105 protein-coding genes and 2 pseudogenes (2 of these 107 running past the window's edge) are annotated in these 115,343 nt (G+C 47.1%); 46 read left to right on the top strand and 61 right to left on the bottom strand.

The features are described 5' to 3' along the window. Positions 1–1,074, bottom strand: partial view of a DUF4209 domain-containing protein gene (locus tag NDA03_RS03050; RefSeq protein WP_348237248.1) — the 5' portion only. 855 nt of this gene lie to the left of the window's left edge; only the first 1,074 of its 1,929 coding nucleotides appear in the window; the start codon lies at positions 1,072–1,074; the stop codon falls past the left edge of the window. A 206-nt stretch (positions 1,075–1,280) separates the two neighbouring features. Between NDA03_RS03050 and NDA03_RS03045 the strand changes: the two genes are divergently transcribed. From NDA03_RS03045 to NDA03_RS03035, 3 genes are all read left to right on the top strand, one after another. Then, entirely contained in the window at positions 1,281–3,197 is a 1,917-nt protein-coding gene (locus NDA03_RS03045; RefSeq protein ID WP_348237247.1) for a GTPase family protein, read from the top strand. 200 nt (positions 3,198–3,397) lie between these two features. Then, the gene (gene msrB, locus NDA03_RS03040) at positions 3,398–3,892 is read left to right on the top strand and encodes a peptide-methionine (R)-S-oxide reductase MsrB (protein ID WP_348237246.1); all 495 of its coding nucleotides are present in this window, start codon (positions 3,398–3,400) and stop codon (positions 3,890–3,892) included. Positions 3,893–4,128: 236 nt separating this feature from the next. Further along, positions 4,129–4,575: a hypothetical protein gene (locus NDA03_RS03035; protein WP_348237244.1), complete on the top strand. Its 447-nt coding sequence runs from the start codon at positions 4,129–4,131 to the stop codon at positions 4,573–4,575. A 183-nt stretch (positions 4,576–4,758) separates the two neighbouring features. Here the strand turns inward: NDA03_RS03035 and NDA03_RS03030 are convergent, their stop codons facing one another. The 4 genes from NDA03_RS03030 to NDA03_RS03015 all read right to left on the bottom strand — a co-directional run bounded on the left by NDA03_RS03030 (position 4,759) and on the right by NDA03_RS03015 (position 6,606). Beyond that, entirely contained in the window at positions 4,759–5,262 is a 504-nt protein-coding gene (locus NDA03_RS03030; protein WP_190430712.1) for a GNAT family N-acetyltransferase, read from the bottom strand. 6 nt (positions 5,263–5,268) lie between these two features. Continuing rightward, positions 5,269–5,550: a DUF1778 domain-containing protein gene (locus NDA03_RS03025; RefSeq protein ID WP_190430711.1), complete on the bottom strand. Its 282-nt coding sequence runs from the start codon at positions 5,548–5,550 to the stop codon at positions 5,269–5,271. Between the two features lie 133 nt (positions 5,551–5,683). Then, positions 5,684–6,070, bottom strand: coding sequence for an alr0857 family protein (locus tag NDA03_RS03020; RefSeq protein WP_190430710.1), 387 nt, complete (start codon positions 6,068–6,070; stop codon positions 5,684–5,686). Between the two features lie 14 nt (positions 6,071–6,084). Next, positions 6,085–6,606, bottom strand: a complete 522-nt coding sequence (locus tag NDA03_RS03015) for an HNH endonuclease (protein WP_348237243.1) — start codon at positions 6,604–6,606, stop codon at positions 6,085–6,087. Positions 6,607–7,016: 410 nt separating this feature from the next. Between NDA03_RS03015 and NDA03_RS03010 the strand changes: the two genes are divergently transcribed. After that, positions 7,017–7,355, top strand: a complete 339-nt coding sequence (locus NDA03_RS03010; RefSeq protein ID WP_190412375.1) for a hypothetical protein — start codon at positions 7,017–7,019, stop codon at positions 7,353–7,355. Between the two features lie 134 nt (positions 7,356–7,489). Here NDA03_RS03010 and apcB read toward each other — a convergent pair whose 3' ends face one another. Together apcB and NDA03_RS03000 are read right to left on the bottom strand one after the other, a co-directional pair. Then, positions 7,490–7,999: an allophycocyanin subunit beta gene (gene apcB / locus NDA03_RS03005; protein ID WP_190434291.1), complete on the bottom strand. Its 510-nt coding sequence runs from the start codon at positions 7,997–7,999 to the stop codon at positions 7,490–7,492. A 164-nt stretch (positions 8,000–8,163) separates the two neighbouring features. After that, a complete protein-coding gene (locus NDA03_RS03000) occupies positions 8,164–8,502 on the bottom strand; it encodes a hypothetical protein (RefSeq protein WP_242029202.1) in 339 nt (112 codons plus the stop codon). A gap of 472 nt (positions 8,503–8,974) precedes the next feature. Here NDA03_RS03000 and glnA point away from each other — a divergent pair, with 472 nt between their 5' ends. The 4 genes from glnA to NDA03_RS02980 all read left to right on the top strand — a co-directional run bounded on the left by glnA (position 8,975) and on the right by NDA03_RS02980 (position 13,401). Further along, positions 8,975–10,396, top strand: a complete 1,422-nt coding sequence (gene glnA / locus NDA03_RS02995; protein WP_190412373.1) for a type I glutamate--ammonia ligase — start codon at positions 8,975–8,977, stop codon at positions 10,394–10,396. 348 nt (positions 10,397–10,744) lie between these two features. Continuing rightward, positions 10,745–11,857, top strand: coding sequence for a methyltransferase domain-containing protein (locus NDA03_RS02990; RefSeq protein WP_348237264.1), 1,113 nt, complete (start codon positions 10,745–10,747; stop codon positions 11,855–11,857). Between the two features lie 240 nt (positions 11,858–12,097). Then, entirely contained in the window at positions 12,098–12,601 is a 504-nt protein-coding gene (locus NDA03_RS02985; RefSeq protein WP_190430709.1) for a YbjN domain-containing protein, read from the top strand. Positions 12,602–12,639: 38 nt separating this feature from the next. After that, positions 12,640–13,401: a biotin/lipoate A/B protein ligase family protein gene (locus NDA03_RS02980; protein WP_190412371.1), complete on the top strand. Its 762-nt coding sequence runs from the start codon at positions 12,640–12,642 to the stop codon at positions 13,399–13,401. 21 nt (positions 13,402–13,422) lie between these two features. Here the strand turns inward: NDA03_RS02980 and NDA03_RS02975 are convergent, their stop codons facing one another. The 4 genes from NDA03_RS02975 to psaK (NDA03_RS02960) all read right to left on the bottom strand — a co-directional run bounded on the left by NDA03_RS02975 (position 13,423) and on the right by psaK (NDA03_RS02960) (position 16,002). After that, a complete protein-coding gene (locus tag NDA03_RS02975) occupies positions 13,423–13,914 on the bottom strand; it encodes a DinB family protein (protein WP_190412370.1) in 492 nt (163 codons plus the stop codon). Positions 13,915–13,939: 25 nt separating this feature from the next. After that, positions 13,940–15,139, bottom strand: coding sequence for a site-2 protease family protein (locus NDA03_RS02970; RefSeq protein ID WP_348237241.1), 1,200 nt, complete (start codon positions 15,137–15,139; stop codon positions 13,940–13,942). 182 nt (positions 15,140–15,321) lie between these two features. Then, on the bottom strand, positions 15,322–15,600 hold the full coding sequence (gene psaK / locus NDA03_RS02965; RefSeq protein ID WP_190412368.1) for a photosystem I reaction center subunit PsaK: 279 nt from the start codon (positions 15,598–15,600) through the stop codon (positions 15,322–15,324). Between the two features lie 123 nt (positions 15,601–15,723). Next, positions 15,724–16,002: a photosystem I reaction center subunit PsaK gene (gene psaK / locus NDA03_RS02960; RefSeq protein ID WP_190412367.1), complete on the bottom strand. Its 279-nt coding sequence runs from the start codon at positions 16,000–16,002 to the stop codon at positions 15,724–15,726. A 129-nt stretch (positions 16,003–16,131) separates the two neighbouring features. Here psaK (NDA03_RS02960) and NDA03_RS02955 point away from each other — a divergent pair, with 129 nt between their 5' ends. Beyond that, complete coding sequence (locus tag NDA03_RS02955; RefSeq protein ID WP_190430705.1) at positions 16,132–16,773, top strand: phosphoribosylanthranilate isomerase; 642 nt, start codon at positions 16,132–16,134, stop codon at positions 16,771–16,773. A 163-nt stretch (positions 16,774–16,936) separates the two neighbouring features. Beyond that, on the top strand, positions 16,937–17,431 hold the full coding sequence (locus NDA03_RS02950) for a peptidoglycan-binding protein (RefSeq protein WP_190412365.1): 495 nt from the start codon (positions 16,937–16,939) through the stop codon (positions 17,429–17,431). A 226-nt stretch (positions 17,432–17,657) separates the two neighbouring features. Here NDA03_RS02950 and folE read toward each other — a convergent pair whose 3' ends face one another. The 6 genes from folE to NDA03_RS02920 form a co-directional block, all read right to left on the bottom strand. Beyond that, positions 17,658–18,362: a GTP cyclohydrolase I FolE gene (gene folE, locus NDA03_RS02945; RefSeq protein ID WP_190412364.1), complete on the bottom strand. Its 705-nt coding sequence runs from the start codon at positions 18,360–18,362 to the stop codon at positions 17,658–17,660. 114 nt (positions 18,363–18,476) lie between these two features. Then, positions 18,477–19,202 (bottom strand): SDR family oxidoreductase, encoded by a 726-nt coding sequence (locus NDA03_RS02940; RefSeq protein ID WP_190412363.1) that lies wholly within the window; start codon positions 19,200–19,202, stop codon positions 18,477–18,479. A 299-nt stretch (positions 19,203–19,501) separates the two neighbouring features. After that, complete coding sequence (gene accA / locus NDA03_RS02935; protein ID WP_190412362.1) at positions 19,502–20,485, bottom strand: acetyl-CoA carboxylase carboxyl transferase subunit alpha; 984 nt, start codon at positions 20,483–20,485, stop codon at positions 19,502–19,504. A 188-nt stretch (positions 20,486–20,673) separates the two neighbouring features. Then, positions 20,674–21,699, bottom strand: coding sequence for a long-chain acyl-[acyl-carrier-protein] reductase (locus NDA03_RS02930; RefSeq protein ID WP_190412361.1), 1,026 nt, complete (start codon positions 21,697–21,699; stop codon positions 20,674–20,676). Between the two features lie 165 nt (positions 21,700–21,864). Continuing rightward, entirely contained in the window at positions 21,865–23,451 is a 1,587-nt protein-coding gene (locus NDA03_RS02925; protein ID WP_190412360.1) for a B12-binding domain-containing radical SAM protein, read from the bottom strand. A gap of 97 nt (positions 23,452–23,548) precedes the next feature. Continuing rightward, positions 23,549–24,244 carry an aldehyde oxygenase (deformylating) gene (locus tag NDA03_RS02920; RefSeq protein ID WP_190430702.1) on the bottom strand — a complete coding sequence of 232 codons (696 nt, stop codon included), beginning with the start codon at positions 24,242–24,244 and terminating at the stop codon, positions 23,549–23,551. Between the two features lie 140 nt (positions 24,245–24,384). Here NDA03_RS02920 and NDA03_RS02915 point away from each other — a divergent pair, with 140 nt between their 5' ends. Beyond that, positions 24,385–25,230: a carbohydrate ABC transporter permease gene (locus NDA03_RS02915; RefSeq protein WP_348237240.1), complete on the top strand. Its 846-nt coding sequence runs from the start codon at positions 24,385–24,387 to the stop codon at positions 25,228–25,230. Between the two features lie 91 nt (positions 25,231–25,321). Then, on the top strand, positions 25,322–25,585 hold the full coding sequence (locus tag NDA03_RS02910; RefSeq protein ID WP_190430700.1) for a transporter suffix domain-containing protein: 264 nt from the start codon (positions 25,322–25,324) through the stop codon (positions 25,583–25,585). A 55-nt stretch (positions 25,586–25,640) separates the two neighbouring features. On the opposite strand, the gene NDA03_RS02905 is transcribed toward NDA03_RS02910, so the two are convergent. The 5 genes from NDA03_RS02905 to NDA03_RS02885 all read right to left on the bottom strand — a co-directional run bounded on the left by NDA03_RS02905 (position 25,641) and on the right by NDA03_RS02885 (position 29,763). Beyond that, complete coding sequence (locus NDA03_RS02905; protein ID WP_190434304.1) at positions 25,641–26,678, bottom strand: hypothetical protein; 1,038 nt, start codon at positions 26,676–26,678, stop codon at positions 25,641–25,643. 310 nt (positions 26,679–26,988) lie between these two features. After that, on the bottom strand, positions 26,989–27,504 hold the full coding sequence (locus tag NDA03_RS02900; RefSeq protein WP_348237239.1) for a DUF4278 domain-containing protein: 516 nt from the start codon (positions 27,502–27,504) through the stop codon (positions 26,989–26,991). Between the two features lie 354 nt (positions 27,505–27,858). Next, positions 27,859–28,821: an alpha/beta hydrolase gene (locus tag NDA03_RS02895; RefSeq protein ID WP_348237238.1), complete on the bottom strand. Its 963-nt coding sequence runs from the start codon at positions 28,819–28,821 to the stop codon at positions 27,859–27,861. A 120-nt stretch (positions 28,822–28,941) separates the two neighbouring features. Further along, positions 28,942–29,445 carry a DUF4112 domain-containing protein gene (locus NDA03_RS02890; RefSeq protein ID WP_190412352.1) on the bottom strand — a complete coding sequence of 168 codons (504 nt, stop codon included), beginning with the start codon at positions 29,443–29,445 and terminating at the stop codon, positions 28,942–28,944. Between the two features lie 120 nt (positions 29,446–29,565). Then, positions 29,566–29,763 carry a hypothetical protein gene (locus tag NDA03_RS02885; RefSeq protein WP_190434305.1) on the bottom strand — a complete coding sequence of 66 codons (198 nt, stop codon included), beginning with the start codon at positions 29,761–29,763 and terminating at the stop codon, positions 29,566–29,568. A gap of 333 nt (positions 29,764–30,096) precedes the next feature. Here NDA03_RS02885 and NDA03_RS02880 point away from each other — a divergent pair, with 333 nt between their 5' ends. From NDA03_RS02880 to NDA03_RS02865, 4 genes are all read left to right on the top strand, one after another. Beyond that, positions 30,097–30,288 (top strand): hypothetical protein, encoded by a 192-nt coding sequence (locus tag NDA03_RS02880; RefSeq protein ID WP_190412350.1) that lies wholly within the window; start codon positions 30,097–30,099, stop codon positions 30,286–30,288. Positions 30,289–30,551: 263 nt separating this feature from the next. Then, positions 30,552–31,067 carry an inorganic diphosphatase gene (locus tag NDA03_RS02875; protein ID WP_190412349.1) on the top strand — a complete coding sequence of 172 codons (516 nt, stop codon included), beginning with the start codon at positions 30,552–30,554 and terminating at the stop codon, positions 31,065–31,067. 201 nt (positions 31,068–31,268) lie between these two features. Then, positions 31,269–31,661: an aspartate 1-decarboxylase gene (gene panD, locus NDA03_RS02870; RefSeq protein ID WP_190412855.1), complete on the top strand. Its 393-nt coding sequence runs from the start codon at positions 31,269–31,271 to the stop codon at positions 31,659–31,661. Between the two features lie 8 nt (positions 31,662–31,669). Beyond that, positions 31,670–32,605 carry an MBL fold metallo-hydrolase gene (locus NDA03_RS02865; protein WP_190685123.1) on the top strand — a complete coding sequence of 312 codons (936 nt, stop codon included), beginning with the start codon at positions 31,670–31,672 and terminating at the stop codon, positions 32,603–32,605. Between the two features lie 188 nt (positions 32,606–32,793). Here the strand turns inward: NDA03_RS02865 and NDA03_RS02860 are convergent, their stop codons facing one another. Then, positions 32,794–33,867, bottom strand: a complete 1,074-nt coding sequence (locus NDA03_RS02860) for an anthranilate phosphoribosyltransferase family protein (RefSeq protein WP_348237237.1) — start codon at positions 33,865–33,867, stop codon at positions 32,794–32,796. Positions 33,868–33,947: 80 nt separating this feature from the next. Beyond that, positions 33,948–34,946, bottom strand: a complete 999-nt coding sequence (locus tag NDA03_RS02855) for a LysR family transcriptional regulator (RefSeq protein WP_190434311.1) — start codon at positions 34,944–34,946, stop codon at positions 33,948–33,950. Positions 34,947–35,197: 251 nt separating this feature from the next. Between NDA03_RS02855 and NDA03_RS02850 the strand changes: the two genes are divergently transcribed. The 3 genes from NDA03_RS02850 to NDA03_RS02840 all read left to right on the top strand — a co-directional run bounded on the left by NDA03_RS02850 (position 35,198) and on the right by NDA03_RS02840 (position 38,448). Further along, on the top strand, positions 35,198–36,157 hold the full coding sequence (locus tag NDA03_RS02850) for a diguanylate cyclase (protein ID WP_190528731.1): 960 nt from the start codon (positions 35,198–35,200) through the stop codon (positions 36,155–36,157). A gap of 105 nt (positions 36,158–36,262) precedes the next feature. Continuing rightward, complete coding sequence (locus NDA03_RS02845) at positions 36,263–36,628, top strand: response regulator (RefSeq protein WP_190528729.1); 366 nt, start codon at positions 36,263–36,265, stop codon at positions 36,626–36,628. Between the two features lie 2 nt (positions 36,629–36,630). After that, positions 36,631–38,448, top strand: a complete 1,818-nt coding sequence (locus NDA03_RS02840; protein WP_348237236.1) for an ATP-binding protein — start codon at positions 36,631–36,633, stop codon at positions 38,446–38,448. A gap of 20 nt (positions 38,449–38,468) precedes the next feature. Here the strand turns inward: NDA03_RS02840 and NDA03_RS02835 are convergent, their stop codons facing one another. Beyond that, complete coding sequence (locus NDA03_RS02835) at positions 38,469–39,785, bottom strand: HEAT repeat domain-containing protein (RefSeq protein WP_348237235.1); 1,317 nt, start codon at positions 39,783–39,785, stop codon at positions 38,469–38,471. Between the two features lie 483 nt (positions 39,786–40,268). On the opposite strand from NDA03_RS02835, the gene NDA03_RS02830 reads away from it, so the two are divergent. The 5 genes from NDA03_RS02830 (at position 40,269) to NDA03_RS02810 (ending at position 45,034) form a co-directional block, all read left to right on the top strand. Then, positions 40,269–40,844: a hypothetical protein gene (locus tag NDA03_RS02830; protein ID WP_348237234.1), complete on the top strand. Its 576-nt coding sequence runs from the start codon at positions 40,269–40,271 to the stop codon at positions 40,842–40,844. 106 nt (positions 40,845–40,950) lie between these two features. Next, entirely contained in the window at positions 40,951–42,186 is a 1,236-nt protein-coding gene (locus tag NDA03_RS02825) for an LL-diaminopimelate aminotransferase (RefSeq protein WP_348237233.1), read from the top strand. 166 nt (positions 42,187–42,352) lie between these two features. After that, positions 42,353–42,895 (top strand): Uma2 family endonuclease, encoded by a 543-nt coding sequence (locus NDA03_RS02820; protein ID WP_348237232.1) that lies wholly within the window; start codon positions 42,353–42,355, stop codon positions 42,893–42,895. A 92-nt stretch (positions 42,896–42,987) separates the two neighbouring features. Further along, entirely contained in the window at positions 42,988–43,551 is a 564-nt protein-coding gene (locus NDA03_RS02815; RefSeq protein ID WP_348237231.1) for a Uma2 family endonuclease, read from the top strand. Positions 43,552–43,696: 145 nt separating this feature from the next. Then, positions 43,697–45,034, top strand: coding sequence for a GIY-YIG nuclease family protein (locus NDA03_RS02810; RefSeq protein WP_348237230.1), 1,338 nt, complete (start codon positions 43,697–43,699; stop codon positions 45,032–45,034). Between the two features lie 10 nt (positions 45,035–45,044). Here NDA03_RS02810 and NDA03_RS02805 read toward each other — a convergent pair whose 3' ends face one another. Both NDA03_RS02805 and NDA03_RS02800 read right to left on the bottom strand, forming a co-directional pair. Further along, positions 45,045–45,173 (bottom strand): hypothetical protein, encoded by a 129-nt coding sequence (locus NDA03_RS02805; protein ID WP_348237229.1) that lies wholly within the window; start codon positions 45,171–45,173, stop codon positions 45,045–45,047. Further along, the gene (locus NDA03_RS02800; RefSeq protein ID WP_190678690.1) at positions 45,170–45,364 is read right to left on the bottom strand and encodes a hypothetical protein; all 195 of its coding nucleotides are present in this window, start codon (positions 45,362–45,364) and stop codon (positions 45,170–45,172) included. Before NDA03_RS02800 ends, NDA03_RS02805 begins: the two co-directional genes overlap by 4 nt. Before the next feature lie 679 nt (positions 45,365–46,043). On the opposite strand from NDA03_RS02800, the gene NDA03_RS02795 reads away from it, so the two are divergent. After that, positions 46,044–46,613: an HdeD family acid-resistance protein gene (locus tag NDA03_RS02795; protein WP_190430537.1), complete on the top strand. Its 570-nt coding sequence runs from the start codon at positions 46,044–46,046 to the stop codon at positions 46,611–46,613. A gap of 140 nt (positions 46,614–46,753) precedes the next feature. Here NDA03_RS02795 and NDA03_RS02790 read toward each other — a convergent pair whose 3' ends face one another. The 7 genes from NDA03_RS02790 to NDA03_RS02760 all read right to left on the bottom strand — a co-directional run bounded on the left by NDA03_RS02790 (position 46,754) and on the right by NDA03_RS02760 (position 54,349). Next, on the bottom strand, positions 46,754–46,972 hold the full coding sequence (locus NDA03_RS02790; protein WP_190428256.1) for a hypothetical protein: 219 nt from the start codon (positions 46,970–46,972) through the stop codon (positions 46,754–46,756). A gap of 152 nt (positions 46,973–47,124) precedes the next feature. Beyond that, entirely contained in the window at positions 47,125–47,907 is a 783-nt protein-coding gene (gene larB, locus NDA03_RS02785; RefSeq protein WP_348237228.1) for a nickel pincer cofactor biosynthesis protein LarB, read from the bottom strand. 58 nt (positions 47,908–47,965) lie between these two features. After that, positions 47,966–49,834: an ABC transporter substrate-binding protein gene (locus NDA03_RS02780; protein WP_190685099.1), complete on the bottom strand. Its 1,869-nt coding sequence runs from the start codon at positions 49,832–49,834 to the stop codon at positions 47,966–47,968. Further along, positions 49,797–51,596, bottom strand: coding sequence for an ABC transporter substrate-binding protein (locus tag NDA03_RS02775; RefSeq protein WP_348237226.1), 1,800 nt, complete (start codon positions 51,594–51,596; stop codon positions 49,797–49,799). The genes NDA03_RS02780 and NDA03_RS02775 overlap by 38 nt, the downstream gene beginning before the upstream one ends. Before the next feature lie 195 nt (positions 51,597–51,791). Further along, positions 51,792–52,286 (bottom strand): type I restriction enzyme HsdR N-terminal domain-containing protein, encoded by a 495-nt coding sequence (locus NDA03_RS02770; protein ID WP_348237225.1) that lies wholly within the window; start codon positions 52,284–52,286, stop codon positions 51,792–51,794. Between the two features lie 104 nt (positions 52,287–52,390). Continuing rightward, positions 52,391–52,876, bottom strand: a complete 486-nt coding sequence (gene ispF / locus NDA03_RS02765) for a 2-C-methyl-D-erythritol 2,4-cyclodiphosphate synthase (RefSeq protein ID WP_348237224.1) — start codon at positions 52,874–52,876, stop codon at positions 52,391–52,393. A 204-nt stretch (positions 52,877–53,080) separates the two neighbouring features. Further along, the gene (locus NDA03_RS02760; protein ID WP_348237223.1) at positions 53,081–54,349 is read right to left on the bottom strand and encodes a DUF1517 domain-containing protein; all 1,269 of its coding nucleotides are present in this window, start codon (positions 54,347–54,349) and stop codon (positions 53,081–53,083) included. A gap of 420 nt (positions 54,350–54,769) precedes the next feature. On the opposite strand from NDA03_RS02760, the gene NDA03_RS02755 reads away from it, so the two are divergent. The 3 genes from NDA03_RS02755 to NDA03_RS02745 all read left to right on the top strand — a co-directional run bounded on the left by NDA03_RS02755 (position 54,770) and on the right by NDA03_RS02745 (position 57,820). Further along, positions 54,770–55,936 (top strand): tetratricopeptide repeat protein, encoded by a 1,167-nt coding sequence (locus NDA03_RS02755; protein ID WP_348237222.1) that lies wholly within the window; start codon positions 54,770–54,772, stop codon positions 55,934–55,936. A gap of 160 nt (positions 55,937–56,096) precedes the next feature. Next, on the top strand, positions 56,097–57,110 hold the full coding sequence (locus NDA03_RS02750) for a WG repeat-containing protein (protein ID WP_242037066.1): 1,014 nt from the start codon (positions 56,097–56,099) through the stop codon (positions 57,108–57,110). 41 nt (positions 57,111–57,151) lie between these two features. Further along, entirely contained in the window at positions 57,152–57,820 is a 669-nt protein-coding gene (locus NDA03_RS02745; RefSeq protein ID WP_190412326.1) for a hypothetical protein, read from the top strand. Here NDA03_RS02745 and NDA03_RS02740 read toward each other — a convergent pair. The 3 genes and pseudogenes from NDA03_RS02740 to trmD form a co-directional block, all read right to left on the bottom strand. Next, positions 57,817–59,067, bottom strand: coding sequence for a PQQ-binding-like beta-propeller repeat protein (locus NDA03_RS02740; RefSeq protein WP_348237221.1), 1,251 nt, complete (start codon positions 59,065–59,067; stop codon positions 57,817–57,819). The two genes, NDA03_RS02745 and NDA03_RS02740, sit on opposite strands and share 4 nt — an antisense overlap. 116 nt (positions 59,068–59,183) lie before the next feature. After that, a complete protein-coding gene (locus tag NDA03_RS02735) occupies positions 59,184–59,771 on the bottom strand; it encodes a DUF1517 domain-containing protein (RefSeq protein ID WP_348237263.1) in 588 nt (195 codons plus the stop codon). Between the two features lie 27 nt (positions 59,772–59,798). After that, positions 59,799–60,482 (bottom strand): annotated as a pseudogene (gene trmD / locus NDA03_RS02730) (tRNA (guanosine(37)-N1)-methyltransferase TrmD); the annotation flags it as partial. A gap of 429 nt (positions 60,483–60,911) precedes the next feature. Between trmD and NDA03_RS02725 the strand changes: the two are divergent. Next, on the top strand, positions 60,912–61,763 hold the full coding sequence (locus NDA03_RS02725; protein ID WP_190412853.1) for a cyanophycinase: 852 nt from the start codon (positions 60,912–60,914) through the stop codon (positions 61,761–61,763). A 268-nt stretch (positions 61,764–62,031) separates the two neighbouring features. Then, positions 62,032–64,728: a cyanophycin synthetase gene (gene cphA, locus NDA03_RS02720; protein WP_190412323.1), complete on the top strand. Its 2,697-nt coding sequence runs from the start codon at positions 62,032–62,034 to the stop codon at positions 64,726–64,728. A 53-nt stretch (positions 64,729–64,781) separates the two neighbouring features. Here cphA and tatA read toward each other — a convergent pair whose 3' ends face one another. Next, positions 64,782–64,958, bottom strand: a complete 177-nt coding sequence (gene tatA / locus NDA03_RS02715) for a twin-arginine translocase TatA/TatE family subunit (RefSeq protein ID WP_190412322.1) — start codon at positions 64,956–64,958, stop codon at positions 64,782–64,784. A 40-nt stretch (positions 64,959–64,998) separates the two neighbouring features. Then, positions 64,999–66,417: a serine/threonine-protein kinase gene (locus NDA03_RS02710; RefSeq protein WP_348237220.1), complete on the bottom strand. Its 1,419-nt coding sequence runs from the start codon at positions 66,415–66,417 to the stop codon at positions 64,999–65,001. 131 nt (positions 66,418–66,548) lie between these two features. Here NDA03_RS02710 and NDA03_RS02705 point away from each other — a divergent pair, with 131 nt between their 5' ends. From NDA03_RS02705 to NDA03_RS02690, 4 genes are all read left to right on the top strand, one after another. Beyond that, positions 66,549–67,289, top strand: a complete 741-nt coding sequence (locus tag NDA03_RS02705) for a phycocyanobilin:ferredoxin oxidoreductase (protein ID WP_190412320.1) — start codon at positions 66,549–66,551, stop codon at positions 67,287–67,289. Between the two features lie 77 nt (positions 67,290–67,366). Next, positions 67,367–68,683 (top strand): ABC exporter membrane fusion protein, encoded by a 1,317-nt coding sequence (locus tag NDA03_RS02700; protein WP_348237219.1) that lies wholly within the window; start codon positions 67,367–67,369, stop codon positions 68,681–68,683. A gap of 65 nt (positions 68,684–68,748) precedes the next feature. After that, positions 68,749–69,954, top strand: a complete 1,206-nt coding sequence (gene devC, locus NDA03_RS02695; protein ID WP_190434370.1) for an ABC transporter permease DevC — start codon at positions 68,749–68,751, stop codon at positions 69,952–69,954. Positions 69,955–70,005: 51 nt separating this feature from the next. Continuing rightward, on the top strand, positions 70,006–70,716 hold the full coding sequence (locus tag NDA03_RS02690; RefSeq protein WP_190434372.1) for a DevA family ABC transporter ATP-binding protein: 711 nt from the start codon (positions 70,006–70,008) through the stop codon (positions 70,714–70,716). Between the two features lie 385 nt (positions 70,717–71,101). Here the strand turns inward: NDA03_RS02690 and NDA03_RS02685 are convergent, their stop codons facing one another. Together NDA03_RS02685 and NDA03_RS02680 are read right to left on the bottom strand one after the other, a co-directional pair. After that, complete coding sequence (locus tag NDA03_RS02685; protein WP_190412316.1) at positions 71,102–71,902, bottom strand: hypothetical protein; 801 nt, start codon at positions 71,900–71,902, stop codon at positions 71,102–71,104. Between the two features lie 509 nt (positions 71,903–72,411). Beyond that, positions 72,412–73,872 (bottom strand): hypothetical protein, encoded by a 1,461-nt coding sequence (locus NDA03_RS02680; RefSeq protein ID WP_348237218.1) that lies wholly within the window; start codon positions 73,870–73,872, stop codon positions 72,412–72,414. Positions 73,873–74,134: 262 nt separating this feature from the next. On the opposite strand from NDA03_RS02680, the gene rdgB reads away from it, so the two are divergent. After that, positions 74,135–74,716, top strand: a complete 582-nt coding sequence (rdgB, locus tag NDA03_RS02675; RefSeq protein ID WP_348237217.1) for an RdgB/HAM1 family non-canonical purine NTP pyrophosphatase — start codon at positions 74,135–74,137, stop codon at positions 74,714–74,716. 162 nt (positions 74,717–74,878) lie between these two features. Here rdgB and NDA03_RS02670 read toward each other — a convergent pair whose 3' ends face one another. The 3 genes from NDA03_RS02670 to thiD form a co-directional block, all read right to left on the bottom strand. Continuing rightward, complete coding sequence (locus NDA03_RS02670) at positions 74,879–75,217, bottom strand: P-II family nitrogen regulator (RefSeq protein WP_190412314.1); 339 nt, start codon at positions 75,215–75,217, stop codon at positions 74,879–74,881. 380 nt (positions 75,218–75,597) lie between these two features. Next, complete coding sequence (locus tag NDA03_RS02665) at positions 75,598–76,227, bottom strand: hypothetical protein (RefSeq protein WP_348237216.1); 630 nt, start codon at positions 76,225–76,227, stop codon at positions 75,598–75,600. Between the two features lie 153 nt (positions 76,228–76,380). Further along, the gene (gene thiD / locus NDA03_RS02660; RefSeq protein WP_348237214.1) at positions 76,381–77,208 is read right to left on the bottom strand and encodes a bifunctional hydroxymethylpyrimidine kinase/phosphomethylpyrimidine kinase; all 828 of its coding nucleotides are present in this window, start codon (positions 77,206–77,208) and stop codon (positions 76,381–76,383) included. A 273-nt stretch (positions 77,209–77,481) separates the two neighbouring features. Here thiD and NDA03_RS02655 point away from each other — a divergent pair, with 273 nt between their 5' ends. Beyond that, a complete protein-coding gene (locus NDA03_RS02655) occupies positions 77,482–77,685 on the top strand; it encodes a hypothetical protein (RefSeq protein ID WP_348237213.1) in 204 nt (67 codons plus the stop codon). Between the two features lie 12 nt (positions 77,686–77,697). Here NDA03_RS02655 and ftsZ read toward each other — a convergent pair whose 3' ends face one another. Further along, a complete protein-coding gene (ftsZ, locus tag NDA03_RS02650; RefSeq protein WP_348237212.1) occupies positions 77,698–78,975 on the bottom strand; it encodes a cell division protein FtsZ in 1,278 nt (425 codons plus the stop codon). 261 nt (positions 78,976–79,236) lie between these two features. Beyond that, positions 79,237–80,106: an FtsQ-type POTRA domain-containing protein gene (locus NDA03_RS02645; protein WP_348237211.1), complete on the bottom strand. Its 870-nt coding sequence runs from the start codon at positions 80,104–80,106 to the stop codon at positions 79,237–79,239. Between the two features lie 686 nt (positions 80,107–80,792). Here NDA03_RS02645 and NDA03_RS02640 point away from each other — a divergent pair. From NDA03_RS02640 to murD, 3 genes are all read left to right on the top strand, one after another. Beyond that, positions 80,793–82,130, top strand: a complete 1,338-nt coding sequence (locus NDA03_RS02640) for a P-loop NTPase fold protein (protein ID WP_190412310.1) — start codon at positions 80,793–80,795, stop codon at positions 82,128–82,130. Between the two features lie 320 nt (positions 82,131–82,450). Continuing rightward, entirely contained in the window at positions 82,451–84,700 is a 2,250-nt protein-coding gene (gene glyS / locus NDA03_RS02635) for a glycine--tRNA ligase subunit beta (RefSeq protein WP_348237210.1), read from the top strand. Between the two features lie 214 nt (positions 84,701–84,914). Next, the gene (gene murD / locus NDA03_RS02630) at positions 84,915–86,288 is read left to right on the top strand and encodes a UDP-N-acetylmuramoyl-L-alanine--D-glutamate ligase (RefSeq protein WP_348237209.1); all 1,374 of its coding nucleotides are present in this window, start codon (positions 84,915–84,917) and stop codon (positions 86,286–86,288) included. Between the two features lie 54 nt (positions 86,289–86,342). On the opposite strand, the pseudogene NDA03_RS02625 reads toward murD, so the two are convergent. The 5 genes and pseudogenes from NDA03_RS02625 to NDA03_RS02605 form a co-directional block, all read right to left on the bottom strand. Next, positions 86,343–86,597 (bottom strand): annotated as a pseudogene (locus NDA03_RS02625) (DUF1830 domain-containing protein); the annotation flags it as partial. A gap of 115 nt (positions 86,598–86,712) precedes the next feature. Continuing rightward, entirely contained in the window at positions 86,713–87,030 is a 318-nt protein-coding gene (locus NDA03_RS02620) for a hypothetical protein (protein ID WP_348232836.1), read from the bottom strand. A gap of 391 nt (positions 87,031–87,421) precedes the next feature. Continuing rightward, positions 87,422–87,763: a winged helix-turn-helix domain-containing protein gene (locus NDA03_RS02615; protein WP_199299554.1), complete on the bottom strand. Its 342-nt coding sequence runs from the start codon at positions 87,761–87,763 to the stop codon at positions 87,422–87,424. A 486-nt stretch (positions 87,764–88,249) separates the two neighbouring features. Continuing rightward, positions 88,250–88,933: a response regulator transcription factor gene (locus NDA03_RS02610; RefSeq protein WP_190434382.1), complete on the bottom strand. Its 684-nt coding sequence runs from the start codon at positions 88,931–88,933 to the stop codon at positions 88,250–88,252. Positions 88,934–89,069: 136 nt separating this feature from the next. Further along, positions 89,070–90,137: a M28 family peptidase gene (locus NDA03_RS02605; RefSeq protein WP_348237208.1), complete on the bottom strand. Its 1,068-nt coding sequence runs from the start codon at positions 90,135–90,137 to the stop codon at positions 89,070–89,072. 131 nt (positions 90,138–90,268) lie between these two features. On the opposite strand from NDA03_RS02605, the gene NDA03_RS02600 reads away from it, so the two are divergent. Both NDA03_RS02600 and NDA03_RS02595 read left to right on the top strand, forming a co-directional pair. After that, positions 90,269–91,546 carry a sulfite exporter TauE/SafE family protein gene (locus NDA03_RS02600; protein ID WP_348237206.1) on the top strand — a complete coding sequence of 426 codons (1,278 nt, stop codon included), beginning with the start codon at positions 90,269–90,271 and terminating at the stop codon, positions 91,544–91,546. Next, positions 91,521–92,204 carry a hypothetical protein gene (locus tag NDA03_RS02595; protein WP_348237205.1) on the top strand — a complete coding sequence of 228 codons (684 nt, stop codon included), beginning with the start codon at positions 91,521–91,523 and terminating at the stop codon, positions 92,202–92,204. The genes NDA03_RS02600 and NDA03_RS02595 overlap by 26 nt, the downstream gene beginning before the upstream one ends. Before the next feature lie 242 nt (positions 92,205–92,446). On the opposite strand, the gene NDA03_RS02590 is transcribed toward NDA03_RS02595, so the two are convergent. Together NDA03_RS02590 and smc are read right to left on the bottom strand one after the other, a co-directional pair. Next, entirely contained in the window at positions 92,447–93,436 is a 990-nt protein-coding gene (locus tag NDA03_RS02590; protein WP_348237204.1) for a PRC-barrel domain-containing protein, read from the bottom strand. Between the two features lie 52 nt (positions 93,437–93,488). Next, positions 93,489–97,202, bottom strand: a complete 3,714-nt coding sequence (smc, locus tag NDA03_RS02585; protein ID WP_348237202.1) for a chromosome segregation protein SMC — start codon at positions 97,200–97,202, stop codon at positions 93,489–93,491. Between the two features lie 224 nt (positions 97,203–97,426). On the opposite strand from smc, the gene NDA03_RS02580 reads away from it, so the two are divergent. Together NDA03_RS02580 and NDA03_RS02575 are read left to right on the top strand one after the other, a co-directional pair. Then, entirely contained in the window at positions 97,427–99,538 is a 2,112-nt protein-coding gene (locus tag NDA03_RS02580) for an NACHT domain-containing protein (protein ID WP_348237200.1), read from the top strand. A gap of 261 nt (positions 99,539–99,799) precedes the next feature. After that, positions 99,800–102,565: a protein kinase gene (locus tag NDA03_RS02575; protein ID WP_348237199.1), complete on the top strand. Its 2,766-nt coding sequence runs from the start codon at positions 99,800–99,802 to the stop codon at positions 102,563–102,565. A gap of 106 nt (positions 102,566–102,671) precedes the next feature. On the opposite strand, the gene NDA03_RS02570 is transcribed toward NDA03_RS02575, so the two are convergent. The 4 genes from NDA03_RS02570 to pheS form a co-directional block, all read right to left on the bottom strand. After that, positions 102,672–104,126 carry an adenylate/guanylate cyclase domain-containing protein gene (locus NDA03_RS02570; RefSeq protein ID WP_348237198.1) on the bottom strand — a complete coding sequence of 485 codons (1,455 nt, stop codon included), beginning with the start codon at positions 104,124–104,126 and terminating at the stop codon, positions 102,672–102,674. A gap of 146 nt (positions 104,127–104,272) precedes the next feature. Then, positions 104,273–104,755: a hypothetical protein gene (locus NDA03_RS02565; RefSeq protein ID WP_348237197.1), complete on the bottom strand. Its 483-nt coding sequence runs from the start codon at positions 104,753–104,755 to the stop codon at positions 104,273–104,275. 67 nt (positions 104,756–104,822) lie between these two features. After that, on the bottom strand, positions 104,823–105,872 hold the full coding sequence (locus NDA03_RS02560; protein WP_190528671.1) for a molybdopterin-dependent oxidoreductase: 1,050 nt from the start codon (positions 105,870–105,872) through the stop codon (positions 104,823–104,825). 376 nt (positions 105,873–106,248) lie between these two features. Further along, positions 106,249–107,244 (bottom strand): phenylalanine--tRNA ligase subunit alpha, encoded by a 996-nt coding sequence (pheS, locus tag NDA03_RS02555; RefSeq protein WP_190415893.1) that lies wholly within the window; start codon positions 107,242–107,244, stop codon positions 106,249–106,251. 152 nt (positions 107,245–107,396) lie between these two features. On the opposite strand from pheS, the gene surE reads away from it, so the two are divergent. Next, the gene (surE, locus tag NDA03_RS02550; protein ID WP_190415809.1) at positions 107,397–108,197 is read left to right on the top strand and encodes a 5'/3'-nucleotidase SurE; all 801 of its coding nucleotides are present in this window, start codon (positions 107,397–107,399) and stop codon (positions 108,195–108,197) included. A gap of 163 nt (positions 108,198–108,360) precedes the next feature. On the opposite strand, the gene NDA03_RS02545 is transcribed toward surE, so the two are convergent. From NDA03_RS02545 to NDA03_RS02535, 3 genes are all read right to left on the bottom strand, one after another. Then, complete coding sequence (locus NDA03_RS02545; RefSeq protein WP_190528669.1) at positions 108,361–109,266, bottom strand: cistern family PEP-CTERM protein; 906 nt, start codon at positions 109,264–109,266, stop codon at positions 108,361–108,363. A gap of 254 nt (positions 109,267–109,520) precedes the next feature. Continuing rightward, complete coding sequence (hflX, locus tag NDA03_RS02540) at positions 109,521–111,209, bottom strand: GTPase HflX (RefSeq protein WP_348237261.1); 1,689 nt, start codon at positions 111,207–111,209, stop codon at positions 109,521–109,523. A 125-nt stretch (positions 111,210–111,334) separates the two neighbouring features. After that, positions 111,335–111,757, bottom strand: coding sequence for a tetratricopeptide repeat protein (locus NDA03_RS02535; RefSeq protein WP_190528668.1), 423 nt, complete (start codon positions 111,755–111,757; stop codon positions 111,335–111,337). 55 nt (positions 111,758–111,812) lie between these two features. Here NDA03_RS02535 and NDA03_RS02530 point away from each other — a divergent pair, with 55 nt between their 5' ends. Next, entirely contained in the window at positions 111,813–111,950 is a 138-nt protein-coding gene (locus NDA03_RS02530) for a hypothetical protein (RefSeq protein ID WP_348237195.1), read from the top strand. Positions 111,951–112,593: 643 nt separating this feature from the next. On the opposite strand, the gene cofG is transcribed toward NDA03_RS02530, so the two are convergent. Beyond that, positions 112,594–113,571: a 7,8-didemethyl-8-hydroxy-5-deazariboflavin synthase subunit CofG gene (cofG, locus tag NDA03_RS02525; protein WP_190678629.1), complete on the bottom strand. Its 978-nt coding sequence runs from the start codon at positions 113,569–113,571 to the stop codon at positions 112,594–112,596. Positions 113,572–113,721: 150 nt separating this feature from the next. On the opposite strand from cofG, the gene NDA03_RS02520 reads away from it, so the two are divergent. After that, positions 113,722–115,343, top strand: the 5' portion of a protein-coding gene (locus NDA03_RS02520; protein ID WP_348237194.1) for a glycerol-3-phosphate acyltransferase. It continues 1,324 nt past the right edge of the window; 1,622 of the gene's 2,946 nt are visible here — the first part of the coding sequence; it begins with the start codon at positions 113,722–113,724; the stop codon falls past the right edge of the window.

Raw genomic sequence — 115,343 nt, 5'->3', positions numbered from 1 at the left:
AGTCGGAGCCACTAACAAAGCCAAGGAAAATATTGCATCCTGAAATTCTTTGCCTGTAACCTGCGCTCTAGCTTGCTCTACCTCATTACTAATATCAACCCGCTCGGAATAAATAGTAGCTAACTCCTTATGGGATTCCTCCTGATACTGGAGCAGAAGTTTGTGAACCTCCTCAGCTCTTTCTTTAGCGGCTATAGTTTCTTCCTTTGTTCCTCTAACGCTTCTGAATGCCTCAACAGCTTCCTGCATATACGTTGATGCGGCTAGATAACTTGGAGGCTTTCTCTTGAGAGCATCTTCAGCTTCTTGGACATAGGTTTCGGCAGCAAGCATCGAAGCTGCACGTTCCTTTTCGCCATCTTTCTCAATAAGATGCCATCTTGCCTTAATTTCCCAATAGGCTCGCGCTCTACGCCAATCATGAACTGACTCTGCTAGTTTTGCAGCTTTTTCAGCAAGAACAGCATATATTATCGATTCACCAAGTCTATATTCTTGCAAAAGCTCCATCAATTTTGCTGACAGCCACAATGGATCTTCTCCGTTGCAGCGATTGAGGACTGCCTCTATGTGTGCAACAACTGCTTCAACCTGATACTTGATTTTGCGTGATAACCGAAGTGCCCGTTCGATTCTGTCAAAACACCAAGTCCACTTTTCAGGATCTTCGAGTTCTGTAGCAGATTGTAAATAGGCAGTAACTGCTATCTGAGCCATCCGATAGTCACGTCGTCTAGCCCAAAGGATATCTGCAACTCGTGCCTGAAGTTCAGGATCTGATATATCAGAAGCAATCTCAGCCAGAAGGTCTAGATGTTCGTTTGTGAGATTCTGAAAAACTTGAGTAAAAAATTCCTCATTGGATTCTGGTTTGATTACAGCACCAGTTACCGCAGCCAGGATCTCAAAGACAGCCTCTTGTCTGACGTTCCCCGCTTCTTTTGCCTCCTGTGCCTTTTTCCAGAAGCCTCTATTGTAGGCAAGACATTCCTTTCTTTCGCTGCTATTAACTACGTCCTGCCAGCGAGAATTGATGAAATCGTCCTTGGTAAGAGGGGGATTCAGTGATGACATAATCTAAAGCTACTTTGCTATATGCCTACTATGCCAAATCTAGAGTAAACCAGGCGGTTATTATCTCTCCTTAATCAAGGGAAACAAGCATCCTGCCCAGATTGAAGACGCTAGACTGCTTATAAAAGTAGTTTTTGCAAAAAAATCGACTTTCTAAACCTTCATATTTGCTATTTTTGCAAGCAGTCTAATCGAGGGGTGGGGTAATGGTGCAATTAAAGGTGTGGCAGTGGGTGGTGTTGGCAACGCCGATCGCAACGATCGTCGGTTTCTTGCTGGTATCGGCAGGGTTGCAGATTCACGAGTGGCGGATTAATTGGATCTGGGGCGTGTTTACCGTCGTATTCGTGGGCTGGCGTTGGCTGCTGGTGAAGTGGACTCGACCGGCGATCGCGCAAATAGAATCTGTCATGGCGGAGGTTAGCGCCGAACTAGAATCTGGGGCAGGCGATACTGTAGCGCTACCAGCTGGAAATGATGCCGTAAATCAAGCGGAAGTCGCTTATCAAGAGATCCTGAAAGCAGCACAGAGCGATCGCCCGATTTGGGAAGACTGGCAAACCTTTTGGCAGCGATGCCAGGATCTGGTCAGTGCGATCGCTCATGTCTACAATCCTGAAGTAAAGTATCCCCTGCTCAACATTCACGTTACCCAAGCTTACGGACTGATTCGGGGAACGGTGGACGATCTGGACGGGTGGATACAGAAGTTATCTCCTGCCCTGGATCGGGTCACGATTGGGCAAGCATACGAGGCATACGGAGTTTACCGCAAGCTGGAACCATCGGCTCGGAAACTCTGGCAAGCCTGGAATTGGGCACAGTGGTTCTTGAATCCGGTGGTGGCGGTAGCAAAACAAGTTACTCAGCGTTCCAGTAACCAGGCAAATCAGGAATTGCTGGGGAATTTGAGCCAGATGCTTCGGGAAGCGGCTCTGCGGAACTTATCTCGGCAAGCGATCGCTCTCTATGGAGGAACGACTACACTGCCAGAGTCAGAATCTTCTGTTTCCACACCGACACTACCCAAGGCAAAGACGCAAACCCTCCGAGAAATATTGGCTCAAACAGAACCCATCGAAGCAGTTGAGCAAAAACCTGTCAATATTCTGCTGGTGGGACGAACCGGATCTGGAAAAAGCAGCTTGATTAATACACTGTTTCAAGCAGATCGAGCCGCCGTGGACGTATTGCCCAGCACCGATAAGATTCAGAATTACCGCTGGCAGAGCCAATTGGGGGAAACTCTGACGCTTTGGGATACGCCGGGTTACGAACAAGTGAACCGGGCGGATTTGCGGGAACTGGTGCTGGATTATGCCACCAATGCAGATTTGCTGCTGTTAGTTACTCCTGCCCTCGATCCGGCACTGCAAATGGATGTGGACTTTCTCAAAGATATGAAGGCGGAAGTGGCAGACTTGAGCGCGATCGCCATCGTCACTCAGGTGGATCGTCTGCGCCCCATCCGGGAGTGGGAACCTCCCTACAACTGGCAAGCAGGCGATCGCCCCAAGGAAAAGGCGATTCGGGAAGCGACCGAGTATCGGGCAAAGCTTCTAGGCGACTTCTGCAATCTGGTTCTACCTGTAGTTACAGGTGACACAAAAACGGATCGAACTGCCTGGGGAATGGACGCACTCTCATTAGCACTGGTGGATGCGATCGCGCCTACTAAGCAACTCCGCCTTGCCCGTTTTTTGCGTAACTTGGATGCCCGTACTGTCGCTGCTGCCAAAATCATCGACCGCTACACCTTTCAGATGACAACGACACAGGGACTGGCTGCACTCCTCAAAAGTCCCGTTCTCCAGTTCATTGCGACACTGACAACCGGACGACCAAATCTAGCATACGTGCTAGCAGACCAAATTCCCGTGGAACAATTGCCGGTTGTGATTGGCAAACTCCAGATGGCGTATGATTTGTTCTCGCTCTTGAATCCGGGCGAAAACCCGATCAACTTTGATTTGCTATCCCTTTGGCCTCTACTACTGGAAAACCCCTCTTCACCAGAACGCAATGCCTGGGCATTTGGTCACGCTTTAGTGGAATATTGGACTCAAAATCTGACAGTTGAACAATTCCGGGAACGGTTTGAGTTCTATCTCAAGCAAATTTGAGCCATGCCTCTTTACCTGCTTTAGGCTTCTTAGGGAATTTTAATCCGGCTATCAGACTTAATGCAGTGCGAACCAACAGGTCGGCGCTAGGCTAACGCCTCGCTTCGGATGAGCGCGATCGCGCATCCTAGAGATAGAGCCAAATAAACTCTCTCAAGGTTGAACTGGCTCGCCTCACACCGACAACTGAATGATGCAGCATGAAAAAACGTTATCTTTTAAAAGCTGGCGCTGTAATTGTAGGCGCGGCATGGTTATCACGCAATCTAATTGGGAAATCGGGAGATATGGCAGCTTCAAATAATAACTTTGAAATCAACAAAACCGAGGAAGAATGGCGTGAAATTTTGACGCCCGAACAGTTTAACGTCCTGCGTAAACACGGTACCGAACGTGCTGGAACTAGCCCGCTTGATAAGCAATACAGTAAAGGAATTTATGCGTGTGCGGCGTGTGAATTACCGCTGTTTACCTCTGAAACGAAATTCGACAGCCATACTGGTTGGCCCAGTTTTTATGCTCCCATTGAAGGGGGAATCGGCACCTCCACAGACAAGACGCTTTTTATGACTAGAGTTGAAGTCCATTGCCATCGTTGCGGTGGGCATTTAGGGCATGTATTTAACGATGGGCCACGCCCGACTGGCAAACGCTACTGCATGAACGGTGCTGCGCTTAAATTTATTCAAGGCTAGCGATCGCTCCTGTTTGACTGCATCGTTTGGTAGGTGTTCTAGTGAAGCTGGCGAATAGAAATCGCGCCTACACACACAAAACCTGCGGAGGCAGGTTTCAAAAGTCCGCGCAGGCGGACTTCGTTTGTATAGCCGCGATTTCTAATCGCCAAGGCTGCTATTTAACAATTACAAACGATAGAACTCAGTTGCTAATGGGAATACTTAGTTTGATGGGTTATTTACGGAGAATAATCATGAAATCCCTTCAAACAACCGTTTTCTCTACAATTGCCACCTTAATAAGTGGAATTTTTTTACCCTTACAGTCTCAAGCAACTGTTCCGTTGCAACAGCAGCTTGTAGCTCAAGCCAGCATTGAAGATATAATTCGCGATCTAGATGGCAACGCATATATCTTGGGTGCCGATAAACAGGAGCTTGGTGTGGTTTCAAGCAACCAGTATGCCACCGAGTCAATTTGCAACCAGTACGGAAAATATGGTAGCCGCTATTCTTCAACAAGTGTATGGAATGAATACGGAAAGTATGGTAGCCCTTATTCCACTATTGGTGCTTATAATCCTCGTGGACATAAACCTCCCTTAATCGTGTTTGAAGGAGGGGCATTTATTTTGAGTAAGAATCCTAACCTGGATAACCGAATAGATCCAGACTATCTGTTCGCTGTTCTATGCAGGTAGTAGAAGACATAACCCTTTTTCTCAAGGAAAGGGCGCACAGCCGTGCGCCCCTACAGTTAGTTCAAGGAGAAGGTACAAGCTTGTACATCTTGCCAAAGCTTGAAGAGGAAGAATCAAGTGGGTGAAGCTCCTAGTTCACCATTTAACAATAAATCTGCTTGACCACAGCGACGAAACTACCTGCTATTTACGACTCTTTAATATTGTTGCCATTGGTAGGAAAAGCGAGAATTCATAATCAATTAAGGGAACGAAACCGTATTTCAGATAAAATTGCTTTGACTCATCATCCAGAGCATCAACTCTAACTGCAAAAATCCCTACTTCATCTGCAAGGCGAACTGCTTTACTAAGAGCATCCATTAGTAATCTTTTTCCCAATCCTCTCCCTTGCATTGAGGTGTCAACGGCAAGTTGTCCGATTAACATAGCGGGAACAGGATAACGGGGTAATCTTTTTCTTAGTTGCTCTGGAAGCGAGTCAAACGTAATGCTAGACATACTGATGGTGTAATAGCCAACAACTTCATTACCATCTTCTTTGGGAATAGCAACAAAGGTTTTGGCAATGCCTTTTCTATCGTTTTGTCCAGCGTATTGCTTCAGGTAATCGTTTAACTTTGGAACTCCGCAGTCGAAAGCATCCTTCCTTACACTGCTATCGAGAGGGTGAAAAATCCATTCCACAAAGTATTACTTTTCGTACTCCTGATATTCACACATCGCCGATTTTAAAGCTTCGTTCGGTTCAGGCGGATTCTCTAGTATCGATAAAAAGAGATCCCGATCTCTATCTGACAAAACCAGTGTTTCATGAAAGGCAATGTCCTTTCTGGCAGCATCAAGTGAGTGGCAAAGCACATAAGAACTTACACTGAGTCCCATCAGTGCAGCTGCCTTTTCAAGCGTCTTTTTTTGCTCTTGGCTCAGTCTCAAATCAATTCTGCTTTCTTTGGTATTGCTGCTGGCTGACATAACTAATGTTTAATCAATCTCAGTGTGGTATCCCGCTATGACATACCAATAGTTTGATGTATTATCCGGCAAATGTCCACACAAATACTAAGAAAAAGGGTGGGTTTTTCGACCCACCCCAAAAGTGATTTGATTACCTCAAGGAGGAGGTGCAAGCTTGTGCATCTTGCCAAAGCTTGAAGAGGAAGAATTCAGCGCGATCGCTCATTGCAGTCACAAAAACGCCCTCTCCATTTTTCGAGCCTCCGTCCACCCAGCTACCGTGCAGGCTGACTTCAACGTACTCGGCATCGCAAGCACACAAGCCAATAATTTCCGAACCTTCCTGCTGCGCTTCCTCTAGCAACCGTCCGATTTCTGGCAAACTAGCCGGAAGTAAGAAGGAAGCGGTGCTGGGTTCGACTGAGATGGGGGTACCCACTCGCAGCGCTAAAATCACCCGCCGTGTCACCCACTCTTCTAGAGATTGAGCCAGACACTCCAAGTAAAAGCCGTTTTCTGTGTAAGTTAATTTCAGCATTGCTTGGTGTCTCCTTACAAATCCAGGTGATCGTGCTGTTCGCGCCAGAACTGTTCGGCAAAGGCAACAGCAGGGTGCATGGGGGCTTTAGGCTGGGTGCGAAGGGGCATTCCTGCTTGAGTCGGAGTGCGATCGCCCTTGCGCTGGTTGCACTTTTCGCAGGCGATAACTACGTTGTCCCAGGTGTGTTTTCCGCCCTTTGATAAGGGTAGGACGTGATCGATCGTCAACTGTTTCGTGTTACCGCAGTATTGGCAGGTGTGGTGGTCTCTCCGCAGCAATTCCCGACGGTTCACTGGGGGAACCTTCCAAACTCGCTCTGCACTCGTGATGGTGAGGCGAATTTGTTCTGGCACCTCGATCACCACGCTGGGCGATCGCACTTGCCAGCCAGGTGCATCGCTAAACTGCAAAGGTTCGGCTTTCCCACCGATCAACAGAGCGATCGCTCGCTTAATATTGACCCGGCTTATGGGCAAGTAGTTCTGGGAAAATACGACTACCGACCTACCTAACACGTCAGTTGCGCTCGTCACGACTTGGCTCCTCATACAATTAACCCCCGCCTCTGGTAATTAGAAGCGGGGGTTGGAAAAACTTTTTGAGTCTTCTCTTCCTATGTTGGTACGGCTACTTTTAGCCTGTACCTCCCGCTTTGTTTGTTTAGTTTGAGTTCTGCAAACCGCAGACTCCCACCATTATTGCGATCCAAAATTTGATCGATCTCCGTACCTCGTCTCTGACAACCATATCCACCCATAAAAAGAAACTCCACGCCCGCGCCGGCTGATTCCCAACTCGTTAAGGAGTCGGAATCGCTGGCTGAGATGGAGAAAGCAGGTATATGTGTCACAGGAAGGCTTCTTGAACGGTTTAACTTGAATCTGGCTTTCAATATACTACACTTGTATTACTAATCTGTCCACAAATTTTAGGAGAAAAAATCATGCGTACCCTACCTCGCACCTCAACCACTGAAATGGAAGTCACCAGCATACGCTTGGAGAGAGAACTGAAGGAAGAACTCAAAGAACTCGCAGGTCATCAGGGATATCAAGCTTTGATTCGAGATATCCTCTGGAACTACGTGCAGCAGAAATCCGATGATTATAAACCTCAATTCTCTAGGTCTGATATCCTCTCTAGCGTCCCCGCCACAGCGCAGCAAGAACAACGCTGTGTACTGACAGGCAAGTTTATCCGACCGCAGGAGCCAATGTTATTAGGATTTACTAATCATGGCGATCTGGTTCCTTTAAGTGTTGAGAGTTTGTCATCGAGATAGGCTTTTGGTGTCTTCAAATTAACGTCAGCGCAACATAAACAAAAGCGATCGCACTCTACCCCCAGTACAAGGTAAAAAGTGCGATCGCTCTCCAGCTAATGACGAATGGCTAATTGTTCGTTGCCATTTACTGCTTAGACATCCTGTTCGCTTAAATCGCGGGTCATGTGGTCAAAGGGCTGATCTACAAATGCTGTATTTGCAACTCCAGCCGCAGCCACTTGTTCTTTCACAATGTCCTTCATGATTTGGATGCCCATTACGGTCGGACCAATCGGCACTCCCAAAGAGTTGTAAGTTTCCCGAAGACCTTGCAGCACCCGCTCATCCAGCACATTTGTATCACCTGCAACCAACGCATAGCTGGCATAGCGCAGGTAATAGTCCATATCCCGCAGACAAGCAGCATAGCGACGAGTCGTATATGCATTTCCGCCTGGTCGAATCAGTTCCGGCAGTTCTTCAAACAACCGTGACCCCGCCTGCTTCACAATCGAAGCTGCATTCGAGTTAATCACAGCAGCCGCCTGGACTCGTGCTGTGCCGGTTTCAAAATAAGATTTCAGGGAATCTACGGCATTGCGATCCAGGTAACGACCCGTAACATCGTAATTTTTAATCAGGTTTGTGACTGCGTCGCGCATGAAATTGCTCTCCCAACAACAAGCTATATAGATAATTTTCTATTGTTTAGTGTGCTGTTGCATACCCAGTTTCTAGGGTGTAGTTTACAACAACAAACACTTTCATTAGCATATATCCATCTCCACAAGCATCTCCACATTGTTGAGAGCAATCGCAGCAATTTTTAGCGGGCAATTTTCTCCGGGGCTGTGCTATAAGCCTTCTGGCGCATCGGCTTGCCATCTCTTGACTGAGCCGCTCTCGATCCAGCTTTTCGACGGCTCACCGGCTTCAACCAACAAACTCCTCTCATGGGCACTGGCAGTAATGTCAGCTCTTCTGGATATCGCGGCTGCGGATCGTTGAGCAACCAAATGGGCGGCACCATCATCGGGTCATATTCAGCAATAATATCAACCACCCCAGGACGCTGCTTTAGCTCCACTCTCGTCCCAGGACGATACTCAAATGCCTCTTGTTCGTCAAAATCTTGATCAAAATCCGTATTTAAATTAAACATCATGCTTCCCCCCGCACAAAAGTAGCCAAAGCTACTGATTAGTAAAATTGTTGCCGCCTATAAGATTTTTTTGTAAATCTCGCTACAATTTTTAACTTTTTCTCGCTTTAAGTCAAACGGCAACTGCCTTATTCTGTATAGCTGAATACAAAATCTCCTGGCACCTATCCCTAGGATGATCCAGTACATCGATGCCTTACGTCTTGAAAAAAGGCTGAAGACTGTTAGCGTAGCGGCGCGTAAGCGCCAACTGGGAATTGAGTGGGAGAGTTCTTGAGATGGGCAAAAGAGGAGAAAAAAGATTTTCAGCCAGGAAAGTTGTACTTCTGGATCGGGAAGTCTCACCTGAAAATGCTTGCTTTCAATCCAGGTTCTCCCCCTCTTGACTTGACGATTCACCAACCCTGATGATCGCTCTTACTGTTTTTTCTGCTTTCCAGACTGAGCCAGCTTAGAAAATAAGGAGTCCGTCGTAATGTTCCAGACCCCGCAAGAATTTTTGACTTACGTCAAAGAAAAAAACATCCAGATCATTGACCTCAAGTTCATCGATATGCCGGGTATCTGGCAGCATTTGTCGATGTATCACGACCAAATTGACGAAAGTAGCTTTACCGAGGGCGTACCCTTCGATGGCTCTAGTATCCGGGGTTGGAAAGCCATCAACGAATCAGACATGGCAATGGTGCTAGATCCGACAACTGCCTGGATCGACCCATTTATGGCAGAGCCGACTTTAAGCGTCGTCTGTAGCATTATCGAACCCCGGACGGGCCAACCTTACAGCCGCGACCCCCGCACCATTGCTCAGAAGGCAGTAGACTACCTAATTTCTACCGGCATTGGCGATACAGCCTTCATTGGACCGGAAGCTGAGTTCTTCATCTTTGATGATGTCCGCTTTGACCAAAACCAGCATGAAGGCTATTACCACGTAGACTCCGTCGAGGGACGTTGGAATTCTGGGAAAAAAGAAGAGGGTGGCAACCTCGGTTATAAACCTCGCTACAAAGAGGGTTATTTCCCAGTCGCGCCGACGGATACCTCCCAGGATATGCGGACAGAAATGCTGCTGACGATGGCGAAGTGCGGGGTGCCGATTGAAAAGCACCACCACGAAGTTGCTACCGGCGGACAGTGCGAACTGGGTTTCCGCTTCGCAACTTTGGTACAAGCTGCTGACTATCTGATGACTTACAAGTACGTCATCAAGAACGTTGCCAAGAAATATGGCAAAACAGTCACCTTCATGCCGAAGCCGCTGTTTAACGACAACGGTTCCGGGATGCATACCCACCAGTCGATTTGGAAGGATGGACAGCCGCTATTTGCAGGCGATAAGTATGCTGGCTTAAGCCAAATGGCGTTGCACTACATCGGTGGCATCCTCAAGCACGCACCGGCGCTGTTGGCTTTGACCAATCCCACAACCAATTCTTACAAGCGCTTGGTGCCCGGTTTTGAAGCACCCGTGAACTTGGCTTACTCCCAAGGAAACCGTTCTGCCTCGATTCGGATTCCGCTATCTGGTACCAATCCTAAAGCGAAGCGCTTAGAGTTCCGTTGTCCGGATGCGACTTCTAACCCCTACTTGGCGTTTGCTGCCATGCTCTGTGCGGGTCTAGATGGTATCAAAAACCAAATTGACCCCGGTGAATCCCTGGATAAGGATATTTACGACCTAACCCCAGAGGAACTGGCGAATGTTCCTTCCACCCCAGGATCGCTCGAAGGTGCCCTGGAGGCGTTGGAAAACGATCACGCTTTCTTGACCGAGACGGGCGTGTTCACCCCAGACTTCATCCAGACTTGGATTTCATACAAGCTCGATAACGAAGTCAACCCGATGCGGCTGCGCCCCCATCCCTACGAGTTCGCTCTCTACTATGATTGCTAATTTCTTTTCTCGCTCATGAGAAGGCAAATTGTGTAGGAACAAAGCTTGACGTTTTTGCTAAGCATTCCTGCCAAATCTAGAGCTTGCCTTTCTTAAAGCGTTCTAAGCTGTGGGGTGGGGTATCCCCTTCCTGGAAAACAACTCATCCCTAGCCCGCCACCCATAAGGGTGGCGCTTTTTCTTGTCCCACTGGAGACAGATGGCAGTTGTCGAAACTGAGTTAACATAAGAAATATGTCTTAACAAAAAGACATATAACCGCGCAGCATTTTCATAGTCGTACTCAGTTTTCAGCACCCATCGTTAGCCTCTATGCAGTCAACCTCAAACCTTGACCCAGCAACTACTATTACTGAGACTCTAACCAAGCTGACCTACCAGACTTTTCAGCAAGGCAAAAATTACTTTGGTTTAGCTCATAAAATATTAAATTCGCAGTTTCTGAATTTAATTTCTCCTCAGGTAGAGGTGAAAACTAAGCCGATTTCCCCAGAGCTTATACAAAAACTGAAACAAAGGCACGATCGGATTATTGAAGCCGATTGGCAGGATGCTGAGCGAGGTGTATATCCCGCTAGCTTACTGTTTGATAACTCATGGAGCGATTTTTTCCGCTATTATCCGATGGTTTGGCTGGATACGCTGCAAATACATCAGCGGATTAAACAGAAGCGATATCAAGAATTTTCGCCAAACATTTCCACGGATGGTTATCCAAGCTACTACTTGCAAAACTTCCATCACCAAACTGATGGTTACTTAAGTGACTGGTCAGCAAATCTCTATGATTTGCAAGTAGAAATTCTTTTTGGTGGTACGGCAGATGCAATGCGGCGGCGGATTCTCGCGCCACTGAAACAAGGGTTGAAAGCGTTTGATTCTATTCCACCCAGACAAGTTCGCATTCTCGATGTGGCGAGTGGAACGGGTCGCACTTTGAAATTAATCCGGGGTGCTTTGCCTGAAGCCTCTTTGTTTGGAATCGATTTGTCACCTGCTTACTTGCGGAAGGCGAATCAGATGTTATCTGAAAATCCGGGAGAATTGCCCCAACTCCTCCAAGCGAATGCTGAGAAAATCCCCTACGTGGATGAGCATTTCCATGCGGTTACTTGCGTGTTTCTCTTCCATGAGCTTCCAGCAGCGGTGCGTCAGCAGGTGATCGAACAGTGCTACCGAGTCACGAAACCGGGTGGAGTCTTTATTATCTGCGACTCGATTCAGGTCAGCGATGCTCCAGACTTGGTGCCACTGATGGAAAACTTCCCAGAAACATTCCACGAGCCATACTACAAACACTACATAACGGATGATTTGGTGAAACGGTTGGAGAAAGCAGGCTTCGAGAATATTTCGAGTGAAGTTCACTTTATGAGCAAGTATTTGATTGCTCATAAGCCGGATTCTGAAAAGACAACGGCTTTAGATGGAGAACAAAGCGATCGCAAGCTCATGGTTTGAAACACGGTGTCGAGAAGTAGCAACAGAGGGCATCGAGGCTAAGGCTCGTTACTAGGATGGATAGAGCTGTCCTAGTAACGAGAATCAGAAGAAGCGGCTGAAGGCGATCGCTGTATAGGCGATGATTAAACAACTTAACACTTGAAAATAAAAAACTAATCTTTAGAGGTGTCCTCCAAATGTGCCTCTAGGCGATAGAGTTGGTCTAGGCAAACCGCAAAACGATAAGCAGAAGGTATTATGACCACCAACCAGCCTGCTGTGGAAAGTGTTTCCACCCAAGGACTGTCAACAGAGGATCTCGTTACCAATGAGCTGATTGAGGATGCAACGGTAGTCAATTATGTTGATGTGATTCAAACCGTTATCTCCAGCTTGGATCAGGACGATACGGCAATGGTAAGCCGTGGCGAAGACAGCAGCTATCTTTGGAAATTTAAGTACGGTAGCGTTGAGGTGTTTGTGCAACTCACGGGGATTACCGAGGAGGATACTTTCACCGTTTGGTCTTATGTTCTCAAGCTACCTGCCACGAACGAACCGCTGTTGATGCGGAAACTCCTGGAAATGAATTGGTCGGACACGTTTGAATCGCGTTTTGGCATTGTGGAGAACCAAGTGGCAGTGCTGACATCTCGCACTGTCGCCGAGCTTTCTCCCGGAGAAATTTCCCGCGCTGTCACCGTTGTCGCGACGATTGCAGATAATAACGACGAAGCTTTACAAGCTGAATTTGGTAGTTAGTTATTGGTCATTGGTCATTGATTTTAGGCAAATGACAAATGACCAATAACCGCTACTGGCGTTTTATTCCGCTGCTGGAAGCGTCAGGTCGCGTCCAGATGGCAATCGACCGATGGTTACTGGAGCAGCACCATCTGGGTTTGCATCCTCCAGCCTTACGGTTTTATACCTGGTCTCCACCGGCAATTTCGTTGGGATATCATCAACACCGCTTACCTGCATCTTGGCAGCAGCTGGCTGCGGCGGGTGTAGTGGATTTGGTGCGGCGTCCGACTGGCGGACGGGGAGTGCTGCACCAGGGCGATTTGACCTACATGGTGGTAACGTCAGGACTCGCTGGCAGTCGCATCCAAGCGTACCAAGAGATTTGTCAGTTTTTGATTCAGGGATGGCGATCGCTCGGTCTAGAATTGCACTATGGTTCGGCAGGACGGGGTTACATTCACAATCCCAATTGTTTTGGCACCTCGACGGGTGCCGATTTAGTTTTAGCGGATGGTTCTAAATTAATTGGGAGTGCCCAGATGAGGCGAGGCAATACCATCTTGCAGCACGGGTCGATACGTTTGTCACCAGATGCGACGCTGTTTGAACAGGTGTTTGGCGAGGCGGTAACGCCGGTTAAGCTAGGGATTAACCAGCCGGGAGAGGCGCTAGTTCCAACAGTTGTAGAAGCCTTAACGGTAGCAGCTAGCGATTGTTTTGGTATTGAGATGCTAGTGCAGCCTTTGTCAGAAGAGGAGTGGCAGGAAATTTTAGCGCAGCCAGAATTAACAAATTCGCTCACAGAATCAAGATAGATAGTGCTAATGCAACTAACTCTAAGGTCGGATAACTCGGTGCATATCTAGAACTGGCGGGGCAATTTCAGTCTGCGTTAACAGATCGTGAACTTGTCCTCGGTGGTGGGTCTGGTGATTAAAAAAGTGTGCGATCAACAAATCAACTGGATCGATATAAATATTTCCTTGGTTATTGCGGTACTTGATCGTACCGCTCAAGAATTCGTCGTTTAAACTATCTGAGAAGGCTTCGATGCGCTCATCTTCTAATACACGCGCTTTGGTAAGCTTGTCGAAATCCTCATAGAGAATTGCGTCAAGTCCGGTTGAGGGGACTTCTTTGCCCTCAAACCGCGATAACCAGATGCGATCGCCTACCATGATGTGATTAAGCGTCCCGTGAATACTTTTGAAGAAGGCGGGTCTGATGCGCTTGCGTTCTACATCGTCCAAACGAGTGCAAACTTCATAAAGTCTGCGATTTGCCAGCGTGTTGTAGCGTGCGAGCATCTGGAAGTGCTGTATGAGCATATTCAGACTCGTTTTCTGGTGTCAATTAATCAGTTGTTGATTTTGCGATCGCTTGTAACTGCAAACTCGGCGGATAGGTGCCCTCTGCCTTAACCCGCTTGATTTCTACTTCCGTAATCAGTAAATTCAGCTTCGATGCAACAGCGCGGACAACATCGCCCCGGTCGATAATACCGGCGACTGTCCCAGCCGGTGAGAGGACAGTAATCCAATTTAACTGCTTGGCTTCCATGCAGTTAATTACTTCTACCAAAGGCATTTTCTCTTCAACAGTAGCAATTTCCGTCAGGGGATGCACAATACTATGCAGATTTTGCGTTTCCCACAGACCGCGCTCTACGAAATGCAAATCTTCAACAGAGACTAAACCGCGATAGCGACCTTCACTCGCTGCAAAGTAAACCGGAAAGTGGGAAGCTTCCAAAATGTACTCATCGGCAAACTGGCGCAAGGTCTTGTTCGCATCCACCACCCGAAATTCTTGGGTCATGGCGTCTTTCGCCACGATCTGGAGCAAGGATTCTTGGAGGGTGGTCATCTGGTCGTAGGAACGGGCGTTGCGAATCCCAAACCAGCCGAGTAAGGCAATCCAGAAGCCACTGAACCACTGATCCTTGAACGTAATAATCGCCAATCCCACGGCGATCGCGCCCCAACCTAAAATTAAACCGCTTTTGGCTGCCCAACGGACGCCCTGAAAGCGGTCTCCGGTGAACTTCCACACGGCTGCTTTCACAACTTGTCCGCCATCTAAGGGGAGACCGGGAATCAGGTTGAATAATGCCAAGACTAGGTTAATCTTTGCTAAGTCTAATGCCATGACCTGCACGATACCGGAGATTGGCAGTCCATGAGCCACTAAGTAAAATAGCGAGTACAGCACTAGGCTGACCGCAGGGCCAGCGATCGCGACTTGAAAGGCTGCTTCTGGGGTTTTGGATTCCCGGTCAATCGCCGCAATCCCACCAAAGAGAAATAAAGTAATCGAATTTACTTCAATCCCTTGCGATCGCGCGACTAAACTGTGACCCAATTCGTGCAGTAAAACCGAACCAAACAGCAATAAAGCCATTAATAATCCCGCACCCCCGCCGAGGACTGGACCCAAGACGGGTGAGAAATCCAGGGCATTCGCAAAGGCGATCAAAGCTAAAATAAAAAACCACGAATAATCTATAAATAGCGGAATTCCGAATAGAGAGCCAACTCGCCAAGCTGCCTGCATCAAACTTTCCCATCTAAATCCTTGCACTTACCAGGATATACGACGGCTCTTGTAGAAGCATGAATGATGGAAAATGAAGCGTGAAGTAGGAGAGTGAGCCTTGCCGACCTTTGGGGTAATTGGTGAGCAGTGTCCACCCTACTAACTTCACTGAAAAGACAGTTATTATCGAGCGAGGGCTTCTAAAGGAGACCCGTATTGGTCAGTCCTAAGATGGCACCTGTTCCCAGGATATGTCCAAAACTCAAACCCGCAATAAATTGAGCGGCGCTAAAGTTCTTACCAAAACCGGGCAGTGGGAAAGGCAGTTTAGGGCCAACTCCCGGCTTTTGGACAGCGTTGCGGGCCAGAAAAAGACCCAGAATGTTGAAAGCAGTCATGACAATGAATACACCAGGGCCGATTGTTGGTGTTGAAGGAACTGTCTGCTGCAATGCTGCAAGTAAACTTAAGTCAATCAATTTCTTTTCTCCTGCTTTGATAAAATCAGCAACGAAGGGATTATAAAACGCGGAGGGAACTGTTGATTCTTCCTGATGGATGAGCTAAATTTTTAAGTCACCCAAAGCAGAAACAATTGCCTTTTAAAGGGCACCCGCGTTGGTTAATCCGAGGATGACGCCTGTTCCAATAATGTGACCGAAGCTCATTGTCGCTAGGAGTTCAGGCACTGTAAAATTGCGTAACAAAGCGGGTTTAGCGAGAGGCAGGTCTGGTCCTACTCCTGGCTTCTGGATAGCGAAGCGACCGATGGCGATCGCCAACAGGTTGCACAGAATCATCACCAATCCGACCATTGGAGTCCACGATGGGGTCGCGGGAACGGTAGATTGTACGGCGGCGAGTATTGTCAAGTGAATCAAGTTCTTGTCTCCTGCTTGGACACAAATATCAAAACCCAAAGTATTATAGAAACCTCTTAGTAAAAAGTCGGAATTTGTTTTAACAGTTAACAGTTATATTAATTTTTGATACAAATCGAAAAAAATTTAATGCGAGTCAAGATTTGCGGGATTACCAAACCAGATCAAGGGCAAGCGATCGCGCAACTGGGAGCAACCGCCCTAGGATTTATTTGCGTGTCCTCCTCCCCGCGCTACGTCAGTGCAGTTCAAATCCGCTCCGTGATGGAACGCTTACCCCCTGACGTTGAGCGGATTGGTGTCTTTGCCAACACAACGCTGGAAGAAATCTATCAATGTGTTGCCGTCGCCAACTTGACAGGCGTGCAGTTACATGGCGGAGAAACACCAGAATTTTGCCGTCAGTTGCGCCAATTGCTGCCCAGCGTGGAAATCATCAAAGCGCTGAGAGTGAAAACTCTAGAGGATTTAACTCAGGCAGATGTCTATGCAGAGTGTGCGAATACCTTGTTGCTGGACGCTTATCATCCCCAAATGTTGGGAGGTACTGGCAAAACGTTGGACTGGAAGAACCTCCAACAGTTCAATCCTAGCTGTCCCTGGTTGCTTGCCGGTGGCTTGACACCAGACAATATTTTGGATGCGATCGCTCAATTGCATCCTAGCGGGATTGATTTATCGAGTGGTGTCGAGCGATCGCCTGGAGATAAAGATTTAAATCGAGTTGCGGATTTGTTTGAGAAACTGCGGGGAACACGGTTCAAGTTGTAGGGAGCTTCGCTCTTTTGGCACGATCGCCTCCTGCTAATGGGTGAACAGATAGAACGAGAGCAAACCAATCCAGTTAGTTTACCCGACTGTGCGAAGTGACAAGCACTTTATTAAAAGTACTTTGGAGATGTAGAACACCAACAACTCCAAAGGAATCCACATCATGCTTGCTAACGAATCCAATCAAACCTTCACCAATCAAGCTCAGTTTAATAAACCCGTTCTAGGGTTAGGCAGCTCTGGATCGGTAGTTAGAGAATTACAACAAATATTAACTGATAGATGCGCTTATTTCGGAGCGATTCACGGAATTTTTAATCAAGAAGTAGAATATGCCGTCATTGTTTTTCAGAATTGGGTTTTCCTCAAAGAAGATGGTATTGTCGGGCCGTTGACTTGGCAAGCACTTTATACAGGCGCTCCGGTTAATATGCCCATGCTGAAGCGCGGAGCTAAAGGTGAAGCAGTAATCACACTTCAGCAGGTGCTATTTGTAGCCGGTGACTTTAATGATGAAATTAACGGTGTATTTGGGCCGCGCACCGATGCTGCTGTTAGATTCTTCCAAAAACGCAACGGTTTATTAGTAGATGGAATTGTTGGTGAAAAGACTTGGTATGCTCTTTCTCAAGTGCGTCAGCAAATGGGGGGATGCTGATTGTAAAACCATTTTGTTCTTTTGTTTGCAACATTTAGACTTCTTAGCCTCCCAATTTATCGGGGGTGGGGGAATTGTTAATGTAGCGCTTCATGAACCAAATGGTATAAAAACCCGATTCATTAACCGTTATAGGGACACGGCCTTGCCGTGTCCCTACTTTAAGAAATTAGGAGTTTTCTCTTTATGAGGAGCGAAATCTCCCTGCTATTACTGCCAACAACGCTTAAAAGAAAGCGGGTTGGTGACGAATTAAATTAAGGAACTCTTCACGAGTTTTTTGCTCGTCCTGAAATACGCCGACCATCGCACTGGTAACAGTCCAAGAACCGGGCTTCTGGACGCCTCGCATTACCATACACATATGGGTAGCTTCCATGACAACAGCGACTCCCTTCGGCTCAAGAATCGTCTGCACCGCTTCAGCAATCTGGCGCGTCAGCCGTTCCTGTACCTGCAAGCGGCGAGAATACATCTCAACAATCCGAGCAAGCTTGCTAAGACCTACCACTTTTTGGTTAGGGATATAGGCGACGTGCGCCTTACCCATAAATGGCAGCATATGGTGTTCGCAGAGGCTAAAGACATTGATATCCCGGACAAGAACCATCTCGTTGTGACCCTCATCAAAGATAGCTCCGTTGACAAGGTCTTCTAGCGACTGAGTATAGCCACTGGTAAGAAAGCGCATTGCTTCTGCTACTCGCTTAGGCGTCTTGAGCAAGCCTTCCCGTTCCGGGTCTTCACCCACTCCCAGTAGCAGCGTCCTTACAGCACTCATCATCTCATCGTTGAGTTCTTCCGGAGGCGGCTGCAAATTGGGTTCTCTACCATTCATTGTGTTGCGGTCAGGTCGCGGCGGAGCAATTTTGGCGCTCAAATCGCCTGATGGGTTAGAGCCATTAGAACCGTGGGAAGAAGCAGTAGTCATGATTCAGTCTTTGTTAGGGTTTGGAGTGGTTAACGGAGTGATGAGTTCGTTAGGGATTTTTTGAGACTGTTGAGTGATGAATTTAGGTTTAATTCATCATTCAAAACTTACAACTCATAAAACCCCAGCGTTCGGCATTAAGGTTAATTCCTCAATTACTGCCTGTTCTGGCACGAGAGCCATGTGCAGAATCGACTGGGCAACGATTTCTGGTGTTAACATGGCTGAACGGTTCAGTTCGACTTGAACCGTTTCTGTGTCCCAAATTGGGGTATTGACAGCACCTGGAGAGATCGTTACAACGCGAATGCCTTTGGCACGTTCTTCTGCTGCGAGGGTTTTCGATAAGGCAATCAGAGCCGCTTTGCTAACGTTGTAGGCACCCCAGCCAGGAAAAGGTTGCTGACCGGCAATAGATGCCACATTAATAATTATCCCAGAGCCGCGATCGCGCATCGAGGGCAAAATTCCCTGGATACACTGAAACACGCTGGTGAGATTTAGGTCAATCACTTGTTGCCATTCGGATAAAGGTGTTGACATAATCTCGCCGGTGTAGCCCATCCCGGCATTGTTCACCAGAACATCAATCGAGCCAAAGGAGTCAGCGATCGCGGCGACCTTTTCTCTTACCTGCTCAATATCGGCTAGATCCAGGGCATACGCTTTCGCTGTCACCCCGGTCTTCCGAGCAGCTTCAGCGACAGCCTCTAATTTAGACTCAGAGCGGCTGACTAAAGCCACATGGAATCCTGCTTTCGCAAATGCCAAAGCTGTCGCCTTGCCAATCCCACTACTGGCCCCGGTAATCAAGGCACGCCGTTCGATTGGAGAAGTCATCAATTCTTCCCGTATGTTTTGATTAGGTAGCCATCAGCTCTTTGCTTACTTTTCCTACTTGGTTTGGCTACCCTGTAGGAAAGCAAAATAAGCTCAAGCGATCGCCTAGGGGAACGCTTACTACGTACAGTTCTCATTTTTTGAGTCGTTGTCTACGATCGATTCGCTATCGCCGTTAATTGCTTGCCAGCTCAGCGCTAATTTCTTAAAAGACAACTCCTCTCAACTGAGAACTTGTAATAATTTGTTACCTTGTTGATTATACCACTCGTCACAGCGTCTTCTAAGGTAAACCCCCGCTAGGCAGAGATTTCCGTATAAACGCCAATACTCCGAAACTTTTGATAACGTAGCTCCCGCCGCTGTTGAGAGGTCATTTGGGAGAGTTCTTCTAAGTTTTGCAACAGAGCGTCTTTTAAGATGGCAGCTGCCTTTAGCGGCTCGCCATGAGCGCCGCCAACAGGTTCGGGCAACAGAACATCGAGAATGCCTAAGTTTTTCAAATCCCAAGCCGTAATTTTTAGTGCTGTGGCTGCTTGGGGAGCTTTGGAAGCATCTTTCCACAAAATTGCTGCACAAGCTTCGGGGGTCGCAACGGTATAAACGGCGTGTTCAAACATTAATAGTCGGTCGCCGACGCCAATTCCCAACGCACCGCCAGAACCACCTTCCCCGATAACGGTGCAGAGGATCGGGACATCCAGGCGGAACATCTCCCGCAAATTATAGGCGATCGCTTCTCCCTGCCCCCGTTGCTCGGCTTCCACACCCGCCCAGGCTCCCGGCGTATCGATAAACGTGAGAATCGGCATTCCAAAGCGATTGGCGTGTTCCATTAACCGCAGCGCCTTGCGGTAGCCGCCTGGAGCAGGCATCCCAAAATTCCGGGCGACATTATCCTTAGTATCGCGGCCCTTTTGATGACCCAGCATCACAACGGGACGCCCACCCAGACGAGCTACGCCGCCGACTAACGCTGGGTCGTCATTCCCACCGCGATCGCCGTGTAGTTCCATCCATTCATCGCTCATTGCCTGGATGTAGTCTAATGTACTGGGACGCCGAGGATGCCGAGCCAGTTGCAGCCGCTGGGACGGGGATAAACTATTGAAAATCTCCTCACGAAGTTGCACTGCTCGTGCCTCCAACTGACGAATCTGATCGGAGACATCGACGTCCTGATCTTCTGCAAGTTCGCGAATTTGGTCAATTCGTGCCTCTAGTTCGGACAGAGGCTTTTCAAAATCTAGAAGTAACGGCTTGCGCTCAGAAGAAGTTGACATAGTTCCTAGTCAGCGATCGGTGGTCAGTAGTGCAGCGACGAGCATAGGGGGTCGCCCTTACAATGCTCAGTAGTCAGTCAGTTGTCAGTAGTCAGCCGTCAGGAGTTAGGAGTCAAAGAAAGAAGTAACACTAGACAAAAAATAACTAGCCTTTTTCTATCAACTGACAACTGACTCCTGACTCCTGACTAATAAGTCAACAAAGGTCGGAATCCATGCCTCACGGAGGATTCACCGATTTGCTCCATCTTCTCCACGGTAATTTGATTGCGTCCCCAAGAAAAGTTGGTGTGCCACTTTTCAAATTCCAATAGCATCGATTCGGCAAAACAGGCGAATAACTGGCGTCCCGGAGCTTCCATCAAATTGACGATTTTCATAATCCGCCAGTCAATATCCAGGGAATGCTCAACAATCCCCCCATTGACGACATAGACGCCCGGATGCTGAATTTTTGTTGACAGGTTTTTCGGGTAGCCCCCATCAATCAGCAAACAAGGTTTTTTCAAAACCGTGGGATCAATTTCCATCCCTTTGGGCATACTGGCTACCCAAACTACAATATCAGCCAAAGGCAGCGCCTCTTCCAATCCCATGATTTTGCCTCTGCCGAGTTCCGCCTGCAAAGCTTGCAATCGCTCTTGCTTCCGGGCAATCAGCAACAGTTCTGGCACTTCAGTTCGAGCATCTAGCCAACGACAGACAGCGCTGCCAATATCGCCTGTAGCTCCACAAACCGCCACAGTTGCTTTACTGAGATCGATGCCCAGCTCTTTCGACACTTCTTCCAATTGGCGACAGATAATGTAAGCCGTATGGGTATTGCCGGTAGTGAACCGCTCAAATTCCAGTTTGATATTGCGAACCTGCTTACTTTCATGCAGGTTGAATTCTTCAAAAATAATCGAGGAAAAGCCGCCCAGCGCACTAATGTTAATGCCATGTTTTTGAGCATGAGCCATTGCGTTGAGAACTTTCCGGACTGCTGTCTTACCTCTCCCACTGGCCAGCATTTCTGGTACAAAGCAAGATTCCACATACCGACCTTCGATTTTTTGCCCGGTAATGCTGGTGACAGTGATGTGATCGACGATTTGAGGCGGAGCGCTACACCAAAAATCTAGCCCTTGATCGGCATATTCTGGGTAGCCAAGCTCTCTAGCCACAGATTGAGCGTGTTGCAAATTAGTAAGGTGACCGATTAAACCAAACATGAATGGTTCTAACTACGCCTCTGGATAGGAAAGGAAGGTGGAAGGGGAAAAAATAGTTAAATACTCTTAACAATAGTACAAAAAATTGCCGCTCTTCTGAGCGGCAGGTTGATTTACATTGATAAATGGCTGTTTTCTTGCCTTCTAGCGAGCGGAAAGCTCGGATCAGACGTTTACAAGTGCGGGTTTTTGTTCGGTTGAGGCTGGCGTAGCGATCGGATCGTAGCCGAGCTGTTGGGTAATCCGTTCTCTGGCTAAAAGGCGGTACTCCCAAAAATGCTCTCCAGCGGCACATAAGCCGAGATACATATTTAGGAATTGAGGCTTTTGGCGTAAAATCAGCCAAAGCTGTCGCCAAAATTGACCGCGAATTTCAGGTCGCCGAATGCCCTGATGCCAAATTAACTGGGCGACTAGCCGCAGTCCTTTGCCAGCGGGGAAGTACATATTTTGCGTTCTTCCTGGCGGTGGAACGATGTTGAGGCATTGATTAAAACAGCGTCTGAGATAGTTCTGGGGTTCGTACATTGTCCAGAAGCCTTCTACATACTCTCTGGCAATGTCTGCTAGAGGTCGGCTGGGCGTAAAATTCATCAAGGAATTCTGATCGCCAACTTCGGTGATGCCAACTCCTTCTAATAAACGCTGCTCTTTTTGGAGCCGAGTCCACAAAGCCGTATTCGGCAAGGCCTGCAAAATGCCGAGCATGGGTTGAGGAATACTGGTTTCTTCGACAAAGGCTTGAATGCGATCGCCAGCACCCGCGCGTTCTCCATCGAAGCCGAGAATAAATCCTGCATAAATTAGCATTCCGGCTTCGTTGATCTTGCGACACGCTTCTAAAAGCGGGTTGCGGGTATTTTGAAGCTTTCGAGTGACTTGCAGGCTGTCTTGATCTGGGGTTTCAATACCGAGAAAGACGGCGTAAAAACCGGCTTTTTTCATCAACTGTAGTAGTTCATCATCCTCTGCTAAATTAACAGAGGCTTCGGTCATGAAGGTGAAGGGATAGTTGTGTTCCTGCATCCAAGGAATCAATTCTCGTAGCAGGCGCTTGACGTTGCGCTGATTGCCAATAAAATTGTCATCGACGATGAATAGGGAACCCCGCCAGCCTAAGTCATAGAGGCTTTGCAACTCTGCCAACACTTGAGCCGGTTCTTTGGTACGCGGTTTGCGACCGTAGAGGCTGATAATGTCGCAGAATTCGCAGTTAAATGGGCAACCGCGAGAAAACTGAATTGCCATCATCAAGTAGGCATCTCGCTTCAGTAAATCAAAGCGAGGAAGGGGACTTAGGGTAACATCCGGCTTTTCGATGGAGCGAAAAACACCTTTTTCTTGACCCTGAGCGATCGCTTGCAGAAAGTCCGGTACTGTTAATTCCCCTTCATCCAAAATTAGATAATGTGCTCCAGAGGCGAGAGCGTCTTCAGGAACGGACGTTGGATAAGGCCCTCCAACTGCCACTTTTTTTCCTAACTCGACAGCCTTTTTGATCAGGAAGTGAAAATCTTCTCGTTGTGCCAGCATTGCCGATAGAACAACGATGTCGCACCACTCCCAATCGGCCTCCGTCTCAGTCTTCACATTGCGGTCATAAAACTTAATTTCCCAATCTTTTGGCAACAGTGCTGCAACTGTAATAATTCCCAAAGGAGGGATCACTGCTTTGAGTCCAGCGATTTCCATAAAACGGTCATATGACCAGAAAGACTGGGGAAAAGTGGGGGAGAGTAAAAGCGCCTTCATTGACTCCGTCCTCAAATAGATGACTTGGTTTCAGGCAATTCCCCACTCTTACTCTGCACTACCTGACTTGACATCCCCCACAAGTTATACTAGGCAACTATGCAGCGGCAAGCCCGTAGGCTGACATCCGCATGATATCGCGGGTAGTAAAGCCAATATTGCTCAGCGCTTCGCCGTATTGAATCATGAAGTCTTCAACTAAAGATTCTTTGTCCATTCCCAGAATACTGGCATCCTTTTCGACTTCGTTGAGCATCCGCCAGACGATGGGAAGGTTCTGACGATTAGCTGCTTCAAATTCTGCTTTGGATTCCTCGAAATGGTTTTTCAGCCAAACTTCGCCGTAGTTGAGATGGCTGTATTCATCTTTAACAACACCCTCAGTAATTTTACGGGCGAAGTCATCAGCAACGGGGATATAGATGTTGTAAGCAGCGATCGCAAAGCATTCGATAATTAATGCTTGAATCAGCAAACAGGTAACAATCCCGCCTTCTGCTGCCGCATCTTGGAAATTTTGGTGCAGTCCGGAGAAGAACTTGCGAGCAAATTCTAAATCTGGCGTCACTTCGAGATTCCGCCCGCAGGCTTCAAATCCTTTCTTGTGACGACTCTCCATTTTGGATAAACGGATCAACTGCTCCTTATCTTCTGGCAGCAATTCTGCTAACTTGATGTAATTCTCATGAGCCTCTTGTTCGCCTTCAATCACAATCGCATTGATGCGGCTGTAAGCGTCCTTGTAGGTTTCACTGTGGAAGTCAATTTCTAGGCTGGTTTCAAGCGACGGCATAAATCTCCTGTCTGCTCCTCACGAATAGGTCGATCCTAGACCGACCTAAATTTCTGTGGAATAGTAACGTAACTTAATCTAATAATTGTACTGTACCTATCCTGGAGCCAAACGGGATCAGTCAATTTAAGTAAGTATTCATGCCTAAGAAAAATCCACAGGGTCGATTGTCAGTCACTCAGCTTTCCCATCTGGCGAACCCGCTATTGCTATTGCTGGGCGCTTGTGTCGTGCTATTACCGCTTGGCATCGTCTTCCTTACCTCTTTTGACAAAGTGGGTGCGACACCTGGAGGAAGCTTCTTTCCATCTAACCCCAGCTTTGCCAACTACCGCGAAGCTTGGAGGCGCGGCAACTTTCTGTTAGCGTTTGCCAATTCAACTCTAGTGGCGCTAGCTGTAACGGGGTTTCAGACGATCACCGCTGCTCTCGCCGGTTATGCGTTGGCGCGGCTGAAGTTTCAGGGGCGTCAGGCAATTCTGCTGATTGTCTTGGCTACGCTGGTAATTCCCTTTCAACTGTTGGTAATTCCAATTTTTTTGGTTTTAAAGTGGGGACACTTGATCAACACTTACTGGGCGCTGATTTTACCTACGGCGGCGAATGGATTTGGGATTTTTCTGTTGCGCCAGTATTTTCAAACCATTCCAGTGGAGTTGGAGGAAGCAGCGGCGCTGGATGGGGCAAACCGCCTACAAATTCTGTGGCGGGTGATGCTACCGTTGTCTCGTCCGGCATTGGTGACGCTGTTTTTATTCACATTTATTGGGGAATGGAACGATTTGTTTAAGCCCCTGATTTTTACAACGCGACCGGAATTGAGGACGGTGCAGCTAGCGTTGGCAGAGTTTCAGGAGCAATTTACGAATAATTGGCCTTTGCTGATGGCGGCTGTTGCGATCGCTACCGTACCTGTCGTGTTACTGTTTCTCGTCGGACAGCGTCAGTTCATTCGGGGGATTGCGGCGACGGGGATTAAGAATTAATCTGACGCTTGCAGGGGATGTCTTCTATATCCCTACAAGATACTGTGCATATATCCTGTCAATCTTGTTACAGTTTGTCACAATCAGGAGTATGCAGAAACTCGGTATATTTTTAATTGTTTTCTCTTTCCTGCCTTGGGTGGCAATCCTCTTAGTGGTGCCCTTGCTACCGCTAGCGATCGCCCAAAAAGCCATATTGGTTCCGATTCTTGCGGTTGTGGGAGAAATTGCCTTTTGGGTAGGTTTGGTGCTAGTCGGAAAAGAAGCCGCAACCAAATATCGGGCTTACTTGAATCCGGGCGCAATTTGGAGGAAGGTTAAAAAATTGATCCGCCCTAAGAAGAGATCGAATTGACCTATCTTGGGAGATATCTGGAGAACCGCGATTAATCGCCTCTGAAGAAAGCGTTTTAGGCGTTATCTGCGATGACTTTGAGGCGAATCGTGCGATCGCCTTCATCATCCAAACTTACCTCCACAACTTCACCCGCAAGGCGTTCCAGGCAAGAAAGGAGCGATCGCAAATGAGGGCTACTTGCGCCAGTGTCTACATACAGCCTATCGGTCAGACTGCCCAGCCGCTTCCAGGTCATGTAAAATTTGGCAATCGTCTGTTCCAGTTGCGCCGCCTGCTTCACCATATCGGCGGCGGTATTTAGACAACCCAGACGCAAAGCTTCCTCTAATGCCATTTCCACGTCAATAGAGGTGCGCTCAATTGCCTGGACTTGGGCGGCGGCGTCTAAGTATTTAGATAAATTCCGGGCATCTGATGTCACCTGTTTAACCGTATCGACATCCGGGTTCCCGGCGACTTCCTCTTTCAGGGCGCTGATGTGAGATTCTGGTAATTTCTCCATTTCCCGCACCAGAGGAGACAGAAATCGGGGGGGAAGAGAACCCGCAGCGGCCTTTTCCTTGACTTCATCTGGTAGCAATTCTGAATTCATGGCTGTCCATTCGTCGGAGAGTTGCCGCACTTCGCGCCTGGTAATGCGATCGCCTTTATTCGCCGCATCTGTCACCAGTTGTTGGATTTCTGGAGAAGCCTTAGAGGTTTCGATGAAGGCGCGTTTGCTGAAGCTACGAATCGCATCCGGGTCAAGATGTCCCTCCTCTAAGAGGGTATCAGCACTATTTGCCAGTTGAATTAAGGAATATGCCTGACTTTTACTAATTTCCCGTTCTTTCAGCCAATTGAGAAATCCGGTACCGCGTCCGTCACCGCCTTGTTTCTCTCTATCTCGCACGATTCGCAAAATCCGCCCCCGCCAGATTTCTGTCTGCAAGTCGAAGCGATCGCACACCAGCCAAGCATTCTCTACCAGCTTCTGAAACTCAAACTCTGGAATCTGCTCATCCTCTGGATCGGGCAGATCGAAATTTAGATCGACTGGGTTCTGAAGGGCAGCAGCCAGTTCGCTGGGAGATTCGGGTGATTGCACCATTAGTAGCGCTCTATGGGGGTCGATCGCCTTATTATGACACAACCCGTAGCCGCAGACTTTTTAGCACAAAAGCCCGCTCTTTGCAACGTTAAAATATAAGTCAAATCTTATAGAGGTAAATATGTCAACTAGCACCAACATTGGAAAATTAATTGTGCGTACTCCAGAAATCTGTAGAGGTCGTCTGCGAATTGCAGCGAGGAGAGTTTCTGTTTAAACAATCGCCCTAATCCAACCCGATCAACAGCATATTTTAAGTGCAGGTTGCTTGCAGCAAAATTCGCTCAATAGTTGGCATTGCAATCTGTGGCTAAGATTCTGGCGTTTGTTTTGATTCTTCAACCAGAGGTGTAGGGGAAGCTTGAGGAATAACGGTAGCACCTCGATATTTTAATCCCGATGTCGGTTGAGACACCGGCATATTTTCTGTTTTACGGACTTTACAAACCTGACCCCGGTATTTTCCTGTAACTTCAACTTCTGCTACTTCAACGGTTGAAGGGGTGGATTCGTAGTTAATCCCGCGATAGCTGAGTTGAGTCTTGTCGTCTTCCTGAAACTCAGATTGAGGCTCAATCTTGGGCTCAGATTGCGTGTCAAATTGAGCCTCGACTACAGGCTGACATTGCTGCAAAAGTCGTCTCGCGCTTAGCAGTACGACCAATAGCAGCAATACCTGAATTTGCCAAGGCGCTACAACCAAACTTACAAATAAACCAACAAGAGAAATTGCGGCGGCGAGATAGGAAATTTCGTCAGCAGAATTTTGAAGGATATAAACAGCTAGCAAGGTAATCGCTAGCGGCATGATGAAAGACAAGGACATATTTATCACTTCTGAAGTTACCTCTGAAACTAGAGTGCGAAGTGTATTTAAAAATATAAGCGAATTATTACTAATCAGCCTACTACTGGTGGATTAATTTGGCTCATCCTTTTGGTTGAACAGTTGAATTTTAAATCGGTCGTATTTAAGAACTGGCTGAGGTTCCAAGCAGAGAAGAAACTATCATAACTGACGGGAATGCGATCGCAACCTAACAATACGGCGACACATCTCTCTCATCGCTTGCCTTTGGCGACGGCGCGGACTTTGTTTATATAAGCTAGTAGGTGCGGGATCTCCCTGCACCTAGTGGAGTTTGGAATTAAATGGACAACACTTAGGGTAACTTTACTGCTAAAAACGATACAAAGATTCTGAATTTAGAAAATCTGTATCGCGCATAAACTCAAGAATCTCGGACGCGATCGCATCTGCGTGACTTCCCGCCGCATCATGACCGCAGTTGGGGATAATCTTAAACTTAGAGCTGGGCATACAGGCATGAAGTTTTTTGCCATCAGCAACTGGGAACCATTGATCTTGATCGCCCCAAAGAATTAGAGTCGGACAGGCGATCGCACTCAGGTTATCTTGGACGTTACGAATTAAATTCGGTTCATTCTTTACCAAACGCTGAATTTCTTGCGCTGCGTGTTGTAAATCCTCGGCAGTTTTTGTCAAAGCATTCGGAAATTCGACATACGGATAAGTAATCCAGTAAACTTCTTCGGGTGTAATTCGTGTCCAATCCACTACAACTTCCCGACGCCCGAAGGCTACAATTTGCCACAGTAGCGGTGCAAATAGTTGAGTCACGCGCAAGTGATCCGCTATCTTAACTAAATCTAACGGCAAATCTGCTAATAACTGCATCCCCCAAAACGGCAATCGTTTGAGGAAAATCGGTACATTAATTACAACTAATCGATCGAACAAATCTGGATGCGCTTGGGCAGTGGCGAGGGCCACTAATGCCCCCAAAGATAGGGCTACCACAACAGCCGGTTCATCGCATAACGCTCGCACGATCTGCTCTAGTTCGAGCGATTGATGACCGAGTATTTCCGGGTGTGATGGCATCTCGGAAAAACCGTGTCCTTTCGCATCGAAACAGATAACGCGAAAATGTTGTGACAATGGCTCAATCGCGTAACGCCAATTGTAGCTCCAGCTCGCCATTCCATGCACTAAAAATAGCGGTTTACCTGTACCTTTTTCGCCATAAGCAATTTTTACAGGATTCCCGTTAGCATCAGAAATGGTTATCGTTTGACGCCCGTTTGGAAATGTGGCTTCCCACCAGTCTTTCTTACTCATCTGTTGTACAATTCCCTTGAGAATCGAATTCAAGGGTTAGCCAATAAACTTTGCTTGCAAGGAATTAAAAATATTCAGATTGGAAAGGAGAAACGAATTAAAGTTTTTAATTTTTAATTTTTATTTAGTTATCGTTTGCCACAGCAGATTCAGGATAAAAAGACTGAAAGCAGCAATGCAAATCACAAAGAGCATCAACCCACCCAACAGCAGAATGATAAACCACCAATCTGCTTTTTGACTCTGCCGAGGAGAAGCGAGATGAGCTTCTAGAAGCATCATGTTTTTAGCATTCGCTTTCCAGGTAGCGTCAAAGAAATCCCCCAACACCGGCACAGTGCCAACTAAAGTCTCAAAAATAATATTTAGCACCATCCGCACCAAAGCTTCTCGTGGTAGACCCAGCAGCGCTGCCTCCAGCACGATATAGCCTGACAAGGCACTTCCTAGTATATCCCCGCCTCCAGGGAGCAGTCCAAGTAGAGGATCGATGCCCACGCGGTAGGAAGTTCCCGGAATCGCGATTGCATTATCCAGAATATAAGTAAGCGATCGCAGGCGCTTAATTCTAGCTGACTTGGCGTCCGTCGATCTTATAGGAGGTTTGGGAGGAGGCTGAGACATCAGAATCGATAATGGGGGAGTGAGTAGCGGATAGGGAAAAAATCGTTACCACCTACTACTGACGGAAAAGGAACAAAGCTTCGTCTTGCTATTGGAATGTCTTGCTGTTGGCATCAGTGTTCAACACCTCAAACCCATCCCTTCTGGAGGTACGGAAGACATTTCTTGCTCCATATCCGTTAGCGTTGTCAGCGTTGAGCTAGGAGTTGCAACTTGTTCGATTTGAGTCAACAGGGTTTGCGCTTGTGTCTCTCCCTTATCAGCCAGTTGCTCTAGGTAGAGCTTGAGTTCGTCGGCAAGGGCACTGGGAAGGTACATGGCTACCACTCCGTCTTCCGGTGTGAGCTTCTTTTATGCATCATAGCTTCGTCGGGCACTAGAATTCAGCCCCGATTCTTGCAAGTTAACAACTTGCAAGTTAAATGTTTAAACTAACCTAAAATTTCTCCTCCTTTCAAGCTTTAATCTTCTATTCCCAAAGACGGTTGACATCCATCAGCGTGTTTGATAGCACCTATCTATAGGTTGAGATTGTTTAATAGACGACAGACAGCTTAGAAGAACTCGCTAGAATTAAGAACAGAGGAGGTTCAAAATTTCCCCTCTTTTCACTGTTTCATTTGATCGTGTTGAGTTTGCAATTATCTTTTTATGGAATTAAGTAGCCAGTCCTCTAACTCTTCTGACCAACCTCCTCCGCAAAGGTGGGCAGAGTTACTAGGAACTGCAATTGCTTTGTTGACTTTGACCTTACCTGTGTTTGCGATCGCTCACTACTCTCCAAGCGGCGCTCAAAGCTTGCAGCAGCAAACCAGCTATTCAATCCCGATACCCGAAGACTGACCTTCAAGATACAACAAATGGATATCGTGTAATCCTGGAATCTGGGTAAACAGAAGATTCTGTGTTGACCTTCTTCCCGTAGAATGCTCACAAGGGCTATCTGAAAGGATGAAGGATGAAGGAGGAATATTTCGATTCCTCCTTCAAAAACGGGTGCGATTCGTAGCGGCTGTAAAGTAACTACGTTAAGCCTCTACAGCCTTCAAACTGACATCAGGGCACCCCCAATACTTTGTGTTGCTTGGAGAAACTGGAGAAACGTTTTGGATTTAACACGCATTCCTGCTCAACCCAAACCAGGTCTCATTAACGTCCTGGTTGAAATTACCGCTGGTAGCAAAAATAAGTACGAGTACGATAAGGACTTACAAGCCTTTGCCCTAGACCGGGTGCTTTATTCTTCGGTGCAGTACCCCTATGACTACGGCTTCGTACCCAACACCCTAGCAGATGATGGCGATCCCCTGGATGGCATGGTGTTAATGGAAGAGCCAACATTTCCAGGGTGTGTTATTCAAGCGCGACCTATCGGAATGTTAGAGATGATTGACGGGGGAGATCGGGACGAAAAAATTCTATGCGTTCCCGACAAAGATCCGCGCTATGCCCAAGTCAAATCTCTCAAAGACCTTGCGCCACACCGACTAGACGAAATCGCAGAATTTTTCAAGACCTACAAGAACTTAGAGAAAAAGGTCACAGAAATTCTGGGTTGGCAAGATGTCGATAAAGTGATGCCGCTGGTGGAACAATGTATTAAAGCTGGCAGCAAAGGGTAGGTCTACGAGCGCTAGGTGAGCGAACTAGGAAAAAATTGAGGGATGAAGTGGTTTGAGAACGTTAGAATCAGCTTTAGCTGAGAAAACTTTTCATGCGCCGAACCCTAGTGCTGATAGATACAACATGAGGAAAGTGCAGGCATAGCAGGAGAAGCAATCAGCGCCTTGCACTTTCTCAATGGTGTTAATTACCTTTCTTGTATGCAGCGATCGCTTCTTCTATCAAAAATTCATAGTTGCACGCTTACTAGGGCAAATCTTGACTATGTAGGGAGTATCAGTATTGATAGAACCCTGTTGGATGCCGCAGGTATACTACCTTATGAACAGGTACAAGTCGTGAATGTCTCGAATGGAGAGCGCTTGATTACTTATGCAATCGCGGCACCTGCAAATTCAGGGGCAGTCGAACTCAATGGTGCGGCGGCTCGTTTGGGAATGAAGGGCGATCGCTTAATCATCATGACCTACGGGCAATTTAGCCCAGAAGAACTGAAAACTTATCAACCTAAAGTTGTCCTCGTAGACGGACAAAATCGGTTAATAGAAGTCCGCCGCTACGACGATCTGCTAAGCGTGCAGCTAACTTCTTGAGCGAATATATGTCTTCAAAAGAACCAGCGGCACCAAATCCTCAAATTTCCAATCCCACAGCGAGTCAGTCAACCCAAGCTGACGCCGAGTTTGTGGTGCAGTTTTGGGGTGTGCGGGGCAAAATTGCCGCCGCTGGTAAGGAGACGCTTCGCTACGGCGGCAATACTCCCTGTGTGGAAATGCGGGTAGGCTCCAAACGATTAATCTTTGATGGCGGCACCGGCTTGCGGTTACTGGGTAATCAATTACTGCGTCAAATGCCGGTGGAAGCTTACATATTCTTTACCGACTCCCAAAGCGATCGCATTCAAGGCGTTCCTTTTTTCGTTCCTGCCTTTATTAAGGGCAATTGTTTTCATATTTATGGGGCAGCAGGATCTGATGGAGCATCGATTCAACAAAGTCTCAGCGACCAGATGACGCCTCCGAATTTTCCAGTCCCTATACAGGTGATGCAATCAGAACTACAGTTCTACGATCTAACTCCCGGCGAGACGCTCGCGGTAGACGATATCACGATTGAAACCTGTTTAACCAACAATTCCCTGCGGACAATAGGCTACCGAGTTACCTGGCAGGGACGCACGGCTGTTTACGCTACGGGTGCAGACAACGATCCGAATGCCCTTGATGAAAATCTGCTGCACTTAGCCCGTGAAGCCGATTTACTCATTTGCAATGCGACTTCCCCGGAACTAGACCAAGGTTTGGGGGCAAACGGTGAGTCTTCTCATGCAGGTGACTTTGCGATTCAACCCTGCGAAAATCCCTTCTGGCAAACCTGCGTTAAAGCCGCTGATGCGGCTAACGTCAAAAAATTGGTGATGTTTAGCTACGAACCAGACTACAGCGATGACTTTCTCGACCAAGTAGAAGGACAAATCCAGTCGGCGTTTCCGAATGGATTACTCGCCCGTGAAGGAATGATTTTAGCCGTTGAGTAATCGGTCATGAGAGTGTAGAGTTTTGAGCCACAAAAAAGTTCTTAAATTCAAAATTCAAAACTTTTTTCTGGTAATTCAGAGTTTTGATCCCTCTTTTGTTACTTTAGGAAAAGAGGGATGAGTGACAAAAGAGTTCTTAAATTCAAAACTCAAAACTCAAAACTCAAAACTTTTTCCTAATCCTCCTCCTACCGACTACTGAAGACTGAAGAACTTAAAGAAGAAATCACCCGACTAATCTCCTGTAGTTTCTGGGCAACTTGACCGCTACCCAATAAAGTTTCTGCCTGAGTCAAACCGGATGATAAATCTGGGGCGAGACCGCAGTGCCATAGGTAAAAACCACCGTTCCAGATAGCTGCTTGCATAAGTTCGCTCTTGTTACCTTGCAGCACGGCTTGCATTTCTTGTACCAATTCAGTTGCGGAGTCTAGGGCAACTTCCTTTCCCTCAAAGCCGTAGTCACGGGGATGAAGCAGGAGGCGTTGCGGAGACGAACCGGGTTGCCAAGTTCCAATAATCGCCGTGCGATCGCGCGGTAAATCGCAGCTACCTTCTAATCCTTTCACCGCTGTGAAATACTGGGGGTTGCCTCGCAATGCCGAAGAGTCTTGAAACATCCCTTCCGTGGGAGGATGGACAAACCCCGCCACAACGTGAGCTTCCCCTGCATAGGGACACCACATTAACTCCATCGTTGCAAAGGGTGGACGTTTGCCAATTTGGTCGCGGTAGGGAACCAGTCCTGCCGCTTGGGGGAAATGCTTGGGCAAATAAACAAATCCGAGTTGGGTTGCCTCAAACACCTGCTGGACGACAGGGAGGGATAACTCAGCCCAATTGACACCCAACGCCTGCCAAATCTCAATCAGTGGCAAGCCTTCCTTGGTAGGCATCCGGTCGCCCCCGTGCATCACCACCGCCTGTCCAGCGGTTGCCAAGATTAAAGCTGTCAGTGGCGTTATGGGTGCCGTGCGCGATCGCCCATCGTAGGGCGTCCCCAGAACGATAACCGGGCGTTCTGAGCCGATGGGTTGCAGTTTTGGCCCTAGTGCGTCGTAGGCGTCTAGCATCCCTGCCAATTCTTCGCCGGTGGGACGCTTAATCCGATGGGCGATCATAAATGCTCCAATCTGCGCTGGTGTTGCTTCCTGTAGGAGCATCATCCGTGTCGCTTCCTCAGCTTCGGAGCGACTTATATTTTCGCCCGTATGGACGCCACTACCCACTTTTCGCAGAATTTCCCTGAACTCATTACTCATAGTATTTTGTCGTAGTCAATCGTTATCAGTTTTTGCGAATGGCTAATTCTCAAAAGATTTTTTGCAATAGCCATTAACCATTAGTTAACAGGTATAGAAGCATCCGAACAGATTATTGTGTTGCCAATGGCTCCTGCAAATTGCATCGGGACTAACTCGCGTACCATCTGGCAAAAGTGCTGAATGGGGGGAATCAGCAAGCGATCGCGCGTTGTTACCATCACGACCTGACGAGACAAGCTGGGATCTCCTAGCGAGTCGGCTAAGTTTGGCGTCCCCGGAGCGGGTGTGGAATCAATGACTCGAATCGCCAGCGTTGCATCCTGGCGCGCATCTACCAAAGCTGACTGGGGCAAAAGGGCAATCAATTCTCCTTGCCGCACAACACCGCGAAAGGCATCAAGCGTATTTAACTCCATCACCGCCTGAAGATTAGCGCCTTGCCGCAAAAATCGCTCTTGTACCAAGCGTTGCATCCCGTACCCATCCTTAAATACCACTTGCGGGTAGTGAACGAGTTCTGACCAGGGCACCTGTTGGTACTTAGTCAGAGGATGATTTGCCGCCATCAAGATTTCGATGCGTTCATTGTATAAGACATCGACCACCATATCCGGGCTAGCCGTTAAAAAGCGGTTATTCATCACGATCGCGACATCAACCATTCCGTCTCGCAAGACTTTGAGAGCGCGATCGCTTCCAAGCGATGTTACCCGCAGCTGCACCGCCGGGTAATCTCGGCAAAACTGCTGCAACACGGACGGCAAGTATTGGGCGCAAACCGAGTGAATCGCCGCTACACAGAGTTCGGGTTGCTTTCCTGCCAACAAGTCTGCTAATTCTTGCGTGGCTTGTTGCCACTCTTGACAAATTTTGCGGGCGCGGGGCAAAAAGCGTTCGCCTCCGACTGTTAGCTTTGCCTGAGCCGTGCGATGAAACAGGGAAATACCGAGATCCGTTTCCAGAGACTGGATTTGCCTGCTAATAGTGGACTGAGTGAACCCACACTTTCGCGCCGCTTGCTGAAAACTGCCGGTTTCAGCAACTGCTAGAAAGGCTTGCAACTGCTCTAGTCGCATGATATGTAGCCTAAATTACATTTAAAGCCGATGAAATGAATTTAGCGGATTTGCTTAACTGTTTTGGTAGGGCTTGATACAGCAGCTTAGTCAGGGTGGCACAAGCGGGTCTTACCATAGCATGAACGGGAAAACCCTTGGAAATAAATACGATATACGCCAATCGTATACTCAGCGAAGCGATCGCCTACGGCATCGCATCAAAATGAGTGATGAAAAAGATACCCCTTAGCAGTCTCTGATGAATCAGCATGAAGAAACAAACCTCGCTCCTGGTTGCCAGCCGAAACCACCACAACTTGCAACTGATCGCACAACTCTTGATTCAGGAAGGATATCCAATCCTCACCGCTGACAGCTTGGAGGAGTTTGAGCAAGCTTTGAGACATTCTGCACAAATCAGTCTCGCTATCGTAGATATCTCTAGTCTAGACAGTCGGATTTGCGAATGGCTGCGGCACGAGGCAATCCCCATTCTGATGCTTTCTAACCAGTCTGGCTCAACGGACTGGCAGTTTACACTGATCGCTGGTGCTGCCGATCATCGGATCAAACCCATCGGTAAAACAGAACTACTGACGCGAGTTAGTTCGATTTTGAAACACAGAGCTAAATTTGAGCTTGAGAAAGCCCGCGACAACCGGCTATTAAAAGCGGCACCCGATTTACAGAAGTCTAACCCAAAGGTAGATGACCTAGTTTTTAGAGACGCGCTGACAGGAATTGCTAATCGCCATCATTTTGAAGAAATTTTAGAACGGGAATGGAGACGTGCAGCAAGAGAGGCAAGGTTTCTGTCGTTGATTATGATTAATCTTGATTTTTTTAAAGATTTTAAGGATACCTACGGACTTCAGCGAGGCGATTATTGTCTGAGAGAAGTTGCAAAAGCTTTAAGTGCTGCTGTGAAAAGATGTGGAGACGTTGTCGCCCGATATGGGGGTGAAGAATTTGTGACACTTCTCCCCGATACCAATCGCTCTGGGGCGATTGTCGTGGCAGAGGCAATGCGTTTAAATGTGGCGGATGTAAACATTTCCTACGTGAATTCTCCGATTGGCGACCGAGTAACTATCAGTTTAGGGGTTGCCACGTTAATTCCTGAGAGAAATTCCACCCCACAAGCCTTGATTGCTGAGGCGCAAAAGATGCTATCTGTAGCAAAAGAGGAAGGAAGCGATCGCTTCAAAATTTATCCGATTTCAGGCTAACCTCAAGATCCAAATAACTGAATATTGAGCCGTTGTGAGCCATATCACGGCACTTATGACTGAATTACGATAGCACTAGAGAGAACCCAAAACAAAGGGGGAAATTTGAAGGAGCGACCGTTTATTTTGGCGGCAGAGCGAAACCCGTGCTACCTGGAACTTGTGGCTCAATTCCTCGGCAAAGAAGGGGATTGTGTCAAAAGTGCTAACCTTTTAGAGGCACTCGATCTAGCCCTATGCCAGTCAAAAGCAATCGGTTTGGCGCTGGTGGACATAGACGGTTTTTACCGGCGTGTTTGGAAATGCTGCGAACGAATTCGGGATCGGCAAATACCCTTTCTACTACTCTTGCCTAAGCAAAGTGTCGCGATTGAGCAGCAAAACCTAGCTCACGGAATGCAAAGTACATTAGTTAAACCGCTAGTCGTCAAAAAGTTCCTAGTGATCGTTCGCAGTCTACTAAGAGATTAAGTATGAGCCGGATTTTGTTGCTTGTAGAGCAAAAAGAAAACCGCCGCCTGCTCTCAGAGTGGCTTGCTGGGCATCACGAAGTATTGCTACCTGACGAAAAAGAGACGGGGAGCCGAGGAGCTAAGGAGCAGGAGAACAACAGAGAAATTTTACTCAATCCTCAGTCTTGTAGAAATGGGATAAATTGGCGTCTTCTCAGTTCTCAGCCGGAACGGGGTTTCCCTACCCAGGCTGCGCTGCTCAGCACTCAGCACGGGCAGGGTACTGTTCTACCCTTACCGCTTAGCCCTCAGTCTTTAATCCTGAACACAGCTTTTGACCTATGCGTCTTAGATAGCGCGGCTCTAAAGCAGTTTTGGGAAGAGGTGCAAGCTAGAAAAGCTGCTGAATTACCAGTTTTTCTGCCATTTCTGTTGATCGTTCCTCGTCAGGATGTGCGGTTGATGACTCGACACCCGTGGAAGAGTGTTGATGAGTTAGTCACCATCCCCATTGAGAAGATGGAGTTGCAGAAGCGGGTGGAGATGTTGTTGCGGACGCGACAACTCTCGTGGGATCTCAAACAGCGCAATGCTGAGTTAAAGGAGACAAATGAGCGATCGCAACAGGAAATTGTCAAGCATCAGCAAGCAGAAGCCCAACTCCGACAAAGCGAAGAAAAATTCCGGCAATTTCTAGAAGCAGCACCAGACGCGATCGCGATTGTTGGCGCAAGCGATCGCATCGTTCTCGTTAACACTCAAATTGAGAAAATGTTTGGCTATGAGCGCGATGAATTGCTTGGCAATACTCTGGAGATGTTGCTACCCGATTACATCCGGCGCGTACACGATCGAGAACGCACTGATTCCTGTTGTGAACCTCAAGTCCCACCGATGGGAGTGGGGTTTGAGCTATTTGCCCGACGCAAGGATGGCACTGAGTTCCCCGTAGATGTCAGCCTCAGCCACATCGAAACCCCGCAAGGATTTCTCGTTACTAGCATTATTCGCAACATCACCGTTCGCAAGCAAGCAGAAGAAGAAATTCACAAGGCGTTGGAACAAGAGCGACAATTGGGTGAATTGAAATCTCGCTTTGTGTCAATGGTTTCCCACGAATTTCGCAATCCGCTGACCTCAATTTCTCTTTCTGCCCATATGTTAGAACATTGCTCTAATGAATGGTCTCAGGAGAAAAAAAGCAAATATTTGCTGCGGATTAAAGACATCGTTAGAAATATGACCGACCTGTTAGAAGATGTGCTTTTAATCGGCAGAGCAGATGCCGGAAAATCAGAATTTAATCCAGTCCCCCTCGATCTAACAGAATTCTGCCGCAATTTGGTAGAAGAAATCCAACTGAGTGCTAGCAATCAGCACGAGATAAATTTTGTCAGTAATCAAACGCCATTCAAACTTGAAAATTTCAATACTGATAATTACTCTCTTCAAGGTTCTAATCTGGAATGTTTGACCGTCACTGAAAACGAATTTGAGACAATCGTTTCTATGGATGAAAAATTGCTGCGACAAATCTTGAATAATTTGTTATCAAATGCAATTAAATATTCCCCCCAAGGCGGCATTGTTCAGTTTGAATTGAATTGCCAGCATGGTGAGGCAACTTTTAAAATTCGAGATGAAGGGATTGGTATTCCTCCAGCAGATTTAGCGCGACTCTTTGAAACATTTCATCGAGCCAAAAATGTTGGCAAAATTCCTGGAACTGGCTTAGGGCTGGCAATTGTCAAAAGATGCGTAGAAATACACGGAGGCAAGATAGCGGTGGATAGCCAAGTTGGGTTAGGAACGACTTTTACCGTAACGCTTCCGTGTTAATAGTTAATAGCGAGTGGCTATTAACTATTCACTGTCCATTCTTTCAAAGCGATCGCGATTCCTTGTTTTAATTCTGGGGTGAGATTTTCGGTGGTAGCGAGTTGCTGTAATTGCTGGTAAGCAATGGGAAATTTTTTGAGAGCAGCGATCGCGTGCAGTTTTACCCCTGCATCGGGATCTGCTAACAGTTCAATTAACTGGTTGATCGCAATGGCATCTCCTAACTGTCCCCATGCCATTGCCACCGCTTGTTTAACCTTGGAATTTTGAGCAGTTAAGCTTTCTGATTCAAGTGCTGTCAGCAGGATTTTAGCAGCTGTTGGGACTAATTTTGGAGAATCCACTCGCCCCAAAACGGTGACAATTTCCTGCCATAGCACCGGAGACTCAACAGAAAGGGCTTGTTGCAAATACTCCAAGGCGGCTGCTGTTTGGGGGAGCGATCGCACGATGTCTACTTGCAAGCTAAGCGGTGTATTCGGGGATGAGAGTACCTGAAACAAGGCAACGGCGGCTTCATCTGTTCCCAGTCGTCCTAATGCGATCGCACTCTGCTGACAAACTTCCAAATTAAAGTCAAATAGCAGGGGTTGTAGCTGAGTTACTAGATTCAATTGTTCTAGTAAATCGGAGCGCATCCCCAAGCCAATTACCGCTTCTTTTCTCACTTGTGCGGCTGGATCTTGCAAGGCATCTATCAATACTGGTGGAATCCGGCTGTCGTGAAAGCTACCCAGTGCTTCAATCGCAGCGGCTCGAATCGCAGATTGGGGATCTTGAACCACGTTCAGGAGAGGCGCAATCGTTTCGGAACGGCGGATCTGAGCAAGCGATCGCACGGCTAACAGTCGTGTCTCTGACTCTGCTAATAGTTCGGTCAAAGCCTCCACAGCCGGAGAGCCGATATGCGCTAAAGCAGCCGCTGCTGCCACTGTAAGTTCTTCATCCTCAGATGTTCTCAGCAGCTCTACTAAGGCGGTGATGACGGCAGGATTGTCAAATTCTCCCAGAATGCGACCAGCAAACCAGCGCTCCTCCAAGTCGGCGTCTTCGTCTTTCAGAATGGAAATCAAAGGAGCGATCGCGCCTTCCCCTAGTTTGGGTAACACCTTCGCCACTTCCCACCGTTCTTGAAAATCCCCTGCGTCAAGTACATCTAAAGCCAGGTTCAATAATTGCTCTAAGTAAAGCGAGTTAGAATCCTCTCCTGTTGACGACTCCCCTTGCCTTACCTCTGCTTTGTTAAGTGGTAGTTGCTGCAAGCATTGGTTTAATAATGACCAGTTTTTTTGCTGTGCCGCAATAGTAGCCTGCTCTAAAACACTTAATAACATCATTTAAATCACTTTTACTCAATTTTAACCCGACGCCCTTGACCCACACTAACTAACCTTGTTTCCTGTCTTAGCCAGTTTACCTAGAGTTTAGGTGGCGATACTAGATTTGCCGATAAATCAGTATAGAGGCTGTGCGTGCTTCATTTTAAATAATAGAAACCTTTCTCAATCAACTCCTACCCCGGATTAAAATGTAAAGCAAGCATTGATTTAATGCATTAAGTTCACTCTTAAATTATTCTATAATTTAAAAAATAAATCATAGTTTTCACCTCTATAGCAGCCTTATTTGATTTTTGAGATCCCAGCGGTTCAGATCCCCGACTTCTCCAAGAAGTCGGGGATCTCGCCTTTAGAAACTCTTTAAAATTGCTATAGTTTTAGGAAATTACTGCTGCTCTCTACAATCAATATAGCAACAACTTTCTTATTGTTCGCAGAGCCTCAAAGTTGGCAACTAAATATTTTGGATAAGACAAGCTGATGCTAATCACGATGGAAATGCGCTGGTTTGAGCGCGGCGAAATCCCCACAGAGATTGAACGCTGGTTCAATCAAGATAGTCTCGGTGGACAGATAAAGTCACTAGAAGACCAAGAAGACTGGTATTTATACTTACCTAAGAGTAACTACCTGGGTATCAAACTGCGGCAAGGAAAGCTGGAAATCAAGTGGCGTCAAGCCGAATTAAAGGTGCTGCATTTTGGGGAGTTAGCGGCGGGGAAGGCAGAGAAATGGGCAAAGTGGACGTGTGAAGATCCCACTTCAAAATGCTTTATTCCCGCAGAGGTGGCGGGAAAAGAGTCTTGGATGAGTGTGAAGAAGATGCGATCGCAGCGTGTTTACCAAGACTGTGCTGTTGAACTCACTCAACTAAAGATTAATGGCAAGGATTCGTGGAGTCTGGCTTTTGAAGCTACAGGCGAAGATAACAAGTTGATGGATAATCTTCAAGCGGTAGCCAGCCAGGTGTTCAAAACTTACCCAGGTTCAAAGTTACAAGCTAAGGATTCTTTTGCTTATCCTAGTTGGCTGTCTGTAGTTGGGGAGTCACGCTAGGGCACTGACCCAATCTATAATCTTTGTTCACTTAACAGGATTAACCGTGGAATCGTAACGCGACGATTGGCAGTAAGCTATTTTACGGCGTTCGTGGCGATTCAACATGGCAACGATTAACGATAACTATCTCAAACTCAAAGCTGGCTACCTGTTTCCCGAAATTGCACGGCGGGTGAATGCCTTCGCAGAGGCTAATCCTGACGCAAAAATTATACGGCTGGGGATTGGCGATGTCACCGAACCCCTACCAGAAGCGTGTCGCACGGCGATGATTAAAGCCGTTGAAGATATGGGCGATCGCGGTTCCTTCAAAGGCTATGGCCCAGAACAGGGTTATGCTTGGTTGCGGGAGAAAATTGCCGCCCATGATTTCCAGGCGCGTGGATGCGAGGTTGATGCTTCCGAAATCTTCATCTCTGACGGTTCTAAGTGCGACACGGGTAACATTCTCGATATCTTTGGCGACGATAACGCGATCGCTGTCACCGATCCGGTTTATCCCGTGTATGTAGACACCAACGTGATGGCGGGACACACTGGCGCTGCTAACGATAAAGGCGAGTTTGGCGGCTTGGTGTATATACCCATCACCGCAGAGAACAACTTCACCGCTGAGATTCCTTCGCAGAAAGTTGACTTAATTTATCTCTGCTTCCCCAATAATCCTACGGGAGCAACCGCCACCAAGGAACACCTGAAAGCATGGGTGAACTATGCGAAAGCTCATGGCTCAATCATTTTCTTTGATGCGGCTTACGAAGCTTTTATAACCGATCCAGAGCTTCCCCATTCCATCTACGAGATTGAAGGTGCAAGAGATTGTGCGATCGAGTTTCGCTCGTTTTCCAAGAATGCAGGCTTTACCGGAACCCGTTGTGCGTTGACGGTTGTGCCGAAAACGCTGAAAGCACAAGCCGCCGATGGTTCCGATGTGGAACTGTGGAAGCTGTGGAACCGCCGCCAGTCTACCAAGTTTAATGGCGTTTCCTACATCGTGCAACGCGGTGCTGAGGCGGTTTACTCCGAGGAAGGACAGGCGCAAACGAAGGCGCTAGTCAACTTCTACATGGAAAACGCCAAAATTATCCGCGAACAACTGACAGCAGCCGGATTAGCGGTGTATGGTGGCGTAAATGCGCCTTACGTTTGGGTGAAAACGCCCAATGGTTTATCGAGTTGGGATTTCTTCGATAAGTTGCTGCAAACCTGCAATGTTGTCGGTACTCCTGGTTCTGGTTTCGGTGCTGCGGGTGAAGGTTATTTCCGCATTTCGGCATTTAATAGCCGGGAAAATGTGAATGAGGCGATGAAGCGAATTACCGAGAAGTTTAAAGTGTAGGCAAGAGAAGCCGCGCTTGTGGGGCATAAGTTACGCGATCGCTTTTGAGCATCAATTCTCGCTGCCTTGGTTAAACTCAATCTATAAGTCTCAAAGGTTGCGGTGGGCAATACCTATCGCAACCCTAGCTTTAACCGCTAAGTAACAAGCAATCTTACGAATCTTGATGGCTACCACTACCCAACGGCTCACACTGCAAGACTTCCTGAAGCTGCCGAATATTGAGGAGTCGCCAGCTTGGGAGTTAATGGACGGACAAATAAATCAAAAATCTATGCCCACAGCTTTCCACAGCATCTTGCAGAAACGGCTGACGGCTGCAATTGACCAAGCGGATTCACCCTATGAAGCTTTTCCAGAGCTACGCTGCATCTTAAGTAGTAATTCTGTTGTTCCTGATATTACCGTTATTCACCAAGACCGAGTCCCTTCTGAGAATATCGCTGTTGAAGGTGCCCCTGATTGGATGATTGAGATTCTCTCACCCGATCAAAGCACCACTAAATTGATTGCTAAAATTCAAACTTGCCTGCAAGAAGGAACTCAATTAGGGTGGCTGATCGATCCGACAGAACGAGTGATTATTGTGCTGTGGTCAGATACTCGGATGGCATTGCTCAGAGATAGCGATCGCTTGCCTGTCCCCCAAGATATCCCATTAGAATTGACAGTTGAGCAAGTATTTGGCTGGTTACGGCGGGCAAGTTGAGGATATCTAATGATAAGTCTCAATGGTTTTGGTAGGTAAGGCTCACCCTGCGTAGCTATATTTGCATTCAGCATAAATGGGAGTAACCTCAAATGGTACAAACACCCGCTAAACCTCTTACTTTAGAAGAGTTTTTGGCTCTACCAGAAACTGAACCCGCCAGCGAGTACGTTGATAGTCAGATTATTCAAAAGCCAATGCCGCAGGGAGAACATAGCACCATCCAAGGTGAACTAATTATTGCTGTTAATGCTGTCGTTAAGCCCAAAAAAGTTGCACGGGCATTTCCAGAACTGCGGTGTACGTTTGGTGGACGGTCAATCGTACCAGATGTAGCAGTATTTACCTGGGAGAGAATTCCCCGCAAAGAAAATGGCGGTGTAGCAAATGTATTTCAAGCGGCTCCTGATTGGATAATTGAAATCTTATCTCCCGACCAAAGTGCTACAAAAGTCACAAAAAAAATTCTGCATTCTCTCAAACATGGAACACAAATGGGCTGGCTGATAGATCCAACCGAGCAGACTATATTTGTTTATCAAGCAAAGCAACAACCAGAGGTGTTTGACGAGCCAGAACAGCAGCTCCCCTTCCCTTCATTTGCAAGCGAACTAAAGCTGACTGTAGGAGTTATATTTGGCTGGTTATTGGAATAACAGTACCTGATTTAGCAGTCGGAAAACTGGGGGTACTGTGTGATAAATAAACTTGAGCGATCTGTTTTCAGCAAAGCCCACAGAGATTACCTCTTGGGTGAAGTTTTCTATTTATTGCAAGCGAAACTTTCCTCGGACGATTTAAATGTTATTAAAAGATTTTAACTTATCTGAACTACCATTTGTTTACTTATTAGAAAAAAGTAATTTGCCTAATTGTGCAGCTATATACTTCGTATCTGACAGCAAGGGGCAAGTTATTTACATTGGTAGAACAGTTAACTTATTGGCTCGATGGCGAGAACATCATAGATTTAATCAGCTAAAAAGGCTTAATCAGAAAAATCGCATTAGTATTAGCTGGATGGTTTGTAGCAATGATATAAACGCTCTTTCAAGCCTTGAAAATGAGTTTATAAAATTATACAAGCCACCATTGAATTGGTCAAAAGTGGTATCGCCAGTTATAAGAATAACTCCCTCTGAGATAACACTACAGCAGAGCCTTCAGCAGCTAGCCAAATTGAACACAATGATATTTGGGTTTGACCCCATCGCTGACGAAGAACCGCCAACAATATACTTGGTTTACCCCGTCTTGGGTAAGCGTGGGATATCAGGAAGCATACGGAGTATATTAAAAAATATCAACAAAAGGGCTAGCGTGTTGAAGTGGAAAGAATACCACACAGATCCTAAGTCGTGGGGTAAATTTGGGTATTGGGAAACTGAGTATAACGGTATAAGAATAGACCTGTCTCCAGTTCAAGGCTTAGTCCACTTTATGCCTAATTCGACTTGTCGGACTATTGCTAGTGTAGAGCTTATGGCTTTTAGTCATGAACAGCTAGAAATACTTATAGCAGATGCACCAGAGTCTACAAAGGAAACTTCAGCTTTAGGTGCGTTAGAAGATGAACCTATTCCTATAGAAGTTGTTGCTCAATATCAGTCTAGTAAACCGAAGCATCAAGATGCTGTCCAAGTCGAACTCTGGGAGGAATTAGAACCAATGCCTGAAGGTGAAGCTAGAGTAATGACCCGTCAGTTCTTAGATGTGGATGGTATAGAAATAGAGGTGTGTACTAATGCAAACGAGAAGCATTTTGTTAGGCACAATGTTTACTGGTGGATAAATCACGGAGAAAAAAACCCCAATCCACAGCGGTACAACATTATACGTGACTTCCAATCGTCGGTAGATAAACTTCCTACTATCAGATGGTCTGGCTATAGGTTTAGATTAGAGACTATTGTATTTAGTGAAGACGATGTAGAAGTTGAGTGTATACTGCTTCCCTTGGCTATGTTTGAAGACCTAATGAAAGACACCTCAAAGTTTAGTGGTCTGAGTGAGAAGGTTAGAGAAGAAATCAAAAGCGGTGAATATAAATTCCAGCCAAACGAGAATGCAAATATAAAACTATGTGCGTGGTTACAGCGTAATTCCTTATACTCGCTGCTCCAAACCAACAACAGCTAAACAAACACAGTTACAGTAAGTGAAGGCGAATCAAGTCGTTCGCAAGCTTGACGATGCGATCGCGCCCATCAATTGACAGACAAATGCGATCGCTTAAATAAATCGCGATAAAGATGCGAGCATACGTTGTCTGAATCAAACCTTGACAACTTTCCACAAGATGAAACCAACTACTGCAACTGCAATTCCACCCAGTTGTAGTACGTTATGCAACACCGCACCTGAAATTCCCAGGAAGACCAGTACAATTGATACTGCGAGCATTCCTAATCCAATAGTGACAAGGATTTTGCCCCATTGAGGAGCTTTGCTATTTTTCGGTTCGTTCATAAGTTAGGAGTGTATGAATATTTGCCTAGTCAAGAGCCTCTAAAAGTCTTGTAAATCTCTGAAATTATTATATGAGAAAGTGGTTCTGCTGCCGATTAATTTGCTACTTTCACTATCAAATTATGATAAGTAAAGCTCAATTAACTACAAGCTTGAATTGCAACTAACATCCTCAGACTACAAAAAGTAAAGACCAGCGCTGGGAGCTTTGAGTAAAGTTGTATGTAAGCGGGAATGCGCTCTCAAGAAGAGTACGTTAGCGAAGCGTTGCATAACAAATCGCGCAAATGAATAAAGGGAAAAGTGCGATTGCCATTAGGTTGGAGCGAATAGTGACATTGTTTAGTACAGCTCTGAATGAAATTATGTGCAAGCTGAACACATATAATCAGAATAAAGGTGCGATCGCTTCCGCACGACAACCCTAACCAATTAACTTCTCATTCTCAACCAGCCAAAAATTTGCTCTGCTGTCAATTCAAGCTCAACACCGTCTAACACAGCTAAGCGATCGCTCCCATAAATTGACGGAATTAATTGTCGGGAAAGTGCGATCGCAAACTATATCAGGGGGTAGAGCTTGGTGTGGCGGGGTGGTCTACCTTAAGGTTCTATCCAGTTCATGAGAAATTTCTTAGCCTGAACATATAGCCCAATCGTGCATAGAAAAAAAATTTGTATGACAACCGACGTTTCTACTGATATCAACAAGAACAAAGGTATTAATGGATCGCTTTTGACTGGCGCTCTACTGATTGTTTTGGGGATAGTTGCGATCGCTGTACCGAATGTCTCGACAATTGTCGCTGAGACTTGGATTGCTTTGATCTTAGCGAGTGCGGGAGCGACCAAGGCAGTATATGCCTTTCAAACCCGCGAGCAAGGAGGTTTCATTTGGAAACTCCTGTTGAGCGCCCTCTACATTGCTACAGGCGTGATGCTATTTTTCTACCCCTTAACAGGTGTCCTGACGCTGACTCTGTTGCTAGGTAGCTTTTTGCTGACCGAAGGTGTATTTAACCTGATCCTGGCATTCCGGGTGCGTCCGCAACAGAATTGGACATGGGTACTGACAGACGGCATCATTACGCTGGTGTTGGGCGCAATGATTTGGTTCCAGTGGCCCTTCAATGCCCCTTGGTTGATTGGAACCCTGGTGGGTGCCAGCGTTCTATCCACGGGAGTTTCTCGCGTGATGCTATCGCTGAATAAGCGTTCTGCCTTGAATGAGTCTAACCAAGCTGCTTAAGCCTAAAGCGCTGTGGTCTAGTGTAAGGCGGGTAATGTCTTAAGAAAATTGCCCGCAAGTTCCCTAGAAGCGATCGCATCCTGATGGCGATCGCTTCTTTCAATTAAAAAAGGGTGTGATCGCGTTCTCAGGTTAAATGATTACTGAAGCGAGTCCTGATACAAAGTTTGCAATAAATTTTCTAACTTCTCTTCAGGACAGCACTCAATTAACGCTTCAAAAACTTCTAACAATTTTGCAGCGCTTTCTCCTAAAGTAGGACTCAATCCCCAAACATCTTGTACCCAGTCTTGAGGACGTTCAGCTTCAAAAATCAAGCGTTCTAAGAGTTGCTTTGCTTCTGTCTTGGAGGTAGGCATAGGGTTTAGTTGATGAGGAAAAATTGAATTTTTAGCTGTCCATCATTAAATAGCATATATAGCAATTCAAGGATTGGGTGCGATACAGCAGTAGGGGCATGGCAATCAAAAAGCCCCTACTCACCGTCGTGGCATGAGTGGGTAATACTACTCTATTGCCCAGATAATTTGAGTTTGTGAGCCGTCCTCAAGATTTGTCCAGCTAGGACTGCCGCACCGAAGCCATTATCAATATTCACCACGCCCACGCCTGCTGCACAAGAGTTCAGCATTGTCAAAAGTGGCGCAAGCCCGCCGAAACTCGCACCATAGCCGATACTGGTGGGAACTGCAATCACAGGACAATCAGCCAAACCAGCGACGACGCTGGGTAAAGCACCTTCCATCCCGGCAACGACGATTAGCACATTCGCCGATTCAATGACGTGACGGTTACTTAACAGGCGGTGGATACCCGCGACTCCGACATCCCAGAGGCGCTGCACCCGGAAGCCACACAGTTCTGCTGTAACCGCTGCTTCCTCAGCGACGGATAAATCGGCAGTCCCCGCAGAGAGGATGCCAATTGTGCCCGAATACTGGGGTTCTAGGGTCGCAGGGGAAATGGCACAGATTCGAGCAGACGGGTAATATTGGAGACCTGCTACTTTTTCCTGCAACTGGGCATAGACTGCCGGTTCAATCCGCGTTGCCATAACGATAGGGTTGCGCGATCGCATCGCCTCCATAATCCCCGCAATCTGTTCGGGTGTTTTTCCTGGCCCCCAAATCACCTCTGGAAAACCCGTTCGCAAGGTGCGGTGATGGTCAATTTTGGCAAAATCGCCCACGGGTTCAAAGGCAAAATGCTTGAGTTTTTCTAACGCTGCTTCTGGGCTAACGTCACCAGCGGCAACCGCTGCTAATAAGGATTGCAAAGCTTCAGGTTGAGTCACGACTTCAAATTAAGGATAGAAAATGCAAAAACAAGAATTGGCGATGTAAATTTTGCCGTTAATCGGTCACTTTCAGCTCATAAACATTCCAGAGGGCACCGCCAAGAGAAGAGTATTTGATGCCGGTAACGCGATCGCGCACGGCTGACATTGACAGCGGGTTGACTAGATAAATCATCGGCAAATATTCCTGCGTAATCCGTTGAGTTTGGGCATAGATTTCTTTGCGCTTGACCTCATCTAATTCTTGGGCAGCTTTAATGTACAGACGCCCAATTTCCGCCTCCCAAGCAGCCACCTCTCGACCCTGAATCGGCTTTGACCCCGACACAGCATCCTGATTGAAGCTGTGTAACCCGCCATCTGGCAACCAGACATTCGCCCCATTATGGGGTTCAATGCCGCCAGTAAAACCGAGCAAATAACATTCCCAATCTAAAGTGTTTGCGAGTTTATCTACAAGCGTGTTGAAGGCAATTGGGGTAAAATCTACTTGAATGCCAATTTGGCTCAAACTTTGCTTAATTTGCGCTCCCAGTGACACGCGGGTTTGATTTTCAGCATTCGTTATTAATGTAAACTGCACCCGATTTCCATCAGCGTCTAACAACTGACCTTGATTATTATATTTAAACCCTGCGCTTAATAGTAATTTCTTAGATTTTTCGGGATTATATTCGTATACTTTCAGACCTTCTGCCGAAGTTATATAGTAAGAGCTTTGTACAGAAATTGGTGAATTTTGCATTTCACCCAGACCGCGCAAAGTGTTGTTAATCATCGCTTGCCGATCGATGGCATAAGCAACCGCTTGTCTGAATGATAGATTATTGAACCAGCGAGATTTAACTGGATCGATCAAAGGGCGTCCGTTCCGGCGTCCTTTATTTAGATTAAAAGAAATAAAAGTCGTGCCCGATCGCGGTCCACCTGTATAAACTGTAAATTTTCCGCGCTTTTCTTCTTGCTTTAAAAGTGGAAAATCTTCAGGACGCAATCGCCCCCACCCGTCAGTCGTATCTAAACCATTAGAGCGGAACTGAAGCAGCTGAGTATCCATATTTTCCGTAATTTGCCACACGATCCGATCGATGTAAGGCAACTGATTGCCTTGTACATCTCGTCGCCAGTAATACGGGTTACGCCGAAATACGACCCGTTCGCTAGTGGTGTAACTTTCTATTTTATAAGGGCCATTAACAATTATTTCCGCTGGATTGGTATCCACTCCCCAGATAGACATCAACCTGGGTTTTCCCTCTGAGTTTTTCGACTTTACCGCGTCCTCAAGGGCGTGTTTTGGCAAAATCACGATCGCATCGCTTTTTGAGCCGGTCGTAGTTCGCAAAAAAGGAGCAAAGGGTTCTGGCAAAATAAATTCAACCCGCCGTGCATCTAGCTTTCTGACTTGCGGAAAAGCACCAGATGTACCAATTTTTAGACTATCTCTGGCATCGGTAAGAATCTCTTTATTAAGAACCACATCTTCATACGTGAAGACAACATCATCCGCTGTCAGTGAATGACCATCTGACCATTTCAATCCTTCTCGGAGGGTAAAAACGATTCGCCGTTTATCCTCTGATATTTCCCAAGATTCAGCTAATGCAGGCTCAATTTCACCCGTAACGCTATTTTCAGACGTTAATCCTTCGTAAGTGAATAGAAAAACATGGGGAAATTCTTGATTAAGTACCCAATTAAAAGTTTTGGGATCGCTTAATGTGGCTGTCACCAACTGGGATACTTTCTCAGTTGCCTGAGATTTAAGTAAAGTTGGGTGACAGCCGAATAAAGCAAAAGGGAAAAGCAAAAAGCAAAAAGATAGAAAAAGAGGAAGCAGGAAATTAATCTTTCTTTTCCCTGCGCCCAATTGTTTTTTGCCTTGTTTACGGAATGTTTTTGTTTTCTGCGACTTTGAGTTCATAAAGATTCCAGAAGGCTCCACCAAGGGCAGAGAATTTAACGCCCTGAACGCGATCGCGCACTGCCTCCATTGAAAGCGGATTTACCAGATAAATAAAGGGTAAATTTTCCTGGGTAATGCGTTGGCTTTCGACATATATTTCTCGCCGCTTACTTTCATCAAGTTCGCTGGCACCTTTAATGTAAAGGTTTTCGATTGCCAATTCCCAGTCATCAACCTCCCAACCCTTCAGCGGAGGTTCTCCAGCTTGCGGTCCTAGGTTAAAAGTGTGTAAACCCCCTTTAGTTGTCCAAGTGTTTGCCCCACCATTTGGCTCAATACCGCCACCGCCAATTTTGCCAATATAGCTATCCCATTTCCGTTGGGTATAAACTTTTTCAATCAACGTATTGAAGTTAATCGCATTAAAGTCTACCTGAATCCCAACTGCGCCAAGGTCTTCTTTAATCTGAGCACCGATAGCCTCCCGCAGCTTATTCCCTGAATTGGTCAGCATACTAAAACGAACTCGATTGCCATCTGCATCGAAAAGTTGACCCTGTGGGTTATATTTAAATCCAGCTTTTCGCAGCAATTCTTTCGCCTTTTCTGGATTATAGTCGTAGACTTTGAGACCTTGCTCTGGGGATAAATAGTAAGGACTTTGCTTATAAATCGGTGAGTTTTGCGGTTCTCCCAGCCCTCGATAGAGATTGTTCAGCATTTTCTGACGGTCGATGGCGTGAGCAACCGCTTGGCGAAACTCAAGCTTATTGAACCAGCGAGACTTAATTGGGTCTACGAGAGGCTGATTTTGAGAATTTTTGGCTTTATTTAAATTGAAAACCAAAAAAGTCGTGCTGAGTTCTGGGCCACCCGTGTAAATTTTAAATTTTCCCCGATTTTCTTCTTGCTTAAGGAGAGAATAATATTCCGGCGCGATCCCTAGAGTATCTAAACCGCCAGAACGATATTGGATAAAAGATGTGTCGGTATTTTCGACAATTTGCCAGACAATGCGATCGATATATGGCTGTTGATTACCCTGAGTATCCTTGCGCCAGTAATAGGGATTTCGTCGAAATGTCACCCGCTCGCTAGTTTGATAGTTTTCTAGCTGATACATTCCATTGACAATAATTTTTTTGGGATCGGTGTCGATTCCCCAGCTAGACAGAAACTTGGGTTTTCCATCTGAATCTGTAGTGACAATGGATTCTCGCAGCGCATGAGCAGGTAAAATTGCAAGTCCGGTGTAGCGCAAAAACGGGGCAAAAGGTTCTGGAACTGTAAATTCAACCCGTCGTTCATCAAGTTTACGGACAGTAGGCAGCAGGCGATCTTTGCCAATCTTTAGAATGTCTCTAATATCAGTAGGAATTTTTTCGTTGAAATAGAGTTCATTGTAAGTAAAGATGACATCATCAACGGTCAGTGGTTGACCATCAGACCATTTCAAGCCCTCCCGCATGGTAAAAACAATTCGCTTTTTGTCTGGGGCGACTTCCCAAGATTCAGCTAAGGCGGGTTCAAGTTCACCATTGCCGTTTTCAGTAATTAACCCTTCGTAAATTAAGCTAAAAACGTTGGGTGATTCTTGACTCAGAACATAGTTAAAAGTTTTGGGATCTTGCAGAATACTGTCCACCAACTGCGGCACCTGAGCGGCTTTTGTATTCAATTGATTCAGGCTACAGCTATGGAGCGCGATCGCGCTTATCATCGCCAGCATGACAGCTAACAAACGATGCAAAATTGGGGGAATAGTAGCAGATAATTTCATAATGATTGTCTGTACGAGTATTAATTAAAACTTACTGAGACGCTAACCAACCGAGGAAATCTTGTGTGCGGGTTAAATACTTAGACCACGCTAGCATCATGCAAAGCCGCTTGAACTTCCGGTGTATTAAATTCTTTAACATTGGCGCTGAGGAACACTTTCCTATCTGTAAGAAATTAGTCTAAACGTAAAGTATCACCAAGAAGCGCCACCTTCAGAGTCTCTTTCAGCGTAAGTATCTCCATCTTCCAGCACTTGCAACAAACCAATGCCTGCCAATTCTTCTGATGCTGGCGGGTTTTCCAACTTCCAGTGATAGGCTAAGTCGCGCAGCCAAGCCTCAATTAATGTCTTCAAATAGTTCCAAAAAATCCGTTTGCTGCTAAATTCGGGGTCGTAATGATTAAGCACTGTAACAGTCTTAAGTACGCTAACGGATTCCGATAAATTAGCCCCGTCCCATTGAAAAATCTCAATGTTTTTAAGGTCAGCCAGCATGGCAAAGGGAATTTTCGTGTTCGCCGCTTGCAGGTAGGATTTTAGTTTCTCGATCGCCCATTGTTTGGCTTTACTATCTTTGAGTTGAGTAGCTTTGACTTCAACTACTAGAACCGTTTGCCCCTCACGGTTGCAGGCGATAATATCAGGGTGATTGTTAGCCTGAGTAAGTTCAAATCTTCCAACTTCCATTGCCCTAATTCTCCCAGCGCCTTGAGAGTCTCTGTCTTATCCGCCTCTCGTTCATTCCTATCCTAGACACTTTCAACCTTTTGACTCGATAGGTTTGAGCCAAGTTAATTGGAAGCAACCAGTAAGGCTACAGCATAAGCTGCGATTCCCTCTTCGCGCCCAACTGAGTCTAACTTTTCATTTGTAGTGGCTTTGATGCCTACTTGATCGGGTTTTAATTCCAGGACATCGGATAAGCGATCGCGCATCTTCTCAATATGGGGCTTGAGTTTCGGACGTTCCGCCACCACCACTGAGTCAATATTCTCAATTTGCCAACCTCGCTCCCGAATTAGCTGATGCACCTGCTTGAGCAGTTCCAGACTATCAGCCCCTGCCCACTGAGGATCTGTCGGGGGAAAATAATGTCCAATATCCCCTAAACTCAGGGCACCGAGCATCGCATCCATAATTGCGTGCGTCAGCACATCGGCATCGCTGTGCCCCAGCAACCCCAATTCATGCTCAATCTTCACCCCTCCCAGAATTAAAGGACGCCCAGTAACTAAGCGGTGAATATCGTAACCGTTTCCGATGCGAATCTTAGCCATTTATCCGTTTTCAGCAAAATTTCAGCAACAATACTTGGCTTGGCGACTCGAAGCCGCAGCTACACAAACGAAGTCCGCGCAACGCGAGACTATAAAATTATTTCGGCTTGAAGCCTGGGTCGGCAGGCTTTGTTTGTATAGCCCCAAACTTACAGTCTGAGGGCATTGAAGGACTTTTGCAAGCGGTAGGACTAAACGCTGCGGCTATATCTGTGCCATCTCCGTGTATTCAGTTAATAGCTCATCGTAGGTAAGGCTATCGGTTTCCGCTTGAGGACTCCATAGCAGTTCAAACACCATCAGGTAGTCAGGGGAGATGGACGCTACTTTCTCTAAAGCTGACTTCAAAGCTTCAGCGGTGCGAATTTCTTCAAATAACGGCTTGTCATCCGCTGTTCCGACGAGCAACGTGACCACAATATAAGCTGCTGGGCCATCATCCAAGTCAGGCATCGCGGGTTTTTGTTGTCTGACTCTACCACCCACATTTGTAAGGGTTTCCGCACTAAATTTGCTGCGTTCTTGTATAGAAACTTGGTTGAAAATTGCCTCGGCGTCCTCTCGACTTTTCACCGTCTGCGAACTCGCTAGAACATGAGTCCAATTTTCGGGCGATCTCAATAACGCCAAAGCTGATTCTTGTAGCAGCTGCATCAACCCTTCAGAAGTGTCGGTATCCACATTCAGGCTCAGTTCCGTCAGCTGAGATTGTATGCTTCGAGCTTGAGCCAGCAACGCCACCTGTATCTTGCTGACCGTAACCGTATCATTCTCTAGCTCATGAGCCGCACTCCCACCCTTCTTCTTCAAAAAGATGAAATAAGCCCAAAGCCCAATACTCCCAACTGCCAACAACATCAATAAGAAAAGCCAAGGAAAGTCACTCGATGAGTTACTAGCGGTAGAAGAATAGCCAGAATTGGTTGGTACTTGAGCAGGAACAGAATTTGCAGTTCCCGGCGCAGTTTGAGGGTAGGTTGATTGATTCGCCGGAACGTTATTTGGATAATAATTCGGCGGAACGCTGTTGGGATAGGTATAGACGGGCGGCGGTGCAACGGGAACCGGCACGATAACAGTGCTTCCCGGTTGTCTATAGTAAGGTTCATTCCAAGACGAGTTCGGGCGCGTCGGTTGAGTTCTCACTGAGGACGGTAGGGGAGTGGTTCTTTGAAAAGAGCCGCCGCCTGCTCGCCCACCTGTACTGCCCCTACTGGACTGCGACGGTCTAGAGTTTCTGGGAGAGGAGCTACTACCGCTACTGGAGCGACTGGGGCTGGAACTAGAACGTGACGGTGAAGAGCGAAAAGAGCCGCCACCGCTTCGTCCACCACTACTTCTAGCCTCGGCTTCATTGCCAATCTTCAGCCCGGTTTCTTGATTGCCAATGGGCAGATGAATATTCACACTGTTGACTACCGTGAAACTCAGGACTGTAGCCCAAAGCAACTGAAGTTTTACGTTTCGTAGCATTTTCGCAGTTCCATTCTTCTCCTCCACGCTAGCTTTTCCTTGCCGCTATTGTCGAGGTGATAAGGTTGCAGTCAATCTGCGGATATCTTTACATTAATTCATTAAAAGAAGATTTTAGAATTAATTTAGGTTTGGAGGGCTAGATTAATGGCTAGATATCAGCATTCTGGGTGACTGGACAGTTACAATAAAGCGGAGATTATTGTGTGAATAAAACCCGGCGGCAAAATTTTCACTGAGTCGAGAAAAAGCTCACGCTTAGGAAAAATAAATTATTTTTTAGTTTAGTTCATTGAAATCAAAGAATACTTAATAATCTATTAAATTTATACGTCAAAAACAATTTTCACCTATTATCTTACCAATTCCTGAACTTTTCCTGATAATCGGATTAGAGTCAGTAAATATTAAAAAATAATTATGATTTTTAAAATCAAGCAACCTCGGAAAATTTTTATTTTCTCTATTCTTGGTTTGGGTCTAGCGGTAGGAGCTTACTACGGCTGGTTTTTTCTCAGAGACTACCAGACCTTGAGGCAGGTGCAAGCAGATCAAAAAAAGATTGCTGCCTATCGCCAAAAGACTCAAGCGATGCCTACAGATCCTCAAGCCTTTCTTAACCTTGGCAATGCCTACATGACATTCTGGGAAAGTTCAGGTAAAGGCATTCGGATCGCTAGCCAGTTACAACAACAATCTTTGGCATGGGAGTGGCTATTCACCAAACCGAAGATGCTCAGCGAAGCTGTAATAGCTTATAACAAAGCTCTACAACTTGACCCAACGTTGGTTGATGCCCACTTTGGTCTGTGTTTTGCGTTAGTGGAACAAGGAGAAAGTGCAAAAGCGATCGCACCTTGTCGCAAAGCCACCGAACAGCAACCTACAAAAGCTAAGAACCATCTATGGTTGGGGCTTGCTCTCACTTACGAACGTCAATGGGTCGCAGCAGAGGCAAGTTTTCGCAAAACGCTTGAACTAGAACCGAAGAATGACGATGCATACTACCACTTAGGTAACTCCTTGCTGGCACAAGAAAAAACAAATGAGGCAGTAGCAGCTTATCGCCAATCGATTGAGTTAGACCCAAAGGCTAACCTGACATACCTGCGCTTAGGGGATGCTTTGGCTATACAGAAAAAACCAGAAGAAGCGATTGCTGCCTACCAAAAGTCTATTCAGGTTGTACCTAATTACCATCCACCTTACGAAGGGCTGGGGTGGATACTGGCTGAGCAAAACCGATTAGATGAGGCGAGCGCGGCTTACCGCAAAGCGATTGAACTCTATCCTTCCTTTACAGATGCTTATCAAGGGTTGGGACAGGTTCTAGTTAAACAAAACAAATTAGATGAGGCAGTTGCTACTTACCGTAAAGGGATTGAATGGAAATCTAAAAAGAAAGATAAAAATGGTGACATCTATTACCTTTTGGGGATAGCTTTGATGAAACAGAAAAAGTTACCCGAAGCGATCGTAGCTTTTAAACAAGCCCTAAAATTCAATCCAAATGATGCAGATGCGCGCCAGAGTCTGCAACAGGCAGAGAAACAATTAGCATCTACTCAAGGTAAAAAACAACGATGATTCTTCAATCCATCATCTGCAACGTTGAGAGATTTTGCTTGTGAACAAAACATCTATACATCCCTTAAGTGGAACTGTCCTATTTAGTGGATTCTTGCTCCTGTCCATAAGTCTCTAACCTCAAGCTCAAGAAGCTTCCGCCGATGTAACAGATGAGCAGATGTTTGCAACCAAAGCAACTCTGAATCTGGCGATCGCTCCTCAGTTTGATGATGTCTACCCATTTTCTGATGGGCTGGCTAAGGTTGAAAAAGAGGGCAAAAAAGGCTTTATCGACAAAACTGGTAAGTTCATCATTCCTCTCAAATTTAGGGTTGGACCTGACAATGGCGAAGGAGAGGAAGCACCTGATATTGTTGGCTCGTTTTCTCAGGGACTGGTAGATGTGCAACTGGGCGGTTTTACTGGCAAATGTGGCTATCTCAGTAAAACAGGTAAAGTTGCCATCCCGTTACAGTTTGAGCGTTGTAGTGGATTTTCCGAAGGGCTGGCAGCCGTCCGGCAGGGTGGCAAAACTGGCTACATTGACAAAACTGGCAAGTTTATCATTCCTCCTCAGTTTGATTCCCAGATTTTACCCGCTATGCCTTTTTCTGAGGGATTGGCAGAGGTTCAGCAGGGCAAGAAATGGGGCTTTATTAATAAAACTGGCAAGTTTATTGTTCCACCCAAATTTGACGCGACAGTCGCATATTCTCAGGGTTTAGCAGCCGTCAGACAAGTCAAGAAATGTGGCTATATTGACAGTAAAGGTAAGGTTGCTATCCCACTCCAGTTTAATGACTGTACTCCTTTTTCTGAAGGATTAGCTGCTATCCAAAAACAGGGAAAATGGGGCTATGTTGATAAAGCAGGAAAGATGATTATCTCTCCTCAGTTTGACCAAGCGATAAATTTCTCTGAAGGACTGGCAGCCATCAATCAGGCGGGTAAATGGGGTTACATCGATAAAACAGGGAAAATCCTTATTTCACCGCAGTTTGAAGAGACAGACCAATTTGTTCAGGGGCTGGCACCGGCTGCTCAGGGTGGTAAATGGGGTTTTATTGATAAAACTGGCAAGTTTATGATTACCCCTCAATTTGATGTGGCGACGAAGTTTTCTGAAGGGCTGGCAGCTGTTTATCAGGACGGCAAATGGGGTTTTGTGGTCAATAATCTGCCCTTAAAATAAGCCACATTTGACAGAATAAATGACTTAAAGAGTGATTGAGCGTGACGATAGACAAATCTTTGGCATGGAAGAAACTTTTGTGGCAATGGTTAGTTGCCTGTGTCGTGGCTAAACTGCTGCAAATCATTGTGGACGGAGTTGCCGGAGTGGTTGCATCAGCGACAGGGGGAGGATTCACTGGGGGTAGCACTAGCCTTTTGTTAATCCTCATCGTATTTAGATTGATCGGCGGTGCTTTAGGTGGAACTGCTCAATGGCTGGTTTTAAGGCAGTGGCTCCCATCTATTCGCTCCTGGGTGCTGGCAACCAGTTTGGGAAGTGCGATCGCCCTAGCGGTAATCAACGGGCTATGGGCAGTGACTCTTATGCCCCCAGCTTCCGGCTTGATAGGTGGCATGATGCCCACGATGTCCGTGCTGCCTCAGTTTTTGTTTGATGGTATCTACGGCATCTTGCTGGGGGTAGCACAGTGGCTGGTGCTGAGAACAAAAGTGCCGCAAGCAGGTTGGTGGGTGCTAATCAGTGGTGTTGGCGCGATCGCAAGTAGTATTGGTATCGATGTGCTGCAAAGGTTTGTCGGCCCGATGGGGATTGATGTCAGCCAGAGTGCTTGGAATCCATTCTTTTGGGCGATCGCATCTGTCAGCGTTGTGCTTTACGCTGCGATCTCAGGCGGGTTTCTGGTCTGGAGTTTGCGTCAGCGGTTCTAGCGAGTAGAAAAGGACTGCACAACACTCTGGACATTGTTTTCTAGCCCGTTACTGCTTAAGAACAAGCGATCGCCATTCAGAACAAATCGATAAATATGGCTTTCACGGAGTGTCGGGGTGTGCCAAAGCACCTGTCCGCTTGTGGCATCGAAGGCATTCACCCGACTAGGGTTCTTTGCTGAACCATAGAAACCAAGAGCGCTGACACCTTCGATTTCCATATCAGCCGTGTAAATAATATTGTCTGCCAGAGCGATGGGTCTGGGTTCTTGCCGATCCTGGCGAGATAAGGTAAATTGCCGAAGCATAGCCCCAGTCTGCCGATCCAAAACGACAAATCGCGTACTCGTCTTGGCATCACCATCCCAAATGAAGACTTCGCGATCGCTCGCTAGCTTGGCTTCACCGCCCCGCATCGTATGAGTCCAGCGTTCCTTGCCCGTTTTTAAATCGAGTGCCTTGACCCAACCAGGTTCCTTTCCTGTACGGTCTTTGCTATACACTGCCGGATATACAGTGTCTCCTAAAACTGTGACATCCGTTAGCTCAGCTGAGGTGTTCCAAGTCCAGAGGACTTTGCCTGTAGCGGCATCCAATCCGGTGAGTTGGTATCCTCTTTGGGGTGTACTGGGATTAACTAAGATGGGCAAAAACACTACCCCATTTTGAACCACAGGCGATTTGGAGTCCACACTCTCAAAGGTAGAAACCATACTGTCTTTGGGGGTGACAAACTTCCAGAGCAGTTTATCTGGAGTACGGGCAGAAATTTCGTTGCGATCGCTCTCTACTCCCTGTCTGACATAGCTTTTGAGAATGAAGGCTCCCTGAGATACTCCAATCATTCCCGCAAAGTCTGAATCGTCAAGTGGCAATACTGCTTTTGTTTTCCCTGTGTTGGCATCAAGCGTCACCAGGTTTTTGGGATCGTCAACCAGCGGCAGTGCCCCAAAATCGCTGCCATAGATAGTATTACCCTCTACAGCAAACACCCTGCCAATCGGCTGCTGGCTCCGCCATTGCACCTTCCCGGTTGCCGGCTCAAGGGATTGAAGTGCTGAGGGCTTTGTATTCCCCGTTGGCACCAGCAATCGGTTCTCTGTTGCGATTGGTGCCGTACTAGCGTGTAGGTTTACTGACCACACAGGCTGACGAGTCGATGCCGCACTAATGGCAGAAGCGATCGCGTGGTAGCCCAGCACCAGCACTACACCTACCAGTACATATTTGAAAAGCTTTTTTAACACCGGGACGACTCCACTTCAACCTGAGAAAATCATAATTTGGAACAGACTAAACCCGGCTGATTTTCTCCATAATTTAAGCTTTTTAGCCTGCAAGCAGTCAGTTGTAAAACTTGAGATTAAGCGATCGCTACCAGGTCACGGTACTCGCTCAAAAGTTCCTCTTGAGTAAGTGCATCAGTTTCTACCTGAGGACTCCAGAGTAGTTCATACACCATTAGATAGTCGAGGCTGATGGCTGTAACTTTCTCTAAAGCAAGCTTTACAGTATGTGCAGAATTGAGGTTTTCAAATAACGGCTGATCGTCAGCCGTGCCGATTAGCAATGTTACGACGATGTATGCAGGTTGTTCTTCATTTGAATCGAGTTCAACTTGTTGCTGGGTAACTTTGCCATCTACGTTAGAGAGGGTTTCAGCCGTAAATTTGCTACGTTCTTGTAACGAAAGTTTGTTGAAGACTGTTTCGGCTTCCTCCCGACTAGAAACTGTCTGTGAACTCCCCAACACATGAGTCCAGCATTCGGAATTTTCTAGCAGTGCTTGCACAGATGCTTGTAGTAGCTGCATCAACCCTTCCTGGGTTTGAGTATTAGCCGTAAGACTTAATTCAGACAATTTTGATTGAATCGTACCCGCTTGGGCTGTTAGCGCTATCTGTAGTGTGCTAACGGTGACGATATCATTTTCAAGCTCATTCTGATTCATGGTTTTTGGTTTTTGGTTGGAACTGGAATCTTGCAACCAAGCAGCAAATAAATCGGGACGGCGATCGCGCGTTCTCTCGATTTGTCTGTCTCGCCGCCAGCGTTCAATCTCCGCATGATTCCCCGATAGTAAAACATCCGGCACCTTCCACCCGCGAAAGTCAGCAGGACGGGTGTATTGAGGATAATCTAACAACCCCGCCTCGAAACTTTCTGCTTTTAAAGACTCTTCCTTCCCCACCGTTCCCGGTAGTAGGCGAATGGTGCCGTTGAGTAGTGCCAGCGCCGGGATTTCTCCACAAGTCAAGACAAAATCCCCTAAAGATACCTCCCGTGTCACCAAATTCAGCACCCGCTCATCGACACCTTCATAATGACCGCAAATAATTACCAATTGGTCATAATTGGCTGCCAATTCTCGAAACAGCGGTTGCTTCATCGGTTCTCCCTGCGGCGTCATCAGGATCGTCTCGCGTCTGGCTAGAACTGGCAGTGACTCCACAGCACCAAATATCGGCTCTGGCTTCATCAACATCCCTACTCCGCCGCCGTAAGGCTCATCATCCACGCGGCGGTGTTTATCGGTGGCAAAGTTACGGGGATCGATCAGATGCACGGAAGCAATCTGTTTGGCTAAAGCTTTCCCTAATAGTCCCGAACTCAGAGGAGAGGAGAAAAAATCTGGAAAAAGAGTAACAATATCAAATCGCACAGCAGAAGTCGGTGATAGTTAAGTAGTAGGTTGATTTTACCCATTCCCTACGAATTCCTACCGATTACCCACTACCCGGTATACCTAATCGCAAGATAATGTTAAATATTTTATAAAAAAAGTTGACTCGATCTGGCATTATGCATATAGGATTAAGCCCAAAAGCGACAAACTAGGGGCGATCTGTAACGTTTGTTACTCAACAACCTAGAAAAACAATTAAATTGTTTGGTGATGTTGATGGAACGCCTGCCAGTAAAGATTGATAAGGAAATTGAGACGATTGACAAGCGTGAAAGTAGGGATTGTCCTGGTGAGCAAGGGGGTTAGAGAGAGTTGAGCAAGAACCATGCATCAGGATAAATTGGCATTCCTATCAACTGGCAGAACGATAGTATTCGATATCACCCTATGGTCAAGAGCAACATGATGCTTCAGTTAGAACCTCAATCCTTAGTACAGAGGATGCCCCAATCAACGAAAACCGCCATCATGGTGATCGGCGGTGCGGAAGACAAAGTTCACGGACGAGAGATATTACAAACCTTTTTTAATCGTGCTGGCTCGACTGATGCCTGCATTGCGATTATTCCGTCAGCATCCAGAGAACCTGCGGTGATTGGCGATCGCTACCTCACCATCTTTCAAGAAATGGGTGCGAAAGTCGTGAAAGTGTTAGATATCCGCGAACGGGAGCAGAGTTACGATCCCTTGATGCAGGAGTACATTGAAGAGTGTACAGGGGTTTTCATGACTGGAGGCGATCAACTGCGACTCTGTGGACTGCTTGGCGAGACGCCATTTATGGAAAGAGTCCGATACCGCGCGCAACTGGGAGAGATTACGCTGGCAGGAACCAGTGCAGGAGCGGCGGTGATGGGACATCATATGATTGCGGGAGGCGGTAGCGGCGAGTCTCCCAATCGTTCCCTAGTCGATATGACGCTAGGGTTAGGGATTTTACCGGATGTGATCGTAGATCAACACTTTCACAATCGCAATCGCATGGCGCGTCTGATTAGTGCGATTTCGGCTCATCCAGACAAATTAGGGATTGGGATTGACGAAGATACTTGCGCCTTAGTGGAAGCGGATGGTCTTTTACAGGTAGTCGGTAAAGGCACCGTGTCTATCGTCGATCCTGGGGAGATATCTCACACCAATCAATCTTTAGTGGGAGCAACCGATCCGATTAGTATTTTCAATCTACGGTTGCATATTCTTAGTTATGGCGATCGCTACCATTTACACCAGCGAGTCATCCTGCTACCCGATGGCTGATGAGTGAATATTACTAGCGGTACTTCAATTCCAAATTTAAAACTTGTCATGATTGCCTTTTTGGCAAAAAACTGTTCGTGGAGAACAGTCTAGTGACTTTTTAAAGCTGGAAACTAGGGAATTGCTTAAAGTAGCAGCGGATTCAGTAAGGGCGAAGCCTTTCTGGCAAAGTTTTCTCTTAAAAGCAGCAGATGTGAAATCGCTTGCATCTTCGTCCCTACCCGCGATTCGACAGCCCACATCCTCTGAATCACCCGCAAAAGTAGCCATGAGAATTTTAAAAATCCAGACATTACGGGGTCCCAACTACTGGAGTATTCGACGGCAAAAATTGGTCGTCATGCGCCTAGATTTAGAAGAACTTGCAGAAAAGCCATCCAATCAGATTCCTGGCTTCTACGAGGGATTAATTCAGGTGCTACCAAGTCTGGAAGAACACTTCTGTTCCCCTGGCTGTCGAGGTGGTTTCTTGAGCCGAGTCAAAGAAGGCACGATGATGGGACACATCATCGAACACGTTGCCCTAGAACTCCAGGAACTCGCTGGGATGCCAGCTGGCTTTGGTCGTACCCGCGAAACAGCCACCCCAGGCATTTACCAGGTGGTCATTGAGTACCACGATGAACAAGCCGGTCGCTATGCCTCCAGAGCCGCCGTGCGCCTTTGTCAGAGTATTGTAGACACCGGCACCTACTCCGCCCAGGAGTTAGCACAGGATCTTAAAGACCTGAGGGATTTCGCACGGGCTGCTGCCCTCGGTCCCAGCACCGAAACCATTGTCAAAGAAGCCGAAGCGCGGGGAATTCCCTGGATGCCTTTAAGCGTTCGCGCCATGATTCAGATAGGGTATGGCGTCTACCAGAAGCGGATGCAGGCAACTTTGAGCAACCACTCTAGCATTTTGGGTGTCGAACTTGCCTCCGACAAAGAAGGCACCAAAAAAATGTTGCGCCAAGCCGGGGTGCCGGTTCCGCGCGGCACGGTAATTCACTACCTGGACGAACTTGAAGACGCCATTCAAGAGGTGGGGGGATACCCAATCGTCCTCAAGCCCCTCGACGGCAACCACGGACGGGGCATTACTATCAATATCACCGACTTCCAACAAGCAGAAGAAGCCTATGATGCTGCCAAGAGCGCTTCTAAAACTCGCTCGGTGATTGTTGAACGCTACTATACTGGAAGCGACCACCGAGTATTGGTGGTCAACGGCAAATTGGTGGCAGTTGCGGAACGAGTCCCCGCCCATGTGGTAGGAGATGGCACATCCAGCATCGAGCAATTGATTGAGCTAACCAATAGCGATCCCCATCGGGGTGAAGGGCACGATAACATCCTCACCAAAATTGAAGTAGATCGCACCACCTTCACGCTATTGCAACGGCAGGGGTATACCCTAGAGACCGTGCTACCTGCCGGAGAGATTTGTTATCTGCGGGCAACCGCCAACCTCAGCACTGGCGGGATTGCTGTTGACCGGACTGACGAAATTCATCCCGAAAATATCTGGCTTTGCGAACGAGTCGCCAAGATTATCGGGTTGGATATTGCTGGAATTGATGTGGTGACATCCGATATCAGCAAACCCTTGCGAGAAATGGATGGGGTGATTGTTGAGGTGAACGCCGCCCCTGGATTCCGGATGCACGTTTGTCCCAGCCAGGGTTTGCCGCGAAATGTAGCTGCCCCAGTGCTAGATATGCTCTTTCCGCCTGGAGCGCCCACTCGCGTTCCCATCATTTCCATTACTGGCACCAACGGTAAAACAACAACGACTCGTCTAATTGCCCACATCTTCAAGCAGACGGGGAAAACGATTGGCTACACTACCACCGATGGCACTTACATTGGGGATTATATGGTGGAACCGGGGGATAACACCGGCCCTCAAAGTGCCCAGCTGATTCTTTCCGATCCCACGGTAGAAGTGGCGGTGCTAGAAACCGCGCGGGGGGGGATTCTCCGCTCTGGTTTAGCTTTCAGTGCCTCTGATGTGGGTGTCGTCTTAAACGTGGCTGCCGACCACCTGGGAATTGGGGATATTGAAACGATCGAAGATATGGCTCATCTCAAGAGCGTCGTGGTGGAAGCGGTGATGCCAGAAGGCTATGCCGTCCTGAACGCCGACGATCCCTTGGTAGCAGCGATGGCGCGGCGGGTGCAGGGACAAGTGGCTTATTTCACCATGAATCCAGAAAATGAGCTGGTGCGAGAACATACCCGTCGGGGCGGTTTGGCAGCGGCTTATGAAAATGGCTATTTGTCGATTTTGAAGGGAGATTGGGTACTACGGATTGAACAAGCGGTGAATGTGCCGCTGACGATGGGGGCACGGGCACCTTTTCAGATTGCCAACGCGCTAGCGGCGAGTTTGGCGGCTTTTGCGGAAGGGGTGAAGATTGAGGAAATTCGTCAGGGCTTAAATACGTTCCGCGCTTCAACCGCTCAGACACCAGGACGGATGAATATGTTCGAGATGGGCAAATATAATGCTCTGATCGATTATGCTCACAATGCAGCCAGCTATGAGGCGTTAGGTGGTTTTGTCCGCAACTGGCCTGGTGAGAGAATTGGTGTGGTGGGTGGCCCTGGCGATCGCCGCGACGAAGATTTCGTTACTCTGGGCATACTCTCGGCTAATATGTTTGACCGCATCATCATCAAGGAAGATGATGATACGCGGGGGCGACCTCGCGGTGAGGCAGCTGCCTTAATCTCTCAGGGAATTCAGCAAGAAAAGCCAGATTCCCGCTATGAAACCATTCTGGATGAGACGACCGCCATAAATACGGCGCTGGGGCAAGCACCAGAAGGCAGTTTGGTGGTCATTTTGCCGGAAAGCGTCACCCGTGCGATTAGCTTAATTGAGGCGCGTCGTCCTCAAGGGGAAAACGGACATCAGCCGGTTGCACCGTCGATAGAAAATCAAAATAGCTTGAAGGCGTCTGTAGCCCAGACCCTTTAAACGCTCATCAGTTATGTATTTGTAGGGACACGGCAATGCCGTGTCCCTACCCGTTATTTGAGGTCTTGATTTTCATCTGATGGTTCCTCGTCCACGCCCCTTACTCCGTCCTTGAAGCCGCGTAAAGTCTTACCCAGCGAACTTCCCAGTTCGGGAATCTTCTTGGGACCGAAAATTAAAATTGCTGCGATCGCGATTACTCCCACTTCAGGCCATCCTAAACCAAACATACCCGTTTCCTGCGAACTATCCACAATCAACTATAGGAGACTATCGAGCGGCTGGAGGAAGATAATCTCTTGTAATGGGTATTTCTAACCATTCGCTAAGTTCTTGGGTTAACCATTCGAGTTCCGCTTCATGGATGCCGCCACTCTCAGCGTTAAGTTCATACTGCCTTAATCCTGCCTCAATAATGATTTTGCCTGGAACATCAACCCGGTTTCCTTCTGAGTCTTTTTTATGGTGTTTCGGGATGTATACCAACCTGTTAATATCCTGTCTCAATGCTGGACGAGGACGATGGAATTTAAATCCAAATATTTCCCATGTCAGTGAAATTTGCTTTTGATTGCTATAAAGCTGCGATCGTCCAAATAACGCAAAGAGAATCTGCCAGATCATACTCACGCCAGCAAACCAAAAGGGTAGTGAAAACAACACCATAAACAAGTTGAAGCCTAGTGGTGCAAATAGGACAGAGCTTGTCCACACGAAGATGAATGAATTCCAAGCGATCGCAAAAAAGCACAACCCTATCGTAGAAGCAGTAAGTCCCTTCGGAGGGATACTAATTTTAATAAAATCTGCATTTTTAGTCAGTGAAATTTTGCTACCAGTTGGTTTCTTGACAACTAGAGGAAAGCTATCTGCTGTTGGATGTTCTTGTTTTAATGCTTGTAGTGCTTCACTAGCAGAAGCCAAGCGTCGATTTAAGCTGGGATGTGTCATCCGCTTTAACCAATTGATTAAAACAGGACTGAGATTGGCAGTTTTTTCAAATTCAATTTGCAAGTTATCTGTTTGAGGGAAATCAGCAGGATGTTGACCTGTTGCCAGATAAATTAAAGTTGCGCCTAAACTGTAAATATCGGATGCGGGAACTGCACGTCCGCCAAATTGTTCCGGCGGCATATAACCATAAGTTCCCACAACTGTAATTGTCCCGCCTTCCTTGGCGGCGAGAGTCTGCACCGCCCCAAAATCAACTAAATAAACTTCGCCAACATTATTACCAGAACGATTGGTTAATAAAATATTGCTGGGTTTAATATCTCGGTGGATAACTGGAGGTTGACGACTATGCAAATAGTTGAGAATTTCTAAAATTGCAGTGGTAATTTGCTTGATATCTGCTTCGCTGAAAGTTCTTCCTCCTTTGAGATGTTCCTCTAGAGATTTCCCTTCCACGTAGGTTTGGACGAGGGCAAATCCTTTGTAGTTCGGTGAATTTAGCTCAAAATAATCCAGGTAGCGCGGAATCGCCGGATGTGTCAAAGATTTTAAAGTTTCCGCTTCCCGTTCAAATAACTTAAGCTCCTCCCACTCAAAATCACTGCCAAAAGTCAATAGTTTGATTATTACTAATTGTTGCGTTTTTTGGTCACGCGCTAGGAGTGTGCGTCTTCCAGCGCGTTTTCCAAGCTGTTGTTCGATTTGGTAGCGATCGCCAAAGACTTCACCCTTCATACTTATCGCCTGCCCCTAGCTATTAGCTGTTGTTATAACTCTGGGTTATCGCGGGTGGCAAGCTGATATCCTTAACCTACCTGCCTTTATTACTGGATTCTTGTACGCTAAAGAAAACAAATTTTAAAAAAATGCTCGAAACTTCTAAGCCTTCCCTACGCGAACAACAACACCCTCTGATTCGCAATTTAGCGGACACTATCGAGGCAGTTTGGCACCGCCATCTCGACCTTTCTCCCTACCACCTGCCAGAAGAGTTGGGGTATGTGGAAGGGCGATTAGAAGGTGAAAAGCTAACGATTGAAAATCGCTGCTACCAGTCGCCGCAGTTCCGCAAAATGCACCTGGAATTGGCAAAAGTCGGCACAATGCTGGATATTTTGCATTGCGTGATGTTTCCGCGTCCAGAATACGCGCTGCCAATGTTTGGCTGCGATTTAGTCGGGGGACGGGGACAGATTAGTGCCGCGATCGCAGATCTTTCTCCTACAAGCAGCGACCGTACCTTACCGGCAAACTATACCGCTGAACTTCAGGCGCTACCAGCCCTTCAATTTTCCCAACCGCGCGAACTACCCGCTTGGGGCGCAATCTTTTCAGAATTCTGCATCTTTATTCGACCCAGTAATCCAGAGGAAGAAACCCAGTTTCTCTCTCGCGTCGAGGCGTTTTTAGACATTCATTGTGTTAATGCCAAAGCCGCCAAACCCGTTTCTGCCGAACAGCAAGCTGAAATTTTGCAGGGTCAACGCAACTACTGCACCCAACAGCAGCAAAACGACAAAACCCGTCGAGTGCTAGAAAAAGCTTTTGGCGAGGAGTGGGCAGAACATTATATGACGACAGTTCTGTTTGACTTACCGAGTGCTTAATCTGCTAGTAAGATTCCCTCGCCAGATTGATGCCTACCTCTTAAGATTAATTAATAAAAATAATTTCCTTAGAGGCTATGGCACAGGAATCTGGCTCCAAGAATCAACCATTCGTAAAACCTGTAGGGCGGTGGGCGATCGCGGTTGTCGTGGCTGGTGCTTTAGCAACCAGCGGTGTTACCGTTTACAACCTCTATGCCTTGCGAGAGGCTGCTCAGCAGCCGGTGCCAGCAGTAGAGCCGAGTACGCCTCCTAAGCTTGCTGTGACTGCCTTGGGGCGTCTGGAACCGCAAGGGGAAGTGATCAAACTCTCTGCTCCTATGTCGGTTCAGGGCGCTGCTCGCGTGGATCAACTTTTGGTCGGTGAGGGAGATAAGGTCACAAAAGGTCAAGTGGTGGCAATTCTCGACAATCGCGATCGCTTACAAGCAGCTTTGGACAAGGCAAAACAACAAGTCAAAGTCGCCCAAGCCGATCTCAATAAAGTTAAGGCTGGAGCGCAAACCGGGGAAATTACCGCTCAGAAGGCAGCGATCGCTCGCACCCAAGAGGAGTTACGCGGGAAAATTGCCACTCAACAAGCGACGGTAGCTCGCTTAGAAGCCGAACTGCAAGGGGAAAAAAATGCGTCTGTTGCTAAGATTGCCCGCCTGACTGCCCAGATGGATAATGCGAAAAAGGAGTTCGATCGCTATGAGCAGCTATATCAACAAGGTGCCGTTGGAGCTTCTCTCTTTGACACCAAGCGCTTAGAAGTAGAAACGGCACTTCGGCAACTCAACGAAACTCAAGCCACTGCTAACCAGAAAGTAGCTACCCTGGAACAGCAAATTAACGAAGCCAAAGCCACTGCTAAAGAGACAATCGCCACTTTAGAACAGCAAATTAACGAAGCCAAAGCGACGTTAGAAAAAATTGCGGAAATTCGCCCCGTCGATGTCCAAGCAGCACAAGCCGAAATTGAGAACGCGATCGCATCCGTCAAACAAGCGCAAGCCGACTTGGAATCAGCCTATGTCCGCGTACCCGTTGCTGGTCAAGTTTTGAAAGTTCATACCCGTCCTGGAGAAACCATTGGTAATAATGGAATCGTCGAAATTGGGCAAACCGATTTGATGGTTGCTGTCGCAGAAATCTATGAAAGTGATATCGGAAAAGTGCGGCTAGGGCAGCAAGCGACGATTAACAGCGAGGGCAATGCTTTTGCCGATGAACTCAAAGGAACGGTCAATCAGATTGGCTTGCAAATTGGGAAAAAAGATATTTTAAATACCGATCCAGCCGCAGATGTAGATGCCAGAGTGGTGGAAGTAAAAATTCGCCTAAATGCAGAGTCCAGCCGCCGCGTTGCCGGTTTAACTAACTCTAAAGTCACCGTCAAAATTCATATTTAGCTATCTTTACTAATGGTTTTTGAACAATTAGCCATTAGCCCCTTGCCAACAAGTTTTGTAGAATCATGCCAAAAATTCCTCTAGCCTGGTTACAGCTTACCCGTGAAAAAATGCGGCTGCTGGTGGCACTTGCCGGTATTGGTTTTGCTGACATTTTGATGTTTGTGCAGTTAGGGTTTCGCGATGCCCTTTTTCAAAGCTCCGTAAGCTTGCATGAAAATATGCAGGGGGACGTTTTTTTGGTCAGTTCCCAGTCCACGGCTTTGATTGCCATGAAAAGTTTCCCACAGCGGCGACTGTATCAAGCTCTCAGCTTTGACGGAGTAGAATCGGTCAGTCCAGTATATCTTGGCTTTGGCTTGTGGAAAAATCCAGAAAATCGCCGCACTCGCCAATTGATGGTAATTGGATTTAATCCCGCAGCAGAAATTCTAAATTTACCCGAAGTTAAAAATAACCGAGATAAAATTAAACTTCCAGATGTTGTTTTATTTGATGAAGCGTCTCGTCCAGAATTTGGGGCAGTTGGTGATTGGTTTAAGCAGGGAAAAACTGTTGAAACAGAAGTAGAAAGCCGTCGCGTCAAAGTACAAGGCTTATTCACGCTAGGCGCATCATTTGGAGCCGATGGTAATCTGATAACGAGCGATTTGAACTTTTTTCGGATGTTCCCTAGACGACAGAGAGGATTGATTGATATTGGAGTGGTTAATTTAGAAGCCGGTGCGGATGTAAGTCAAGTTATTCAAAATATGAAGGAGTCCTTTAATTTAAAGAAGAATGATGCGAAATGCCAAGACTTAAAAAATATGGATAAAGATTGTACAGATGTACAAATTTTGTCCCATGAAGAATTTATTGAGTTTGAAAAGACATATTGGCAAACCAGTACATCAATTGGATTCATTTTTGGTTTAGGAACCTTAATGGGATTTGTTGTTGGTACAGTTATTGTCTACCAAATCCTATACACTGATGTTGCCGATCATCTAGCTGAATATGCTACGTTAAAAGCGATAGGCTATACGGATTTATACTTACTAATTGTTGTTTTTCAGGAAGCTTTAATTTTATCAGTTTTAGGTTATATTCCTGGCTTTTCGTTAGCGTCAGGGCTTTATATTTTTATAAAAGGCGGTACAAATTTACCGATTGCAATGACTGTTGTTCGAGCAACCGTAGTGTTGCTTTTAACTATTTTTATGTGCTTGATTTCAGGTGCGATCGCAGTCCGTAAGCTCCGAGCTGCCGACCCCGCTGATATTTTTTAAATGGTATATTTTAACATAGCTAGTTGCTAATTTTAATGAAATTGAAAAATTATGCTGCAAGAACCGATTGTTGCAATTAAAAATCTCAATTATTACTTTGGCAAAGGTTCGCTCAGGAAACAGATTTTATTTGATATAAATCTGGAAATGCAGCCGGGAGAAATTACAATCATGACTGGGCCATCAGGGTCAGGAAAAACTACATTATTGACTTTAATGGGCAGTTTAAGGTCTCCTCAAGAAGGTAGCCTGAAAGTATTAGGACAAGAACTAATTGGAGCTTCTAAAAGCCAAATGGTGCAGGTACGGCGGCACATAGGCTATATTTTTCAAGCTCACAATTTGCTGAAGTGCCTAACAGCGCGACAGAATGTACAAATGTCGGTGGAACTGCATCGGGATATTCCGTCACAGGAAGCTGCAACCAGGTCAGCCGCGATGTTGGAAGCGGTGGGGTTAGGCGATCGCATAAATTACTACCCGGAGAATCTTTCTGGGGGACAAAAACAACGGGTAGCGATCGCGCGTGCTTTAGTGAGTCATCCTAAATTAGTATTAGCTGACGAACCTACTGCTGCTTTAGATAGTAAGTCCGGTCGCGATGTTGTCGAGCTGATGCAGCGATTGGCAAAGGAACAAGGATGTACGATTTTGATGGTAACTCACGACAATCGTATTTTAGATGTTGCTGACCGAATTATTCACATGGAAGATGGGCGTCTAGTCCGCGATACAATTATTTCCGAAAAAACGCCTGCTTAAGTCAGATTTCTGAGTGAAAAATTCGATTGAAGTGGGTTGATTTCTCTTTACACACTACATAGTTTTGGCGAATGGCTCATTCTACAAAAGGCAATCTTTTCATTTGCCATCTACACTTCAAGAAAGCCTGTTGTTTAGAGCTGATTGTAGCTAAGCTCATATCTTGCATCAAGCTCTCAGAATAGAATGCTGGGACGATTGCATTCCAAATCCAAAAGCGCGGACTAACCGAAAACAAGGGTTTTGTAACCTGCTCTCGGCAGGCTTCGTTTGCGTGCTTCCTATCGCTGTCCGGTTTCAACCGCCCGGAGCAAGATGTCACTAAAGGATAACCAAGCAGAATCTACCCTGGTTGCTGATGGAAAATAACTTTTTTCTCAACATCCTAGCGCTTCGTGCGAATAGTGACATTGCCACCTTCACTCAATTGTTCTAGCACCAATAAAGGTGTCGGTTTGGCTTTTTGATCCCATTGTAGTTTTGCAAGACGACCCTGAATTGTGGGTTGCCAAGTATCGTGGTCTTCCGCTGGACTGAGGAATGTTTCAATACAATCAATAATTTGGCTAATCGTAGCAGAAGTTGCTTGGGTAGGTAATTTCATTAACTTGATTTGAATGCGGAAAAGCACCCGCTTAGAGCGCTTCGTACCCTCTCCCGTCTCATAAATGACATCAAAAATCTCATCAACTTGGCGTCCCGCTGTACTGGCAATGCCCACTGAGGCTTGTGATGCTTGGGTAGGACGCAGGGCGATAGTGATTAAGTCTTTTACTCTGACTTTGATTTGATTAACAATGGCAAAGTGAAATACCTCTTCATCCATTCGCATTCTGAGGTAATCCAGGTTGAATTCGCGTGAGTTAACCAAGTCAGGATTGCTTTCCATTCTATGAATAGAGTCAAGCGCCAACTTTAACTTTTTCTGGAGGTCTTTGACTTTAAAATCCTGGATCTTGGCTTTCTTTGCCATCTCATCCTTTTTAAGCTTGACAAATACTGCCCCAGCAATGAGAAGTAACAGCAGTCCTCCGGAAGTGTACATCCAGATGGGCGCAGGTTGAGCGTTGGCGGCTGCGGCTGCTGGTTGGGCGGTTTGAGTTTTTTTGGCAGGGGCTTTAGGTTGAGCCTTCTTGGCAGGGGTTTGAGCCAATCGCAAGTCTACAATAAGGAACGGAGTGGACATAGTCGCTAGCCTAAAAAAATTCATGTCTATTTTCAGGATGCCCAAAAAAGCAGAAATTACAAAGTAAAAAGTATGAAAGATAAATAATCAAGTGTGAAATTCTGTCAAATCCTTTTTCGGAAAGCGGCTCGACTCTTAGTTTAGACCCAAATCACACTTCATTAGAGCTGACTTTAACGTGCTGTTAGCGCAAAGGCGCGATCGCGCGGACTAGGCAAAACTACAGAGACTTTCATTGTTGGGTGTGAAGTACGCTCAGGGGAGCTTTTGCAAAAATACCGATTGGCAAGACTCTCTAAAACTCTTGAAACCCTTGAAAAGTCGTAGCGATCGCCAAAACACCTTCCTCAAGGATCGGTAGTCGGAATTGTTTAGCGATCGCCAAACAGCAATCCCTGTGTTATTCAGTTGCTTCACTGGCAAGATATCAGCCAATAGGGAAAGCAGCCCCAGTCTGGGGCTGCTTTCCCTATTGGCTAAGAATGAGAGTATCTGGATTCTGCCCGATCTTATCTTTGGGCGCTGCTGCCAAGCTGATTCCAGGTTTGGATCACCTTCTCTAAAGGTGCAGGCAAACTCCCTTGATTAATCTCGGTGTAGCGAACTGTACCTTTGCGGCTGCTAAGGGTGTAGGTGATGTGATCGGCAGCACCGCTGGGTGCTGGGTAGCTTAGGTTCTTAAATTGGGCAAATTGCTGCCGTTCTAGCATTTGCTGAAACTGTCGTACCTGTTGCACAGGAATGCGGAGAACGCTACGTTCGGAGTCATTAGCATCGCCGATGCGAACCCGCATCAAGCTTCCGTCATTCAATAAAACAGTTTCGTAGGTTCTGCCAGTAAAACCGCCACTGGCAATCGCTCGAAACACCACATTTTTATCTAAGGATGGTGGTAGTTCGCTAGTCGGGATTGGCGTCGGCTTGAGGATGCCAGCATCGCTTAGTTTACTTGCTGCTTGATTGAACTTAATAATGGAACCATCGCTGTTGGTGTGATAAACCAACAGTTGTAGCTTGCTTTGTACAGTTACCTGCCACCCAGGTATTGCATTAGTAAGACAACTCTCGTTAATACCGCCCAAACCCAGACAGCTATCCCAATTGTACTGTTGAGCTTGAACGATGCTCAGTTCGGTAGTGGGCACTTTGAACTGTCTGGAAGCTTCCCTTAAGACTGCATCTCGAACGGAATTCGGCAAACTCGCGAGTTGATCCACCTTCACTACAGAACCAGCTGCATTCGTGCGATAGACCAAGCGTTTTCCGCTTGCTTCTACCGTCACCTGCCACCCTTCTACTGTCGCTGGCGCACACAAAATATCAGGTGCGTAAATCCCTAGACACGCATCAGGCCAGGTTTTTTGTTCTGCTTGGACGACGCGAATCTGGTTGACCGGCAAACCCAACTGCGTGGAGGCATCGGCGATAACAGCATTGGCAACTGATTTGGGGAAGTTTGCGGGGATGTTACTGGCAGGAGTATTCGACTTTTCTAAGCGTAAAACTTGCCCTGTAGAATTGGTGTGATAAACCCAAGTTTTATTACTGCTAGACACGACAACGCGCCAACCGGGAACTAATGCTTGGGTACAAAATTCACCCGATTTCGGAAGTCCCAAACAGCCATCGTTCCAAGTTTCCTGACTAAACTGAGTAATCTTGAGCTTTCCCGGAGCGATGCCAGTTTGACGCGACAAATCTTGACGAACAGCGTTAGCAATTCGAGGTGGTAAGCGATTCGCTTGCTTACGGTCAAGATTTTGCCCCACTTTCTGGTCTTTAACCTTAACCAGTCTGGTGATAGACTCAGAAAGTCTGGCTGGGGCAGCAAATGCGGTTTCTAACAGTGTCAGACCTGCGCCTAAAGACAGGACGCCAGTTAGAACTAAAACGGCAAAAATTCGCTCGGACTGGTGAACTGTTTCACCGGGGTTTACGGCTTTGGAGTGGTTTTTGAAAATCTGTCTCATAGAAACCTCAATAGAGTTGTTTTTGCAAGCGGAGAGCGTGTTAGGTGAGACGAGCGGCACTCCAACGCTCATCGAATGCATATAGCAGATAAAACGCTTGACGCTGCTATCGTGCGAGTTAGTTCCGCTGTTTCGTTCACCTGAATGGGTGATTTTTTACAAGTTTCAGATAGCGATCGCCAGCCAAAAAATTTAACTTCTGCAAAAACAGGTTTCTATAATCGTGTAGGCGTTTATTTATTTCAGCAAGGGAGCGATCGCGATGACTGTGTTGGTAGTCGCTACGGGAAATCCAGGTAAGCTGCGAGAGATGCAGACATATTTAAGCGGATTTGGCTGGGAACTGACCCTGAAGCCAGAGGAACTGGAGATTGAGGAGTCGGGTGACACCTTCATGGCTAACGCTTGTCTGAAGGCATCCCAGGTGGCACAGGCGACTGGAGAGTGGGCGCTCGCAGATGATTCTGGCTTGGAAGTAGACGCCTTAGAGGGTGCACCCGGTATTTATTCCGCGCGTTACGGCAAAACCGACCCCGATCGAATTGAACGCCTGTTGAATGAACTCGGCAACGAACTGAATCGGGAAGCGCAATTTGTTTGTGCGATCGCGATCGCTCGTCCCGATGGCGCGATCGCCCTGCAAGCCGAAGGAGTCTGCCGCGGCGAAATTCTCCACGCCCCTCGCGGTACGGGAGGATTCGGCTACGATCCGATTTTTTACGTTCCCAAAGAGCAAATGACCTTTGCGGAAATGACTCCTGAGTTGAAGCGCCAGTGGAGCCATCGCGGTCAAGCTTTTAAAATTCTCTTACCCCAGCTACAGACGTTAAAGACTGAGGATTGAGTCCAGAAGTTAGAAATCCAGCAACCAGAAATCAGAATTTTGCGATCGCCAAAAATTCTAATTTCTGATTTTTTATTACTCCTGACCTCTAGCCTTGATGACTCAGCCTTCAGTCCTCAGTCCTCAGTCCTGATGACTCAGTCCTCAGCCCTCAGTCCTAACTTAGACAGCTTCCAGATTCTTTTCCCCCGTCCGAATTCTGATGACCTGCTCTACCGGGCTGACAAAAATCTTACCATCACCGATTTCACCCGTTCGGGCAGCGGCAATGATTTTCTCAATCACCATATCAACCTGGCTATCTTCAACAACGATCTCTACTTTAAGTTTTTGCAGAAACTCAACCGTGTACTCGGAACCGCGATAGCGTTCGGTTTGGCCTTTCTGCCGCCCAAATCCTCGGACTTCAGAAACGGTCATTCCTACAATTCCCGCGTTGACTAGCGCAATTTTAACTTCGTCGAGTTTAAAAGGCCGGATAATCGCTTCAACTTTTTTCAAGCTTCTAACTCCTCAGTTCGTTCTGGATTTGATCTGTACAATCAATTTGTACAACCAAAGGTACTCGTAAAGCGGCGGCTATGTTTTATCACTGCTCAAACAAAGTTTTTTGTATTATATGATACATATTGCTCTTCACTCCCACTAGAGGCATCCATTGTGCCAACCCTAACTAACGGGTTTTGCTGGATATCACTGACTCGTTAACTTGACAGATGTGACTGGACAGTTGACTAGACAGCGTTGACTAAACAGTACAGTGAAGATGCGCGGGTTTGAAAATATTTGCCCCGACTTGTATCAAAGCGGTTGTTCCAGGCAAATGCACCCGGTTCTTCCGACTCTAGCAGAGTCAATCTTTCAGCCGTCAACCAGCAAGCTTAACGACTATTATTCAAAAGCGGACGCACAATCAAAAAGCCAGTACCAAACGCTGTCGCCACAATCAAAAAGATGACGATGATTAACCACCAGCCACTCACATCTGCGGAACGCTCTGGCTGAGTTGGGCGACGATACCGACCTTCTTCCTGTTCGATTACCAAGCTTTCTGAAAAATCAGCTAGTGGTGCTGGTTCAGCTTTGGGCGGGGGAGGGGGTATAACTTCCACTGGCGGAGCGATCGCAGCCGAACGAGGAGGACGAGGAGGCTGCGGAGGACGCCGCTTAGGTGTTGCGTTTGGTGCAGTCCGAATTTCCGGTTCAATGGGGGGAGGGGGAACTTCAACTCGGCTCCCGGAGGGAAACGAAGTAACTACCTGTTGTGCGTGCAAAGCTGACTGAACAACTTTTTCGATTTCTTGGCGCAGCTGTTGATTTTCTTTAGCTAACTGCTGATTTTGGGAATTCAGCGAGTCCAGCATCGCTTGCGCTGTTTGTAACTCTGCTGAGAGTTCTTTGTAAACCGAAATTGGCACTGAGGGACGGTAGGTATTCATTGGGCTTTGGGGAGTCTGCTCAGAAATATAAGCATTTTGCATTGGCGAGCGGGTCGAGGGATTAGACATCATGGATTTAGTTTAAGTTTGGTAAGGCAACAATAATGGAAAGTGAGGCGACTCTGACAGCCATTTTTTAACAAATTTGCTATTTAATCAACTAGGAATATGCCCCAATCGATCTTTACGGTGTCATTGCTATAACCTTTGTATTCTCCGATTGTTTTAATTCTCCGATTGTAGGAGGGGGAAAAAGTGTCCCACTGGACCCTGACCCTGACCAATGGCTAAAGCGTATTTTAGAGCAGTAGTGACGTAATCCTTGGCTTTTTGAACCGCAGACCACCGATCTTTGCCCAGGGATAGATTAGCCGCGATCGCGCTACTGAGCGTACACCCCGTGCCGTGAGTGTTTGTTGTCTCTACAGTAGCGGTTTTTAACGTTTCCAGATGGTGCCCATCAAACCAGATATCGATGCCGCGTAGATTTCCCTCCATGCCGCCTCCTTTCACTAATACAGATGGCCCACCTCCCAAATGATAAATGCGTTGGGCAGCAGAGCGCATATCATCCAAGGTATGAATCGGCAACCCGCTCAGTAATTGAGCTTCGTAGCGGTTGGGGGTCACAATCGCTGCTTTAGGGATTAAGACATCCCGCAACGTTGCCACAGCGTCATTGTCAATCAGCTGGGCACCTGTGCGCGATACCATGACGGGATCGACGACTAAGTTCTTCAGTTTGAAAGCTTCCACAGCTTGCGCTACAGCCGCAATAATCTCCCCATTCAGCAACATCCCCGTTTTCGCTGCTTGGACGCCAATATCCGTCACCACAGCCTCAATCTGGGCGACAATTGCTGCTGTCGGTAAAGCATCCACCCGCGTGACTCCCAGCGTATTCTGCGCTGTCACGCAAGTAATGGCACTGGTGCCGTGAACGCAGTGAAAGGCGAAGGTCCGTAAATCGGCTTGAATGCCAGCACCGCCGCCGCTATCGGAACCGGCAATTGTTAGAGCAACAGGTACGCTTGAAGGGTTTGTAACGGTCATAGGAATCGGTAATTAGTAATACTCGCAAATTAAGGACTAATAACAATTACTATTACTCTAAATTTTGATGAAACTAACCTAAATTGAGTTGAATAATTAGATTTTACAAATCGCTGCAAATCTGATAGTGCTCAATTTCTAATTAGCCGACGAATCGGCTAATTATTATAAGGTTGCCTGTGAGAAGCGGGTAGAGCGGGGTTAGGTGCAAAGGCCTAATCAGAGGAAATAAACGATGAGCCGCACTGATTTCCAGTTTAGGAGGGGAAATTAATGCGGCGTAAGAGCGTGGATGTAGCGATCGCTCCCGTAATCAGTCAAGTCTTCCCACTTTTGGGACAGGTAATCATTGGCTTCGGAACTTCTACCGAATTCAATCGGCTTCGTGAAAGTTTAGAAGAATTTCGCACCCTGCTAACTAAGGCTGGATTGCTCACGCATCAATTAAAAATTAAAAAGGAAGTGTTCCATTTTTAATTTTTAATTCTTCTAGCGTTGCGGACGCCGTCTTTGGAGAAATTCCGGAATATCCAATCCTCCACCTTGTTGAGGTTTAGGCTCAAACGTGGGGGTAGAAGGCGGAATGGGTGACGGTGCAATGGGTCGCTGCGGCTGTCTGGATGTGCGTGCCTCCCTCGCCGCTGGTGTAGACTGAGTTTCCCCGCTAAATCCAGTTGCAATGACGGTAATTCTTACCTCACCTTGCATCCGGTCATCAATCACTGCCCCGAAAATGATATTCGCATTGGGATCGACCACTTCATAGATTGTTTCGGCTGCGGCATTCACTTCGTGCAGCGTCAGGTCGCTACCGCCGGTAATGTTAAAGACAACCCCTCTGGCTCCTTCAATCGAAGACTCTAGCAAAGGTGAGGAAATTGCGGCGACGGCGGCTTCTCTGGCTCTCGATTTCCCAGAACCCACACCAATTCCCATCATTGCCGATCCCGCGTCTGCCATCACAGCTCGGACATCAGCAAAGTCCACATTGACCAGTCCGGGAATCGTAATAATATCCGATATCCCTTGCACACCTTGACGCAGGATATCATCTGCTACTCGAAAAGCATCTTGAACTGGCATGGTTTCTGGAATCACTGCCAGCAGCTTATCGTTGGGGATGACGATTAGCGTATCTACCCGACCCTGCAAAGCGGCAATGCCTTCATCTGCCTGAGAAGTGCGACGGCGTCCCTCAAAGGTGAAAGGACGAGTGACAACGCCCACCGTTAAGGCTCCCATTTCTTTGGCAACTTCTGCCACAATCGGTGCTGCACCCGTACCCGTACCGCCTCCCATGCCAGCGGTAATAAATACGAGATCGGTGTTTTCTAAGGCATGAGCGATCTCATCGCGCGATTCTTCCGCTGCCTTTTGACCAATGGCAGGATTACCTCCAGCACCTAAACCTCGCGTTAACTTCTGTCCCATTTGCAAGCGTTTAGCAGCTGAGGAGTGAGACAGCGATTGGGCATCAGTATTGATTGACCAAAACTCTACGCCACTAACATCACTGGCAATCATGCGGTTCACCGCATTGCCCCCACCCCCACCAACACCAATGACTTTAATTTTGGCGACGCTACCTAGCACGATGTTGTCACTCCTAGATTCTTCCCTGGGTGTTCCGTTAGCATCGTGATTATGGCCTAAATGTAACACGGTGTTATTAAAAGGATTCGCGCCGTCCACTGCGGGTGAACGACCTGCGTTCCCTGAGGGATTTGAGTTTTGGTGGGCAAGCCCTGGTTTACTATTGAGCGTCATTGCAATAGAAAGGGTCAATAAACAACTTTTTAGTTTAGGTAGCGATATGAGTCAACTATAGGGTAAGTTGACCCTTAAAACCAATGAGAGTCATAGTGCATTGACGTTCTTAAACAGGTCTGGAGTCAACTGTCTGAAGGCTGATCTTGATAAAAGATGAAAAATGTTTGTAAAGTAGATGCTCTCTTGGCAGGATGTAAGGATGAATTTAGCCCAAAAGACGCCTTCTGCCTAAAGCCAGAACTCGCGTTCCCTCCAAGCTTATAAGGTTTTGTTTTTTTTGGGAGCGTTGTCTTTTTTTAGTTGAATTGCTGGGGAATCGGGGTTTTTGAGGTCAATATAGGCAATTTCGCTGGTTGAAAAATGTGCTGGCAAATCTCGCATTCGATCGAGGACGGTGAGCTGATAGGCAAACCGAGAAGTGTAAGCACCACAATGTACCCATCCTTGCTCGGTTTTCAGAATTAAATTGGCTGGGTTTTGCCAATCAATTTCAAATACTTTCACCGGACTGCGGCTAACGGCTTGGTAAAGTGCCGACCAGTAGGGGCGATATTCATCCCGATAGCCAATGATTTTTAAGGTCGGCAAGGGAATGGTGCGCTCTAGTTCGGTGTAGCTTTCTAAGGGCATCCAGACGCCTTGTTCGTCCAACAATCCCAATACCGGCTGCGATCGCGTTTTGCGATTTGAGGAGGTTTGGCTGGAAGCAGGAGTCTGGCGCGTGCGCGTGCGGAGGGCGATCGCGACTGGCTGTCGTTCCGTAACTTGTACGGTGAGTCCTGGCGGCAACATTTGCCGGGTAACGGTAGCTTCCTTGATAGCAGGTTGTAATTCCAACTTATCGGCGATGATTTGCGGCTGTAGCCGCAGCAAATACTGAGGGTAAGATAGGGGCAGCAGCGACCGAATCGCTTGGATTGAAAGCGTTTTATTGCCCTCAATCGCAATTTGATCGGGTTTGCGGATCACCCAAGCGGGTAAAGTTGTCACCCAAACTAAACTGCCTGCTAAACCGGCGACGAAGATCGCTCGCCACATCGCTTGAAAAGATTTTATCCGTCGTTGGCGACGTAGTTTTTGACGCCGTTGGCTCAATTCGGTTTGTGATACTGATGCGATGCTTGTCATCCTAACTTCTCAATCGGGAGTTTGTGGTGCTTGAGGTAGACTGCACTCAACACAGCTTGATGGTGGTTCGCCGTAAGTTTAGGCGCGTCCTTCTTTAACTTAAACAGAGCGCTTGGGAGTTCCGACTATCCCCTCCTGACGGGGCTATCGCCCTATGCTCGCCAATCCGCTGACCGGGGAGAAAGTCACGATCGGTTCCCTCGGCAATTTCATCTAACAGGACGTTAACAGAATCTCTTTCTCTTTTCAGTACGGCTCATCAGGAACTGTAGCGGGAAATTCTAACGTCTAAATATTAACGTGACCGGGTCATTATGAACTCTGTTTAGACTACGGAAAAAGAATTTAAAATTGGGGATCGCTCTTCGCCGCCAAAATCTGGGCTTTTTCCATCGCTTTTTGGATCACTCGGCACGATTCGGCGAGGCAATCATCGCAATTCGACCTGAATCGAAGCGCATCTGAGAACCAAGCTGAGAGCGATCGCGTTATAGCCGCAAAGTAGCCGGTGGTTATACGACTCAGGGCGAAGCATTCCTCTCAAATCCCCTCAACTCTACCAGGATGTATCTATCTCAGTGCAAGAGGGGTGCGCCCCTCCAGTCCGACTAGGGTCGCTTTAACGGAAGCTGTCTAGCAGTACAAAAATCAGTACAGGGATTGATCTGCATACTCAAGAGGTCGGCATGAAATTGGATTTGGAGAGATTCTATAAGGCTTGTAACCCTGCGAAGACGCTCATCTTCTCTAGGGCGGAAGATCGTCCCTACTATATCGATTTCTCAGCGGTGCGAGGTGGCAAAATTATTGAGGCGGTGGGGCGAACCATTGCCCGGATTTCACCCGACGATCCCACCAGTCAGCTATTTACCGGACACATCGGCTGTGGGAAGTCTACAGAGCTATTTCGCTTGAAAGCCGAGTTAGAACGGCAGCAATTTCATGTGGTTTATTTCGAGTCCAGTCAAGAATTAGACATGGCGAATATCGATATCAGCGATATTTTGCTGGCGATCGCGCGTCAAGTCAGTGAAAGCCTGGAAGAAATTCAGATTCGGCTCAAACCGAGTTACTTTTCCAATCTCTTCAACGAGATCAAAGACATCTTGCAGACTCCGATTGATGTCTCCGCTGAAGCCCAATTGTCTGTGGGGATTGGCAAAATTACCGCCAAAACTAAAGATAGCCCTAAGCTGCGGGATCAGTTGCGGCAGTACCTAGAACCCCGCACCGAAGGCTTTTTAAAAGCGATCAATGAAGAAATCCTGAAACGGGCGAACGAAGAACTGAAGCGACGCGGTCAAAAAGGCTTGGTGGTGATTATCGATAACCTGGATCGGGTCGATCCTCGACCGATGCCTTCGGGAGGTACCCTGCCAGAATATCTGTTTATCGACCGGGGGGCACAGTTACGCCGCTTGAGTTGCCATGTCGTTTACACGATCCCCTTGTCCTTAATTTTCTCCAACGATTACGAAGCTTTGAAGAATCGTTTGGGGGGTGGGGTGGCTCCCAAAGTGTTGCCAATGGTGCCGGTGCGGAACCGCGATGGTCGGGATTGCGAGGCAGGAATGACGTTGCTGCGAAAGATGGTGATGGTACGAGCCTTCCCAGAAGCGAACGAACAGCAGCACCTAGAGCTATTGACCAAGGTTTTTGATGCTTCTGAAACGCTGGATCGGTTGTGCCGGGTCAGTGGCGGTCATGTGCGGAACTTACTGGGATTGCTTTACAGCTGTCTTCAGCAAGAAGATCCCCCCTTCTCCCGCGCTTGTTTGGAGAATGTGATTAAAGAATACCGCGATGATTTGGCGCTGGCGATTGACGAAGAGGAGTGGGACTTATTGTTTCGGGTGGTGCAGCAGCAAAATGTGAAGGGCGATAAAGAATATCAGACGCTGCTCAGAAGTATGTTTGTCTTTGAATATCGGGATGAGAATGGGCGCTGGTTTGGGCTGAATCCGGCTTTGATGGAGACGCCAAAATTTAAGTCTTTAGTGGCTCTTCACCCCTTAGAAGCGTGATGTATCTTGGATTGGGTCAGGATCGCGCTCCGATTGTTTTGCGTAGGGGCATGGCAGGGGCATTGCAGTGTCATGCCCCTACAGAACGTGAATGCGTGAATGAGTGTAAGTTGCTTTAATCCACGTTCCTTATCGGAGAGATCGACTTAATCTGGGTACAGAAGAGGCGATCGCTTCCGATCCTGGATTTCCAGTAGGGGCACAGCAGTACCGTGCCCCTACTCGACATCGTTATTAGATGCAGCCTGTCTGGATTCCCAGCGCGGTAAACTGTTTAAACTAGCTAGTCCAGCCTCTGAATCATTAAAAGACAGTGTTCTATGAGTACATTTTTATTGGAAGTTGGTACAGAAGAATTACCTGCAAGCTTTGTGAATGATGCGATCGCGCAATGGCGATCGCGCATTCCTGCCAGTCTTACCGAAAATAGCTTGGCTCACGAGGCGATTGAAGTTTATGCCACACCCAGACGCCTCGCGGTGCTGATTAAAGGATTGCCGACTCAGCAACCGGATCGAGAAGAAGAAGTCAAAGGGCCACCCGCGCAGGCGGCGTTTAAAGATGGGCAACCCACGAAAGCAGCAGAAGGGTTTGCGCGAAAGCTCGGTGTAGAACTCAACGCTTTAGAAATTCGCCCCACCGACAAAGGTGATTTTGTCTTTGTCCGGCAAACTATCCCCGGACGTCCAACTGCTGAAATTCTCACTCAGTTGGTTTCCCAGTGGATTTTTGGATTAGAAGGCAAGCGGTTGATGCGGTGGGGCGATGGGGACATCAAGTTTCCGCGACCGATTGAGTGGTTGGTGGCTTTATTAAATGATGCCGTACTGCCGATAGAGTTAGTCAATGGTTCCGAGACAATTAAGAGCGATCGCATTACACGCGCTCATCGGGTTTTGCATCCCGAATCTGTGACGATTTCTCAGGCAGATGATTATGTCGATTGTTTGCGTTCTGCTTCGGTGGAAGTGAATCCAGAATCGCGTCAAACCAAAATTCAACAGCAAGTCCAGGCTGCGGCTCAAAAGATGGATGGCTACACCGAAATCTATCCGGATTTGCTGCAAGAGGTCACTCATTTAGTAGAGTTTCCCACAGCAGTTGTCGGAAAATTTGATTCTGAGTTCTTGAGCCTCCCAACTGAAGTGATTACCACAGTGATGGTAACTCACCAGCGTTATTTCCCAGTTTTTAAAACTGAAAAATCTAAAGAATTACTTCCCTATTTCATCACAATCTCTAATGGCGACCCGGCGAAGTCAGACATTATCGCTGAAGGAAATGCACGAGTAATTCGGGCACGATTAGCGGATGGTCAGTATTTTTATAAAGCTGACTTATCTCAGCCTTTAGAAGATTATTTACCTCAACTGGAAAAAGTCACCTTTCAAGAAGATTTAGGGTCGGTCCGGCAAAAAGTAGAGCGTCTGGTTAAAATTGCGGGTCATATTACTGAGCAACTGCAATTAGAAGCAGATGAAAAGAAGCACATTGAACGAGCGACTTTACTCTGTAAAGCGGATCTCGTGACTCAAATGGTGGGAGAATTCCCCGAATTGCAAGGCATTATGGGGCAGAAATATGCCTTAGCAAGTAACGAATCGGAGGCGGTTGCCACCGCAATTTTTGAGCATTATTTGCCGCGAGGGGCAGGAGATTCTTTACCCCAAACGATAACCGGGCAAGTTGTCGCTTTGGCAGATAGGCTGGATACTTTGGTCAGTATCTTTGGGCTGGGAATGCTGCCCACAGGTTCTTCCGATCCCTTTGCTTTACGCCGTGCAGCGAATGCAGTAGTCAATATCACATGGGCAGCAGATTTACCGATTAATTTGCATCAATTGCTGCAACAAATTGTTGCAGATTTTGTTGGCAAATATACCAAGATAATCCCTCTTGGGGCAAATGTTTCTAAGGATTTGCAGCAAAAGATTCTACAAAACATTCAACAAAAAAATGATGATTCTGTTGACAAATATTTCAAGACAAAATCAGAGGAATTAGTGCGGCAATTGCAGGAATTTTTCTTGCAACGCATCCGCAATCTCCTACAAGATGAGCGAAATACTGATTATGACTTGGTGAATGCAGTTCTGGGAGACAACGATCCGGAATATACAGAACGAGCGTTAAAAGACTTATTGGATGTCCGCGATCGCGCTTTATTTCTCCAGACAATTCGCAATAATGGCAAGCTGAATGAAATCTACGAAACTGTCAACCGTTCGACTCGTTTAGCAGCCCAAGGCGATTTAGATAAAGCTCAGTTACAACCAGAGACGGTGGTGAGTCCAGAACTATTCCAGAAAGCATCAGAGCAAGCTTTTTATGATGCTTTAGTGCAGATAGTTCCGCAAACTCAAGCATCTCAAGAACAGCGAAATTACCAGCTATTAGTGGATGGTTTAGCACAGATTGCTCCGACTGTTAGCACTTTCTTTGATGGTGCTGAAAGTGTTTTGGTGATGGATGCCGATCCCAATATCAAGCGCAATCGGTTGAATATTCTGGGTTTGCTCCGGAATCATGCCCGCGTGTTGGCTGATTTTGGGGCGATTGTGAAGAGTTAGTCGGAAGTTAATGGGTTTGATTTTGGGGAGTAAGCAGAAATTAGGAAGAAAAAAAACCGCGAAGGCGCACTAGCGGAGCCATGCGCGTTAGCGCTATAGGGCGCGAAGGAAGAATCAGGAAGGAGGCTATTGGTGGGAAATGAGTTTTTAAATACCGTTATCGCGATATGATACAGGATTGCTAAACTAGGGACTTTGCACTGCCATTTAGTCTATGCCCATCGCTCATATTATCGGTCTGGGAAAATCGGGAATTGCCGCTGCACGGTTGTTAAAACGGGACGGTTGGGCGGTGACGATTAGCGATCGCAATTCGTCCGAAAATCTTCGCCAAGAACAACAGCAGCTTGCCAACGAGGGCATTGACGTGAAGTTGGGCTATTCCTTAGAACTTAACGGTTCCGATTTGCCCCAGATGATTGTCGTCAGTCCCGGCGTTCCTTGGGATGCACCGATATTAATAGAAGCGAGGAAGCTAGGTATCGAGACAATTGGAGAAATAGAACTCGCGTGGCGATATCTCCAATCTTGTCCTTGGGTAGGCATTACTGGCACTAACGGCAAAACTACCACGACAGCTTTAGTTGCTGCGATTTTTCAAGCGGCTGGTTTCCATGCTCCCGCCTGCGGCAATATCGGCTATGCTGCTGGGGAATTAGCGCTGGCGGAAAAGCCTCCAGATTGGGTAATTGCAGAACTCAGCAGCTATCAAATCGAGTCCTCTGCTACAGTTGCTCCGAAAATCGGGGTTTGGACAACCTTTACGCCGGATCACCTCAGCCGTCATAAAACCCTAGAAAACTACTACAACATTAAGGCACATCTACTGAGTCAGTCTCAGCAGCAAGTATTGAACGGAGACGATCCCGAACTGCGGAAAACTGCACGCGATCGCTTTCCCAATGCTTACTGGACAAGTGTGAGGAAAGCCGATTTGATTGGCGAGAAAGGTTTCTACATCGAAGACGGTTGGGTTGTAGAGACGCAAATGGCATCTCCACAAGCTGAAAAACAAGGTGAAAAGATTGTGCAAGCATCGGCGTTGCGGATGGTGGGAGAACACAATCTGCAAAATCTGCTGATGGCGGTAGCGGTGGCGAGACTGGCGGGAATTGAGAAAGAGGCAATCCAAGAAGCGATCGCAAACTTCCCCGGCGTTCCCCATCGCCTGGAACACATCTGCACGCTGGCGGGGATTGACTTTATCAACGACAGCAAAGCCACCAACTACGACGCCGCCCAAGTCGGATTAGCTTCCGTTAACAGTCCCGCGATTTTAATTGCTGGTGGTGAAGCCAAAGCGGGTGATGACACCAGTTGGCTAGAGACGATTCAAACCAAAGCCGCCGCCGTATTACTCATCGGTGACGCCGCCCCTGTTTTTTCCCAGCGACTACAAGACGTTGGCTATTCCAGTTACGAAATTGTACAAACGATGGAGAAGGCTGTCTCTAGAGCGGCTGAATTAGCTCAAGCTCATGGCGCTAAAGTTGTCTTACTTTCTCCAGCCTGTGCCAGTTTCGATCAATACCAAAATTTTGAGCAACGCGGCGACCATTTCCGCCAACTTTGCCTTGAGTTATTGTAGCAATTAGAACTGTAGCATTTAGAACTGTAGCATTTAGACGAGTTCAGCTGCCAATTCTTGAATATATAGCTGATTGCAAGGGATTGTATCCGCTAGACTTGCATCGAATATCATACCCGTATGAATTTCTAGCTGAGCATCCGGTAACGCTTCAAAGAAAAAACGTTCTTTTGGAAAAACAATCCGCTCAAAGTACCAGTTTGGGATATTCGCAATCCGAGCGATCTGAATTTGGCTGGTGGAATTGATATAACAGCAGAGAATTCTATCAGACGAATTTGGAGGAAGAGAATCAAGTATCTGAGTCATAACTATCCTACTTCTGTAAGGCTGATGATGAATGAATCTGGCTTTGCCGAAAACTCATACCAATTCGGTTGCTAATTTATAAAGCAGGGAATCGGTAATTTGTAATGTCTTTTCTTTACAGGATAGGGGTAATGCGAAAAGGCTGTCGGGTAAAATCCTGCCTTAACTGGGTGCTTATCCCATCAAGATTAAACTGAGCAACAGTCATTTTGTTGTACTCATCTTGCATAAATTCATGCAGCATCCAAAACCATCTATCTCGATAGGGGGTGCCTTCAGTAAATCTTGAAGCAAGTTTGTAAGCATCTCTCATGGATACCAAGAACCCGTATTTATCGATGTCTTCTTCTTTTATACAATTTTTCTGCCAATAGACTGTAAGAGAATTCAGAGTCGCTTCATCAAGTAAATAAATTTCTTCTTTTTGACTCATTTTGTATTATTCAACAGAATCTGTTGCCCTGAATAAACTGCTGTGAAAAACATCTTAAGATTAACCAATCAGATAAATGAAGAAGCAGTATCGCAGATGATTTTTTGAGATCGTTCGCTCAATGTTGGTTGTTTAAGCTTCTTCCCCTCTAACGGTCTATGTGAAACCCTGGTTTAGCTTTGACAAGAGTGATTAAATTTGGCATTTCCTGGTAACAATAGCTACAAAACCAGTAAACTTTCCCCAAAGCCGCATGGCGGACTAAGGGCTGGGAACAGCAAGGACAAGAAGGCATTTTTCTTTTCTATTCAAACGCTTTATCTAAAAGTTAACGCCTAAAAGTGAAGAAGTCGGGAAGAAGGAAAGTTAGATTTTGTCAGCGTAACCATGCTTAAGGTCGGGGCGGGCTGTTTTGGAGACGATAACCTACGCCATAAACGGTTTCAATTAAATCAGCGGGTGCGCCCACTGCTTGCAGTTTCCGCCGTAAATGCTTAATGTGAGCCTTGATGGTCTCTTCATGAGGCATTTCTTCAGGCTGCCAAAGGCGTTGGAGAATCTCATCTCGCTTTAATATGCAGCTACCCTTTTTCAAGAACAGTTCTAGTAAGCAACACTCTTTTGCAGTTAAATTCAGAGGTTGACCGGCATAGGTAGCTTCATGGGTAGCTGGATTGAAGTGTAAGTCTCCCCACTTCAACACCGACTGCAAAGCCGAACCCTCTGAGTCCATTACCGTTTTGGCAGAAGCCAATAGCCTTATCAGTTTTTCTCGCTCTTTTCTTAGTTTTCTTAGGCTATTTCGCTGAGTGATTAGGAGCTTTTGTTGCTCAGTTAGTGCTTTTTGTCGCTTTTCATGGTTATTTTGACATGTAATCAAGTTTTTTTGGCTCCTTATCCTCGCTTGTTGTTGTCTTTCACTGGCTTCTGATTGATTAAGAGAGTTATCTGTATCGCTACTATGTGTGAAATTCATTTGTTTTAGGTGTAAACAAAAACGACACTAGCAGAGTAAAAGTTGCATTACAGCTAGAAGATTTATGACTGTATGGCTGTAACGAACTTCGATTTTTTTAACTTATCTACGATCTATGACATTAGTGCCAACTATGACGTTAGTGCCAAAAAGTGAAAATCTGAGGTCAGGGTAAGATTCAATCGATAGTTTGGGGGACTTCCCTTCCGATGAAGCGATCGCCCTCGTTTCACTGAACGCTACTTAAACCTGAGACTCTTGTTTCAAGCGATAGCCCAAACCATAAACAGTTTCAATCAAATCACTCGGGGCACCAATCGCTTGCAATTTCTGCCGTAAACGCTTGATGTGGGTCTTGATTGTTTCTTCTTGCGGGATTTCTTCAGTGGGCCAAAGGCGGTCGAGAATCGCACTCCGACTCCACACCCGGCGACCATTTCGCACGAACAGCTCGATTAAGCGATACTCTTTTGCCGTCAACTCCAGAGGATGACCGCCATAGGTGACTTCACAGGTAATCGTGTTACAGCACAAGCCTTCCCAGTTAAGGATGGGTGGTACCGTCAAACTACCCCGACGCAGTAAAGCACGGATGCGAGCAAGTAACTCTTGCTTGTCAAAAGGGTAAACAACATAATCATCTGCGCCTGCATCTAATACCATTACCTTCTGAGCAGCGCTATCCTGAGTCGCCACGATGAGGACAGGGGTGCGATCGCCCATGCACCGCAATTGTCGGCAAAAGTCGATACCGTTCAAGTTCGGCAAGCACAAATTCAAGATAATCAAGTCGTAGGGAAAGGTTTGCGATTGCTCCCATCCGGCTTGACCATCAGGGGAAAAATCAACTACATAATTTTGGTCAACGAGCGCTTGGTTCAGGGTTTTAGCAAGGTATTGCTCATCTTCCACTAGCAGAATTCTCATAGGAGCTTCACTGAAAAAGTGAAAAACTAGGGAAAAGTTGGGTGTTTCCCTAGAGTATCACCGAGAAGCTGATTAAAGCATTGCTCTTTAGCATAGGATATAAAAAACGTCAACTATTTTTGGGCAATGCCAGCCGTTATTGCCCGAAATTGCTGCCAGCAGATGGTGAGGAGGTGGATGGCTCCGATTCCAGGCGATCGCTCTCCAAAAGCCGAGCGATCGCGTTCGCAACGAGCTGGGCGGCTCCTTGGAAGAAGGGTCGATCTAAATTGGTCGGCGTATCGCTGGGCTGATGATAGTGGGGAGTCCGCAGATTCGCTGTATCGGTCAACAGCACTGCACCCACTCCCCGATACCAGAACGGCGCATGATCGCTACGCAACACATCGGGGGTCATGAGACCTTTTAAAGGCACGGGTACGGTGAGAACCAGGGGTAAACCGGGTTGAGCGGACTTTTTAAAAGCGTCTAGCAGTGGCAAGTGTTCGGTGTCGCCGACGACCGCCAGAAAGTCACCTTTATCGCTGGGTGGAGTGATGGGCAAACCAGGGGGAACTTTCTGGCAGCCTGGGGTGTAGCAAGCATAGCCCACCATATCCATGACGATGACGCCGCGCAGGTTATCTAAATTTGTCTGCTTTGCGGCAAAGGCAAGACTGCCCCGCAGTCCCAATTCCTCTTGGTCAAAGAATGCCAATTGTAGCGTCCGGGGAGTGGAGAGAGAACTGAAGAGACGAGCCATTTCCAGAATTACGGCAACGCCACTGCCATTGTCATCAGCACCAGGAGAACCGGAAACGGTGTCGTAATGAGCTGCGATGAGAACGGTTCCGGCTTTCTTATCGGTGCCTTTGCGAGTCGCAACAACGTTGACGCCGCCCTCGAAAGGTTGTAGTTTGGGCGACCAGCCCGATTTTTTGAGGGATTGGGTGAGGTATTTGCGAGTGCGATCGCGTTCTGTCTGGGTGTAGCGCTGAAAGTTTAATGCGTTGACGTGCGCCATCAGCCGCTTTGGGTCTACATTCGGAACATTGACGGGTTTCTCAGACGCCACTGCTATGTCGAAATGCTGGACTGGAGGTGCTGGAGTGCTTTCTACCCGGCTTTCAATGACTGGTTGCGATCGCTGCTGGAAGAATTCATGGCTGCTGACGGCGACTGCGATCGCGACCAGTGCTAACACCGAGACTATCCATTTCCTCATTTTTCTACCTAAAATTACCGTTTGTTTATCGCCGCCCCCCGTCCAGACCTAGAATAACGACTGAGGGAGTTGGGTCTATTCCAGCTTTCGACCGAACAAGCCGCTGGAGAGGTTCCTAAGAAACAAACATAATGTTGGATTTGTTGCTAGTCATGGCTCTGGGATTTTTAGGGAGTTTTGGTCACTGCGTGGGAATGTGTGGCCCTCTCACCGTAGCGTTTTCCCTGTCCCATCAGCAAAATACCGCTCCCCGCTGGCAGCAGCAACTGTATTTTCACGGGCTATTAAATTTGGGGCGGATTGTTAGTTATACCCTCACGGGTGTTGGACTTGGGGCACTGGGTTCTCTATTAATTGCCGGAGGGCAATTCGCTGGGATCGGCAGTGACTTGCGCCGCGCGATCGCTATTTTGACCGGACTGATGCTGATCTGGTTTGGCTTGGCACAGATTAAACCAGATTTCCTGCCTCGGCTCCCGATTTTACATCCCCTCAAGCAAGGCATCTGGCACAATCGTCTGAACGCCGCAATGGTCAAGCTGTCGCTGAAATCAAGCCAGTCGCCGCCCGGAGGGGTATCTACAAGCGATCGCCAAAATCGCCTTTCCTTAACACCGGCTTTATTGGGGCTGGTTTGGGGCTTAATTCCCTGCGGATTCTTGTATGCAGCTCAACTCAAGGCAGCGGAAACGGGCAGTCTCTGGATGGGGGCAGCAACTATGCTCGCTTTTGGGCTGGGAACGCTACCGATGATGCTGGGCGTCGGAGTGTCGGCATCTAAATTAAGTGCTGACAAACGCAGCCAGTTGTTTCGGTTGGGCGGTTGGGTGACGCTGACGATTGGTATCCTCACCCTGATGCGAACCGGCGACACAATGGTAGATTACACGGGACACGCGGCGTTACTGTGTTTGATGCTGACTCTGATTGCCCGTCCGGTTAGCCGCTTCTGGGCACAATTGTTACATTACCGCCGCGCCTTGGGAGTGGGAGCTTATGTGCTGTCCCTTGCCCACATTTTTCACATGGTAGAGCATACGCTGAACTGGAATTTCAACGCAGTGTTTTTTATGTTGCCAGTGCATCAATGGGGGATGGGTGCGGGAGCGATCGCTTTGGCGTTGATGACTCCAGCGGCACTAACCAGTTTTGACCGGATACAGAAATCTTTAGGCAAACGCTGGCGACAGATTCATCTGCTGAGCATTCCAGCGTTTCTCCTGTGTGTAATTCATGCGGTGCTAATCGGTTCCCATTACCTCGGTACTTTAGGGGGGACTTGGGCGAATCAGCTGCGGGTAGGGCTACTGGGAATGGTGGCGTTGGGTGTATTACTGGTGCGAGTTCGCTGGATTTGGTCACTTTTTTCACTTGAAAAATTATATGTCCCTCCTTCCCAGTCTCGGTAAAAGCTCTTTACAAATTGACCAACCGTATCTTAATCAGAAGGGTTGGGGGAATCGCGGATATTTGTTGCAGACAATAGGTGAAACGGTGTTCTTCCTGACACTACTGGTTACACCCGCGACTGCCCATAAGGTACAGATTGCAGAAGATGTCGGCGGTACCCTGCACATCGAACCCAATGACAACCCCAAATCTGGAGAACCTTCTCTTACCTGGTTTGCACTCACTCGCAAAGGCGGTCAAGTCATCCCCTTGCAGCAGTGTAATTGTCAGTTAACTGTCTACTCTGAACCCCGCACCCCAAACGCCGCCCCCGTCTTGTCGCCCGCGCTAAAAGCCATTTCCGCAGAAGGATATCAAGGCATTCCGGGTGCCGAGATTGTTTTCCCCAAGCCGGGGACTTATCAGGTGCAACTCAGTGGCACACCTGCATCGGGAGCGAATTTCCAGCCGTTTGAGCTAAAATTTCCCGTCACCGTGGCAGCAGGGACGGCGGTGCCAAAAGTCAGTCAATCTAGCCAGCCGTCTACTCAGGAGCAAGTTCCTGGAGATACCTTAGCTTCCGCTAGTGCGAACAACTTCGCATCCGCTAGCGCGATCGCTATATTCGTCATTCTCGGGCTGGGAATCGCTTGGCTTGTCTGGCGGCGAAGAAAATAAAGGTGCTGGGAGACATTGCGCCGTGCAATTTTCTTGAATGAAAATCCCACCAGATGCTTCTAAAGCAAGTTAGAAGCATCCGGTGGGACTGAAGATTGACTCTCTTAGTGCATACACTTGGAACCTCACCCCCAACCCCTCTCCGTGAACGGAGAGGGGAGAATATTGAACCCCTCCCCGTTTACGGGGAGGGCTGGGGTGGGGTTCAACATTCACGAGGAGGGACTGGGGTGGGGTTCACCTTAATAGGTGCCGTCTTCGTACTCCGGCGCTTTGGTTTTTTCAGGAATGTTTAGGCGGGGCGCTTTGTAAGGTTCTGGCTCCTCAGCATCTTCCCAAACATCTTTCTCCTCGTATGCGTCTTCTTCGTAGTCCTCTTCGTCGTCGTATGGCTCAGATTCCACGTAGGGTCGATCTTCATAGCGAACGCCCCGCGTTTCGGTTGTCGCCTCGCTCCAGTTATCCTCTTCGTCGTCTTCTTCGTAATAAATGGATTCGGCTTGGCGCTTCCGAACTGGCTCTGGTTCTGGTTCGTCCCACTCGTCCTCATCCCAGCGGTTTTCAACAACCGGGGTAGAAGTGCGAATCGGCGTGACGGTCGGGGTGCGAATGGGGATGCCAGTTCCCAGCTGCTTGTCCGATGCAACCGTCGGCTGAAAGTAAGCTTCCTCGTCTTCCCGTTCCCAAGGCGCTCTGCCGATGCCCAGACGCTCTAAAACGCCCACCGTTAGCTGAACGAGACGCTCTTCGGAGCCTTCAAATACAATTAATCGATTCGGGCCACTGCTGACAATTTCCTCTATCGGCAGCTCATAGGTGCTAATCACCTGGTCGGGAATTTGCGGCAACCCCAAAGATGCAACGATCAAGGAGTAAACTTTGCCACTGTCAGGATCGAACTTGAAACTCCGGACTCTCCCTAGAAGTTCGCCCGTTTCCGTAATCACTTCGCTGTTGATCAGGGTGCTGTAGGCATCAACGTCGATATCTTCAATAACGTCGTCATCTTCAACCAAGATCACATCGCCCATCTGACGGATGCTATCAAGGAGCATATACCGGGGCATTCCCGCAATCGAGAGCAGATTGTCTCGCAAACCGAGCGCCACAACCTTGCGCTGATCGATGTCTACCAATAGCTCCTTGACAACACCCACGCGCTTACCAGTGTCGCGGGTGATGACTTGGGTATTTAAAATGTCGGAGCGTTGACGGATTTGTTCAGATGTCATTGGAGGCCGAATCCCGATCTCGAATCCTATTAGTTACTAATACTAATTCAAATCATACAGACTCTTTTTGAGACTGCAATTTTAGTCCCAAAACTTGGGTGTAAGCTCCTCGCGCCTGAGTGACGCCGATCGTGCGTTCAGATGACTCAATCATAGGGCGTCGGAGACTCACAACAATAAACTGCGCCTGCATCGCTTGTTGTTTAATCATTCTAGCTAATCGCTCTACGTTTGCCCCATCCAAAAACATATCGACTTCATCAAAAGCATAGAATGGCGAGGGACGGTAGCGTTGCAGGGCAAAGATGAAACTCAGGGCGGTGAGGGATTTTTCGCCGCCGGACATGGAAGCAAGCCGCTGTACGGGTTTGCCTTTGGGGTGTGCAACGAGGTTTAAACCTCCAACGAAAGGATCTTCAGAATCGTCGAGTTGTAAGTAGCCATCGCCATCGGAAAGTTCGGCAAATATTGACTGAAAGTTTTGATTGACTGCATCGAAGGCTTCTTGGAAGGCGCGGCGTCGGAGGGTGGTGAAATTTTCAATTCGCAATAACAATTCGGTGCGTTCTGCTTCTAATGTTGCTAATTTCTGAGTGAGTTCTTCTAATCGGGTGGTGGTACGTTCGTATTCTTCTAACGCCAGCATATTGACGGGTTCCATTGCTTGCAGGCGTTTGGCGATCGCTCGCATTTCTTTTTGCAATTGTTCGAGTTGAGCGATTAAGGAGTCAAAGGCGATCGCTTCCGTCTCGGTAGAACCCGGATTGACAAGCATGGGCACTTCTGGCAGCGGATCGGGTAATTCTGCCTGTTGCGCTTCTAGCTGCGGTTGCACAGTGGCTAAGGCTTCCCGGTGCTGTTGTTGGGTTTCTTGGAGTTTTTGCTGTTGCCATTCCAGCTGCTGTTGGGAAAGATGACGCGATCGCAATTCTTGTTCGGCGCGATCGCGTTGTTGTTTAATTTCCCCTAATTTCTCCTCTTGCTGTTTTAATCCGGCTTGGGTTTGGGCAATTTGAGTGCTAAGTTCTTCGGCTTTAGTGTTGAGTGCTGTTAGCTGATTTTGTTGTTCTATCTGTTGCGTGCGATATTCTTGCAAGCGCTGCTGACATTCTTGGATTTTTTCTTGCGATCGCTGTTGCTGATTTTCCAAATCTTTTAATCTTTGCTCAGCAGCCCGAAGCGCTTTTTCCCGTTCTTGTAGCTGTTGTTCGCCGGTTTTAATCGTCGCCTGAATTTGTTGCCATTCGCTAGAAGTTTGAGATTGTTCTAATTCCGCTAAAGCTTGCCGCAATTGTTGCAGTTGCGCTTCCTGCGCGGGTAATTCGGCATTAAGGGAGGCTAAGCGAGACTCAGCTGTATGGAATTCTTGGGTATTTTTAGAAAGAAGCGATCGCGCTTGTTCTGTTTGTGCAATTAAGTTCTTAATTTCCTTTTGCAACTGTTGGCATTGCAGTTCTTGTTCCCGCCGCTTCGCCTTCGCCTCCGTCAATTCTTGACTCAGATGCTTGGTTTTTGCAGTCAAAGAACTGATAATTTCACCACAGCGATCTAAAATTCGCTCAATCTCTTGCAAGCGATTTCTCAACGCTGCTGCTTCTGCCGATTCTGCCGCGTCAGCCGTCCCAAAATGCAGCCCGGAACGTTGATTGCTACTGCCACCCGTCATCGCCCCGCTGCTTTCCAACAGTTCCCCATCGACGGTGACAATCCGGTGCTGCCCCAAGTGACGACGCGCATCATTGAGGTTTTCAAAGACAACGGTGCTGCCGAAGACGTAGGCGAAGATATCCCGATATCGCGCCTCACAATCAATCAAATTCACCGCATAGTCAATAAATCCATTCGCATAACTCAGGGCGACGGTTTGAGAAAATCGCGGGGGCTGAATTTTATTCAGGGGTAAGAACGTGATCCGCCCTGCCCGTTTTTGTTTCAGCAGTTCGATTCCCGCCGCTGCCACGCCGTCATCTTCTACTACGAGATTTCCCAGACGCCCACCAGCGGAGGTTTCCAGTGCCAGCTGATAGCGGGGTTCCACGCGCCCTAGCTGGGCGACTAAGCCGCAGACACCGGGTAATCCTGATTGCAAAATCACTTTGGTGGCGAAGGTGCCTTGCGCTTCTTGCTCCGCTTGCGCTTGCGCTTCGAGTTTATCGAGTTGGCGTTGTTTGTCCCGTTGCTCTTGTAGCAGTCGCTTCTGAGTTTCTTGCTGGATTTGCAGTTCGTGTTCGGCGGCTGCGAGAGATTGCGCTAAGGATTGGATTTCTTGGGCATAATCATTGAGTTGGATTTCAAAATCAGCTAATCGAGACTGTTTTGTGGTAGATTCTGGCTCAATTGTTTTTAAAAGCTGGTTTTGCTCCTCGATTTGCCGCCCCAAGTTGGCATAACGCTCTCTCAGTTGCGCTTGCTCGGTTCGTTGCGGTTCGACCGTTTGCAGTAAAATTTCGATTTGGCGATTTAGGGCGGTTTGTTGCTGCACCCAAGCTTCCGAGGCGGCAGCGATCGCACTGGCGGCTTCCCGTCTTTGCTCTAAAACTTGCTGCGCTTCATCCCGTGCGCCACGTAGAGAAAAGAGCGATCGCGTCTCTACATCGTGTTTCTCCTCAGTCAGATGTTGCAGCGTTTGCTGGTGTTGTTGAAGACTTCGCTCCTCGTGTTCTATATTCGCTGTCGTCGTCCCAAGTGCTGTTTCTAACTCGCGCTGCTGGCGTTGAGCCGCACGCCGTTCCGCTTCCTGAGTCGCGAGAACCGATTGCAAAGCCAGAAGTTCTTCTTCCCCCAGCGCCTTCACTTGGGTATTCAGTTGGTCGAGTTCTGCCGTTGCTTGCTGGATTTGAGCGTAGAGGGCAGTTAGTTGGGTGGTTAACTCAACGGAAGTGCGATCGCCTGCGGCGATTTGCTCTTTGAGGCGTTGCTCTTGTTGTTGAAGGCTTCGCCATTTTAGAACGACTTCCCACTGTTCTTTCTGCTGAAGTTCGGCGCGAAGTTTTTGGTATTTTTCGGCTTTGATGCGATCTTGAGATAAGCGATCGCGTTGGGCAACCAGTTCCGCCTCAACGATGCGACAGCTATCTTCCCGCTCTTTAACGGAATCTAGCGTGTTCTTCGCCTGCACAATTTTCCGGTCAAAGGTCGCCACTCCAGCCAATTCATCAATTATTTCCCGCCGTTCTCGCGGGTTCATCGAAATAATCCCGGTGACATCCCCTTGCAGCACCACGTTGTAGCCTTCTGGATAAATCCGCAGGCGGTTCATTTGTTCGTGGAGTTCGGTGAGGTTGCAGGATGCACCGTTGATGTAGTAATTCGACGTGTACGTACCTTGCTGAGTGACTCGCAGTTTCCGCGTCACACTCCAGTCTGAGTTATCATTTCTCCCCCCCTTTTTAAGGGGTGGCAGGGGGGGATCGTCACCCACTTTTTCCAGGGTGGGATCGTCGGGATTTTCTCCTTGCCCATTGTGCGTTTCCTCCTCCTCATCTGCGAAAGCATCCGGTACATCAGACAAATCAAACGTCACCGTCACGCTAGTCTCCACCGTGCCGCGATGGGTTTGGTTGTGATTCACCAAATCCGGCAAGCGTTCCGCCCGCATTCCCTTAGAACTGGCGAGTCCGAGGCAAAACAGCAGCGCATCGAGAATATTCGACTTCCCCGAACCATTAGGGCCAGAAACCACGGTAAACCCCGGCAGCAACGGAATTGAGGTAGTGCCGCCGAAGGATTTGAAGTTACTGAGTTCCACTCGCTTGACATAGACCATAGGTGCTGGTCAATTAGGCTGTTCGGGTAGGTACAAGTGTATCAGCGTAATGATTCTCAACAGGTTAGCACGGGGATATCCGTCGATGAAAGATGATCGAACCGCAGAGGACGCAGAGGAGGAGAGGGATAGAATAGCGACGAATTTATTTGTGTGAGTATAGTGCGATTATGCCCAGATTGAGCTTGTGATCGCTTGGCATCTAATCCTGGTTATTTTCAAATATGACAACTCCTGACTTCCTTCGGCTACTGCTTTTATTGCTGCTGGGATTACTTGCCGTTATTGGAGGACTGCTGCCTAGTGCATTTGACAAACAGAATTCTTTACGCGGCAAGTGCTTTATTTTTGGGTTAGGAGTGTTGTGCGGCGTTCTAGCCCTCGTTGGCGGCGGATTTATCACCACATCGCCAGCCGAGCAAAACGCAGACTGGATGAAAAAAGTTTGCTGGACTTTGGGCATTGGCTACGTCTTTGCGGTGCCCACGACGCTGTATTTGCTCAGAAGTAGGCAAGGGAATAACGCTGAAAATTCCAGCAGTACGCCAGAAGCAATTTTATTGAAATGGCGGCAAGATTTACTAGCGATTATGCTAACTGATGTGAAAGTGCGGATGGAAGACTCTCTGCATGATGATCAGTTGATTCCACTACTGATGGAAGACCAACGGGAAGCGGTAGGACGACCTCCAGAAGTACCCGTGAATGCTAAACCGTCTCCTGATTGGTGGGAGATGCTACGGAAATTTACACGAGTAACCGCTGAATCAGAACCGGGCAAAAAAATTATAGATGTCTTTAAGCAAGATGATATTGAAGGCAGATTGCTAATTTTAGGTGCGCCTGGATCTGGCAAAACTACGATGCTGCTGGAACTAGCGCAAGACTTGATTTTAGGTGCCCAACAGCAGCCGGAAAAGCCAATCCCGGTAATCTTTGAACTTTCTAGTTGGAAAGATGATAAGCAACCTATTGCTGACTGGCTGGTAGCTGACTTAAAGTTTCGCAATAATATCCCAGAGGCAATTTCTTGTGAGTGGTTGGAAACAGGTAAATTATTGCCGCTGTTGGATGGTTTGGATGAATTGAAAACTCGTCAGGGAAAGTGTATTGACAGAATTAATAAATTTCTGCAAACCACTTCTCGCCTATCTCAAATTGTCGTCTGCTGCCGTGAGGAAGAGTACAAAGCAGGTGAGGAAATCTTAACGCTACGGGGAGCAGTTTGTCTGAAGCCACTGGAAGAAAAGCAGATTCAAGGCTATCTGCAACGATTAAAATGCGGACACCTCTGGCATGGTATGGAGAATGACCCAGATGGTTTACTGAAGTTGGCAAAAATGCCGCTGTTTTTACATCTCATTCCGGTAGCTTATCCAAATGGTTTGGAAAGCAAAGCTGAACACTTCAATTCTCCGGCTGAACTCGAAACATACCAGGAGATATGCCGCAAAGACTTGTTTGATGCTTATATCAAACGCCGCTTAGAACTGCCTCACGATTGTCAAGGATATGAGCCAAAGGATAGTAAACGCTGGTTGATTTGGCTGGCTATAACTCTAAAAGAGCAGAAGCAGACAGAGTTTTTTATTGAAAAAATGCAGGCATCTTTTTTAGATAGCCCCAAACAAAAATTTGTTTTTGGGCTGATTAGTGGGCTGACTTTTGGGCTGATTATTGGGCTGATTAGTGGGCTGACTAGTGGGCTGATTAGTGGGCTGACTTTTGGGCTGATTATTGGGCTGATTAGTGGGCTGATTATTGGGCTGATTAATAAGAAAATAGAGCTTGCTAACGATTTAACTATTACTTGGGAAAAAGCTCGAAAAGGGCTGATTAGTGGGCTGACTTTTGGGCTGATTATTGGGCTGATTAGTGGGCTGACTTTTGGGCTGACTTTTGGGCTGATTGGGCTGATTATTGGGCTGATCCTTGAGCTGATTAGGAGGCTAACTGGGGAAGAAATAAAAAATCCAAATAAACCTAATCAAGGAATTAAAGATTCAGCCAAAAATACTATAATTATTAGTTGGGTTCTCTTGCCTGCGACAATGTTACTTCACGCAGCACCGTTGGTAGTTAGAGGACAGTTTATTGAGCCTATCAGTATAGTGATTCCTGGACTTGGTTGGGCGCTAATATTTGGCATCAATGCTGCTGGTTTACCTGTCATTCAACACTTCGCCTTGCGCCTAATCTTGTGGAAGAGTGGGGCAATTCCTTGGAACTATGCGCGTTTTCTCAGCTATGCAAATGAGCGTAGGTTGATTAAGCAAGTCGGTGGACGCTATCGCTTCATTCACGACTTGCTAAGAGAACACTTTGCCAAAATGTAACTGTATATAGCAATCTTATTTGAGTGGTGAGATGCCAGCGGTTCAGATCCCCGACTTCTTCGAGAAGTCAGGGATCTCGCCTTCACGAATTATTTAGGATTACTATATGCCTCAGAGTAACAGTAGTTGCAAGAAGTGAGAGCGCAGCTTCGCCTCAAACTCCGTCCTACACATCTTCATATCCTCTTCAACTGAGCGCGATCGCTCCCAGCTATGATGCTTGTATAGAATAACCAGCAACCAGTAACAGCGTAAACTGAGATGACACCGACGCTCTTAAATAACCGCTATCGCATCATTCGGGCGTTGGGAACAGGTGGGTTTGGCGAAACCTTTTTGGCGGAAGACACCCATATGCCTTCTCGTCGTATCTGTGTCATTAAGCAACTGAAACCTGTAGCCAATAACCCCCAAGTTTATCAACTCGTTCAAGAGCGATTTCAGCGAGAGGCAGCTATTTTAGAGCAACTGGGTGAAGGGAACGAACAAATTCCTCGGTTGCACGCTTATTTTGAGGAACAAGGGCAATTTTACTTAGTTCAGGAATGGATTGAAGGTTTCACCCTGAGTCAAAAATTGCAACAACAGGGACTTCTCAGCGAAGATTTAGTCAAGGAAATTCTAGCAAGTCTCTTGCTAGTTTTGGATTATATCCACGCCAAAGGAATTATCCACCGAGATATTAAACCGAGCAATATTATTCTGCGACAACAGGATGACAAACCTGTTTTAATCGATTTTGGCATCGCCAAGGAAATCATCGATAGGGTGGTGGATGCCCAAGGCGACATCAGTCAATCAATTGCTGTCGGGACGCTGGGTTATATGCCCCCAGAACAAGCAGCGGGTAAACCTGTCTACGCAAGCGATATCTATAGTCTAGGGTTGACTGCGATTTATCTACTGACGGGCAAACGTCCTCAAGACTTCCATATCAATCCTCAGACGGGCGAGATGATGTGGGATGCAGACGCCCTAGGATTTAGCCCGAATTTAGTAGAGGTTTTGGATAAGGCAGTGCGATGCCATTCGAGCGATCGCTATCCAGATGCCAAAACCATGCTATCAGCTTTGCAACCTCACGACCAAGCCTTGCCGCACGCCCAAAAGCTTTCCATATCTGATGTAAATACGATTAACTTTGCAGAGATACCAACCTCACCCCTTCCATCTGTTAGACAAGAGAAATTAGAACCTAGAATTCCCCACAGCCGTCAGGAGTATCGCCATCGCCAGATATTGATCAATAAGGTCAAAAATTACTGGATAAAAGGCGTTCTTGAAACTTCCTTACATGGCAAAGCGCTAATAGAACTCGGCTTAGAAAAACGCTTGGATGCAATCGATAGACCTTGGGGGATTGTCTGGGAAACTGCTGACCAACCCAGACAAACTTTATCTAAAAATACTAGAGTCATCGACCTTTTTAATCAGATGGGAGAAGGGCGAACTTTGCTAATTTTAGGCGAACCGGGTGCGGGAAAAACCACAACGCTTCTAGAACTTGCCCGCGATCTCATTGATTTTGCCGAAAAAGATGTCAATCAGCCAATTTCCGTAGTATTTAATCTTTCTGCCTGGACGAATGCCAAAGAAAAAATTGCTGACTGGCTGATTCGGGAACTTAATACTAAATATCAAGTTTCTAAAGAAATTGGCAAGAATTGGATTAAGGAGCAACAACTACTACTGTTACTAGATGGTTTAGATGAAGTCAGCGCCGAACGACGGGAGCATTGTGTTGAAGCAATTAATCAATTTAGCCAGGAATACGGGCAAACTGAAATTGTTGTTTGTAGCCGCCTCAAAGATTATGAATTGTTATCGAACCGTCTCCGATTTCAAGGCGCAGTTTTTATCCAACCGCTCACTTTAGAACAAATTTATCAATATCTAAAAAGTACGGGAACAGAACTAGCAGCACTCAACACCGCACTGCAAGCAGATACGACACTGCAAGAATTAGCCAAATCCCCGCTAATACTCAGTATTATGACCCTCGCTTACCAAGGAATGTCAATTACTGACTTACCCGGTCTAAATTTAGAAGAACGCCGCCAGCATTTATTTGATAAATATATTCAAAGAATGTTTGAGCGCAGAAGTGGGAATACTCAGTATTCAAAAGAACAAGCAATACATTGGCTAAGTTGGCTGGCAAAAAGGTTAGTTGAAAAGTCACAAACGGTATTTTTAATTGAACGGATTCAGCCTAGTTGGTTGCCAACAAACGGGCAAAGAAGAATGTATGCTGTTACTCTGGGTTTGTTGATTGGACTGAGTGCAGCATTGGGGGCTGGTATAATTTCTGGGCACGCGGCGGGGCTGCAAATTGGATTAATTGTTGGACTCATTAGTGGACTATGTGGTTTTCTGGGTGCAGGGTTAATTTTTGGAGTGATTAGTAATCAAATCAACCCAGTCGAAACGCTGAAATGGTCAAGTGCAAAAGCAAAAGATAACCTGAAATCCGGGCTAGTTGTTGGGCTGATTGCTGGGCTAATTTTGGGGTTAAGTAGTGGGCTGGTTTCGGGATTAAGTAGTGGGCTAGGTTCGGGATTAGTGTTTAATCTCCAGTCAGGGTTAACTGATAGTTTGATTTCCGGGCTACGGGGCAGTTTGGGTGCGTGGCTAATTTTTATATTGATGCGTGGGTTGATGGGGCCAGGAATCGAAACCAGTACAGTTCCGAATCAAGGGATTTGGCAGTCAGCAAGAAATGCAACGTTCTTTGCAATTGTAGGAATCCTAGGGTTAGAAATCATTGCTGGAGTGATGGGTATTCCCCTCTTTTGGGGACTAATTATCGGGTTATTTTTTGGAATGTTTGCAGCCGGTGAAGCTTGCGTAAAACACTTCGCTTTACGGGTCATTCTTTACTCCAACGGTTACATACCTTGGAATTACACTCGTTTTCTAGACTGGGCGACTGAGCGCATCTTGTTACAGAAAGTTGGCGGTGGTTATATTTTTGTTCACCGATTGTTGTTAGAGCATTTTACCCAGAAATCTAACACTCTTAAATGATTTGTGAGGACGAGATCCCCGACTTCTTCAAGAAGTCGGGGATCTAAACTGCTGGCAGTTGTTTTTTGTAGAAAATTAAGTGATAAAAGTATTAACTTTTAATGATTTATATCTTGACTTCGTAAATAGCGATCGCTTCGTCTTTTCCCTTCACCTTCACTGACTTATCTACCAATCCCAAGTAGAACGATTCTGGATGGTACAAACTATTCACCACTGACTCTGTTACCAAAATATTACAGTTATATTGCTTCGTTAAACCCTCCAGGCGAGAAGCTAGATTCACTGAATCGCCAACCACTGTAGAGTCAATACGGGAAGTAAATCCCACGGTACCCATCACCACCTCACCGCGATGGATACCAATACCGACAGCGATCGCTGGTAAACCTTTTTGCATCCGCGCCTCATTGAACAGGGAAAGCGTCTGTTGCATCAAAATTGCCGCACGCACCGCGGAATCAGTTCCTTCGTCATCGAACAATGCCATGATTGCATCGCCAATATATTTGTCAATAAAGCCACCACTCTCTTCAATCGGCAATCCCATACATTCCAAAAAATCATTCAAAAACGAAAATGTTTGCTGTGGCGTCATTTGTTCAGCCATTGAGCTGTAACCTCGGATATCGCAAAACAAAATCGTCATTGTTCGCGTCGCTGATACACCCACCTGAATGTTTTCAATTCCCTCTGGTGCAATAACTGCAAGAAATTTGTCCGGTACGAAATGTTCAAACGATTTCAAAGTTTTCTGTAACTTACTAAACGATGTCTGCAATGCGACTGACATCTCGTTAAAAGACTTTGCTAAAGCACCAATTTCATCAGACAAGTTAATTTCCGCACGATGATGCAAATCCCCAGCAGCAATTCTGGCAGCACTTACCTGCAAACGCTGCACTGGATCGCTCAACCGCTTTGCCAAAATATACGCATACACTAAACCAACGAAAAGTCCCACCGTACCCACCAGCAACGCCTGATTTACCGCATAGACAACAGCGCGGTTAATTTGTCGTAGCGACATCCCAATCCGCAACGTGCCGATTTTTTCACCAGATACCATTTGGACATCCGAACTTACCTCTATAATTCGTTCGCCACGCTTCGCGCGTATGCTCTCCAAAAACTTGATATCCCGCAAAGCAAATGTTTCTACAGCAGAAGACTTTTGCGATAAATCTAGGGCGGCATTCGTCACTTTTACTGGCACAATATCTGGAATGTACTGGTTTTGGAAATCGCTAGGAGACGACGCGAGGATCTGATTTTTTTTCCGAACGTCAGAGACGAGAATGTATAGGAAATCCTGATTTTCTTTCATCAGCAAATCCAGATCCACGCGGATTTGACTCCAGTTATCTTCAGAAAGTTCGTTCGCTAAGGCATAAGCTGATAGCTTGACTAAGGACTTTGCTTGACTCTTCTGCTGCTGGCGGTAGAGGTTACTCTCGGTCTCTGCCCAAACCCAAACGATTGAGCCAACTAGCGTGACTATCAACAGCGTTGTCGCAGTCATAATCTGGGTGCGGATTGAGTGGAAAGCAAACACTTTCATGGTGCTTTAGCGCTCGTGATTCTCATTTTTATTACATCCCACTAGCGTCATCTAGCATCCGGTTTAAGTTTTAAAATTGGTAGGTCGGTTTGAGACACTGATATTCTTGGTGTCTGATGACTGTTAATAAGTTATCCTTTCTAGGCTCAAGTAGGTTCGCTCTCTAAGTTAGTCTTCTTTTTGGGTTTATTCAACTCTTTGCACTTAGCTTGAGCCTCGTTATATGCCTCCGAATAGTTTTTCCCACCCATCATCACATTGCCGTAATACTCATGCGGTAAAGCATCATAAACAGGTAGTGCGTCATCTTCTGGATAATCTTCCTGAGCTTCTTCTACCGCTGCAATCAGTTTTTTTATGGTTAAACGTTGTGCCGGAAAGTAGTAGAGTTCTTGAGGATTTCTATTGAAATGTGGCAGAGTTGGATCGACAATACAATTATCCAGCTCCAGCCAACCATGCTCAATTGGTTTGTATGGCTGGTCATCCCAAACTAAAAAACCTTGAACATACATACACCCTTCAGTTAACAAGGCTGCTTTATAGGCATTATCAAAAGGAGTTTTCGCTTTGCTTTTAATGCGTTTAGACAGTTCTGTTGAAAGAGTTCCATCTAATGGTTTGCTCATATAAAATCCTTAAAAACAGTTGATATCTTCTGGAAATTTGGTTGTGATAGTTGTGTATTAATTTCTATCAAAAATTGGACAAAATTTCAACCACGAATGTCACCCATCTCTGTTTGCTCAAAGAGAAAGATTTCTCTTCCCTATCTTGACACTTAGAACCAAAAGCGAGTGTCAATGGGCCACCCATTTTTGCGGGGATAGATTCTTGGTTATCGCCCCATCTAGTTGCCAGCAAAATGTCGCAGTCGCGCAGGTCGGCGGCTGCCAAGCGGACTGGATTAGAGGGGTCACGGGAAATGGGTGCCTTCCCTTGAACCACAATTTCGCCATTAACGGGCAACTGAACACCCGCGAAGGCTAAAACATCGCGCACGCGCACTCCGTGAAGTTTGACTTTGCCAGTAGGCCAGCCCATTCTATACCCAACATTGTCCGAAATTGTGACTTGGGGCAGTTTGTCAAGAGTCGCTAAATCTAGTTCGCGCTTTCCTACACGTAATCTTACGGGTTCAGTACCAATTATCATGTGGCTAACGTAAAATGCCCAAGATAATTCGTTATACTTCTGTTTCAATTCTGGGTATCGTCTATACGGAAATATTAAATAAATTGGGCCGCCTTGAGCGCGAGGAATTGGTTTGCCATTTCTGGCGATCGCTAATGTAATCGGGTAGGCAAGCAAATCCTTGACGGCAATTGTCACTTGGTAGCCATCAAAGCAGACAAAGGTAACATCCCTGACATCGGAGGCGATCGCTAACTGTTTTAAGAGGCTAGAGACACGAATGCCGTGAAAGTCAAAAATCTCTTTTGGGTTGAGTACAAAATTCGGATCTGTGGTTTTTACACGCTCGGTTGCCAATGCTTGTAGCTGTTGCCAATTCAATTGCACAGATTCCCTCTGAGCAATTTGCCCCCCAATCTCTAGATTCCATTCAGTTTCCTGTGACTCTTGGGTATTGGCTTTTACCTTCTGGGCATTGAGAGCGATCGCTTCCGTTCGCCATGTTTCCAGTTGCTTGTCTGTTAGCTGATCTGTACAAGCTCCACAAAAGATACTCGCGATCGCTAGCGGCACTAAAGCCAAATTTTTCCCTAGGTTTGGATTCAACCGCATTTAAAAGAATACTTCTTTCGATACTTGGCTGATTAGCGATCGCTCTTACAAGTGCAGCGACTTAATTCTTTTTAACACAGTTAGATCCCTTCATCCGGGAAAATACTAGGTCGGGAAAATATCTAAAACTTATCCGGGGGTTCTCACTCTTAGTGAAATATATACACTCGGAACCTCACCCCAGCCCCTCGACCTCCACGGAGAGGGGAGAATATTGATAGGAGGGAGTATTGAACCTTAGGATGCGGTATGACCGGAAGCATCACCTCCAACCCCTACCTGCTCTTTAGGGAGGCGAAAAAATAGCACCCCATCACCCAAGGAAATAGCCCCCTCTCCGCCTGCGGAGAAGGGTTGAGAGTGAGGTTCCCTCTACTTAAAACTGCCGCAAAAAGCGCAAATCGCTGCTGTACATCCGGCGCACATCATCAATTTGATGCAGTACCATCGCAAAGCGCTCAGCACCAAAGCCAGCAGCAAAGCCAGTATAAACTTCTGGGTCGTAACCTACTTTCTTGAGAACATTGGGATCGACCATCCCGCAGCCCATCACTTCTAGCCATCTCCCTTGCCACTGCACATCCACTTCCGCAGAAGGCTCAGTGAAGGGGAAATAACTCGTCCGGAAGCGAATTGGCAACTCTGCGCCGAACATCTCCTCCAAAAACACTTTAATCGTGCCCTTGAGGTCAGTGAAAGTCAGTCCTTCATCTACTGCCAAAATTTCGATCTGATGGAAGACTGCCGAATGGGTCGCATCGACGGTATCCCGACGGTAACAGCGTCCGGGTGCAACAATCCGAATCGGCGGCTCATTTTCTTCCATGTAGCGAATCTGCACCGAAGAAGTATGAGTCCGCAGCAGATTACCATCCGGCAGGTAGAAAGTATCCTGCATATCGCGGGCGGGGTGGTCGGCGGGAGTGTTCAGCGCTTCAAAGTTGTAGTAGTCTGTCTCCATCTCCGGCCCGTTGGCGACGGTGTAGCCGAGTCCGACGAAGATATCTACAACCCGGTCGATCGTGCTGTTGAGGGGGTGCTTGCGACCGAGGGGACGATAAACTCCCGGCATCGTGACATCCAGGGTTTCTGACTCCAGCTTTGCCTGGATTTGTGCTTCCTGTAAGTTTGTCCGCTTGCGATCCAAGTCTTGTTGTAGCGCTTCTTTGACTTCATTTGCTAAAGCACCAATGCGGGGGCGATCGCTTGCGTCTAATTTGCCTAAACCCCCTAGTACCTTCGAGAGCTGCCCTTTCTTGCCCAGATAGCCAACCCTGAGTTCCTCTAGGCGTTCCAGGGTATCGGCGGCAGCGATCGCTTGAGTTGCTTCCTGTTTGAGCGCGGCTAATTGAGCCTCAAGCTCGTTGAGCATCGTGGTCATTTTAGAGAGGGTCATTTTTAGTGGCAGTAAGCTTGAGTTTAGCGCGATTTTGACTCATCCATCTGCCACAAGCTGCTACAGACTGCGATGCAAATTCATCCACAATAGAGTGAACTCCTCGATAGCACCCCTTGATTGAATTGATGAAATTGCTAATCAGCAACGATGATGGCATCTTCGCTCTGGGCATTCGCACCCTCGCCAATGCTCTCGCAGAAGCCGGTCACGATGTCACCGTAGTTTGTCCCGACCGAGAACGGTCAGCCACTGGTCACGGTCTTACCCTCCACGACCCCATTCGCGCCGAAGTCGTTGACTCGATTTTTCATCCCACAGTTAAAGCTTGGTCTTGTTCGGGAACCCCCTCCGACTGCGTGAAACTGGCGCTAGGTGCTTTGCTCGATGCCCCTCCGGATTTTGTCCTTTCTGGCATTAACCACGGTTCTAATCTCGGCACCGATATTCTCTACTCCGGCACAGTTTCGGCGGCGATGGAAGGCGTGATTGAAGGAATTCCCAGCATTGCTTTTAGCCTGACCAGTTACACTTTAAGAGAATTTCAACCCGCTGCCCGGTTTGCCACAATTCTGCTTTCTCAGTTATCGAAGCAGCCGCTACCAGAGGCAATGTTGCTCAACGTCAATGTACCGCCTGTGAAGTGGGAAGAGATTGCTGGTGTTGCCCTCACTCGTCAAGGAATTCGTCGCTATTTTGATATCTTTCAAAAGCGAGTAGATCCTCGTGGCAAAACTTATTATTGGTTAGCAGGTGAGGCTTTGGAGGAGGTAGAACAACCAGAAAATCCCCTGTTACCCAGTCATATAGAAACGGATGTTCAGGCGATTCGCAAAAATTACATCACCGTGACACCTTTGCAATACAACCTGACCTATGCCGCGGGGATTAATAGCTTGCAGGAGTGGGGATTAAATTTCCATTTATAGCCATTCTCTATTGAATAGAGTACGGTTTAACCCTATCCCTGCCCTCCCGTAAACACCACTAGGTTCAATATTCTCCCCTCTCCGTGAACGGAGAGGGGTTGGGGTGAGGTTCCGAGTGTATATATGAAGATTAAGGAATCCTCAATCTTCAACAAAAAGCGAATTATGGCTGCACTACATTTTTCCGCTTTAACGCTCTAGCAGCACCAGCAGCAACCAATCCTAAAGCTACTGCTGTACCAGGCTCAGGCACAGGCTTTGGTGGCTTAGGCTTGGGCTTGCCAGCTAGCTCGTAACTTCCATTCTGAGTTTGAAACTTGATGGGAAAAGAATCTAAAGTAGCAGCGTAATTTACGCCGAAATTTCCGGTAATGTTGACCTTAATCGTATCAGACTTACCGCCTGATTGCAGACCATCTTTAACATCGCCACCATTGCAACCATTTGCTGCGTAGATGCAAACATCAATGTCTTTAAAGCCCCCAGGAAACTGCTGATTACTAGAATTATCAGGCGGCTTACCAGACTTACCAGATTTATTGGCCTTAACAGTTTGAACCTCAGCCTTTTGAACCTCAGCATTGTCAAAAATGCTTCCTGGTTTAATCAATGACACAGAAGTTGCATCAGGAGTTACGCTAAACCCAGTACTGAGTATCGCTGCCTGGAAATTAGCAGAGGTTGTATTAGTGATTTTGACTTCCAAAGATAGCAGATTTTGCGTGAAGTCAAGCACCTTAAAGATACCTGTAGCGCTTAAATCTACTGGAGTGCTTTTACCATCCGTGTTTTTAGTACCGCTGGCAAGGAACCAGTCAACTAAAAAGGAATTACCAATGTCATTTTTAGTAATACCAACATCGTACAGTTGTTGACCGGCTGGATTTCCCGCTGTACTATCGGCTCCTGTCTTTGTAGTGATTGTGAAGGCGCTGGCAGGAGAGAAGGTAGAAGATGCGGTGGCAATTCCTGCGGCAACTACAACCGAAGCGAAAATCGAAACAGAACGGCTACCAACAGCAGATAAAACAGGTAATCCGATATTTAGTTTTGAGAGGATTTTTGCCATTATATTGACTTCCTGTATTTTTGCCTGATTTATCTAACTAGCCGTAGACATTTTTATGGTGTGTAAATATATGTGTAAGTGATTTCGGTAGATAGTGTCTAGAGTACGGTAGTGGTTTTTACTGACTCTTTAAGAATATAGGGGCTTGCTTTATCAAAACTTCAAAAAGAAAATATGTAATTCTCCGCTAGAAAACAGAGCTAACGGAGAATTACGTAAGTTTTCACTTTTCGGAGAAGTTATTTTTAAGTGATTTACTCCTGTGCAACTGCATACTGAACCAGTTGACTCATGCGCTGACGCAAGGTTTCTAAGCCAAGGCGCTGACTCGCTGAAATAAACACCGCTTGCGGAAATTCTTCCTGTGCCAGAACCAACGTATCGCCATCAACTTCGTCGATTTTATTAAACACAACCAGCACTGGGCCGGGTGTTATAGGCATTTCCGACAAGATACTCATCACCGAACGAATCTGACTTTGCCACGCCGGATGAGATAAATCCACGACATGAAGCAGCGCGTCAGCTTCCGTCACTTCTTCTAAAGTGGCGCGAAAGGCATCTACCAAAGAAGGCGGCAACTCGTGAATAAATCCCACCGTATCTGTCAGCACAATCTGCTGAGGTTCAGCCGTCACAGCGTCAGGAATCGTTAAGCGTCGCGTGGTGGGGTCGAGAGTCGCAAATAGTTGGTCAGCCGTGTAAACTTCGGCATTCGTCAGTACATTCAATAGGGTTGACTTCCCAGCATTCGTATACCCAACTAAAGCTAGAGAAGGAACTTCCTGATGTTGCCGCGAAAGTCGCAGCCGCGAGCGGTGTGCTTGCAGCTGGTTCACTTCCTGTTGCAGTCGGGCAATGCGGCGCGCGATCGCACGGCGTTCGGTTTCCAATTTTGTTTCCCCTGGCCCTCTAGTGCCAATACCGCCGCCTAGTCGGGACATCGCTTGACCTCGACCTGTCAGGCGGGGCAGCATATATTCCAACTGAGCCAGTTCTACCTGCAACTTACCAGCACCGGATTGGGCGCGTTGGGCAAAGATATCCAAAATCACCTCAGTGCGGTCTACCACTCGGATGCCAGTTTGCACTTCCAGGTTGCGGACTTGTGCGGGTGAAAGGTCGCGGTCAAAGACGATTAGGTTCACTCCGAGAGTCTGGGCGGTGAGGGCAATTTCTTGTACTTTTCCTTCACCCACGACTGTCTGAGGATGGGGACGGGGGCGCTTCTGCTGCATTGTCTCCAATACTTGTCCGCCAGCCGTATCCACTAACCGCGCTAATTCTTGCAATCCGTCTTGGAACTGCTGAGGCGTCCTGTCACCCGTCATCAAACCGACCAGCAGCACCCGGTCGTGGTCGATGTCTACTTGCCGAGCAACAAATTCCCGTTGGAACTCGGCTTCTAGTCCATCGACCAGTTCCAGAAAGTCCTGGTTCGCCAGCACATCTAGGCTCATCGGCGGCGACAAACTCCAGGGAGTTTCGGGGTGAGGAACTAGGTGAGCAATATAAGTTTCTTTAATATAACCTGTAGCTCCACCGCCACGACGCTCAAAACCTGTCCCAGTGAGGGATATCACCACTAGCGCATCCAGACGTTGCATTGCCATTGCAGTTAAGGCAGCTTCATTGGGTGCTTCTGGTTTCAACTGGGTGGCGATGCAGCGAATGCCGCTAAGTCGTTCTGCACCGTAGCGAGGCAATTCTAGAGGGGGAATCTGCGTTTGCCTGGGGGTTCCCACTCCTACCCGAATCACCTGTCCCCGGCGATTGATGTAAGCGCACATTGGCTGGTTAATTTCGGTGCTGATTGCTGCCAGCCTCTGGGCAAATTCTGGCGTAGTCAGACAATCGCCCGGTAGCCGTTGATGATACAGTCGCTGTAGCTGCTTCAGTTGGCTGGACTTAAGACCTTGAAGATTGCCGTAGATAGTCTCGATAGGGGTTTTATGCCAGTAAACTGGCTCCTGAATTCGATAACTCTATTTTACCGACTTCATCCCTGATGAAAAGGAGCGGGCAAAGGGACTCTGGAAAGCGGCAATTACGAATGGACAATTACCCATTACCGATTACCCATTACCCATTTCTGAATAAGTTTTCGCCATAGTGGTGTCTTTGGGTTTCCCAAAGCTTTGTCGTAGCTAGCGTAAGTTTCTTTATACCGTCCCAATCCATGCAGCGCTGCACCTCGGAATGTCCAAGCTTCTTTATCTTCTGGTGCAATTTCTAGCGCCTTGTCGCAGCTAGAGAGCGCTTCTTCATAGCGGTTTAAGTGAATTAGCACAACGCCTCGAAATACCCAAGCAGCGTGGTCTGATGGTGCAAGTTCTACAGTTCGCTCGAAGCAGACCAGTGCTTCTTGATAGCGACCTAAGTTCGCTAGCGCTTCGCCTCGGTTGTACCAGATTTTGTGGTCGCTGGAGTCAACTCCCAGTGCTTGATCGATACTCGCGATCGCTTGCTCGTAGCGCCCTAATCTACGCATAGGTATTTTTACTCTAGAAACTTAGCTTCTGAATGAGTGAATCTATTGTACAAAAATGCGGTTAGTCGTCGAGGGGATGAATGGGAGCGATCGCACTTTGCGGCGAGCGGGAATGCGACGCACAGCGTTTTGCGTTGCACATTACACTTATCTACCTTTCACCAGTGACTCGTTTGCCATTAGCCCAACTTAGAAAATCAAAACTTTTGATGGCACTTTATATGCTTTCTAAGCAACTGAGCTACGCTGCATGACCTCTCTCCAAACCTCTCTCCTACAAGGAGAGAGGCTTTGAAATTTAGCCTTCTTCCCGATTCCGGGAAGTCGGTTGGGGGTTAGGCCTGAGTGTACTTGACTCAAGCGATAAGTGCTATATTTACTGGCTAATTCAACCATTAATTTTGTTATTCAATCTACTGATGGAGCCAAAGAGCTAGCTAATTGAACGAACTAAACGTATTAAAAAAGCTATGATTATGCCTCTGGTTAGAAAGATTATCGAATCATTCGGTTGTTGAAAAGTTTCTGAAGCAACCTTATATCCAATTCCTGCCATTGCTGCTAAAATCAAAAGCCTCCCAAAATCTACTAGTAATTGATTTCGGTTACTATTTATTTTTAGATCATTATAAAAAATAGTTGTATCTACGATTAAAAAGTAAGTGATACTTGAAAAAACTAGTAAGCCGACTAAATACTGCATTAGATTATATATTTTTTAGAATTACCATTGTTTAACGATGTAAAATAATTATCTAAAGATAAATTTTGGATGTTATCCATGCATGGATAGAGTGCGCGATCGCGCTTTAGGGTGAGTGAGGACGCGATCACTTCTATTTAATGCTCTCTTCTAATAACGTAGCACTCCGCCATTGATTGACGGCACTTTGCAACTTATCTGATAACCAATCATCATACTGAGGATAAACTGGCAATCGCGGTACTAATTCCCAACCCGCAGGTTCTAAAATTTCTTTTAATTGATGATATTGAGGATGAGGATAATCGGGATTTACTTCGTCTTTTGGGCCAATTCCGCCTAAATCTCTGGCACCGGCTTCTACGCAAGCGAGTAACCAACTCGAATCTGTAACTAAATTGGGGGGAATTTGGATAGTAATGTCTGGGGGGAGGATTTGACGGGCTTTGGCAATGACTTCTGGTAATTGATGGGGGTCAAAAGGTGGGGCGTCGAAGGTTTGTTGAGTGCCGGGGCTGTGAGGTTGGAGGATGACTTCTTGAATGTGATTGTAGCGTTGATGGAGAAGCGCGATCGCTTCGAGTGTTTCCCACCAATCTTGCTCGGTTTCTCCAATTCCTAAGAGTAATCCGGTTGTAAAGGGAATCCGCAATTCTCCTGCCCACTCTAACTGTTGCAAACGTAATTCTGGGATTTTACTCGGAGCGTGTTTGTGAACGGTTTGCAAGAGCTGCGGTGTTAGCTGTTCTAACATTAGCCCCATCGAAACATTAACCTCCTTCAGCTTTTGCATTTCCTCAAAACTTAATGGCCCTGCATTAGTGTGGGGGAGAAATCCCATTGATAGCGCTAGTTCGCAAAGGTCATAAATCCGCTGGAACCATCCCTGACGGCGTGAGGAATGGGGATGCACTTCACCGCTGAGGATGAGGATTTCGCAGACGTTTTGAGAGGTGAGCGATCGCAAGACTCTCTGGGCATCTGATAGGGTAAGCCAAGGACTTTTACCGGGATCGGTGCGAAAGTTGCAGTAACTACAGCGATTAAAACACTCGTAGGTGGGGACAACTGTGTAAGCGGGGCTGTAGGTGACAATGCGGGAAGATGACATAAATTTAGATTTTTAGCGCAACGGTACGCAAAGGTAAGCGCAAAGGAAAGACGCCATAAATGGGCATTTCGACAACTTTGCGAACTTCTGTTGCTCTTTGCGTTGAGAAACATTACTACAATTCATGTGTTGGTACTGCTACTCCCAGCCATGACTCTGACTCAAGTTTGGGGCGCTCTCCTCATTTTTATTGTCTGTCCTCTCTTGGGCGGATTGCCTCTCATTGCTTGGATTGTTCGCGCCCTGACTGGGCGGCGACTGGCAAGACTTGGCACGGGCAATGTGTCCGTCTCTGCTGCTTTCTACCACGGGGGACGCCTTGCGGGTATTTTGGCGGTGCTGTCGGAAGCTTCTAAGGGGATTGCTGCCGTTTTATTGGCGCGGAGTTTCTTTCCGACGAACCCCGAATGGGAGTTAATCGCGCTGATTGCGCTGGTGCTGGGGCGTTATTGGATGGGTCGGGGTGCTGGCACCACCAATGTTGTTTGGGGTATGGTCGTTCATGCTCCGTTGGTGGCAGTCTTAGTATTTGTAATTGGGGGAGTTAGTTTTACACTGGTGCGGGAGAGGAAGCAAGGGCGCATTTTGGTTTTAATTTTGTTGCCCGTATTCATGGCGCTATTGCCCAATCACTCAACAGCGCAAGTTGTCGCCGCGATCGCTCTCAGTGGGATCGTCGCCTGGATTTATCAGAAAATCCCCGATGATTTAGACCTTCCATCCGAACAAGCGCAAACTGGGAATAAAGCTGTGTTTCGTTTTTTCCGAGGTGATAAAGCGATTGTTTCTCTCGATCAACCGCTAGAAGCCAGCAAGGTTGGACAAAAAGCCGCAACGTTATCTCAGCTCAAACGCTGGGGTTATCCGGTGCCGATGGGCTGGGTGCTGACGCCTGGAGACGATCCAGGGGTGATGATTGAGTTTCTCCAAGTTTCCGAACAACAACCCCTCGCGGTGCGTTCTTCTGCGGTTGGGGAAGATTCGGAACAGTCTTCGGCGGCGGGACAATACGCAACGATTTTGAATGTTACAAGTGCAGAAGCGTTGGAGGAGGCGATTACTCGCGTTCTTGCTTCTTACGATAACCCGGCGGCAAAAACTTATCGGCGCGATCGCAATTTGCCAGAAGCTTCAATGTCGGTGTTGATTCAAACACAAGTCCGGGGCGTCTTTTCTGGCGTTGCTTTTAGCCGAGATCCGATTGCCCAGCAAGGTAATGCAGTCGTGATTGAGGCATTACCGGGAGACGCGGTGCGGATTGTATCCGGACAAGTGACGCCAGAGCAATATCGGGTGTTTGTGGACGATCTCCAGGCGCAGGATGTCGCGTCTTTACCCGTGGAAGGCAGCGGCGATGTCCCTCCGGCGTTGATTCAGCAAGTCGCTTACTTAGCGCGGCAGTTGGAAAGTCAGTATCACGGCATTCCCCAAGATGTTGAATGGAGCTACGATGGGCAAACCCTGTGGTTGTTGCAATCGCGGACAATCACTACTCTGCAACCTATCTGGACGCGCAAGATTGCCGCTGAGGTGATTCCGGGGTTAATTCGTCCGCTGACGTGGTCAATTAATCGTCCTCTGACTTGCGGTGTTTGGGGAGAGATTTTTACTTTAGTTTTGGGCAAAGAAGCTGTTGGGTTAGATTTTAATGGAACGGCAACGCTGCACGCTTCTCGCGCCTACTTTAATGCAACCTTGTTGGGACAAATTTTCCGCCGGATGGGTTTACCGCCGGAAAGTTTAGAGTTTTTAACCAGAGGTGCTAAGTTCTC

This window comes from Trichocoleus sp. Lan (assembly GCF_039961855.1).
GTDB lineage: Bacteria > Cyanobacteriota > Cyanobacteriia > Cyanobacteriales > FACHB-T130 > FACHB-T130.
This window is presented reverse-complemented; position numbering and strand designations above follow the sequence as displayed.

Excerpts from the sequence above, each read along its gene's own strand:
- NDA03_RS02725 (WP_190412853.1), top strand. The coding sequence starts at position 60,912 with ATGCTTCAGTTAGAACCTCAATCCTTAGTACAGAGGATGCCCCAATCA.
- accA (WP_190412362.1), bottom strand. The coding sequence starts at position 20,485 with ATGTCAACTTCTTCTGAGCGCAAGCCGTTACTTCTAGATTTTGAAAAG.
- NDA03_RS03000 (WP_242029202.1), bottom strand. The coding sequence starts at position 8,502 with ATGATGTTTAATTTAAATACGGATTTTGATCAAGATTTTGACGAACAA.
- tatA (WP_190412322.1), bottom strand. The coding sequence starts at position 64,958 with ATGTTTGGTTTAGGATGGCCTGAAGTGGGAGTAATCGCGATCGCAGCA.
- NDA03_RS02820 (WP_348237232.1), top strand. The coding sequence starts at position 42,353 with ATGGCTACCACTACCCAACGGCTCACACTGCAAGACTTCCTGAAGCTG.
- NDA03_RS02860 (WP_348237237.1), bottom strand. The coding sequence starts at position 33,867 with ATGAGTAATGAGTTCAGGGAAATTCTGCGAAAAGTGGGTAGTGGCGTC.
- NDA03_RS02855 (WP_190434311.1), bottom strand. The coding sequence starts at position 34,946 with ATGCGACTAGAGCAGTTGCAAGCCTTTCTAGCAGTTGCTGAAACCGGC.
- NDA03_RS02950 (WP_190412365.1), top strand. The coding sequence starts at position 16,937 with ATGCTTGCTAACGAATCCAATCAAACCTTCACCAATCAAGCTCAGTTT.
- NDA03_RS02980 (WP_190412371.1), top strand. The coding sequence starts at position 12,640 with ATGACCAATAACCGCTACTGGCGTTTTATTCCGCTGCTGGAAGCGTCA.
- NDA03_RS02615 (WP_199299554.1), bottom strand. The coding sequence starts at position 87,763 with ATGGACTCAGAGGGTTCGGCTTTGCAGTCGGTGTTGAAGTGGGGAGAC.
- NDA03_RS02775 (WP_348237226.1), bottom strand. The coding sequence starts at position 51,596 with ATGAAATTATCTGCTACTATTCCCCCAATTTTGCATCGTTTGTTAGCT.
- NDA03_RS02780 (WP_190685099.1), bottom strand. The coding sequence starts at position 49,834 with ATGAACTCAAAGTCGCAGAAAACAAAAACATTCCGTAAACAAGGCAAA.
- NDA03_RS02940 (WP_190412363.1), bottom strand. The coding sequence starts at position 19,202 with ATGACTTCTCCAATCGAACGGCGTGCCTTGATTACCGGGGCCAGTAGT.
- NDA03_RS02710 (WP_348237220.1), bottom strand. The coding sequence starts at position 66,417 with ATGAAGGGTGAAGTCTTTGGCGATCGCTACCAAATCGAACAACAGCTT.
- NDA03_RS02575 (WP_348237199.1), top strand. The coding sequence starts at position 99,800 with ATGACACCGACGCTCTTAAATAACCGCTATCGCATCATTCGGGCGTTG.
- NDA03_RS02915 (WP_348237240.1), top strand. The coding sequence starts at position 24,385 with ATGCCTAAGAAAAATCCACAGGGTCGATTGTCAGTCACTCAGCTTTCC.
- NDA03_RS02760 (WP_348237223.1), bottom strand. The coding sequence starts at position 54,349 with ATGCTACGAAACGTAAAACTTCAGTTGCTTTGGGCTACAGTCCTGAGT.
- NDA03_RS02680 (WP_348237218.1), bottom strand. The coding sequence starts at position 73,872 with ATGAGACAGATTTTCAAAAACCACTCCAAAGCCGTAAACCCCGGTGAA.
- NDA03_RS02645 (WP_348237211.1), bottom strand. The coding sequence starts at position 80,106 with ATGACAAGCATCGCATCAGTATCACAAACCGAATTGAGCCAACGGCGT.
- NDA03_RS02910 (WP_190430700.1), top strand. The coding sequence starts at position 25,322 with ATGCAGAAACTCGGTATATTTTTAATTGTTTTCTCTTTCCTGCCTTGG.
- NDA03_RS02885 (WP_190434305.1), bottom strand. The coding sequence starts at position 29,763 with ATGTACCTTCCCAGTGCCCTTGCCGACGAACTCAAGCTCTACCTAGAG.
- ftsZ (WP_348237212.1), bottom strand. The coding sequence starts at position 78,975 with ATGACGCTCAATAGTAAACCAGGGCTTGCCCACCAAAACTCAAATCCC.
- NDA03_RS02850 (WP_190528731.1), top strand. The coding sequence starts at position 35,198 with ATGAAGAAACAAACCTCGCTCCTGGTTGCCAGCCGAAACCACCACAAC.
- msrB (WP_348237246.1), top strand. The coding sequence starts at position 3,398 with ATGAAAAAACGTTATCTTTTAAAAGCTGGCGCTGTAATTGTAGGCGCG.
- NDA03_RS02895 (WP_348237238.1), bottom strand. The coding sequence starts at position 28,821 with ATGAGTAAGAAAGACTGGTGGGAAGCCACATTTCCAAACGGGCGTCAA.
- NDA03_RS02750 (WP_242037066.1), top strand. The coding sequence starts at position 56,097 with ATGTTTGCAACCAAAGCAACTCTGAATCTGGCGATCGCTCCTCAGTTT.
- NDA03_RS02975 (WP_190412370.1), bottom strand. The coding sequence starts at position 13,914 with ATGCTCATACAGCACTTCCAGATGCTCGCACGCTACAACACGCTGGCA.
- NDA03_RS02735 (WP_348237263.1), bottom strand. The coding sequence starts at position 59,771 with ATGAATCAGAATGAGCTTGAAAATGATATCGTCACCGTTAGCACACTA.
- cofG (WP_190678629.1), bottom strand. The coding sequence starts at position 113,571 with ATGTCATCTTCCCGCATTGTCACCTACAGCCCCGCTTACACAGTTGTC.
- devC (WP_190434370.1), top strand. The coding sequence starts at position 68,749 with ATGCCAAAAATTCCTCTAGCCTGGTTACAGCTTACCCGTGAAAAAATG.
- NDA03_RS02825 (WP_348237233.1), top strand. The coding sequence starts at position 40,951 with ATGGCAACGATTAACGATAACTATCTCAAACTCAAAGCTGGCTACCTG.
- NDA03_RS02830 (WP_348237234.1), top strand. The coding sequence starts at position 40,269 with ATGCTAATCACGATGGAAATGCGCTGGTTTGAGCGCGGCGAAATCCCC.
- NDA03_RS02545 (WP_190528669.1), bottom strand. The coding sequence starts at position 109,266 with ATGGCAAAAATCCTCTCAAAACTAAATATCGGATTACCTGTTTTATCT.
- NDA03_RS02580 (WP_348237200.1), top strand. The coding sequence starts at position 97,427 with ATGACAACTCCTGACTTCCTTCGGCTACTGCTTTTATTGCTGCTGGGA.
- NDA03_RS02595 (WP_348237205.1), top strand. The coding sequence starts at position 91,521 with ATGTCCCTCCTTCCCAGTCTCGGTAAAAGCTCTTTACAAATTGACCAA.
- NDA03_RS02810 (WP_348237230.1), top strand. The coding sequence starts at position 43,697 with ATGTTATTAAAAGATTTTAACTTATCTGAACTACCATTTGTTTACTTA.
- NDA03_RS02985 (WP_190430709.1), top strand. The coding sequence starts at position 12,098 with ATGACCACCAACCAGCCTGCTGTGGAAAGTGTTTCCACCCAAGGACTG.
- NDA03_RS02535 (WP_190528668.1), bottom strand. The coding sequence starts at position 111,757 with ATGCGTAGATTAGGGCGCTACGAGCAAGCGATCGCGAGTATCGATCAA.
- NDA03_RS02605 (WP_348237208.1), bottom strand. The coding sequence starts at position 90,137 with ATGAGGAAATGGATAGTCTCGGTGTTAGCACTGGTCGCGATCGCAGTC.
- NDA03_RS02655 (WP_348237213.1), top strand. The coding sequence starts at position 77,482 with ATGCGGCGTAAGAGCGTGGATGTAGCGATCGCTCCCGTAATCAGTCAA.
- NDA03_RS02620 (WP_348232836.1), bottom strand. The coding sequence starts at position 87,030 with ATGAGTCAAAAAGAAGAAATTTATTTACTTGATGAAGCGACTCTGAAT.
- NDA03_RS02755 (WP_348237222.1), top strand. The coding sequence starts at position 54,770 with ATGATTTTTAAAATCAAGCAACCTCGGAAAATTTTTATTTTCTCTATT.
- NDA03_RS02530 (WP_348237195.1), top strand. The coding sequence starts at position 111,813 with ATGCGGTTAGTCGTCGAGGGGATGAATGGGAGCGATCGCACTTTGCGG.
- NDA03_RS02570 (WP_348237198.1), bottom strand. The coding sequence starts at position 104,126 with ATGAAAGTGTTTGCTTTCCACTCAATCCGCACCCAGATTATGACTGCG.
- NDA03_RS03035 (WP_348237244.1), top strand. The coding sequence starts at position 4,129 with ATGAAATCCCTTCAAACAACCGTTTTCTCTACAATTGCCACCTTAATA.
- NDA03_RS02970 (WP_348237241.1), bottom strand. The coding sequence starts at position 15,139 with ATGCAGGCAGCTTGGCGAGTTGGCTCTCTATTCGGAATTCCGCTATTT.
- NDA03_RS02560 (WP_190528671.1), bottom strand. The coding sequence starts at position 105,872 with ATGCGGTTGAATCCAAACCTAGGGAAAAATTTGGCTTTAGTGCCGCTA.
- NDA03_RS02685 (WP_190412316.1), bottom strand. The coding sequence starts at position 71,902 with ATGTCCACTCCGTTCCTTATTGTAGACTTGCGATTGGCTCAAACCCCT.
- NDA03_RS02665 (WP_348237216.1), bottom strand. The coding sequence starts at position 76,227 with ATGATGTCTAATCCCTCGACCCGCTCGCCAATGCAAAATGCTTATATT.
- NDA03_RS03045 (WP_348237247.1), top strand. The coding sequence starts at position 1,281 with ATGGTGCAATTAAAGGTGTGGCAGTGGGTGGTGTTGGCAACGCCGATC.
- NDA03_RS02880 (WP_190412350.1), top strand. The coding sequence starts at position 30,097 with ATGGAATTAAGTAGCCAGTCCTCTAACTCTTCTGACCAACCTCCTCCG.
- NDA03_RS02565 (WP_348237197.1), bottom strand. The coding sequence starts at position 104,755 with ATGAGCAAACCATTAGATGGAACTCTTTCAACAGAACTGTCTAAACGC.
- NDA03_RS03020 (WP_190430710.1), bottom strand. The coding sequence starts at position 6,070 with ATGCTGAAATTAACTTACACAGAAAACGGCTTTTACTTGGAGTGTCTG.
- glyS (WP_348237210.1), top strand. The coding sequence starts at position 82,451 with ATGAGTACATTTTTATTGGAAGTTGGTACAGAAGAATTACCTGCAAGC.
- NDA03_RS02815 (WP_348237231.1), top strand. The coding sequence starts at position 42,988 with ATGGTACAAACACCCGCTAAACCTCTTACTTTAGAAGAGTTTTTGGCT.
- NDA03_RS03025 (WP_190430711.1), bottom strand. The coding sequence starts at position 5,550 with ATGTCAGCCAGCAGCAATACCAAAGAAAGCAGAATTGATTTGAGACTG.
- NDA03_RS02795 (WP_190430537.1), top strand. The coding sequence starts at position 46,044 with ATGACAACCGACGTTTCTACTGATATCAACAAGAACAAAGGTATTAAT.
- cphA (WP_190412323.1), top strand. The coding sequence starts at position 62,032 with ATGAGAATTTTAAAAATCCAGACATTACGGGGTCCCAACTACTGGAGT.
- NDA03_RS02700 (WP_348237219.1), top strand. The coding sequence starts at position 67,367 with ATGGCACAGGAATCTGGCTCCAAGAATCAACCATTCGTAAAACCTGTA.
- NDA03_RS03010 (WP_190412375.1), top strand. The coding sequence starts at position 7,017 with ATGCGTACCCTACCTCGCACCTCAACCACTGAAATGGAAGTCACCAGC.
- NDA03_RS02770 (WP_348237225.1), bottom strand. The coding sequence starts at position 52,286 with ATGGAAGTTGGAAGATTTGAACTTACTCAGGCTAACAATCACCCTGAT.
- NDA03_RS02925 (WP_190412360.1), bottom strand. The coding sequence starts at position 23,451 with ATGAAGGCGCTTTTACTCTCCCCCACTTTTCCCCAGTCTTTCTGGTCA.
- NDA03_RS02865 (WP_190685123.1), top strand. The coding sequence starts at position 31,670 with ATGTCTTCAAAAGAACCAGCGGCACCAAATCCTCAAATTTCCAATCCC.
- smc (WP_348237202.1), bottom strand. The coding sequence starts at position 97,202 with ATGGTCTATGTCAAGCGAGTGGAACTCAGTAACTTCAAATCCTTCGGC.
- pheS (WP_190415893.1), bottom strand. The coding sequence starts at position 107,244 with ATGCTCAACGAGCTTGAGGCTCAATTAGCCGCGCTCAAACAGGAAGCA.
- NDA03_RS02890 (WP_190412352.1), bottom strand. The coding sequence starts at position 29,445 with ATGTCTCAGCCTCCTCCCAAACCTCCTATAAGATCGACGGACGCCAAG.
- NDA03_RS02920 (WP_190430702.1), bottom strand. The coding sequence starts at position 24,244 with ATGCCGTCGCTTGAAACCAGCCTAGAAATTGACTTCCACAGTGAAACC.
- NDA03_RS02840 (WP_348237236.1), top strand. The coding sequence starts at position 36,631 with ATGAGCCGGATTTTGTTGCTTGTAGAGCAAAAAGAAAACCGCCGCCTG.
- NDA03_RS02900 (WP_348237239.1), bottom strand. The coding sequence starts at position 27,504 with ATGTCCTTGTCTTTCATCATGCCGCTAGCGATTACCTTGCTAGCTGTT.
- surE (WP_190415809.1), top strand. The coding sequence starts at position 107,397 with ATGAAATTGCTAATCAGCAACGATGATGGCATCTTCGCTCTGGGCATT.
- murD (WP_348237209.1), top strand. The coding sequence starts at position 84,915 with ATGCCCATCGCTCATATTATCGGTCTGGGAAAATCGGGAATTGCCGCT.
- NDA03_RS02905 (WP_190434304.1), bottom strand. The coding sequence starts at position 26,678 with ATGGTGCAATCACCCGAATCTCCCAGCGAACTGGCTGCTGCCCTTCAG.
- glnA (WP_190412373.1), top strand. The coding sequence starts at position 8,975 with ATGTTCCAGACCCCGCAAGAATTTTTGACTTACGTCAAAGAAAAAAAC.
- NDA03_RS02930 (WP_190412361.1), bottom strand. The coding sequence starts at position 21,699 with ATGTTTGGTTTAATCGGTCACCTTACTAATTTGCAACACGCTCAATCT.
- NDA03_RS02590 (WP_348237204.1), bottom strand. The coding sequence starts at position 93,436 with ATGACATCTGAACAAATCCGTCAACGCTCCGACATTTTAAATACCCAA.
- NDA03_RS02640 (WP_190412310.1), top strand. The coding sequence starts at position 80,793 with ATGAAATTGGATTTGGAGAGATTCTATAAGGCTTGTAACCCTGCGAAG.
- NDA03_RS02800 (WP_190678690.1), bottom strand. The coding sequence starts at position 45,364 with ATGAACGAACCGAAAAATAGCAAAGCTCCTCAATGGGGCAAAATCCTT.
- NDA03_RS02835 (WP_348237235.1), bottom strand. The coding sequence starts at position 39,785 with ATGATGTTATTAAGTGTTTTAGAGCAGGCTACTATTGCGGCACAGCAA.
- thiD (WP_348237214.1), bottom strand. The coding sequence starts at position 77,208 with ATGACCGTTACAAACCCTTCAAGCGTACCTGTTGCTCTAACAATTGCC.
- NDA03_RS02690 (WP_190434372.1), top strand. The coding sequence starts at position 70,006 with ATGCTGCAAGAACCGATTGTTGCAATTAAAAATCTCAATTATTACTTT.
- NDA03_RS02790 (WP_190428256.1), bottom strand. The coding sequence starts at position 46,972 with ATGCCTACCTCCAAGACAGAAGCAAAGCAACTCTTAGAACGCTTGATT.
- rdgB (WP_348237217.1), top strand. The coding sequence starts at position 74,135 with ATGACTGTGTTGGTAGTCGCTACGGGAAATCCAGGTAAGCTGCGAGAG.
- panD (WP_190412855.1), top strand. The coding sequence starts at position 31,269 with ATGCAGCGATCGCTTCTTCTATCAAAAATTCATAGTTGCACGCTTACT.
- NDA03_RS02610 (WP_190434382.1), bottom strand. The coding sequence starts at position 88,933 with ATGAGAATTCTGCTAGTGGAAGATGAGCAATACCTTGCTAAAACCCTG.
- NDA03_RS02600 (WP_348237206.1), top strand. The coding sequence starts at position 90,269 with ATGTTGGATTTGTTGCTAGTCATGGCTCTGGGATTTTTAGGGAGTTTT.
- apcB (WP_190434291.1), bottom strand. The coding sequence starts at position 7,999 with ATGCGCGACGCAGTCACAAACCTGATTAAAAATTACGATGTTACGGGT.
- NDA03_RS02705 (WP_190412320.1), top strand. The coding sequence starts at position 66,549 with ATGCTCGAAACTTCTAAGCCTTCCCTACGCGAACAACAACACCCTCTG.
- NDA03_RS02955 (WP_190430705.1), top strand. The coding sequence starts at position 16,132 with ATGCGAGTCAAGATTTGCGGGATTACCAAACCAGATCAAGGGCAAGCG.
- ispF (WP_348237224.1), bottom strand. The coding sequence starts at position 52,876 with ATGGCTAAGATTCGCATCGGAAACGGTTACGATATTCACCGCTTAGTT.
- folE (WP_190412364.1), bottom strand. The coding sequence starts at position 18,362 with ATGACTACTGCTTCTTCCCACGGTTCTAATGGCTCTAACCCATCAGGC.